Genomic DNA, 114348 nt, shown 5'->3' on the forward strand with positions numbered 1-114348 from the left:
CCCGCCGCACCGCGCCCACGATGCCCTGCCGCCCGCCCAGCGCCCCAATGTCCCGCAGCACCCACCGCGGCCCGCCCCACCGCGTCGCACCCCGCCCGTCGGCCACCGCGCACCCCGCCCGCGCCGCCTGTCCACCGCGCCCGCGCCGCCTGTCCACCGCGGCCGTACCGCCTGTCCACCGCGGCCGTACCGCCTGTCCACCGCGGCCGTCCCGCCGTCCACCGCGGCCGTACCGCCGCCCGCCGAGCCGGCGATGCCCCGCCACTCGCCGCGCCCCGCCCGTACGTCAACCCCACTGCCTCAGGCCCCGGCCCTGTCACGCCCCGGCCCTGTCACGCCCCGGCCCTGTCACGCCCCGGCCCTGTCACGCCCCCGCTCGCCCGCCTCGACGAGCACCTCCCCGGCCGCGGTCCGCGAGTACAGCACCGACCGGCCCGCCCGCCGCCGCTCCACCAGCCCCGCGTCCAGCAGCACCCGCAGATGCCGCCCGACCGAGCCGAGGCCCTGCCCGGTCACGCCGACCAGCTGACTGGTGCTCATAGGGTCGCCGAGCAGGACCAGCACGCCCGCCCGGGCCGGCCCGAGCAGCGCGCCCAGAGCCGCGGGCACGGTCCGGGCACCGTCGTCCGCGAGGACACCCGCGCACGGATAGACGACCGCGTACCGCTCGGCTTCCTCCCACGACACCCAGCCGTGCCGCTGCGGGGTGATCGGTACGAGAACCAGCTCGGCCCCGGCGAGCTCGCGCGGCGGGTACGCGTTCAGGTTGATCTGGAGCCGGCTGTCGCCGAGCCAGCGCGTGCCCGGCCGCAGGGCGTCCAGCACGGCCGCCCAGCCTCCCCGGCTCACCTGCGCGATCCGCGCGACGACATCGGCCTCCAGGACCCGGCGGCGCCGGTCCCAGTCCGGCCGTACGGCCTCGGACCAGACGTACTCCAACAGCGCGGCGGCGCGTTCGGTCAGGTCGTCGCGGTCCAGCGCGGCGGGGAGCGGGCGGCCGGCGAGGGAGACGCGCAGATCCGCCCGAGCCCGGCCGGGGCGGACCGCCCGGATCCGCGCGACGCCCTCCTCGAAGGTCTCGTCCTCGCGCGGGGTGGGTGTGAGGAAGTCGGCGATCCACTCCCGGCCGACCCCCGACCGGACGAGCAGCGCGGTCACCGGATCGCCCGCCAGTCGGCTCCGGTAGGCGGGCAGGTGGGTGTCCAGCCAGGCCCGTTCGCCCGGGTGCCCGGCCACCTCGGCGTGCAGGAGTTTCAGGCAGGCGAAGGTCTCGGCGAGCGGCGAGAGGACGAAACGGCTGCGGGCGAGCGTGTCGGCGCTGATCTGCCACCAGCCCACACCGCCCCGCCCCCCTCGGTCCACACGCGCCGCGCGGGCCGCCCCCACCTTTCGCGTCCGCGCGAAACAATAACGGCCGGTACCCGGCCCGCTCCAGACTCCCCGCATGCCAGACACCAGCCGCAAGAGCTACGCGGACCTCTTCCGCACCCCGGAGTTCAGCGCCCTCTTCCTCTCCACCTCGGCGGGCATCGCCGCTCAGACGGTGAGCGGCCTGGCACTCGGCACACTGGTGTTCCGGGCGACGAACTCACCGCTGCTGTCCGCGGTGAGCATGTTCGGCCCGGCACTGGCACAGGTGGTGGGCGCCACGTTGTTCCTCTCCGGCGCCGACCGACTGGCGCCGCGCGCGACGCTGGCGGGCCTCTCGCTCGCGTTCGCCGCCGCCACCGCGGCCCTCGCACTGCCCGGCCTGCCGCTCTGGGCGATGTTCGCCATCGTCCTCGCCGAGGGCCTGATCGCCTCGCTCGGCGGCGGGGTGCGCTGGGGCCTGCTGAACGAGATCCTCGCCGGGGACGGCAGGAGCGAGGACGGCAGGAACGAGGACGGCAAGGACAGGGAAGGCAGGAACGGGGACGGCAAGGGCGGCTACCTGGCCGGGCGTTCGCTCTTCAACATGATGAGCGGCATCATGCAGATCACCGGGTACGCGGCCGGCGGCGCCCTGCTGACCCTGCTCGCGCCCCGCCTGTGCCTGCTGCTCGCGGCCGGCCTCTACGGCACCGCGGCCTGCCTCGCCCTCCGGCTGACCCGCCGCCCGCCGCGTGCCTCCGGCCGCCCCTCCGTGGCCGCCACCCACCGCACCAACGCCCTGCTGTGGCGCTCCGCACCACGCAGGCACGTCTACCTCGCCCTGTGGCTCCCCAACGGCCTCGTCGTCGGCTGCGAGTCGCTGTACGTCTCCTACGACCCCGGCGCCGCGGGCACGCTGTTCGCCTGCGCGGCGCTGGGCATGCTGGCCGGGGACGTGGCGGTCGGGCGCCTGTCGCCGGTCAGGCTGCGCCCCCGCCTCGGCATCCCACTGCTGGTGCTGCTGGCCGCGCCGTACCTCGTCCTCTTCCTGCGCCCGCCGCTGCCGCTGACGGCCGTGCTGGTCGCCCTCGCCTCCGTCGGCTTCGGCGCGAGCCTGGTGCAGCAGGAGCGCCTGGTCGCCCTGACGCCGGGCGAACTCGCCGGGCACGCCCTCGGGCTGCACTCCGCCGGGATGCTCACGACGCAGGGCGTCGCCGCGGCCCTGGCGGGCACGGTCGCCCAGTTCAGCTCGCCGGCGACGGCGATGACCGTGATGGCGGCCGGCTCACTCGTGGTGACGCTCACGCTGACCGTGGCGAGCCGGCGGAACGCGGCCGACGGCGGCCTGCTGCCGAGGCGGGCGGCACGGGCGGCGGCCTGACGCCCGTCGTAGCCGGTCCAGGCGCAGCCGGCGGGCGCCGGCCGGCGCGTCCGCCGGCCTCGATTGGGTTAAGGACCGCCCGGCCACTCCTGCGCCAGCAAACCGTTGCATAGTCTAAGAGACTGGGGAGGGACGCCTGAGAACAGGGAGAAGGCGGCTCTTGAGCGCTGCGACACCGGAGTAGTCATGACCGTGAAGAAGTCGCCATCCAGTTCCACGATGCTGTCCTGGATGCCCGTGGCGGCCATGACGGTGGTCGCCTTGGTGGACGTCACGGCCGGACCGGACGTGGGTCTTCTGCCCCTGGTGTCGCTGGGACCGGCGTTCGCCGGCCTGGTCGGCGGCTGGCGGCGTACGGCGGTGATCGGACTGGTCGCGCTGCTGCTCTGCGTGGGCCTCGGCCTGTTCAACGGGCTCTTCGACCGCCCCCGCGGCTTCACCGCCATGGCGTCGGTGGCCGGGGTGACCGGCGTAGGGATCGCGGCGGCCGTGATGCGTTCGCGCCGGGAGGCGGAGCTGGCCAACGTGCGGTCGATCGCGGAGGCGGCCCAGCGGGTGCTGCTGCGTCCGGTGCCGCTGACCGCAGGCCCGCTGCACGCGGCCGTCTCGTACACCTCGGCGCTCGCCGAGGCCCGGATCGGCGGCGACCTGTACGAGGTGGTGGCCTCCCCGCACGGCGTCCGGGTGATCGTGGGCGACGTGCAGGGCAAGGGCCTGGCGGCGGTGGAGACCGCGGCCAGGGTCCTCGGTGCCTTCAGGGAGGCGGCGTACGACGAGAAGGACCTGGTCAAGCTCGGTGAGCGGCTCGAACGCAGCGTCGCCCGCGAGCTGGAGGACGAGAAGTTCGTGACCGCGATCCTCGCCGAGATCGGCTACGACCACCAGGTCGTCCTCCTCAACTACGGCCACCCGGCCCCGATGGTCGTCCACCCGGACGGCACCGCCGACTTCCCGGAGCCGCCCGCCTACGCCCTGCCGCTGGGCCTGGCCGCGCACGGCGGCCCCGGACCGGAGCCGTTCCCAGTGTCCTTCATCCCCGGTGACCAGCTGCTTCTCTACACCGACGGGGTCACGGAGGCCCGGGACGAGGAGGGCGGCTTCTACCCGCTCGCCGAACGCGCCCACCTCCTGAAGGAACCCGACGTCCACCGCGCCCTGGACGCGCTCCGAGAGGACCTGGTGCGGCACGCGGCCGGTCCGCACCACGACGACGCGGCGATGCTGCTGCTGCGGTACCAGGGGCACGCCGGTGGAGGCGCCGCCGCCCCGGCGGCGTGAGCGGGCCGTAAGGACCCGCTCCGCGGAAGCGCCGGCAACGTGACCACGGTTGCCCGAGTGCCCGAGTGCCCGAGTGCCCGAGGTAGTGCCTGCGCTACCTCGGACCGGGTCGCAGGCGGGATGGGTTCACGCGGCCGGCGGTCCTAGCGTCGAGTTGTCCTGCTCCGCGCTTGCCCCGGAAGGCGTTTCCACCATGTCAGTGACCTCGGCCGACCTCGCCGTCAGCCTCGAACGCGTACGGAAGACGTACGGTGGTGATCAGCCGGTGGTGGCGTTGAACGACGTGGACCTCCGCTTCGTGCGGGGCACGGCGACCGCGGTGATGGGACCCTCCGGCTCCGGCAAGAGCACGCTGCTGCACTGCGCGGCGGGCCTGGACCGCCCCGACGCCGGGACGGTCCGGATCGGGTCCACCGACCTGGCGACGATGTCGGAGAAGCGGCTGACCGAACTGCGCCGCAGCCGGATCGGCTTCGTGTTCCAGGCGTTCAACCTCGTCGGCGCCCTGAACGTCGAACAGAACATCCTGCTGCCCTCCCGGCTGTCCGGGCAGCGGCCGGATCCGGCGTGGGTCGCCGAGGTCGTCGCCCGGGTCGGGCTGGGCGAGCGGCTGCGGCACCGGCCCGCGCAGCTGTCCGGCGGTCAGCAGCAGCGGGTCGCGATCGCACGGGCGCTGGTCACCCGCCCCGAGGTGATCTTCTGCGACGAGCCCACCGGCGCCCTCGACACCCGCACCGCGGCCGAAGTCCTGTCGCTGCTGCGGTCGGTGGTCGACCAGGCCGGGCAGACCGTCGTCATGGTGACCCACGACCCGGTCGCCGCCTCCTACGCGGACCGGGTCGTCGTACTCGCCGACGGGCGGGTCGTGCAGGACATGCCGCAGCCCGGCGCCGAGCGGATCGCCGAACACCTCGCGCACCTCGGCGGCCACCAGCCCGCCGCCCAGTCCGCCGCCCGGTCCGAAAACCCGTACGCCGCCCCGTACGCCGGGCAGCCCACCGCCTCGTACATCGCCCCGTACGCCGCGCAGCCCGCCGTGCGCCGGGAGGGCTGAACCGTGCTCACCCTGGCCGCGCAGATGCTGCGCCACCGCAAGGGCAGCTTCGTGGCGACGTTCGTCGCCCTCGCCGCCGGTGTCGCCGTCCTCATGGCGTGCGCGATGCTCGTGGAGTCCGGCTGGCGCTACCACGGTCAGCCGCAGCGGTACGAGAAGACGGTCGCCGTCGTCGCCGACCGGGACCTGACCGTGTCCACCGAGATGTTCGGCGAGACCGAGAAGACCGTCATCGCGCTGCCCGAACGCGGCAGCGTTCCGACCGCGCTGGCCGGCGAACTCGCGGCGGTGCCCGGCGTGGAGCGAGCCGTCGGCGACCGTTCCCTCGCCGTCACCGCCGTGCGGGCACCGGGCCTCGCGGTCACCGGCCACGGCTGGGCCAGCGCCGCCCTCGCCCCGTACCGGACGGTGGACGGAGCCCCGCCTCGCTCCGACGGGGAGATCGCCGTCGACACCCGCCTCCTCGCCGGCACCGGCCTCACCCCCGGCGACTCCATGGAGATCCTCACCGGCGGAGCGAGCCGTTCCTACCGGATCAGCGCGGTCGTCGAACCGGAGGGCGGCGACGCGTCGAGCGCCGACGCCGGCGACGCGGCGCTCTTCTTCACCGACGCGCACGCCGCCAGGCTCGACCCGCGCCCGGGTCGCTTCGACGCCATCGGCGTCCTCGCCGCACCGGACGCCGACCGCGACGCCCTCCTCGCCGGCATCCGGAAGGTGACCGACAAGGCGGGGGCGACGACCTACACGGGTGACGACCGGGGCCTGGCCGAAGAGCCCGAGGCCAGGGCCGCGCGGGACTTCACCCTCCAGGCAGGCGGGGCGTTCGCCGGTTACGCCGTAATGATCATCGTCTTCGTCGTCGCCGCCACCGTCGGCCTCTCCGTACGGCACCGCCGCCGCGACCTCGCGCTGCTCCGCGCCATCGCCGCGACCCCCGGCCAGGTGCGGGGCATGATCCTCGGCGAGGTCGGCCTGCTGGCACTGCTGGCCGCGGTGGTCGGCGTCCCTCTCGGACTCGTCGCCACCGGATGGATCCGCGACGAACTCGTCACCCGAGGATTCGCCCCCGAGACGTTCACCGTGCGGGGCGGCCCGCTGTCCGGCGCCGCGGTCACCCTCGCTCTCGCCGCGGTGGCCCTGGGGTCCGCCTGGATCGCGGCCCGGCGCACCACCCGTATCCGCCCCACCGAAGCGCTGGGCGAGGCCGTCGTCGAAACCGGCCTCGGCAGCAGGAAACGGGTCGTGACCGGCCTGGCCTTCCTCGCCGGGGGCGTCGCCCTGATCGGTCTCACCGGCGCCACCGACGGCCAGACCGCCCTCGGCGCGGCCATGGGCATGCTCTACATGTTCGTCCTGGCCGTCGCTCTGCTCGCTCCCTGGATCAACCAGGCCGCGGCCCGGTTCCTCGGGCCCGTCCTGAAGGCCGTGTGGGGCAGCAGCGGCTACCTCGCCGCCGCGAACATGCGCGCCAACGCCCGTGGCATGGTCGCCGTCCTCACCGCGCTCGTGCTCTCCGTCGGCTTCGGCGGTTCCGTCTGGTTCCTCCAGGACAACCTCCAGCGTCAGACGGTCGTCCAGAGCCGTGACGGCACGCTCGCCCAGCACGCGATCGTCGGCGGCGCCGGCCTTCCCGCGTCCACCGCCGAAGAGGCCCGCCGCATCCCCGGCGTGCGGGCCGCGACGGGCGTACGGCGTACGTCGGTCGTCGTCCCGATCGACCTGGGCGCCCAGGCCGTCGTCGCACAGGGCATCGACCCGCGGGGCGTCGAACACACCCTGGACCTGCGGGTGGGGTCGGGCAGCCTCACCGACCTGAGGAAGGACACGGTCGCGGTCTCCACCGCTCAGGCGGACTCCGCGGGCTGGGAACTCGGTGACAAGGCCGAACTGTGGCTGGGCGACGGCACCCCCGTCACCCTGAAGGTCGTCGCCCTGTACGAACGCGGCTGGGGCTTCGGCGACATCACCCTCCACACCGCGGCCCTCGCCGGCCACACCGTCACCGGACTCGACGACCGGATCCTCGTCCGCACCGCCCCGGACGCCGACGCCGGCACGGTCGAGGCCCTCACCGACCTCGCGGGCCGGTACCCCGCCGCCTCGCTGGCCGACACCGACACCCTCACCGGCGAACTCGCCCAGGACCTGGCCATCAGCGGCTGGCTCAACAAGCTGCTCATCGCCGTCCTGGTCGGCTACGCGGTACTCGCCGCCGCCAACACCCTGATCATGGCGGCTCTCGCCCGGGCCAGGGAACTGTCCCTGCTGCGCCTGGTCGGCGTCACCAGAGGCCAGGTGAAACGCATGGTCCACGCCGAACAGGCCGGGCTGCTCGGCGTGGCGCTCGCCCTCGGCGGTGCGATCGCGGCCGTCACCCTCACCTCGGTCGTCCACGCCGTCGCCGGACAACGCGTCCCGTACGTCCCGGCCGCCGGCTGGATCGCCATCGTCGGCGGCACCGTCGCCCTCGCCCTGATCGCCACGATGCTGCCCATCGGCCGCGTTCTGCGCACCCCACCGGTGCAGGGCATCGGCATCCGGGAGTAACGGCGGCGCACCGGGCCGACGCCCCCGCGCACCGGCCCCGTCACCCACCGGTGACGGGGCCGTCCCCGTCACCCTCCCCCACCCGCCGGCGGCAGCTCACCGCACGCCATCACGGCCCCGGAAGCCGCTGCGCAGTGCGATGGCACACCATATGACCGCGACCGCCAGTGCCGCAGCGGCCATCGCACCCAGCATCGGCGGCTCCGGCCGCCAGCCCAGTGACAGCCGGGCGCCCATGAACGTGGGCGCGATCGCGATCACCTCCGGGCCCGCGAGCGGAACCCTGGCGGCGACAGCCCGCAGCATGGCCGCCCCCGTCAGACCGACCGCGGCCCAGACCCCCACATACGGCCACGTCTGCCCCTCGACGGCGAGCGGAATCCCGTACTCGTCGGGCCCGAGACGGTGTGACGCGGAGACCCAGGCCACCCCCACCGCGAGGACGGTGACGACCACCACCCACAACGCATGGCGCCACAACGGGCCGGGCCGCGGAGACGCTTCGTCGTCATCCGTCTCTGAGACATCGGCAATACGCGAGTCGTCGCGCAAGAATGAGCGCCCGTCGGGGAGTGAGCTTTCGTCAGTAAGAGAGCTTCCGTCAGCGGAAGAGCGTTCGTCAGCGGGAGAGCGTTCGTCTGCGCTCGAGCCGCCGCCAGGGCTCGAGCAGTCGTCAGGGCTGGGCAGGCTGCTCGATTCAGTCACGCCCACGAGGACGCACCCCGCAGGCCCGGGGTTCCCACCCGAACCGGCGCGCGGCCGGCCGGCGATCTCGCGTACCTCGAAATCGAGGACGGAGGACTCGCCGGGCGCGACCGCCGCCGACGGGCAGGTGTAGGTGAGCCGTGGTGCCGGCAGATCGGTTCGAACGCGTCCGTGTCGATCTCCTCTGTCGGCTCCTTGCGCACTTCGGTGCCCTTGGGGCAGCGTGAGGACGAGCAGAAGGGGGCCCGTCAGTAAGCTGTCGGGCACTCAGGCAAGACGGAGGCTGGTCCTTCTCCAACCAGTTCCCCAGCTATACGCCGTTCGCCACGCAGCGCGAAGTCCAGTTCTCCTGAGACTGCTTCGCCCACGCGTGAGCTTCCCAAGCCCTTTTCGTGTCCCCCTCCACGAGGGCCCGACTGTAAGCGGAGAAGGCGTCGGCCGATACCTGGAGCCGTCTGCCGAGCTCCTTGTCGTCCGTGAGCCCAGCCGCTTCCCTCAATGCCTGGGCAAGGGGAGAGTACTTCGCAGGATTCACGTGAAGCGGCGGCGCCTCGGCAGCGTCGCTGGTTGCGGCTCGTGCCTTCTCGCACGCCCTTGCCTGCTCCGGGGAGGCAACCGCCCGTTTCAGGTCATCGAACCTGTCGATACCGAAGAACCCCAGCACCGCGATGATCGACACCACGACCCCGAGCCATGTCGCGAGCTTCTGGGCTTCACTGCTCTCGGCCAACCTCAGCTCCCCGGGTCAGATCAACCGTCAGCAAGGTGAGGAGTGTAGAGCGAGGAGAGGCCGACCGGCAGGGCATCCGGCAAGCGCCTCGGTGTCCTCCGCCTGCCGCGAGGAACTGATCACGCGAAACGTCGCCAAGCTGGACGAGCCGCCCCGCACCGACAATCGTGAACTGAAGCCGTGGACCCTCGACGAGACGCTCGACTTCCTCGCGGCATCCCGTATGGACCCGCTGTACGCGGCCTTCGTGCTCGCCATCGGCATGGGGCTCCGCCGGGGAGAGATCATCGGCCTGCGCTGGTCGGACCTCGATCTCGACAGCCGCGTTCTCTACGTCCGCCAGCAGACGCAGCGCCGTCGGGGCGTCCTCTACGACGACGATCCCAAGAGCCGCCGTCGCCGGGCCGTCCCGCTGCCTGCCCTCTGTATCGCGCCCCTGCGCTGGCACCGGATGCGGCAGGCGGCTGCACGGGCCAAAGCGGGGGAGCAGTGGCAGGAGTCCGGTTACGTCTTCACCACCCGGACCGGCCGCCAGGTCGAGCCGCGGAACGTCTACCGCTCCTTTACCCGCGTCGCCGAGTCCGCCGGCCTCCGCGTCATTCGGTTGCACGACGCCCGGCACGGCACCGCCACGCTCCTCACAGCGGCCGGAGTCGCGCCTCGCGTCGTGATGGAGATCCTCGGGCACTCACAGATCAGCATCACCATGGGCGTCTACACGCACGTCGTGCAGGACACGCAGCGTGAGGCCATGAGCCACATGGACCGGCTGCTGCGGAGGCGCCCTGGTCGTCGGTGACCAACGGAGTTCAAGCACGTAGGTATCAAGGGCCCCGGACCGTCATTGGTCTGGGGCCTTCTGGCGGGCCGACAGCAGTTCGATGACGCCGCTTGATCGCAAACTTCCTTGCGGACAGACTGCCCTCCATGGGATCAGTAGGCATGGCCACCGACGCGCAGATCAAGAAGCTGCGATGAGCACCGACCTGCCCTTCTTCCGGTATCACCCGGAACCCCTGGCAAGCGGGTCCATCCGCGCGTCCGCAGAGTCGTGTGCTTGCTGCGGCCGCAGCACGGGCTGGATCTACACGGCAACCTTCTACTCCGCGCAAGAGGTCAGCGGACGCTTCTGCCCCTGGTGCATTGCAGACGGGAGCGCGGCTGATCGTTTCGCGGGTGAATTCACCGACTCCTACGGGCTCGACGGCGTGAGCGACGACGTGTTGTACGAGGTCACCCGCCGCACACCTGGGTTCCACGCTTGGCAGGATCCGCACTGGCTCGTCCACTGCCACGACGCGGGCGCCTTCGTTGGTGAAGTCGGGTACACCGAGTTGGCGGAGCATCCCGAAGCTCTCGACCAGCTGCGTGCCGACCTGCGCATCGATGGCCACCACGACGAAAGCCAGGTTGAGCGCCTCTTGACCCGCCTGGGCGAGGGGATGACCGCCATGCTCTTCCGGTGCACCGTCTGTGGTGACCACCTCGCCTACGCCGACGCATCCTGAAGATCGGCTGCCGTGGCGAGTCTGCGACACCAGATGAGGACGCGGGCGGCAGTGACCGCCCGCGTTGATGTCAGACGTGGATGTCAGAAGGGCTCACCTCCGAAAATCCGGAGGTGGGCCCCTTCTGAACTGGTGCCCCCGGCAGGATTCGAACCTGCGACACCCGCTTTAGGAGTTTTCCCTGGGTAGGGCTGTGACCTGGGGAAATGAGGGCTACAGGTGGTCTGGCCAGGGAATCACCCCTCCGTAGTTCTCACGTCTTCGCGGGGCTTCCCGTGCTGATATGTGTTGAACCTGTGCTGTAGAGGCGCACCCGGCCCGCTCGCCCACCGGCTGGCCCGGTGTGCCGTGCAACCGCGAGGGCCGGCCGACCGAGATGATCACGAAGGGCACCAGCAGGCGCCGCGAGCAAGCACCGGAAGGCGACGGCGGATTGAAGCCGGCCGGTCCGGGGCCGGCTTCCGTGGTTCAGACGGGGGTGCTCTCGTCGGGGACGAAGGGGTCTCCGTGGCCGGGGACGATCAGGGCGGGCTTGAGGGCGAGGATCTTGCGGCGGGAGGCGCGCAGGCCCTCGTGGTCGTCGGAGGTGGGATCTTCGGCGGGGCCGTGGACGCTCCACCAGGCGTGGGTGAGGACGACGGTCCCTTCGGCGGTTTCCGCGACGGTGGAGATGTCCTGGGGAGTGTGGCCGGGCGTTTCCATCAGGCGGATCGAGGGGGAGAGCTGGTACCCGTCGGCGGGACGGTCGTACCAGAGGTGGTTGTGGTAGGCGGCCCAGACGTCGTGGGCGCGCGCGTTGGGGAACAGGGCGGCGTTGAGGGTGTGGTCTGGGTGGTGGTGGCTGAAGACCACGTCGGTCACCTGTTCGGGGCTTACGCCGGCGGCGGCGAGCGGGCCCAGGATGAGTTTGCGGTCCTCGACCATGCCGGGGTCGACGACGACGATCGTGTCGCCGTCGCGCAGGAGGCAGACGGTCGAGGCGACGTGCCACGGCTTCTCGCGGCCGTCGCGGTCCGCGTTGCGTGCGTCGAGGCTGTCGTAACCGGTGGTCAGCAGGGTGAATGTGGCCGTCATGAGAGCCGATGGTCCTTCGTTGATCGTGGGGAACGACCGGATGGAGGGCGAGTTGGGCCGTCCATGCCGGGGGCTTGAGGTCGTGCGAAACCGCGCCCCGGCGCGGGTCCGGTGAACCGGCGGCGGGGCGGGAGTGGCTCGACTCAGTCGGTGGTGGTCTGCGTGCGGCGGGCGTAGGCGCGGGCGGCGCGGGCGCGGTCGCCGCAGCGCACCGAGCACCAGTGGCGGCGCCCCGCGCGGAGCAGGTAGCGGTTGCAGGGGGTGGAGGGGCAGGCCGTCAGCCGTTCGGCGTCGGGTCCGGTGAGCAGGTCGGCGGCGTCGGCGGCGAGGATGCCGAGGGCCTGGTCGACGATCTGGTCGATGGGGTGCGGGGCGGTGCGGTGCATGCCGCGGACCGAGTCCCAGCCGAGCGGGGAGGCGGTGGGCACTCGCGTGAGGGCGTCGTTGACGGCCGCCAGCGCGGTGGCGGGAGCCGGATGCCCGCCGACCTGGGCGGCGAGCAGGGCGCGTACCTGCTCGCGCAGGGAGCGCAGACGTGCCGCGCAGATCTCCTGCATGCCGGCGTCCGCGGGGGCCAGGTTGTGGTCCACCAGCCACTGGTTGGCGCCGGAGGGCGTGCCCAACACATCGAGGAACTGGCCGCCCGGCAGGGCAATGGCGCTGTTGGCCAGGTCGAGGGCGGGGTATTGCTCAGCGCCCGGTGCCGGGGGCAGCCCCGGGCCGGCTGCGTCGACGGTGGTGGCGGTATCGGTCTCACTCACGTATCTCACGCTACAGCTTGCTTCTATCCGTGACAAACGCCTATGGTCACGGATGTAAGCCAATCTATCCGTGAGGTGATTTCGTCATGGCAGCAACCGGCGCGTCCAGCGAGCAGGTCCCCATCCGTGTCTTCGGCGGTCCGACCGCCCTCATCGAGTACGGCGGGCTGCGGTTCCTGACCGACCCGACCTTCGACGCCCCCGGCACCTACCCCTCCGGCCTGGCCAAGACCGCGCCCGCCTCCGCCACGCCCGCTGATCTGGGCCGTATCGATGTGGTGCTGCTGTCGCACGACGAGCACGACGACAACCTCGACGCCTCGGGCCGGGCCCTGCTCACCGATGTCCCCCTGACCCTGACCACGCCCAGTGGCGCGGGCCGGCTGGGCGGCACCGCACGCCCTTTGAAGGACTGGGAGTCCATCGAGCTCGACCGCCCCGGTGGCGGCACGGTCACCGTCACCGGCGTCCCGGCCCTGCACGGGCCCGGAGCACGCGCGGACCTCGAACCCGTTGTCGGCGAGGTCGTCGGTTTCGTCCTGAGTGGTGACGGCCTGCCCACCGTCTACGTCAGCGGCGACAACGCCCAGCTCTCCCTGGTCCGTGAGATCGCCGACCGGTCGGGCCCGGTGGACACCGCCGTACTGTTCGCCGGCGCGGTCCGCACTCCCGTCCTGGACCGCGCGCTGCTCACGCTCGACAGCGCTCAAGCCGCCGAGGCCGCCCGCATCCTGGGCGCCCGCCGGATCGTGCCGGTCCACTTCGACAGCTGGGCCCACTTCACCGAGGGCTGCGAGCAGCTCGTGGACGCCTTCACCACCGCCGGACTGATCGACCGCGTCGAACTGGCCTGACACCGAACGCCCCTGGCCCCGCGGCGCGCCACGCGTGCACCGCGGCGGTCCTTTCCCCGGCCCCGCCACTCGCGCCAGGCCGGCGCACCGCAGAAGGAATCCCCGTGAACGACCCGATCAGGGGCACGGCGCGCGGCTCCGCTCCCGCGCCGCTGTCCGTCCTCGACACCGCCTTGGCCGGCCGCGGCGTCAGCGCCGCCGACGCCCTGTCCGGCAGCATCGCACTGGCCGAACTCGCCGAGAGGCGCGGTTTCACCCGCTACTGGGTGACCGAACACCACTCCATGCCCGGCGTCTCGTCCTCCAGCCCCGCCGTCCTGCTGGCCCGACTGACCGCCCACACCACGCGGCTGCGGCTCGGGGCGGGCGGAGTGATGCTGCCCAACCACCCCTCACTGATCGTCGCCGAGCAGTACGGCCTGCTCCAGGCCCTCGCTCCAGACCGGATCGACCTCGGTCTGGGCCGCGCCCCGGGCACCAACCAGGCCACCGCCGCCGCCCTGCGACGAGGCCGCTCCGACGACGACGACTTCCCGCAACAGGTCGTCGAGCTGCTGCGCTTCCTCGACGACGACTTCCCCGAAGAGCACCCCTACCGCGAGCGCGTCCACGCCGTGCCCGGACCGGGACAGGACAAGGAGAACGGTCTTCCGCAGACGACCGGCCGCCCCTCGGTCTGGCTGCTGGGATCCTCCGGATACTCCGCCCAGCTCGCCGCCCGCCTGGGCCTGCCCTTCGCCTTCGCCGCGCACTTCTCTCCCGATCAGGTGGCCGGTGCGCTCCAGCTCTACCGCGACCGGTTCACCCCCTCGGCCGTCCTCACCGAGCCGTACGCACTGGCCAGCTTCGCCGTCATGGCCGCCGACGACGAGCACGAGGCCCTGCGCCAGACACGCAGCTACGCCCACAGCATGATGCGCATGCTCCACGGCAAGTCCTACCTCGTACCCACCCCCGACGAGGCGGCTTCCTACCCCTACACCGCCTCGGAGCAGCACGTTCTCGACCGCTGGACCAACACCGTCCTGCACGGCGCGCCCGACCGGGTCACCGCGCACCTCGACCGCTTGCACGAGGCCGCTCGGCCCGACGAGATCATGATCGCCAGTGTGGGCCACACCCCTCAGGCGCTTCTGCGCTCGACCGAACTGATCGCCGATGCCTACACCCTGCCGAGCACACCGGTCCCCGTGTCCGCTCGCTGACGGCCCCGGGCAGCTCGCACGGGCCACCTGGCTCGCGGCCGGACAGGACCATGTAAGGCACCCCAACACCACGCCCGCCCACAACCATTGGGCTCGTAACGGAGACACCATGCCCCACACCGCGGCTACGCCACCCAGCGTGTCGGCAGACGCCCCACCGGCCCCTCCCGGCCCTTCGCTCCCCGAGACGCAAAAGCGCATCCTGGTCATCCTGCTGGCGTCCCAGATCCTCAGCGGCGTAGGACTCGCGGCCGGCGTCACCGTTGCCGCCCTGCTGGCTCAGGACATGCTCCACTCCACCACTCTGGCCGGGCTGCCCAGCGCCCTGCTCACCGCAGGCTCCGCCCTCGCCGCGGTCACGATCGGCCGCGTCTCGCAGACCCGCGGGCGCCGCCCCGGCCTGGCCGCCGGCTACCTCGCAGGCGCGATCGGCGGTGCCGGAGTCGTCGTCGCTGCCGCCCTCGACAACCCGGCCCTGCTGTTCATCTCCCTCTTCCTCTACGGCGCCGGCACCGCCGCCAACCTCCAGGCCCGCTACGCCGGAGCCGACCTCGCCGCCCCGCGTCACCGCGCCCGCGCCCTGTCCACCGTCCTGGTCGCCACCACGCTGGGCGGCGTCGTCGGCCCCAACCTGACCGCCCCCGCCGGACACCTCGCCACCGCCCTCGCACTGCCCCCGCTGAGCGGCCTGTTCCTCGTCTCCAGCGCGGCGTTCGCCATGGCCGCACTGACCCTCCTGATCTGGCTGCGTCCCGACCCTCTCCTGCTCGCCCGCACCCTCCCCTCCGAGCCGGAGGGACCGGAGCGCACCGGCACAGGACCGGCGCCCCACGTCCAGCAGCCCGCCACACACCGCCGCCCCGGCCTGCCGCTGGGGGTACTGGTGATGGTCCTCAGCCAGCTCGTCATGGTCGCGATCATGACGATGACCCCCGTGCACATGCACGACCACGGCCACGGCACCGCCGCCTCCGGCCTCGTCATAGCCCTGCACGTCGGCGCGATGTACCTGCCCTCACCCCTGACCGGAGCACTCACCGACCGCTACGGCCCGAGCGTGACGGCCGCCGCCTCCGGACTGACCCTGCTGGCTGCCGGCATCCTCGCCGCCGCCGCGCCGGCCGACTCCGTCCTCCTGCTCACCGTCGCTCTCATCCTGCTCGGCATCGGATGGAACTTCGGCCTCGTCAGCGGCACCACCATCATCACGAACGCCGTCCCCCTGGCCACGCGAGCCAAGACCCAAGGCATGGTCGACGTCGCCATCGCAATTGCCGGCGCCACCGGCGGCATGACCTCCGGGATCGTCGTCGCAGCAGCCAGCTACCCCTTCCTCGCTCTCACCGGCGCCGCCTTCGCCCTCGCCCTCCTCCCCGCAGTCATCGTCGCCCAGAAAACCCCACTCCGTACACCGTCCTCGGAACGCTGACAGACCAGCGCCGACCGTCAGCCCCTCAGACACTCCGCAGCGACTTCAACGCCAGATGCATGAAGGCTCCTCGCCGTGGCGCCCGCCCCTCACACGGGCCGGGGCAGGGCGGCAACGAGGTGAGAGCCCTCGCCCGCCACCAGTGGAAACCCCAGGTCACGGCCAAACCGAGCATGAGGGCTGACGGCCGGCCTCGTGCAATCGACGGCTGAAGTCCTGCCACTCGTGCAGCGATTGGGGTCGGCGGGGCGCTGACCTGGGAATTTTCGGTCAAACGCGCGTTGACCTGCGACAACAACTCTCGGTGGTTCTCCCAGGTCAACGCCGTTTCCCAGACTCATGTGCCCTGGATGTGCCCTCCACGTATGCGAGTTTCACGCTCGACGGCCTACCAGTCCGGAAGGCGCGTTCGTGTGAGCCCGGACGGGATTTCCTCCTCCGTCAGTTCCTCCACCGGTGCCGTCCTTCGCGGTGGCGGAGTCGGACGCACTGCACGGAAGCGGCGTGCTTCGAGTGTTTCCCTGACCACCTCGGTGAGGGGGCGAGGCGCGAAAGTCCCGCCTTCTTCCATGGCCTGGCGTCGGCGTGTCCACCACCTGAACGCCCAGCGGGCCAAGGCGGCGACAAGCAAGCAGCTCAGGGCCCCGTAGACCAACGTCGAGATCGACGGCGCTTGTGGCAGGGGGGCTCGTGGGCTGTCAGCGGGCGCCTGCATCTTCCTGAGGGCACGGCTCCGCTCCAGGCAGAACGTCGTAATGCCCACCACTACCAGGGCAGTCAGATGGACTCGCAGCGCTGCTACGGCGCGTACTACGTGGGTGGCGACCGTCCCCGGCCTCTTCTGCATGATCTCGGCTGCTTCGGCTTGTGTGTACTCCAGTGCTTTGGTCGCCCATACAGCTGTGCGCTGCTGTGGCGGAAGGTTGCACAGCGCTCGATGCACCGCCAGGCGATTGGCAATCAAGTCGCTGAAGTCCGCGACGTGTACGTCCGCCGACTGAGCCTGCCAGGCACCCTTCGAGGTCGCAGTCGTCTGCCGTCGGACTTGTCGACTTGCGGCTCGTACGTCGTTGCGTATCACGACGTAGAGGTAGGCACGAGGATCACGAATCCCGGTCGGCGCGTTGAGGGCTTTCGTGAACGCGGTCTGCACCACGTCCTCTGCGGACAGAGTGGATTCTGGCAGGCGCTCGTCGGCCAGTAGCCGGCGGGCAAAGCCTTCCATCTCCCGGCAGTGTCCTTCGTACAGTGCTGCTAGATCAGCAGCGGTTGCTCCGCCGTACTTCTCAGCCACGGCCGTCCCCCCGCTTCCCGTTCTGCTTGTTCGCCTGGCTGCTGTTTCCTTGCTCACGACGAGCACGAATCAGAGCTGCCCTGGCTTGTGCCCGGTTTCGGTAGGACACGCTGTCCACCCAGCCCTTGAGACTCGGAGTCAGAACGGCGGCGACGGACAACAACGCGCCCATGATCTCCACGAAGACCTCCTCGAAGTAGCTGGCCGCCCTGCCCAGACGCTGGGCTGCGGCCGTACACAACTGGAGAGGTCCGGGAGGCGCATTCTCATGACATGGGCTCGGAGTTGTTTGAGCTCCCGATCTACCTCATGCCGGGCAACGTGCGCAGGTGGGCATGGAAGGCGACCGCGTGATCGACCATCGCAGCCTTCCACACGCGCTGTCGGCGCGGGCGATCTCCTCCCACACCGCAGCGTTGGCGGCGGCGAACGCTTCCTTGGCCTCCGCCGGTGCGGTGCGCCAGGAAGGGAAGCGGTGGGTGAAGGCGTCCGCTTCAGCGAGCGTGTGCCCGGCTTCGAGCAGGCCCAGGATGAGGATGGCGGGGTCGATCCAGGCGGCGCCGCGTGTGGGCCAGGCCCAGTCGATGATGTGGGCACGGTCGTCCACGATCAGGTTGTGCGGGGCGAGGTCGGTGTGCAGGAGGGTGTCGCCGGAGAAGAGGGCGGCAGATCCTGGCGGGGCGTAGGCGGCCCAGCGCTGTTCGGCGGCCTTGATGGGAACGTCCGTGGGAGCGGTGGTCTCCTGGAGTTCCGCAAGAGCGGCAGCAACGAGGGGCAGGTCTGGGGAGCCCGGGCTGTAGTCGGCGTGCCGCCCCGGGAGGACCTCGTATCCGAGGAGGCCCCAGCCGGCCACCTCAATGTGCCAGTACAGGCGGGGGCAGGCACGGGGGAGGTGTGGGTTGATCGCGGCCTCTCGACGCTGGGCCGGGGCCTGTGGGTGGTCGGTGGGGATGCCCTTGACGAAGACCGGGCCGTGATCGGTCTCGAGGAACGCGGCGATGCCCGAGTTCAGCCCTCCGTCGGCGGCGCGGGCGGCGTGGACGGGGCCCGCCTTGCCGGCGATGGCCTGGCGTGCCTCCACGGGAAGGTCGTGGAAGTGTCGGCGGATCACGGACACGGCGGGGTTCCTCGGAGAAGACGATGGGCTGCCCCGGCCAGCGTACGGCCGGGGCAGCGCGCCGGAGCGGAGCCCCGGTCTAGTAGGGCTGGTCGTCGCCGGCCGAGCAGCTGCACCCGGCGGACTCGGCGACGTCGACGTCCAGGTCGCCGATGATCCGGAACGTGCCCTCAGGGACCGGGGGCGCGGAGGTGGGCACGGGCAGGGTGCCGGTGGCCTCTGTGGGCGGGCGCAGGCCGATGGTGACCGGGACCGGTGCGGGCCGGGTCAGGGTGGCGCTGGTGGGAGTCATGCTCCGTAACCTCCGTGTTGGCAGTAGAGCGATCGGTTGTCCCCCGCCTCCTGGTGGAGCTTGGCCAGCGGTCGGCATGTCCTGCAGGTGCCGACCTTCGAGCAGCCGGAGCATCCACCGGTGCGGAGCTGGAGGGACTCGGCGATGCCGCCGAGTCGGGGGAGGGCGGTCAGACCCTCGGTCATGAGGTTCACGCTGGGGTCGCGGCCGATCTTGCAGACCGAGGCGATGCCATGCGGGTCCACGTGGAAGAAGGTGTGGCCGGCGTTGCAGCCGGTGAAGACACGGCGGGCGCGGACGTACTTCTGGGCCTGTGAGGCGAGCGGCTTCGCCTCTCCGTCGATCGTCGGGGACATGTTCGTGAAGACCTGGTACGGGAAGCCCCAGCGGTCTTCCACCAGGCGGACCATGTCGTCCACCTCGTGGGCGTTCTCCTCGGCGACGATGATGTTGATTCGCACGGGCAGGCCCGCCGCACGGGAGGCGTCCAGGCCGCGGCTGAAGCGGTCGAAGGCGCCGCGGTTGCGGGTGACGGCGTCGTAGGTCTCCCCGGTCGCCCCGTAGAGGCTCACCGTCAGGCGGTAGGGCCGCAGGCGGGCGAACAGCTCCTGCATCCTCACTTTGTGGAGCTGGCTGCCGTTCGTCGATACCTGGATCATCATCCCGAGCCCGGTGGCGTATTCGTACGCGGCGGCGAACTGCGGGTCGATCAGTGCCTCGCCGCCGGTGATCTGGAGCCACAGGACACCGGCGTCTCGCAGCATCGTGAGCAGGCGCGTCTTGTCGTCCCAGTCCAGGCCCTCGAACCGCTTCTCGCCGAGGTAGCAGAAGCCGCAGTCGTGGTCACAGCCGAGGTTGATCTCCCATGACGCCTTCGCGTACCCGTAGGTGGAGCGTTCACGGACGAGACCCGCACCCGCAAGGCGATCGACGACGCGCTCGCAGAAGAGTCCGAGGCAGAAGGGATCGGCGGCCCGCCCGCCATCCAGGGGACATCATCGTCGGACGCACCGCTGTGCCCTCGACGCGCTTCGGCTGCCTGACGGCCCCTGCAGCGCATGGCGAGGGCAGAAAGCGAATGCTCCGTTGCGAACCATGCCGGTGGCACGGGCGGAGGCGCACCGACCAAGGCCGCAGAAGGAACGATGTCAGATGATGGGGCACGCGTCTGATGGGAACCCGCGTGCTGGGGGCGGAGGCCCCTCCGGACCTCCGGCACGGAGGACGGCGCCGGTCCGGACCCAGGCGTCACCGCGAGGCAGGAGCGACGACCGTGACCATCTCGATCACTCACCGGGATCCCGCGGCGCTGGGAGGCGACGGCAGCATCCTCGTGCGTCAGCGCCGGGATCACGCCCGGCTCGACAGGATGATGAACTGCTGGCTGGCCGGGGGTTCGGACGACGAGCTTGATGCCCTGTGGCAGGACATCGTCCAGCTGGTGTTCAGTCACGCCTTCGCGGAGGAGACTGTTCTGTGGCCCGTCCTGCGTCGAGTGGCTCCCGACGGAGAGGAGCTCACCGGTCGGGTGGAGGAGGAGCACCAGGCGATCAACGAGCTGGTCGCACAGGTCGAGAAGTCGCCCGACGACCCTCGGCGGGCCGAGTGGATCCGGCAGGCGTTCACCCTGATCCGCCAGGACATCCGTGACGAGGAGGACGAGCTGCTGCCCCATCTGCGGGACGCGTTCGGCGACCGCCGGTTGCGGCGGATCGGCGCTGTGTGGGAGGCGGTTCGGGCGACCGCTCCGACTCGCCCCCACCCCGGCGTCCCGCGGCGCCCGCCGGGCAACGCTGTGCGAGGTGTCCCCCTGAGCCTTTTCGACCGGCTCCGTGACCTCGCACCGGCCGGTGGCTCCGCCGCCCGCCGCGTCGCGTTCACGGCCTTCGCTGCCGCAGGAGCTGCGGCCGCCGTATCCCGCGTGGTTCGTGCCACCCGCCGTCCGAAGGGCCGCTGACGCCGTTCATGCGGCTGCGGCTGATGGCGGGTGCTTCCTGTCGTCTGCCGGTCGTCAGCACCGCCGCCGGAGCGACCGCCTCACTTGTCGCGATCGTCGGCGGTTCGTCCGTGGCGGGAACCGGTGTACGCGGCGTCGCGGAGGCGTCGCAGCCGTTCGGTGGGGTGCAGGCGGGGCAGGTTGTGCGCGTAGGGGTCGTAGGACACGGTGCGGGAGGCCGGAGCGGGGCGCACCGCCTCCAGGCTCAGGGTGGCGAAGGTGCGCCAGGGCTCGTCTGGTGCCGCCGCCCGCAGGGCGAACCGGACGGGCCGGTGGGCGAGTTCCTGCCACGGAGTCGGCCGCACGTCCTCTCGGCGTGCGTCGGGCTCGTGCACCGGGAAGGCCGCCAGCACCCGCTCGCGATCACCCACCCGGTACGACAACAGGGTCGAGTACGGTCCCTTCAGGGCGTCGGACCGGGGGAGAGGCAGGTGGCGGCCGAACCGGCCGGGGCGGCTGGACGTGAACAGCAGGTCGAGCGCGCTGCCCGGACCGTCGGCGCCCTCGACGCGCACAGCCAGTCCCAGACCGTCCGGCAGCCCTCGGGGGAGGCCCAGCGCCCGTGACCAGCGCACCGTCACCGGGTAGGAGCCGGACCCGTCCAGCCACGGGACCCCCCACCGGGCCCCCGCGCCGGCGGTGACGGTCAGCGTCCCCGTGCACAGCACCCCGTGGGGGTGCAGGGCCGGCGCCGACCGCCACCGGGCCAGGCGCCGGGCGAGTCCGTGGGCGACCCTACTGATGATCATGCGGTCCTTCAGGGCTGGGGGCGGATGACGGCGCGTACGCAGCCGTCGGTCTTTTCCTTGAACATGTCGTACGCCGTCGGCGCCTCGTCGAGCGAGAGGCTGTGGGTTGCGAGCTGCGCCGTCTCGATCTCGCCCGCGGCCATCCGCTCGAGCAGCATCGGGATGTAGCGCTGCCCGTGCATCTGGGCGCCGCGCACGGTGAGCCCTTTGTTGATCACGGCGCCGAGCGGGAACTTGTCGACGGCGCCCGCGAAGACGCCCAGGATGAAGACGGTGCCCGCCTTGCGGCAGGCGTGGATGGCCTGTCGTACGGCGGTGGGCCGGTCGGTCTGGAGGCGGAGCTGCTGCTTGGCCTGGTCGTACAGGTGCATCGGCCCGTCGCTGTGCGCCTCCATGCCCACGGCCTCGATGCACACGTCCGGGCCACGTCCACCGGTGCGCTCGCGCAGTTCCGCGGCGACGTCTGTGGTGGTGTAGTCGATGGTCTCCGCACCGACGTACCGTTCGGTCATGGTCAGCCGCTCGGGGATGCGGTCGATGGAGATCACCCGCTCGGCACCCTTGAGGACCGCCGCCCGGGCGGCCATCTGTCCCACGGCGCCGCAGCCCCATACGGCGACCACGTCCCCGGGCTTCACCCCGGCCAGATCGGCGCCCATCCACCCGGTGGGCACGGAGTCAGAGACGAACAGGGCGCTGGTGTCGTCGATGCCCTCGGGGACCTTGAAGGCGCCGTAGTCGGCGAAGGGCACGCGGACGTACTCGGCGTGGCTGCCGCGCAGGCCGCCCATGGCGTGCGAGTAGCCGAAGATGCCGGCGGTCTCGTAGCCGAAGAGGGCCTGGCCGATGCCCGGGTTGGTGTTGGTGTTGTCGCACAGGGACCACAGATCGTTGGCGCAGTACCAGCAGCGCCCGCAGCCGACGAACGAGCAGACGACGACCCGGTCGCCGACCTTGTGCCGGCGTACGGCGGACCCGGTCTCCACGACCTCGCCGACGAACTCGTGGCCGATCACGTCCCCGGCGCGCATCGCCGGGATGTAACCGCCGATGAGATGCAGGTCGGAGCCGCAGGTCGTGCCCGCGATCAGCCGCACGACGATGTCCTGGTCGTTGCGCAGCTCCGGGTCCGGGACCTGCTCGACGGACAGTTTGTTCACGCCTTCCCAGCACAGCGCCTTCACAGCACTCCCTCCCCACCGGAGCGGCGGGTGAACAGCTCGACCAGCTTGCCGCCCGGCGTGGGACGGGTCGTCGGCGGCGCGTCGGGACGCAGCACCTCACCCGCCTCCAGCAGGGACTTGGCGTCACGCAGGGCGCGCCGCAGTTCCTGCCGCGGGTCCTGCCCGGCCAGACGCGCGGGTACGGACGTGGACGCGGCGGGCACGGGCTCCTTGAAGCGCGCGGCCAGTTCCGTGCCGCGATCACCCGGCGCCGGCCGGATCTGGACGTCGATCCGTTCCGCGAGGTCGTCCAGGGGCGGGGGCGGCTTCCCTGCCGAGCCCACGTCCATGGGCGGCCGGTTGACCGTCACCGTGAGCCACCGGTCGCCGGCCCGCTCGCCGGCCCCTTGCGACGGCCGGGACCGCCGTACGGCCGCCGCCCCGGCGGCCACGACCGGAACCGCCCACCACAGCTTCCTCATGAAACGCCCTCCGCTTCCGGTGTCCCGGCGGCCACCGTCCGGCGCCGGGTTTCCGTGGCCCCGCGGACGAAACGGCCACGGTCACCGCGGCCGGTGCCCGGCGCTCCCCCGTCGTCACCCGTCCGAATGGAACATGGAGCCCGTTCGGCCCGCGATCGGCTGGATGCGGGCGCGGTCCCGTACCGGAGCGAACTACCTTCCACGAGGGCTGGACACACCCTGCCCGAGACACACGGCCGGAGGGGCGGGACCGTCGCCGTCCAACGGCCGACCACCAGGCGCTCCGCCGAGTGAGGAACGTGATGGCGACCCATACCGAGCCGGTGGCTCCTGTGCCCGTGGCCGAGCGTCGTGGCCGGGGCCACGTCGTGGTCACCTGGCTGACCACGACCGATCACAAGAAGATCGGCCACCTTTACCTGATCACGTCGTTCGCGTTCTTCCTGATCGGGGGAGCGCTGGCCATGGTGGTGCGGGCGGAGCTGGCGCGGCCCGGTCTCCAGATCGTGTCGGCGGAGCAGTACAACCAGTCGTTCACGATGCACGGCACGATCATGCTGCTGCTGTTCGCCACTCCGACGTTCGCCGGGTTCGCCAACGCGATCATGCCGTTGCAGATCGGGGCCCCGGACGTCGCGTTCCCGAGGCTGAACATGCTGTCGTACTGGCTGTTCGCCTTCGGTGGCCTGATCGTGCTCGGCAGCTTCTTCACCACGCAGGGTGCCGCCGACTTCGGCTGGACCGCCTACCCACCGCTCAGCGGGGGTGAGCGCACCCCGTACCTCGGCGGTGACCTGTGGATCATGGGACTGGCGCTCTCCGGCTTCGGCACCATCCTCGGCGCGGTCAACTTCATCACCACGATCATCTGCATGCGGGCGCCCGGCGTGACCATGTTCCGAATGCCGATCTTCACGTGGAACGTGCTGCTGACCTCGGTGCTCGTCCTGCTGGCCTTCCCCGTGCTGGCCGCCGCCTTGCTGGTGCTGGAGGCCGACCGCCAGTTCGGTGCGCACGTCTTCGATCCGGAGAACGGCGGGGCGATCCTGTGGCAGCACCTCTTCTGGTTCTTCGGCCACCCCGAGGTCTACATCCTCGCCCTGCCCTTCTTCGGGGTGATCACCGAGATCATCCCCGTCTTCTCGCGGAAGCCGATCTTCGGCTACATGGGGCTGGTCGGCGCCACCATCGCCATCACCGGCCTGTCGGTGACGGTGTGGGCGCACCACATGTTCGCCACCGGCGCGGTGCTGCTGCCGTTCTTCTCGTTCATGAGCTTCCTCATCGCCGTCCCCACCGGGGTGAAGTTCTTCAACTGGATCGGCACCATGTGGCGGGGCTCCCTGTCGTTCGAGCCGCCGATGCTGTGGGCGGCCGGCTTCCTGGTCACGTTCCTCTTCGGCGGCCTGACCGGCGTGCTGCTGGCCTCCCCGCCGATCGACTTCCACGTCACCGACAGCTACTTCGTCGTGGCGCACTTCCACTACGTACTCTTCGGCACGATCGTGTTCGCGATGTTCGCCGGCTTCAGCTTCTGGTGGCCGAAGATGACGGGCACCATGCTCGACACACGGCTGGAGAAGGTGCACTTCTGGACGCTGTTCGTGGGCTTCCACACCACGTTCCTGGTCCAGCACTGGCTCGGCGCCGAGGGCATGCCCCGCCGCTACGCCGATTACCTGGCCGCCGACGGCTTCACCGCCCTCAACACCATCTCCTCCATCGGAGCCTTCCTCCTGGGCCTGTCCACGCTGCCCTTCCTCTACAACGTCTGGAAGACCGCCCAGCACGGCAAGCGGATCGAGGTCGACGACCCCTGGGGCTACGGACGCTCGCTGGAATGGGCCACCTCCTGCCCGCCGCCCCGCCACAACTTCGTCACCCTGCCCCGGGTCCGCTCCGAGTCCCCCGCCTTCGACCTGCACCACCCCGCGCTCGCCGACCTCGACCAGGCGGAGAACACCGGACAACGCGACGCGTTCGACACGAGCGGTCACAAGGGCGACCGGAGATGACGGACGGGCACCTCCACGGTCCGGTCCCCGGTGTCGCCCCGGGCATCGCGGCGGAGGCGGAAGGCTTCCTCCTGGCCCGAGAACACCGGCAAGACGCACACCGGGAGGCGCAGGCGCTCTGCGACGCCCTCCCCTGGCTGACCACCGCACAGGCGGAGGACCTCACCCGGCACTATGTCGCCCACCGTCTCCGCCTGTCCCGGCAGATGTTCGAGGCGACCCTGCGCCGCGCCAACGAGCTGGGACGGGAGTACGAGGCCCGGTATCTGCGGCTGCGACGCGACCTGCTGAGGCGCCACGGCGTCTGGGCGTCGTGCCTGCTGGTCTGTGCGGCAGCCGTCAGCGGTGCGCTGTGTACGGTGGCCCGCTGAGCGGACCCGGACGGCGCACCTCCGTCCGAGGCCGGGGAGTAGGTGAGCCGGGGCGCGCTGGGTACTCGGCGCCGCATGATGAAGCGCGCACTGTGGCAGGGACTGCTGGCCGGTACGACCGGAGTGCTGGCGATGACGCTGGGCGAGAAGGCGGAGCAACGGCTGACCGGCCGGCCCGACTCCCACGTTCCCGCCCGCACACTGGAACGCCTGACCGGAATGCGGGAGTACTCCGGGCGTCAGCCGGTGCCGGTGAACCTGGCCATGCACGCGGGGCAGGGCGCCCTCCTCGGGGTCCTGCGGTCGGTGATGGCGCAGGCCGGGCTGCGCGGGCCCTGGTCGTCGGGGAAGTTCGCCGTCGTCCGGGTCACCTCCGACCAGATCCTGGAGAACGCCACCGGCGTCGGCGCCCCGCCCCAGACCTGGCCCCGCCGCGAACTCGCCGTCGACCTGCTGCACAAGACGGTGTACGCCTTCGTCACCGGCGCGGTCGCCGACGCCCTGGCCGCCCGGTCGGGCCCCGGTCCCGGGCAGCGGCACGCGGCGATGCGCTCCGGCCGCCGGTCCGACGTGGGACCTCTGCCCCGGGGGCGGTGACCGCCACGTGCGCCCGCGCGGCCGCGGGGCGGTCGGGCGGGCGCGGTGTGGCGTGGTCAGTCGCCGGTCGTCCTGGCCACCAGCGCGCTGTACGTCAGTTGCAGGGCGTCCGCGCCGGCCAGCGCGGTGAGCGCGCCCATGGCGGTGCGGGTGGCGCGCGGCCAGAGTAGCTGTCCGGCGGTGAGGGTCGAGGCCACCCAGACGCTCATGCAGAACGGGCACGTCAGCAGCTCGCCGACCGTGTCCTTGGCGCCCTCGCTGTGCGCCTCCTCGTGCAGCTCGGCCGGTCCCTCAGGGCCCTGGAACGTGGTGAAGGGAGCCCTCAGCGGACTCGTCACCGACGCCTTGCTCAGCAGCCGGCTCAGCCGGAACGTCGCCACCGCCGTCAGTGCCACGTCCCAGGGCGCGGGCCGCTCCGGCAGCGGACGACCGCGCATCCTGACCACCGCCGCCCACCCCGCCGTGTAGACACCGAAAGCCGTCATGGCCGCTGCGTAGCCGCGCAGCGGGCGGTCCTCTCCCGCCGAGTAGGTGTGTTCGGTGCGTCGCAGCCGTCGCCTCAGCCGCTCCGTGAGACGGCCGTCAGATGCCGTGTCCATGACCTTCGTTCTCTCCTGTCCGCTCCTGCGCCACGGCCGCTCGACCCGGGTCCGGTCCCTCCGTCTCACCCTCACCGCACAGCCTGATCTCCACGCGTCCCTCGACGACACGGGTGTCGAAGGCGGGCTGGGGCGCGGTGGCGGGGCCCCGGACGTTCCAGCCGTCCGAGAGCCGGAAGACGCTGCCGTGCCAGGGACATTCGACACACCCGTCGGCGACCGTGCCCTCGGACAGCGGGCCCGCCAGATGACTGCACCGATCGGCCAGTGCGTGGAAGGTGCCGCCGGTCTCGCGCACCACCAGGACCGGTTCGTCGTCCACGGAGCGCCGCACGGGCCGGCCGACGGGGAACTCGTCCACCGTGCCGATCCGGTGCCAGCCCTCGCCGACGACGTGCGGCACCTCTTCGGCGTGGTTGGCGCCGGAAGCCTGCCGGTAGGCGAGGTGACCGCCGAGCATGCCTCCCAGCCCGACCGCCGTCAGCCCGAGGAAACCGTACGCGCGGCCCGCTCCGGCCCGTCCGGTGAGGCGGCACAGGAGCGAGGCGCCGTACAGTCCCACGGCGGCCGTGTTGGCCACGGCGTGCACCAGTCCCACCCGTGTCTGCTGCCGATGGAGTTCGGCCCAGTCGACCGCGCCCGCCAACGCGGCCGGACCGGCCGCCGCCAGCCCGACGCCCACGAGGAGGCCGGCCTCCCGGTTGCGGCCGGGCAGCAGGTCGAGGACGGCGGCGGACATCCAGCTGCCGATGGGCACCTGCACCATCAAGGGGTGCACAGGATGACCGAGCCACCTGCCGTGCAACGCGTCCCGAGCCCGGCCCAGGGGGAGCGCTCGCACACTCCTGGTGAGCTTGTCGATCGCCGCGTCCGCCCTGGGATCACGCTCCAGGGCGTCGAGCAGCCACAGCATCCGGTTCTGGCCCATACGGCGTCGACCTGGTGTTTTGCTCATGGGCGGAGGGTCCCCCGCAGGGCATGGGGCAAACGGCGGCCGGGCCAGGACGCCGGCTCCGCCTCCCGGTCGACCGGACGGGTGCCCCGGCCGGCCAGGAGGACGCGGAGTCAGCCCTTGCCCATGGCTTTGCGGACGGTGTCCTTGGTGCGGTCCATGAGGGCGGCGACCGGTCCGAGGGCCATGTTCTTCGCCCCGGACTCGACGCCCGGGTGGGGCCGGGTGGGTGCCATGGCCTCGGCGGCCTTGATCGCCTTGGCCATCGCGGCGAGGTTGGTGGCGTCGGTGCTGCGGCGGATGTGGGTGAACTCGTAGCGTTCCTCGGCCCGGGCGTGTGCCTGGACGTCCTTGCGCAGCTTGAGCAGTTGGGGCATGAACTTCGGGTCGTCGGTGTCCATCTCGTCGAGGGCGGCCAGCGTCTCCTTGGCCGCCTTCTCCTCGGCGAGGCGGTCCTTCACGACCTGCTCGCCACCGGGGAAACCCTTGCGGGCGAAGGGGTGGACGACCTCTTCCTCGGCGGTCTCGTGGACGGCCAGCATCCGCACCAGGCGGCGGAAGGCGTCGCGGCGTTCCTCGCCCTTGGCGGCCTCGACCTCGTCGAAGAGGTTGCGGATGTCGCCGTGCTGGCGCATCAGCAGGGAGACGACGTCGTCGTCCTTGGCCATGTCGTCCCCGGCGTGCGGGGTGTGCAGCTCGGACATCGCGGCCTCCCTACTTCTCGCGCTGCGTGGGGTCGGGGTGCTCGCCCTCGGTCTGGACGCGGTACTCGCGGCCGAACATCTCGTCATGCTGGGTCATGACCCGGTCGCTCGGCGGTGCCTCGCCGCCGTGGATCTGCTCCTGCATCTTCTCGAACCGCTCGTGCGCCTCCCGGACGTAGCCGGCACCCAGCGTGGTCAGGTCCATCTGGGTATCGAGGAGTTCACGCAGATACCCCTTGTTCGGCTCGAAGGTGAGCACGTTGGGCAGTTCGGGCGCGAGCACGGAGGCGGGGTCGCGGCCGTCGTGGCGGCGCATCAGGTCGCAGGCGGCGTGCAGGTGCTCCAGCTCCATGTTCAGGTGCAGCTCCCAGATCGCCTTGACCCTGGGGTCGCTCTCCTGCTCCATGAAGGAGTGGTAGAGGTAGCACTCGTTGTACTCGTGGTTGACCAGCTGCTCCCACCACGTCTCACCCGGGTCCACCAGGGACTCGTAGTGGGTGACGTGCTCCTCCTCGATCAGCCCGATCTCCTGGTAGAGCTGGCGGGCGATCGGCTCCATGTAGGTGGGGCCGGTGTTCATGTAGAAGTTCATGGTCTGCTGCTCCGCCGACATGATCGTCAGCGCGTGCAGCTTGGAGAGCGGGTTCGTCTCGTCCTTGGCGTACGGGTCGCGGACGTTGTCCACCGGATTGCGGTGGTGGAACCGGGTGGGCCTTCCCGGCATGACCTCGGTCAGGCCGTCGACGATCGACTCCGCCTTGCGGTGCTCGATCATCTCGTACAGGTTCGCGTACCGGTACAGGTGGTCGAAGTCCTCCAGCACACCGAACTGGTACGCCTGCTTCAGGTACGGGTCCGGCTCCATCCGCGCCACCCACGCCGTCAGGTCCACCGCGACCTGCTCGTACGCGATGGTCGTCTCCAGCACCGAAGAAACGCCCGGGAGTAGCCAGTTCACGACCTTCTGCTGCTGCGCCTCGATGTAGCGGACCCGCGCCAGCTGCCGCTTGATCTCGGGATCGACCGTGTGCCGGGCGAGCTGGTGGCTGAACAGGATCGCCTCGACCTCGATGCCGTTCATCGTGATGATCCGGCAGCGGGTGTACGGGTCACAGTGGTCCGGGTCGATCGGAGCCACGTTCAGCTCACGCCAGTTGCGCACCTGGCGGTCCAGCGGGATACCCCGCTGCTCCAGCGGATTGAACGTCATGGGCCGTGCCTCCTGATGACGAGGGGAATCCGCGCGCCGCCGGAGTACCCCGTTCCAGGCGACGAGCACAGACGTGGCTCCCAGTCTGTTCACGACGGGCGACTTCCAGCCACCGCTCACGCCCGCAGGCCGCATGGTTCCCTCTGGTGGGTCAACCGAGCGAGCGGACGGGCCGCCACCCGGGGCACATCAGCGCCCCCAACAAAACCAATGTGCCCTCAAAGTGCCCTGGCCGCCTGACGGCCCCTCCCCGGCAAGCAAAAGGGCGAGGCCCGAAGACCTCGCCCGACCCCTACGAAACCCCAGCTCAGGGCCACACCAGGCAATACGGCTGATGCCCCGCCTCATGCAGCCGGTGCGAGAAGTCCTGCCACTCGTGCAGCGATTGGTGATGGGAGGGCACTGACCTGGTGTTTCGTGAGGGCATGTGCGTTGACCTGGGAAAACTCCTCTCGGTAGTTCTCGCAGGTCAACGCCGTTTCCCAGGCTCATGTGCCCCGGATATGCCCTCGGGGCCTCTCACCAGAGGGCGCCCTGCTCGGCTGACGGACGGGTAGTGGGCGGCGTAGCCGCCAGGTTCACTCGCGTCTTGGCGTTGATGGCACGAGGTTCCGTCGTCACGGCGCCCGCCTCACGCAGCTGCCGGACGGCCTCGATCACTTGGGCGGGCCGGTAGACGGTCTCCAAGAGGGCGTATCGCTTGAGCTCCGGGATGGTTCGCCCATCGGGTGTTTCGGAGATGAAGTCGTGCAGGATCCGTCGCAGCGGAGCCGTATCAGGCTCGAACGCGAGATCAAGCATCTGCTGTTGGGTGTCCCTGGGGTCGCGGTAGCGGACGCCGTAGGAAGGGTCCACCTTCCACATGGCGTCTTTCATCTTCTCCAGCCCCAGTTCGTGCTGGGTGCCGAAGATCAGGTAGAGCATCCTGCCGCCCTCGTCGACCATCTCGAAGTACAGCGTGTGCGTGAAGCCGGCCTGGCGCAGCGTGTTCCGGTATTGCTCGCGCAGGAACGTGAACTTGCCCGAGGGGGACTGCTGGAAGACGCCTTGCCACTCCGGGCTCCCGAAGGCTTGGTCGCCGAGCTGGCGGTGACCGTCGTGCTTCTCGGCGAACCGGGTGAGGAAGCTGGGCTCGAAGGTCACCATCACTTCGGTGCTGGGATGGCGCCCCAGTTCTTGGAGGAGCGAGAAGGGGATGTCGGGTCCGCCGAAGCTGTCCAGCAGGACGAAGAGGGGTTTCCCCAACGCTCCGATGCCCCGCAGCTTCTCCAGGAGGGCCGGGTGGAAATCTCCGTGATGTACGTCGACCGCTATTCGTTTGGTGATGTCGTCCGTTTGCCGGGAGCGGACGAGCTCCATCTGGCGCTGTAACTCTTTGACGCGCCGGGCATCCTCCTCCATGAGGATCACGCGCATACGTTTCGGGAACCTGTACAGAGCGTCGGCGAAGACTTCGTAGGCGATGACCGGGGAGCCGGGCTCGCCCTGTTTGTAGATGCCGGCACCCGCGAAGCCTTCGGCGTAAGTGATCACGTCGAGTCGTGACAGCAGAATCGGCGCCCATGCGGCCAAGTACTGCTTGAGTAAGTCATGTTTGGCCGCCGTGTGTGGATCGCGTTCCCACACGGCATCCTTCGGTACGGCCACCTTCGGTCCCCCTACTCCCGTCGGCCTCGCTGGAGAGAGGGTCACACATCGTTGCCGTATGCCACCAGAGTGCGTACGGCGTCTGCTGGACTTTGGCCGTTAATGGGCTGCGACAGGCAGTCGAGGTGGCATCTCGTCCCAGGTCGCTCCGTCGAGTTCGCGGCCCCCTGACTTCGGGCTGCGGCCACCCCATTGCTTGAAGAAGAAGGGCACTCCGGCGTGGTTGCAGGCGTCGCGGATGCCCACCAGCCACTCCTCCTGTACGGGGCGATAGTGGGGCCCGGACTCGCCTCCGGCGATAACCCAGCCGATGCCGTCCAGTTGCAGACCGGTAAGCGGACCGAGAAGAGGCTCACAGGACAGAAAGCGCACGGCAGCAGGCACTTGTCGAAGGTCGTCGACACGATCCAGGCGCTCTGCGTCTTCGACGGAGACGCCCATCCACAGGTTCGAGGGCCAGTCGAGTTCGTCGGCAACGCGCCGCAACCTGCGGGCCCTCTTGGTCAGTAGCTGGTAGGTGTGCTGGGGAGTCTCGGCAATCACCTGGAAGACCTGCCGGACGAATTCCAGGGGGACCTTGGCGTGGAAGAGGTCGCTCATGGAATTGACGAAAACCATCCGTGGGGCCTTCCACTGGCGAGGAATGGCCAATGCGTCTGGGTGAGGGCTGAGGCCGAAGCCCGGGCCGGATGTCCTGGGATCCCCGTCAGTCTGGTACTTGGCAACACCCATGGCCTTGAGACGCCTGGATAACGTCAAGGCGTAACAGTTGTCACACCCGGGGGAGATCCGGTCGCATCCCGTGGTGGGATTCCAGGTCGCCTCAGTCCACTCGATTGTGCTGCGATCGCCCATGGGGTCCCCTCCCGTAGCAGTTGGGCAAGGGCCACTAGCGCTTGCCCACTCAGCGCTTCGACTGCGCTGCCTAACGAGCGACGTACCGAACTGGCACGCGACCGTGCCCATCTTTCAGGTCGAACGCGTGTTCTGTGAAGGGGGTATCTCGTGGGTGGCTGCTAGGGTCAGGCAGCCGTGGCAGGGCGCGGTTCGCCGTGGAAGACCTGCTGGGCATGCCAGTCGCGGTGAGCTGCGGCAACAGGGCGCGAGCCGGGCTGGGGGCCGATGAGCGGGCGGCCTGCGAGGGCTATGACGTGCTCGCGAGCGGCGGGGCTGTGGCCGACGAAGCGTTGTGAGACCAGGATGCGGTGATCATCCCCCACGCCGAGGACGCCCCTGTCGAAGAGCTTGTGGTGCAGCGCGCACAGGCACAGCCCGTTCTCGACCTTGTCGGGTCCGCCGAACGCCCACCAGCGCACGTGGGCGGCCTCCAGCCCGACGGATACCGCGCCGATTCTGCCGTCGTATCCGCAGAAGGCGCACCGATACTCGTAGGCGGTCAGGACCAGCTCGCGCATCTGAGGGTCTCGCTGTCTGCGTACTGCCGAGAGCCGCTCAGCTTCCGCCGCCGGCTCCAGCTCCAGGCCAACGGCTTCACACAGTTCTCCGTGCAGGGAGGGCGGGAAGTGCAGGTCGAGAAGCAGTCGCGCGATTCTGCCGAGCAGGTCCGGCTCACGTCGCAGCGCCGCTCTCAAGTCCGGTGCGAGCCGCCCGGTGGCGCCCGTCTCCCGGAGGTCCCGTACCCCGCTGCCGGGGCTGCCCGGTCCGCGATCGGTGCGGACTTCCCATACCCCGTCGCTGACCAGGTGGTGGAAGGGGTAGGCGGGTGTCGTCTTGTTGGGTGGGCCGTACTCGATGAGCAGTCGCTGCAGATCCTGTTCCACCGCAGTGTATTGCAAACCGCCGTCGGTGTCCTCCTGGAACCGGCCGAGGGCGTACAGGAGCAGCAGTGGCTTGTGCGGAGCGCGCGTTCCACTCCTGGTCCACTGCCTCAGCTTCGCGATCCGCCCCAGCCAGTCCATGGCGGCTGATCGTAGACGGCCCGCCCGCACGCTGTGGTCACTGTGCAGGCATGCTGCCTGCCTAGGGCGTGGGTGCGATGCGGGCCTGGTGCCGAGAGGGGCGGCGAGAGGGTGAGCAGGCGTTCGCTGGCCCGGGTTTCCCAGCCCGCCGCCTGCAGGGCCTCCAGCACATACAGCACTTCCGGCGAGAGATTGGGCTCGCCCAGCCGCAGAGGCCGGCCGGTGGTGACGGCTCGAAGCAGGGCGGCCACGGTCGCCCCGCGCGAGCGGAACGGCAGCACCAGGGACACCGTGCCATAGCGACGTCTGGCGGCCGCGACGCGGTATCCGGAGTCGTCCAAGACACTCCGGTCGCCGAACGCTTCGTACACCTTGAAGTGCAGATCCATCCCGCGTGCGCCGATCCGACAGCCTCCCGGCCACGGCAGCCGTGCCTCCCCGTGCCGGGCGAGCAGGGCCGGCACCAGGTAGTACGAGGCCCGGATACGCGCGGCCTGGGGCAGGTGGGGGCGCACGGGCTGGTTTTCAGTCGGCAGAATCACCGCCGCAGTCGGCTTCCCGACCGGCTGCGCTACGTGCCAGCCCGACTCTTGGAGCAGCGCGAGCATGGTCTGCACGTCCGTGTTGGCAGGGATGTTGTTCAGCCTCACCGGACAGCCGAGGGCAGCCGCGGCGGCCACCAGCGGGAGCGCCGCGTTCTTGGAGCCGTCGACAGTCACAGTCCCGGTGAGTGGTGGGCCCGGACGAACGGCGATCACCTCGGCGGCCACGCCGGGGACGCGAGTGGTCGTCATCAGCAACTCCTCTGTGCAACAAGGGAGGACACGATCGGATGGTCCGGATTGGTGGGCAGTGCGATCTCGGCCCAGCAGCACTTCCCGACCGCCGTCGGCTCGACGCCGTATCGATCCGCGAGCGCGGCCACGAGGAACAGACCTCGGCCGCTCTCTCTAGACGGATCCGGGAGACCCGGTCGGGGCAGCTCCGGGCAGTCGTCGCAGACTTCGATCCGCAGTGACTGCTCGTCGAGACGGACGGACAGGGAGACCGGGCCGGCTTCGGCATGCCGGACCGCGTTGGTGACGAACTCACTGATCACGAGCTCGGCGGTGTGCACCACCTCGTTGCCCAGCACCGTGTCCCAGCCCTCTATCGCGTCCACGGCCCGGTGCCGGGCGGCGGTGACCGCGCTCGGTGTGGCGGATACGGAGAGTGCGAACTGGTGCGCTTTCACGAGCTGCCTCCAGGGTCGGTGCGGCTGCTCCAGGCAACCGCTCCGGAGGCAAGCGGGACCATGCCGTGTGCCGGGGCCGCATCACTTATGCAGGAGCTGCATCGCGGCCAATCGATGCTCGGTTACGCTCGGTTGAGCAGGCAGGATCGGCGACGGCAGAAGGGGCCGTGGCGCAGATGGCCGACGCACAGAGTGAAGCCGGACGGATCGGCGAAGTCATCCGTCAGGCACGCGTATTACAGCGACGCTCGCAGAAGGACGTTGCCACCGCACTGGGCTACCACCAGTCGAAGGTGAGCCGCCTGGAGAACGGCAGGGGTACGGAGGACGTGCGCGTGCTGCGCGAGATCGCGAAGGTACTGGACATCCCACCGCAACGTCTCGGCCTCGCCGCTGCCCCCGACGCCAGCCCCAGCGATCCCGGAACCGAGGACATGCACCGCCGCACCTTCCTTGCCGCGAGCGTCGCCGCGCTCGCGGCAACGCCGACGCCAACCGTGGCGCACCACGACCTGATCCAGGTCCTGCTGCCGGGACCGAGCCCCGCCGCCACCGGTGACTCCTCCGGTATCGACGAGCTGCGGGAGCGAGCGCGGACCGTGCGCCGGCTGTTCTGCACGTGCGACTACGCGAAACTGGAGCAGGCCCTGCCGGGCCTGATCGCCGACCTGCGTCAGGTCGCCGGCGGCTCCTCCGGTTCGGCGGAGGCGTCCGGGTTGCTCGCGACCACCTACCAGACGTCGGTGAGCCTGTTGCTGAAGCGAGCCGACCAGGGCAACGCCTGGCTCGCGGCCGGCCGGGCCATGGCCGAGGCGGAAAGGTCCGGGGACCCTGTCGTACTCGCCGCCAGCGTCCGCGTTCACGCTCACGTGCTCGTACGGGAGAAGCACACAGCCCAAGCCGTGAACATGGTGCGCCACACCGTCGACCAGCTCAGCGGCTCCTACGATCAACGCTCGCCCCGTTACCTGGCAGCGGTCGGCCTGCTGTTGCTCCGCGGAGCTACCGCCGCCAGCAGAAACGGCGACCGCGATACGACCCACGACTTCCTCACCGAGGCCAAAGAAGTGGCCCGCTACGTCGCATTCGACAGGCCGGACGCCTGGGCGAACTTCAGCCCTACCAACGTAGCCCTGCACGAGGTCAGCGCGGCTGTCTCATTCGGCGATGCCGGAATCGCCCTCCAAACCGCTCGTCCCCTCATGCGGCGGCACATTCCCGTCCCCGAGCGACGGGCCGCGCTCTGGGTGGAGGCCGCCCGCGCCTACAGTCAGCAGGGCAGACTCGCCGACGGCTACCAGGCCCTGCGCATCGCCGAGAGCTGCGCGGCACAGGACGTCCGCCGCCCGGCCGTACGCGAACTGGTCGCCGACATGGCAGCCCGGGACCGTCGCCGGGCGCTGCCCGAGCTCCACCACTTCAGCCGCCAACTGGGAGTGCCCGCGTGAGTGACCAGCACGACAAGCCGTTCCTCCAGATCGTGGTCTGCGCGGCCGGGGTCGCTGGTGATGTCGGCCGGCTGATCACCGCGGCCCATGTGCTGCACTGGGACGTCGGTGTCGTCGCCACCCCGCAAGGACTCGGCTTTCTTGACGCGGAGGCAGTCGAGGCACAGACCGGCCGCCCCATCCGCTCGACCTGGCGGTCACCGGGCGAGCCGCGCCCGAGCCGTGCTGCGGATGCGATCGCGGTCGCCCCGGCCAGCTTCAACACGGTCAACAAGTGGGCCGCCGGGATCTCCGACAACCTTGCGCTGGGGATCCTGTGCGAGGCGCCCGCCATGGGCGTTCCGGTCGCCGTGCTGCCGTACCTGAACTCCGCCCAGGCCGCCCATCCCGCATACCGTAGGAGTCTGGATTTGCTGCGCGAGATGGGTGTCCTGATCGGTTCCTACGAACCTCACCGGCCGAAGGCGGGCGGTGGGGCCGACCGCTACCGCTGGGAGGAAGTGCTGGAGCTGCTTGCCCCGAGGTTGCCCGCGCGGTCGTGATCAGCGACGGCGTGCTCCCGGTGGCAGGGATGTGACGGTGCTTGCCTCGTGGGCCGGAGTGCTGGGTGTCCCGTCGGGCCGCACTGTCCTGTGGGCCTGTGCTGCACGGGCGCGTGCGTTGGGCGTCGGCCGTGCGCTGATGCGTTGGATCCGCCAGGCCAAAGTCCTTGCGGGGGAGCGGGCGTCATCCAGGGCACGTTGGTCGGTGGCCTGGATGAGAAGTCGTTCCGGGTCGTGCCCGAGTGCCTCCGCTTCGGCGAGTGCGGCAGTGAGGGCAGCGATGGCGGGATCTGCGATGACGTGCTCCGAGTGCTCGGGTACGGCCCGACGGATGTGGTGGACGAACCGGTCCACAGTCGGTTGTGGCGGTCGGCGCCTGATGAGGGCGGCCAGGGGCGCGGCTGCCGCCTGGTCGAAGGCGGCTTGTAGGTGGAGCAGGGCCTGCTGGGCGGCGGCGACCTGCTGGTCGTGGTGGCGGAGCTGATGCCAGCGGGTGGCCGCGATGGTGACCAGGATCGCGGCATCGAGGAGCATCGCCAGCGCCGTACCGTCGCTTGGTGCGGGCTCGCGGAGCATCGCCCGTGTGGCGCTTCGCAGGGCGCGGGTGTGGTCGTGTTCGGCCCGAATGCGGGAGCGCGTGGCGCGCTCGAAGGCGGAAGCGGCTTCGCGGAGACGAGCGCGGATGGGCGCGGGGGAGAGGAGCGGCAGGGCGTCCAGGGCTTCACCGAATGCGGCGAGGTGGGCCTGGGAGGCTCGGTCGTCGTGACCGGTGAGGTGGTGGGGGATGCGCTCGGTGGCGGAGGTGGCCTGGTGCCACGGGTTGGGAGACCGAGGAGGGCGCCTGCTCGGCTGGTCGGTGGCCTTTAGACGTGTTCGAATTCTGGGGAGGGACAGGTCCGGGGCGAGCGTGGAACCGGAGTACCAGATGGGTTCCTTGCCGGCAGTGAGGTTGTCTTTGCTGGCGACCTTGTAGCCGCGTACGTCGCCAGAAGGGAAGTACACGGCCTCGACCAACACGCCCTCGGTATGGCTGAGCAGGCGGATGAACTCCTCGGTGCTGATGGAGGCGGCCACGGCAGTGCGGACGATGTTGTGTAGGCGCTCACGAGCCGACTTGTCCTGCCCTTGGCGGTGCGCCTTTTCCTGCTCGGCGCGGGTGGAGCGTTTGGCGGCGGTGCGGTCTCCGCGGAGGACTCGAAGGAGTCCGTACTCCTTTTCGATGGTGGCGAGTTCGCGGTCTGCGGTGAGGTAGTCGTTCCAGTGGCGGGCGGGGCGGAGATCGCCGCGGACCTTGGTGGCGGCGATGTGGATGTGGTCGGGGGCGTGGCGGACGGCAACCCAGCGGCAGCCGTCCGGGTCGTCTTGTGGCGCGATGCCGGTGGCGGCCACGACGCGGCGGGCTATGTCGGCCCACTCCTCATCGCTGAGGTGGCGGTCGGTCGTGGCGGCGCGGAGGGAGCATTGCCAGACGTGCCGTTCGGGTGCTCGGCCGAGTCGGCGGGCTTGCTTGACGCGCAGGTCGAGGTCGGCCACCAGCAGCCTCTTCGTGGCGGTGAAGTCGTCCGTGCGGCCGGGGTCGGGAGCGAAGCCGTCCCAGGAAGCGACGAGGTGGGGGTCGGTGTGGTCTTTGGCCTTCTTGGTGTCGAACAGGTAGCGGATCAGGCCGGCCGTGTCCTTTCCGCTGCTGATCTTGGCGATCACCGGGCGGCCTTGTTGGTGACGGTCAGGTTCGCAGCTGCGGCGATCTCGCTGATGGCTGCTCGGACCGCGTTCAGGGTGCGCTCTGTCTGGGCGAGGGCGGCAGTGTCCCCAGGGTGTGGATGGCCGCCGGAGTTGAGCTTCCGGGCGATTTGGTTGGCGTTGTTGCCGATCTTGGCGATCTGCTCGCGCAGGGCGGTCAGCTCGTCGATGTAGTCGTCCAGCGGGGTGCGCTGGCCGGGCAGGGCGAGATCGCCGTGGATGTGAGCCATGACGACGGCACCGACGTAGTGGGCGCCAGCGATGTTGAGCGACCGGGCCTTGGCGAGGATGGCGCTCTTCTCTTCGATGCTGTAGCGCACGTCGACGCGTTCTTTGCGCTGGGTGTCTTTGCGCTTGCGGCGGCGGGCGATGCGGTGCAGGGCGGCGGCTTCGGCGGCACGAGGGAGGACGACGGGGGTGGCCTGGACGCGTTGTCCTTCCTCGGGTGCCCCCTGGCGCCCGTGGGTCTCCGCCACCCCCGGGGCGGAACTCCCGTTGGACCGCCCCTTGGACGGTCCAACGGCATACCTTGCTGGCTGGGTGACGCTCGTGGTCATCTCCCGCTGTCCGGAGGGCAGGTCACGTCGGGTTTCGCGCACCGGGGCAGTCCTTACTAGGGGTCGGCGGACGGGATGTGCCAGGGGCGGTCGGCTCCGCCCTCTGACCACTCGCTGAGCAGCGCGATGACGGGCGGTACCGACCGGTCAGCGCGCTAGGAGGCGCGCTCGGGCGTACGGTCGAGTTCGGCCTGCAGGCGGCGTGTGATCTCGGTGAGGCGGTCTTTGCCGACGGGGTGGCCCTGGGCTCGGATCGCCGCTTCGACGTGGCGGCGGGAGATACGTCCTTGGCGGCCCAGGGGCGCGGCGCGGCCGAGAGCCAGGAGCGTTTCCGTGGAAGCGCTGGGCTGCCGACCCTTGATCTGGCTGTGAGGCTGACGCGCCTCCGCCACTTCGGCCGGAGGGTCCGCCACGTCCGCGATGTCCTCCGCCACAACTTCATGCCGTGCTTGTGCCGCGTCCTTCGATGCATCGGCCGTGTCGCTGTCCGGAGCGGGTCGCAGCAAGTCCTCGACGTGAGTGTGGCGCTGAGCACTGACCGGTTCAGTCGAGTGCCGACCAGTGGGGTGGCGGCGTATGACGAGATCCAGGTGGACGGCTCCGGCGAGCGCGAGCGGGGCGATGGCCGACAGGGCGCCGACGGTGAGGTCGTCCAGGTGGAGCCCGGCGGCGTCGCTCTCCTGGTTGAGACGGACTGCGTGCAGGGCGTTCGCCCAGATGCTCGTGATGGTGGCGACGCCGACGAGGGCCCAGACGTAGAGGCGAGATCGCCAGGGGGCGGCTCGCAGGATGAGCAGGGCCGCGACGCCGATGGCGATGAACCCGTCGATCACGAGCGGGAAGGCGTACGTCAGCGCTCCGCGGATGTGGATGGCCACTGCCATCTGCCGCAGGGCGTCGTACGAGAGGGCGAAGCCGATCGTGCCGACCAGAGCGACTCCCAGGCGGATCGCGGCGGTCATCATCGGTACTGGGGTCGCGGTGGTGCGTACGGGCAAGCGGGTGCTCCAAGCGGGGAGGGATGGTGGGCAGAGAGGTGGCGGACCCGTCGCACCCGTCGCACGGCTGGTCAGAGCAGGTACGGGTGATCGTCGTGGTACGAGACGACTCGTCGCAGCGACGACACCCGTCACGGGGTTGACCTGCGATGCGACGGGTGCGACGAGTCTTTACGGGTGCGGGTGCGGGTGCGGGTGCGGGTGCGGGTCCGGGCCTGTCGGGGCGCTCTCGTCACCGTTCCCGGAGGCGGACTCCTCCGGGCAGTACCGCGCCCAGGCGTCGGTGAAGCGGAGGCGCGCGAAGCCCTTGGCCTGCCTGCCGCCCTCGAAGCGGAGGGTGGCGGCCTTGATGTCGAAGTCCTTCAGGAGGAGCCCAAGGTGGCGTGGGCTGAGGCCGGTGGTGCCGTACTCGGCCCACGGAGCCTCCTGGTCCTTGAGAAGCTCCTCCAGCAGGTCCCGGGTGCGCATGATGTCCGGGTCGCCGCAGCGGGCGAAGGCGCGCCGGATGTCCTGCAGCAGGCGGGTCTTGAGGTTGGACTCGTCGTCCTTGTCCGCCTCGGCGGCGCACATGGCCGCGCATGCAGCGCGCGCGTCCTCGGGCCAGGTGCCGCCGGCCAGCTCCGCGACGATCACGAGCGGTTCCCAGGTGTCCGCCGCGCGATCCTGCACCGGCATCCGCGGTACCACGTCCGCGGCGGTGTCCATGAGCGGACGGATCCAGGCCGCCAAGCGGTCCCGCAGAGCGTGCAGGGCTGGGATGTCGCGGCGGGAGCGGAACTGCTCGACGCGCTCGCCGTCCTTGCGGCGTTGCATGCGGATCACCACCGCCCGGTCCATGACCGTGTCCGGCAGGGCGCCGATGCCGGCAAGCGCGGCCATGGCGAAGGTAGGGAACTTCCGCGTCTTGTGCTCGGGGCCGGAGATCCGCAGGGCGGGCCGGTTGCGCTGGTGGCCGGCGTTGAGCAGGCCGCGCAGTTCCTCGTTCTTCTCGGCGGCCTTGACGCTGCCGAAGATGGTGTCGGCCTCGTCCACCAGCAGAGTGGGCGGGTCGTCACCGATGGCACGGAAGACGACAGGTGGGCTGGTGTTCACGGTGATCAGCGGGTCGTGCGCCGTCTCCGTGATCACGTCCAGCAGGCGGGACTTGCCGCACCGCTTCGCCGGCCCGACCACCGCCAGGCGCGGAGCGTGCTGCAGTGCGGGCTGGATGTGCGTGGCCGCCACCCACAGCGTGACGGCGGTCAGCGCCTCGCCACTTGGCAGGATCACGTACCGGGCGATCGCTGCGCGCAGCTCGTCCAGCAGGCCGGCGCCTTCGTTGGAGCTACCCGTCCGATCACGCTCGCTGGATGAGGGACCGGACGCCGGGCCCTGGCCGGGGATGGCCACGGGTGGCCAAGGCGGGGTGACGGCGGGTGCGGTGGGGGTTGGAGAGGTCGTAGATTCGTCCACAGGCGTTCCTCCCTGGTGAGTTCGGACGGGCAAGGTCCGGACTCACCGAGACAGATCGTTTTCTGGCAAGGGGCGATGTGGGAAGGGGCCACGCGGCTCCCGGCGGTGGCTCGCCGGGAGCCGCTTCGCTTTCCCGTGTGGTGGTCTCAGACGGCGAGGTCGTACGCGGCCTGGGCGTTCAGCCAGGCATCCACCTCGGCCCAGCGGTAGCGCAGGTGACGGCCGACCTTGTGCACGTTGGGGCCGATGCCCCGGTACTTCCACTGGTAGAGCGTCTTGACCGGCACCCCGAGGTACTCGGCGACTTCCGCCGGGGTGGCGAGGGGGCCGCGTCGGTTGGCGTCGGCGGCGGTGTGGGCAGGACGAGGGGAAAGGCTCGGCATAGGGCTCCCTTTTCGGTTTCGGACAACTGCGTGGACAACACAGCCACACCCTGGGCGGAGAAGTCCAGAGTTGGTTCTAGAAGGCTCCAGAAGTTCCCGTTGGTGAGCGCGGGAGGCGTAACCGTAAGGGTGAATCGGCGGTTGACCAAAAAGCGCGTTCCGAGATGCCCGGAGGGGTAGTGGCGGCAGGTCGCGACGGGTGCAAGCTGGCGGGGCGGGTGCACTGTGCTAGCTATTCGGTGCCCGTTGGAGCGGTGAAGGTGCTTCGTTCTACCCGTCTCCGGGGAATGTAACGGGAGAATGGCGCTCCTGCCGGAAATGGATTCTGTAGAGTTTAAGAACCAACTCTTGCCAAAAGGACTGGCCGCGAGTTAGAGCTACATGTCATGGCAACTCGACCCATTGAAATCGGCCCCGCTGGCCTCCATGCCGCCCAGGCTATAGAGCGCATACGCCTCAGCCGCGGCCTGACCCAGCATCAACTCGCCGCTGGATGCTCGGCTCTCGGACGTCCGATGACCAACACTGCTCTCAGCCGGACGGAACGCGCGTACCGCCGTTGTGATGTCGACGACCTCGTCGTGATCGCTGCCGCGCTCGGAGTTCCTCCGACGGCCCTGCTTCTGCCGTTCGCATCCTCGTCCGGTACCGACCGAGAGGGGCGCTAGTTGGCACGCGTCTGGATTGAGGACCGCATCAGCCACGCGGCCTACGTGCGGGCGGTGGCCGAGGCCAAGCGGGCGGGTCGCATGCCACCGGGGCGCTACCGGGTTCGCTGGTACGGTCCCGACGGCAAGCCGAAGATGAAGACCTTGGCCCGCAAGGTCGATGCCGATGCCGAGCGGTTGAAGATGGAGTCCCGTCTCAACGACGGCTCTTACCGCGACCCGGCTGCCGCGCGCGTTAAGTTCGCGGAGGTCGCGGACTCCTGGCTCGCCGCCCAGATCCACCTGAAGCGCCCGACGCGCAACCGGTACCGGGGCGTTCTCGATGTCCATGTGATCCCGAGATGGGGTACTACTCCGCTCGACCGCATTCACTTCGAGGACGTCGCCGAGTGGCTGGCTGACATGCTGTCCGGCCAGGCGACAGGTGGTCGGAAGCTCAGCCCACGGTCGGTCCGCAAGGCGTACGTGGTGCTCAGCCGTGTCCTCGGTTTCGCGGTAAAGGCCCGCCGCCTGGCCGTCAATCCGGCCCTTGGAGTGCCTCTGCCGAAGGCGGCCCCGACCGACCACGTATACCTCGACGACATGCAGGTCGAGGCACTGGCGAACGCAGCGGGCGCCTACCGGGTGTTCATTCAGCTCTTGGCCTACACCGGTCTGCGGTGGGGCGAAGCATCGGCGTTGAAGGTGGGCCGTGTGGATCTGGCCGTCTGCAGGGTCCACATCGTCGAGGCGTACGTCGAGGACAGCGGGAAGCTCTACCTCGACACCCCCAAGAACCACGAGCGCCGGTCCGTGCCGATTCCGCGCTTCCTGGTCGAGGAGCTAAAGCCCTATGTCCAGGAACGGGGCGATGAGGAGTTGCTCTTCACGGCACCCCAGGGTGGCCCCCTGCGGGCTCGCAACTTCCGTCAGCGGTTCTTCGCGCCGGCGGTCGCGCAGGCGGGGCTGGGGCATCTCAAGGTGACCCCGCACAAGCTGCGCCACACGGCGGCCTCGCTGGCCATCGCCAGCGGTGCGGATGTCAACGTCGTTCAGACGATGCTGGGCCACAAGTCCGCGACGCTGACCCTGGACACGTACGGTCACCTCTTCCCGGACCGCTTGGACGAGGTGTCGAAGAAGATGCACAAGCGGCGTTCCAAGCAGCTGGCCAAGGCCAAGGCCAAGCTGGAGAAGGCGGAACGGAAGGCCCGGGAGGCCGCGGAAGCAGTGGTTGCTCTGGAGGAGGATTCGGCGTGACGTGTGCCTGATCCGTGCCGGGAAGCCGTGAGCGAGGGCGCCGATCGCCGCAGCAGAGCGGTCGGCGGCGCCCTCCGCCTCGCCTGCGGTTCAGGTCAGCCGTGGTTGGCGAGCTTCGTCCCGGGCCCGGTCGATGGCGTCGGCGGCCGCATGGCCGGCCAGCCGCTCGATCTCCTCCGGAACCTCCCGTTGGTCCAGCACGAAGAGCCTGCCGTCGACGAGCTGGGTGGTCACCTTCCAGCCGAGACGTCCCCCGGCCTCCCGAGCGGCTCGCCGGACATCTTTTAGCTCGCCCACCTCCGTGAGATCGTCGCGGCTCAGGATCAGCTGACCGTAGTAGCCCTCGTACTGCGGCTTCAGGCCGGCCCGCATCAACGTCTCAAGCCGGTCGACCAGCTTCTCGTGCCGGCGCCGGGCCAGCTCGTCCTTCGCGGGCATGTCGCACAGCTCCCCACCTCTGCCCGCAGCCCGTGTGTGCCATATGTGTGCTGCGAGTACGAAGGCCCTCCCGTCCGATGGACGGAAGGGCCTCTGACCAGGTGTTTCTCTGTGCCCCCGGCAGGATTCGAACCTGCGACACCCGCTTTAGGAGAGCGGTGCTCTATCCCCTGAGCTACGAAGGCCGGTGGTGCTGTGGCTGTGCCACCGCCGACAGTGTAGCGGGTGGTCAGGTCAGGGGGACGTGGCGGAAGCGGCCCGCTACTCGGAGGTCTGCCTCGATGTGGCCCGCCGTTTCGGTGAGGGCGGGCAGGATCTCCGTCACGCAGGACCGTGTCGTCCGGCGGGCGGCGTGCATCGCCACGTTCACCGCGGCCACCACGCGGCCCGTGCGGTCGCGTACCGGGACGGCGATGGAGCGCAGGCCGGGCTCCAGTTCCTCGTCGACCAGCGCGTAGTCCTGTGAGCGGACCTCCGGGAGGGAGAGGAGGACGCGGCCCAGTGCGGTCGCTCGGGCCGGGAGGCGGGTGCCTACTGTGACGCGGGCGCTCATCACGCGGCCCGTGGACGCCCGGGCCGTGTACTGGATCTCCTCGCCCGAGTCCGCCAGGACGGCCAGCGAGGCCGACTCGTGGACGTGGTCGGCGAGGGCGGTCAGGTGGGGCTGGGCGATCTGGGGGAGGGAGGTGCGGGAGAGGGGCGGGAAGCCGAGGGAGAGGACTCGGGGGGTGAGGGTGAAGGTGTGGTCGGCGGTCTGCGTCACCAGGCCCGCGTGTTCGTGGGTGATGAGGGCCCGGCGGGCTGTCGCCCGGGCCAGTCCCGTCGCCTTCGCGACCTCCGTGAGGGTCAGCGCCGGGCGGTCCTCGCCGAAGGCCGTCAGTACCGTCAGGCCGCGGGCCAGGGATTCGATGAACTCCCGGCCCAGCTCGTGTTTGGACGCGGCCGTCCAGGTGGCGAGGCCGGTGCGGGGGGTCGCCGGTTCTGGCGGTGGGGCGGTGCGCAGGTCGTTCTCCATCGACCGCACCGTCGAGCGGAGGCGGGGGAGCAGGGTCGTTCGCAGGTCCTCGGCCGTGTGGCGGCTGGTGTGGCTCACCACGCTCGCCACGCATGCCACCCGGCCGGTGCCCGGGTCCCGTACGGGTACCGAGACCGCGACCAGGCCCGGTTCGATCAGCTGGTCGTCCAGGGAGTAGTCGTTGGTCGCCGCGGTGGCCGTGCGGTGCGGGAAGTCGTGGTCCTGGGCGGGGCGGTCGCGTGCGGGGACGGCGGGGAAGGCGCGGTCCTCCGGGTCCGCCGCCCGGCGGGTGTGCCAGTGGTGCCAGTCGGTCTCCGTCCACTCCATGGCGAGCAGCGGGCCCGGCGCGGTGCGTTCGGCGGGGAGCAGGTCGCCGATGCGGAAGCTCAGGGACATCGCGCGGCGGCGGGTGGCCTGGTGGATGAAGCGGATGCCGTCGCGGTCGCCGACCGCGAGGGAGACCGACTCGTCCAGTTCGTCGGCCAGGGCGTCGGCCCGGGAGGAGAGGAGGGCGGGGAGGCGGAGGGCGGCGAGGTAGGCGTTGCCCAGTTCCATCAGGCGGGGGGCGAGGGTCACGTCGCGGCCGTCCAGGCGGACGTATCCCATGCGGGCGAGGGTCGCCGTGACGCGGTCGACCGTGGAGCGGGCCAGGCCGGTGGCCTTCTCCAGGCCGCTGAGGCTGAGGGTGCCGCCGCTGTCGGCTTCGGTCAGCCGCCGCAGTACGGCGATGCCGCGCAGCAGCGGTGCCACCGCTTCGGCCGGTGCCACCGCTTCCCCCGGTGCCGGCGCTTCGGCCGGTGTCGGCGCTTTGGCCGGTGTCGCTGTCACTTCGTGGTTCGGTGCCGGTGCCTCGGCCGGTGGCATCTCGTCGTTCCGTGCCACCGTCTCGCCCGGTGTGCCCCCGTCGGCCCGTGTGCCCCGTGACGCGGAGATTTCCGTACCCCGTGCCGCGGCGGTCTCCGTGCCCTGTGGCGTGGCTGCCCGTTCGGGGGCGGTGTCGTTCGTGGTGTCGGTGTTGGCGGGCATCGGCTCTCCGGTGCGGCGGTCGCGGCAGGCCTACCGTAATCCCGGTCGGGAGGGCGCGGTGACCCCGGCGGCTGCCGTCCGAGGCGTCACCTGCGGGTGACCCGCACCTGGTGGTCGCCTTTCAGGTCCGCCCCGGACACCGCGATCGTGATGCCCCGGCGCGGGTCCTTGAAGGTCTCGCCCGGTGTGAAGGCGGCGTCCGAGAGTTCGGCGTGGACGTTCGGGCTGCGGGTGCAGCCGCCGCTGTCCCGGCGGGAGTCGTAGACCGTCACCGGGCCCATCCCCGTGTCCACGTCCGCGTCGATCTTGTAGATCAGTACGCCCGGACGGCACACCACCTCGTCGTTGCCCTCGCGGGTGCGCAGCTCGACCGCGTAGCCGGAGGTGCCGTCCAGCGGGACGACCACCAGCTTGTCGCCGCCCTTGCGGGCCAGAGGTGTCAGTTCGTACTCCGTCGTCCCCGGCGCCGACGCGCAGTGCACCTGGGTGCGGTCCAGCCAGCCCAGTTTCCACTTGTGCCAGCCGAGGAGGTCGTTGTTGGCGCCCCAGTCCTCGCTCATGATGTCCCAGTGGCCGACGGCTCCTCCGCCCTCCTGGGTGTAGAGGTCCGGGAGGCCGAAGACGTGGCCGTTCTCGTGGGGGAGTACCCGGTAGCCGGTGGCGTCGTAGGAGCCGGAGCCGTCGTCCTGGCGGGAGTAGACGAAGGACGCGTTGGCCACGGGCACGCCGTCGGCGACGGGGGCCTGGGTGTTGCCGGCGAAGGTGACGGACAGGACCGTGTCCAGGGCGGAGGGGCCCGCGTTCGGTGTGACCAGCACGTTCAGGAGGTCGTACGCGCGGAAGTCGACCTTCGCGTCGGCCGCGGTGACCAGGTCCTCGACCAGTTCGCGGTAGCCGGGCTCGAAGGGCGCGCCGCGCTCTATGCCGTACTCCGCGAACGACTTCGGCATGCGCAGCCAGTCGCGGATCGGGGTCTCGGGGCGGTAGTCGAGGCGGCCGTAGGAACTGGTGCTGAACCATTTCGCGGTCTGGGGGAAGAACTCCGCGTAGCGGTCGAGCGCCTTGCCCTCGCCGGGCGCGTCCGAGAAGTCGATCATCAGGTTCAGGGCGCGGACGGTGCCGGTGGAGCGGGCGTAGCCGGCGGAGGTCGGGACGCCCTCGGACATCTGGATCTCGGGGCCGCCGCTGATCATGCAGGGACCGTGCGCGGAGGAACGGGAGAGGATGGCCGGGCCCGGGCCCGCCGTCGTGGTGCCCGGCGCGAGCCGGCCGGTGCCCGCCGAGGTACTGACGGCGAAGGTCACGACCGTGACGGTCGCGATCGCGGCCAGCCGGCGCGGGCGTATCCGGCGGCTCGGCGGCTGCGCCTGCGGCGGCTGCATGCGGACCTCCCGGACCACGGCAGCCGCCCGACACCGGCTGCACCCTTGCGCTCACCCTGTGCCGAGGGGGTCGCGGGCGCGCGCTGGCGGAGCCGATCGTGGGTTTCTCGCCGGTAGCCCGCCGAGCGGGGGACGACGGTGAGGGGCCGGGGGCGTTGGTGCTCTCGCTCGGACGTCCTCACCGAGGCGTGGGTGTGTGACGCGGGTCACGGTGAATCTCTTCGGGTCTCGGAAATAACCGGGGATCCGTTCCCCGTTTAGCCCTGTGTCCGAGCGAAGCGGGGACTTCCTCCCCGGATCGCGAACCCAGTCCTCAGAGGAGTACGCCGTGCAGACCGCAACCCCCGAGCAGCACAAGGTGACCCGGCCCCGAGCCGACGCCCTGCGCAATCGGGAGCGGATCGTCACCGCCGCCCGGGAGATGTTCGTCGAGCACGGCCCCGACGTGCCGCTCGACGAGGTCGCCCGCCGGGCCGGCGTCGGCAACGCCACGGTGTACCGCAACTTCCCCGACCGCGACGCCCTCGTCCGCGAGGTCGTCTGCTCGGTCATGGACCGTACGGCACGGGCGGCCGAGCTCGCTCTCGCGGAGACCGGCGACGCCTTCGAGGCGCTGGAGCGCTTCGTGCACGTCTCCGCCGACGAGCGGATCAGCGCCCTGTGCCCCATGGTCTCCAGCACGTTCGACCAGTACCACCCCGACCTGGAGGCGGCGCGCGAGAGGGTCGAGCTGCTCGTCGCCGAGGTCATGGGCCGGGCGAAGGCGGCCGGTCAGCTCCGTGACGACGTGGGGGTGGGCGATCTGATGACCGCCGCGGCCCAGCTCAGCCGGCCTCCGGCCGGTACGGGGTGTCTGAGCGCCGACCGGTTCGTCCACCGCCATCTGCAGCTGTTCCTGGACGGGCTGCGGGCTCCGGCCCGCTCCGCCCTGCCGGGCACGGCCGTGACCCTGGAGGACCTGCGCCGGCCCTGCGACCAGTAGTTCCGCGTCTTCCGTCCGAGCAGTAGTTCCGCGACTTCCGTTCGACCAGTGGTTCCGCGAGGTTCCGCGACATCCGTACGACCAGTGGTTCCGCGAGGTTCCGCGACTTCCGTTCCATCAGTAGTTCGTAGTTCCGCGAATCCTGACCGTCTGAACACCGGACGGCGGCCGCTGTGGGCCGTCGCCGCAGGCCCAGTCGTCCCTTTACTCACCTTTTTCCGTCACGAAGTCCCGAAGTGGGTACCCCCATGTCTGCAACAGCCGTCAAGGCTTCCGGCGCCCCGAGCGCCCCCGGCGTCCCCGACGCCGGCCGCTGGAAAGCGCTCGTCTTCATCGCGCTCGCCCAGCTGATGGTCGTCCTCGACTCCACCATCGTGAACATCGCCCTGCCCTCCGCCCAGCAGGACCTCGGCATCTCCGACGGCAACCGGCAGTGGGTCGTCACGGCCTACGCCCTCGCCTTCGGTGGCCTGCTGCTCTTCGGTGGGCGGATAGCCGACCTGTGGGGCCGCAAGCGCACCTTCGTCCTCGGGCTGGCCGGCTTCGCCGCCGCCTCCGCGCTCGGTGGCGCGGCCACCAACGAGGCGATGATGTTCGGCTCCCGCGCCCTCCAGGGCGTCTTCGGCGCCCTGCTCGCGCCCGCCGCGCTCTCCCTGCTCGCCGTCATGTTCACGGACGGCAAGGAGCGTGCCAAGGCCTTCGGTATCTACGGTGCGATCGCCGGTGGCGGCGCCGCCGTGGGCCTGATCCTCGGTGGTTTCCTCACCGAGTACCTGAACTGGCGCTGGACGTTCTTCGTCAACATCCCGTTCGCGGTCGTCGCCGCGGCCGGTGCGTACCTCGTCATCCGTGAGCCGCAGGGCGGCCGCAACCGCTCGCCGCTCGACATCCCCGGCGTGGTCCTGTCCACCCTCGGTCTGGTCGCGCTGGTCTACGGCTTCACCCGCGCCGAGTCCGAGGGCTGGAGCGACGCGGTGACGGTCGGCATGTTCGTCGGTGCCGCCGTGCTGCTCCTCGCGTTCGTGCTGGTCGAGTCGAGGGTCAAGGCTCCGCTGCTGCCGCTGCGCGTGGTCACCGAGCGCAACCGGGGCGGGATCTACCTCTCGCTGGGCCTGGCGATCATCGCGATGTTCGGCCTGTTCCTCTTCCTGACCTACTACCTGCAGATCGTGCAGGGCTACTCGCCGGTGAAGACCGGCTTCGCCTTCCTGCCGATGGTCGTGGGCATGGTCACGGGCTCCACGCAGATCGGTACCCGCCTGATGACCCGGGTCGCGCCCCGGCTGCTGATGGGCCCCGGCTTCCTGGTCGCCGCCGTCGGCATGCTGCTGCTGACCCAGCTGGAGCTCAACACCTCCTACGCCGCCGTGCTGCTGCCCGGCATGCTCCTGCTCGGCCTCGGTATGGGTACGGCGTTCATGCCGGCCATGTCCCTGGCCACCATGGGCGTGGAGCCGCGGGACTCCGGTGTCGCCTCCGCGATGGTCAACACCTCGCAGCAGGTGGGCGGCGCGATCGGTACGGCGCTGCTGAACACGATCGCCGCCTCGGCCACCACGTCCTACATCGCCGACAACATCGGCGGCGCGGCCACCCGGTCCCAGCAGCAGCTGGTCCAGCTGGAGGGGCAGGTGGAGGGCTACACCAGCGCCATCTGGTTCGCCGTCGCCATCCTGGTCGCGGCGGCCGTGATCGCCCTGACCTTCGTCAACGCCGGCCGCCCGGGCGGAAACGCCGTCACGGGTTCCGGCTCCGGGTCGGGTGACGCGGTCGAGGGCGAGCTGCCGGTGCCGGTCGTCGCCCACTGACGACGCCGGACTCGGTACCACCCCTTCGGGCCCTGTAGTTCCGCAGTTCCGTAGTTCCACCCGTGCGCGGGGGGAGGGGACGCCCCTCTCGTACGGTTCCCAGGACCTGCCCCGGCCGCGCGTTCAGCGCAGCCAGGGCAGGTCCGCACCCGCTTCGCTCGGCTGAAGTCCCTCGGCGACGATCCGCATGATCTCGCCGAGGGACTTCTGCTGTTCGGGCGTGAGCCGGTCGAACACGGCCTGTCGTACGGCGTTCACATGGCCCGGCGCGGTCCGGCCCAGCACCTCGTACCCCTCGTCCGTGAGGATGGCGAACTGGCCGCGCTTGTCGGAGGGGCAGTCCTCCCGGCGCACCCAGCCGTTCTTCTCCAGGCGGGCGACGGCGTGCGAGAGGCGGGAGCGGGTGATCTTCGCGTACCGGGCCAGCTCCGTCATCCGCAGCCGCCGCCGCGGTGACTCGGCGAGCTTGACCAGCAGGCCGTAGTAGACGTGCGGCATGCCCGCGTCGCGCTGGAGCTGACGGTCGAGATGGTCCTCGAGAAGGGTGGTGGCCTCGATGTAGGAGCGCCAGACGCGCTGTTCCTCGGCGGTGAGCCAGCGGGGCTCGTCGGCGGGGGCCGGGTCGGATGCCGGGATGGGTGCCGTGTTCATGTATCCATCGTACGGAACCACTTCTTGAATCTTAAACAAAGAGTGGGTAGATTCGAGGAAGAGGAAGATTGAGAGTTCAAGTAGTTCAGTAGTTCAAGTGGTTCAAGTACCGGGAGTCGCCCTCATGTCCGCCGCCACTCAGGAGCGCATGCCCGCCCTCTACCTCAGCCACGGCGCCCCACCCCTCGCCGACGACCCCGTCTGGCCCGGCGAACTCGCCGCGTGGGCCGCCGCCCTCCCGCGCCCCAAGGCGATCCTCGTCGTCTCCGCCCACTGGGAGGAGGCCCCGCTCGCCCTCGGCGCCACTCGGACCGTCCCGCTGGTCTACGACTTCTGGGGCTTCCCGGAGCACTACTACCAGGTGCGCTACGAGGCCCCCGGCGCCCCCGCGCTCGCCGAGTCCGTACGCAAGCTGCTGCGCGCCCCCGGTACGTCCGTGCAGGACGTCCCCGACCGCGGCCTCGACCACGGCGCGTACGTGCCGCTCGTCGAGATGTATCCCGGCGCCGACATCCCGGTCCTCCAGGTCTCCATGCCGACCCTCGACCCGGCACGGCTCATGGAGACCGGCCGCAGACTCGCGCCGCTGCGCGACGAGGGGGTGCTGATCATCGGATCCGGCTTCTTCACCCACAACCTCGCCGCGCTGCGCCGGAGCGGCGTCCCCGCCTGGTCCGCGGAGTTCGACGACTGGGGCCGGCGCGCGCTGGAGGCCGGTGACGTGGACGGGCTGCTCGACTTCGCCCGCAAGTCCCCGGCGGGCCTGCTCGCCCATCCGCGCACCGAGCACTTCGCCCCGCTGTTCGTGACCATGGGGGCGGCGGACGCGGCCGGCGAGCTGGACCTGCGGAAGTCCGTGATCGACGGGTTCTGGATGGGGCTGGCCAAGCGGTCGGTGCAGTTCGGCTGACCGGGCACGGGGCGGAATACGGGAAGGGCTGGAACGGCTTGCTCCTGGAGTGGCCGCTCACCGGGCCGCCTTCCCGCTGGAGCGGCCTTCCCGCTGGAGCGGCCTTCCCGCTGGAGCGGACTTCCCGCTGGGGTGGCTTCCCGCTAGAGGGGCTTCTCGTACCAGGCCACGTCCCAGTACCGGCCGAATTTGCGGCCCACCTCGCGGTACGTGCCGACGTACCGGAAACCGAAGCGTTCGTGCAGTCGGGCGGAGGCCTCGTTGGGCTGCGCGATGCCCGCGTAGGCGCGGTGCAGGTCCTCGCTCGCCAGGGCCTCGAAGAGGGCCGTGTAGAGCAGTGTGCCGATGCCGCGACGGCCGGCGTACGGGGCGACGTAGACGGTGGTCTCCACCGAGGTCCCGTACGCGGGCTTCGCCCGGTAGGGGCTGGATGTGGCGTACCCGAGAATCTCCTGTGAGTCCGCGTCCGTGGCAACCCTCAACCGGTGCGGGCCGTCTTCAGGGTGGGAGAGCAGCCAGGGGCGGCGCTCTTCCGGGGTGAGGGGTTCGGTGTCGAACGTGATGGGCGTCTCACGGACGTAGTGGTTGTAGAGGTCGGTGAGGGCCTTGAGGTCGTCCTCGACTCCCGGCCTGACCTGGACCTCTGTGCGTCCCGACCGCATCACGCCTCCTCGTGTGGCGGCACAGGGTACTGCATGATCAGAAAAATCGGGGGGCGGGTTGGGAATTCTGTCCGGATTCCAGTCGTTGTTTCCATCGGATGCAGGGCACCCGAGGAGAGTCCCGACAGAGGCCGGAGACCGGATCCGAGACCGGAGGACAACCCCACACGGTGCCGAGTGTCCACAGGACCACCTGGATCACCCGCTGAACCACCATCGCAAGGGAGCACGCATGGCAACCCGTGCCGTCGCCCGTCGTAAGTCCGCCACCGGCGGGACCTCCGACGCGGCAACCAGCGTCCGCGCCAACGGCGGCGAGCTCGCCGACCGCGATCTGGTCGGCATGTACCTGGACGAGATCGCGCGGACACCGCTGCTCGACGCCGCCAAGGAGGTCGAGCTGTCCCAGACCATCGAGGCGGGTGTCTTCGCGCGGCAGGTCCTCGAAGGCTACGAGGAGACCGGGGCGGATGCCACCCGGGAGGAGCTCCGGGCCCTGATCGAGGAGAGCGAGCGGGCGAAGGACGTCTTCATCCGCTCCAACCTGCGGCTGGTCGTCGCGGTCGCCCGCCGCTACCCCCGCAGTGGCCTGCCGCTTCTCGACCTCATCCAGGAGGGCAACGCCGGCCTGGTCCGCGCGGTCGAGAAGTTCGACTACCGCAAGGGCTTCAAGTTCTCGACGTACGCGACCTGGTGGATCCGTCAGGCCATCACCCGGTCCATAGCCGACCAGTCGCGCACCATCCGGCTGCCCGTCCACCTGGTGGAGGAGCTGGGCCGGATCCGGCGCGTCCAGCGCGAGTTCAACCGCGAGCACGGCCGTGAGCCGGAGCCCGCCGAGATCGCCGCCGAGCTCGGTTCCAAGCCGGAGCGCGTCATCGACGTACTCGACTGGGCCCGTGACCCCGTCTCGCTGAACATGGCGGTCGACGACGAGGGTGAGACCCAGTTCGGCGACCTGCTCGAGGACACCTCCGCCGTGTCGCCCGAGCAGTCGGTGATGACGCTGCTGCGCAGCGAGGAGCTCGACGACCTCATCGGCCGCCTCGACCCGCGCACGGCCTCCATCATCAAGATGCGGTACGGCATCGACGACGGCCGCGAGCGTACGCTGACGGAGGTCGGCAAGGAGCACGGCCTCACGCGCGAGCGCATCCGGCAGATCGAGAAGCACGCGCTGCTGGAGCTGAAGAAGCTGGCCCGCGACACCGGCTTCGAGGCGGCGGCGTAGCCCGGTTCGCCGCGCGCGGCGACGGGCGGCGGCGAAGGACGGCGCGAGAGTGACGGCGTGGCGCGGACGCGATGCGGCGGCGTCGTCACCGGCGGCGTGGTGTGATGCGGGGGCGTGAGGTGACGCGTGCGGCGTACGCCGGTGGCCGAACCCCGCGCAAACATGGCCGTGTAACGCTGCTTCAACCGGCGGAGGCCGGGAAATAGAACTCCGGGCCCAGCGCTTCCCAGCAGTCCGGGCCCGGGGCGGCGGCCCTGAACGGGCCTCTCCGCCACTTCGGACCACGTCCCGACGCACTCCCCCCGGCGCCGGGACCTTCCCGAGCCGGGCTCGGCGCCTCTCCCCCCGGGGCGCCGGGCCCGGCTCCTTCCGTTGAGGGAGCGCGGACCGGCCACCGGGCGGAGAGCAGGCGGGGGAGCGGGCAGGCGGGAGAGGCGGGGCACCCCGAACCTGAACCCCGGGGTGGCCCGCCGAATGGCAGATTCTGCCACAGCGGCATAGCCTGCCGAAGTGAGCAGCACGACCACTTCATCGTCGGCGAACCCGCCCTCCCCATCGCCGCCGGACGCCGGCCTTTCCCCGTCGGCCGGCCCCGCCTCTTCGTCGGCGGCGTCCCCCGCGTCCGAACCGGCTCCCGTCTCGCTGATCGAGCGGCGCAAGGCCGAGACCCGGATGGAGATCACCCGCGCGGCGGCCCGCCTCTTCGTGGGCCAGGGACTGCGGGCCACCCGGGCCGAGGACATCGCCCGGGCCGCCGGGGTCGCCCCGCGCACCTTCTACCGCTACTTCGCGACCAAGGAGGAGGCCGTCGCCCCGCTCTACGCCCTGGGCGCCGAGCGCTGGGCGCGGGCGGTGCGGGAGGCCCCGGCCGAGCTGTCCCCGCCCGAGGCCCTGGAGCACGCCGTACGGCACACGCTGACGCCGGGCGCCGGGGTCTCCGCGACGTCCTGGGAGTGGGCCCGGGCCCTCATCCGGCTGGCCGAGAGCAGTCCGGCGCTGCGGAAGGTGTGGGCGGAGGTCTGCCAGACGGCGGAGCGGGGGCTCGTGAAGGCGCTGGCCGAGCGCATGGCCCAGGGTGACGACAACGTTGCCGCGCGACTGGAGCGCTCTCCCGCCACGCACTTCGCGGCTGCCGTCGCGGGGGCGGCGGTGCGGGTGGCGGTGGAGTACTGGGCGGCCTCCCCCGAGGGGCGCTCCTCCGAGGGGCGCTCCCCCGAGGGGCGCTCCTCCGAGGGGCGCTCCCCCGAGGGACGCTCGTCCGAGGGCTCCTCGGCCGACGGGGCGCCGGGCCCGTTGGAGCTGGCGTTGCGGAATCTCGCGGTGGTCCGGGGAGTCGATTGGGAGGGTGCTCGTACGGGGTAGCCCCAAAAGCCCGCGAGGGCGGACGGAGCCGTCATCCGCCCCCCGACGCCCTCGCCAGCCTCGCGCCCAAGCCCCGTACGCACTCCACCAGTTCCGCCGGCTCCCGTACCCGGAAGTCCACCCCCAGCATCGCGAGACGCACCGCCATCCACTCCACCGGGTCGGACACGGTCGCCCGCAGCACACACGACGCGCCGCCGTCCGTCGCCTCCGGGGTCCCGAGCCACTGCGGGAGCCGTGCCGCGACGACCTCGGCCGGCGTGTCGAAGGCGACCACGATCTCGTACGAGTCGCCGTGCCGCCGCATCGAGCGCCGCAGGTACTCCGCCGCGCTCCCGGTCGGCAGTTCCCGCGGCGCGAACCGAGCGCCCGTGGCGAACGGTTCGCTCACCCGGTCGACCCGGAAGGTCCGCCAGTCTTCGCGGTCGAGATCGTAGGCGACCAGGTACCAGCGGCGGCCCGTCGACACCAGCCGGTACGGCTCCGTCACGCGCCGCGACTCGGTGCCGTCCCCCGCGCGGTAGGCGAACCGCAGCCGCTCCCGTCCGGCCACCGTCGAGGCCATGACGGTCAGTGTCTCGGGCGCGATGCTCGGCCCGTCCCCGCTGGTGAGCGGTGTCGTCGCGGCCTGGAGCGTGGCGACGCGGTGGCGCAGGCGGCCCGGCAGTACCTGCTCCAGCTTGGCCAGCGCCCGTACCGAGGCCTCGTCCACGCCCTCCACCGCGTGACCGGCGCCGGCGCGCAGCCCGACCGCGATGGCCACGGCCTCCTCGTCGTCGAGGACGAGCGGCGGCATCGCCTTGCCGGCCACCAGCCGGTAGCCGCCGTCGGAGCCCATGCTCGCCTGCACGGGGTAGCCCAGTTCGCGCAGCCGGTCGATGTCCCGCCGGACCGTGCGGCGGGAGACCCCGAGCCGGTCGGCGAGCTCGCCGCCGGGCCATTCGCGGGGCGTCTGGAGGAGGGAGAGGAGCGTCAGGAGCCGGGCCGGAGTGTCCGTCGTCATGGATCCGAGGATGCCGCACATCTAGGACCGGATCTGTCCTACTGGGGTCTTAGCTTCCTCCCATGACCTCAACGCACACCCCGGGGAACGCTCCCGTCCAGCCCGTCGCAGGCGACCGGCGTCGCTGGTTCGCGCTCGCGATCGTGATGACCGCGGCCTTCATGGACCTGGTCGACGTCACCATCGTCAACATCGCGATCCCGTCGATACGGGAGAACGAGGGCGCCACCTACAGCCAGATCCAGTGGATCACCGCCGGTTACGCCCTCGCCTTCGCCGCCGGCCTGATCACCGGCGGGCGGCTCGGCGACATCCACGGCCGCAAGCGGGTGTTCCTCATCGGCGTCGGCGGCTTCACCCTGGCGTCCGCGCTGTGCGGCCTCGCCGTGAACCCGGAGATGCTGGTCGCCTCCCGCCTCCTCCAGGGCGCCATGGCGGCGCTGATGGTGCCGCAGGTGCTGTCGATCGTGCACGCCACCTTCCCGGCGCACGAACGCGGCAAGGTGTTCGGGCTGTTCGGCGCGATCGTCGGACTGGGGGCCGTCTCCGGTCCGCTGCTGGGCGCCCTGCTCACCGAGTGGAACCTCTTCGGGCTCGAGTGGCGGCCCATCTTCCTCATCAACCTGCCGGTCGGCGTCGCCGGTCTGATCCTCGGCAGCCGCTTCATCACGGAGTCCAGGGCGCCGCGTGCCCTCAAGCTGGACCTGGTCGGGGTCGCCCTGGTCACCCTGGGTCTGCTGATGCTGGTCTACCCGCTCACCCAGGGCCGCGAGCTGGACTGGCCGCTGTGGGGGTACCTGTCGATGGCCGGCGCGTTCGTGGTCCTCGCGGTGCTGGTGGCGTACGAGAGGCGGAAGTCGGCGCGGGACGGTTCGCCGCTGGTCGAGCTGTCGCTGTTCAAGGTGAAGAGCTTCGCGGCCGGTATCGCCGTGCAGACCGTCTTCGGGATCGCGCTGGGCATCTTCTTCCTGGTGTGGACGCTGTACATGCAGGTGGGGCTCGGCTGGACCGCGCTGCGGGCCGGGCTGACCGGCGTTCCGTTCTCGATCGCCGTCTCCGTGGCGGCCGGGGTGTCGGTGCAGAAGCTCGTCCCGCGCTTCGGACGCAAGGTGCTCCAGGCGGGCGCGCTGGTCATGGCGGCCGGAGTACTGCTCTACATCTGGGAGTCCGAGCGGTACGGGCTCGGCATCACCTCCTGGCAGATGGCGCTGCCGCTCGTCGTGATGGGCGTCGGCATGGGGCTGATCGTCGCGCCGCTGACGGACGCGGTGCTGTCCCAGGTGCCGCGCGAGCACGCCGGAGCGGCGTCCGGGCTCATCAACACCGTGCAGCAGATGGGCAACGCGCTGGGGCTGGGGCTGGTCTCGGTGGTCTTCTTCGGCACCATGAGCGACCACCTGGCCCCGGCCCGCGTCGGCCCGGCGTACGCCGATGCCTTCCAGAACGCGCTGGGCTGGGTGGCCGGGGTGCTGGCCGTCATCTTCCTGCTGATGTTCGCGCTGCCCAAGCGGCCGGCCCAGCACGTGGAAGGGGCCCAGGAGGAGGAGCGGACGGAGGAGAAGGAGTCCGCGCTGGTCTGAGGCCACCGCGCTTCGGGAGGGGCAGGGCGGAACACCGAGGAGGCGGGTCCGGTACTTCGGTGCCGGGCCCGCCTCCTTGGTGTTCCGCCCGCCTCGCGACCTGAGCCAAGGGTGTCCGTTCGTGCCCGATTGAGTCCGAGCGGTTCCGTTTCCCTGTTTACATTCCGGAATACCGGGCGTAGCCTCCACTGAAACCACAGGTTCGGGCACAGGCGGAGGCGAACGGGCATGTACGCACCGGAGCGGCAGCAGGAGATCCTCCGGCTCGCCCGGGACGGGGGCCGGGTGGACGTGGTGTCGCTGGCCGAGGAGTTCCAGGTGACGGCGGAGACCATCCGCCGCGACCTCAAGGCCCTCGACCGCGCCGGACTGCTGCGCCGCGTGCACGGCGGCGCGATCCCCGCCGGACGGCTCGACTTCGAGCCCGACCTCGCCGAGCGCGAGTCCACGGCCGCCGACGAGAAGGACCGGATCGCCAAGGCGGCCCTGGCGGAACTGCCGGCCGAGGGCACGATGATCCTCGACGCCGGTTCGACGGTGGCCCGCATGGCCGCCGCGCTCCCGCCGGAGGCGTCGCTCACCGTCGTCACCCACAGCCTGCCCATCGCGGCCCGCCTCGCCGACCACCCCGGCATCCAGCTCCACCTGGTCGGAGGGCGCGTGCGGCACCGTACGCGCGCCGCCGTGGACGCCTGGGCGCTGCGCGCGTACGGCGAGATCCGCGCCGACGTACTGGTGGTGGCGGCCAACGGCTTCTCCGTGGAGCACGGCCTGACCACCCCGGACCTCGCCGAGGCCGCCGTGAAGCGGGCCGCGGTGGCCGCCGCCCGCCGCGTGGTGCTGCTCGCCGACTCCTCCAAGCACGGCCAGGAGCACTTCGCCCGCTTCGGCGCCCTGAGCGACGTGGACCTGCTGATCACCGACAGCGGGATGAACCCCGAAGACGCCACCGCCATCGAGCGCGCCGGCACGGAAGTAGTACGCGCATGATCCTCACCGTCACCCCCAACCCCTCCCTGGACCGCACCTACGAGGTCCCCTCCCTCGACCGCGGCGAGGTCGTCCGCGCCACGGGCGAGCGCGTGGACCCGGGCGGCAAGGGCGTGAACGTCTCGCGCGCGGTGACGGCGGCCGGCCGGCGCACCGTCGCGGTGCTGCCGCTCGGCGGCCCGTCCGGCGCCCTCGTCACCGAACTGCTCGACGCCCAGGGCATCGAGGTCGCGCCGGTGCCGATCGCCGGGGTCACCCGGGCCAACATCGCGCTCGCCGAGTCCGACGGCGTCCTGACGAAGATCAACGCGCCGGGTCCCGAGCTGACGGCGGCCGAGCGTGAGCTGCTCCTGGAGACCGTACGGCGGCAGTCGCCCGGCGCGGACTGGATCGCCTGCTGCGGCAGCCTGCCCCGCCCACTGGCCCCCTCCTGGTACGCCGACCTGGTCGCCCGGGCGCACACCGCGGGCGTCCGCATCGCCCTGGACACCTCCGGGCCCGCACTCCTCCAGGCGCTGCGCGAGCGGCCCGACGTGGTCAAGCCGAACGCCGAGGAGCTGGCGGAGGCCGTCGGACGCCCCCTGGCCACCGTGGGCGACGCCGTGAAGGCCGCCGAGGAACTGCGGGAGCTGGGCGCCCGGTCCGTGCTCGCCAGCCTGGGCGCCGACGGACAACTGCTCGTGGCCGACGAGGGCACCTGGTTCGGCAGCGCCCGGGTGGACGCCGTACGGAGCAATGTCGGCGCCGGGGATTCGTCGCTCGCCGGATTCCTCGTCGCCGGGGGCGCGGGGCCGGGTGCCCTCGCCTCCGCCGTCGCGCACGGCGCCGCCGCCGTCCGGCTGCCCGGAAGCCTGATGCCGACGCCGGCCGACCTGGATCCGGGCGCGGTGACGGTCACGGCGGAGGTGCCGGTGGACCGCTCTCTGAAGGAGCCGGCGTCATGAGACCCCACCCCTTCCCGGACCTCTGTGGCCCGGGCCCTCGCCCCCACCGCAAGTCCCCCGTCCCCCTCCCCGCCCCCGCCCACCACCCCGCGTTCCGGGCGATACGCGAGCTAAGGAGCCCGCGATGAGCGACATGATCACCGCGGATCTGGTCGACCTCGACCTGTCCGCCGACACCAAGGAAGCGGCGGCGCGCGCCCTCGCCGAGCGGATGGTGGCCCACGGCCGGGTGACCGATCTGGAGGGCTTCCTCGCCGACGTGGCCGCCCGTGAGGCGCAGATGCCGACCGGCCTCGACGGCGGCATCGGCATCCCGCACTGCCGCAGCGAGCACGTCACCGAGCCGACGCTCGCCTTCGGGCGCAGCGAGGACGGCGTCGACTTCGGGGCGGCGGACGGTCCGGCCGACCTGATCTTCCTGATCGCCGCTCCGGCGGGCGCCGACGACGCCCACCTGACGATCCTCTCCTCGCTCGCCCGGCAGCTGATGAACGCCGAGTTCACGACCGCGCTGCGATCGGTGGGCGACGCGACGGCCGCCGCGGCGCTGATCCGCGGGGAGGAGCCGACCGGTGCCGAGAGCGTCTTCGAAGGCGGCGCCGAGGACTCCGTGGCGGTCTCGGCGGCGGCCTCCGCCGAGACCGCCACGGGCACCCCCGGCCAGGAGACCGGCGAACCCGAGCGTCCCTTCCGTATCGTCGCCGTCACCTCCTGCCCCACCGGCATCGCGCACACCTACATGGCGGCCGAGTCGCTGGAGAACGCGGGCCGCGAGGCAGGCGTCGAGGTCGTCGTCGAGACACAGGGCTCGGCCGGTTTCACCCGGCTGGACCCGGCGGTGATCGAGGCGGCGGACGGTGTGATCTTCGCCCACGACGTGCCCGTACGCGACAAGGACCGCTTCGCCGGGAAGCCCACCGTCGACACCGGCGTCAAGGCGGCCGTCAACCGGCCCGGCGAGCTGATCGGCGAAGTCCGCGGGAAGGCGGCCCGCGGCGAGGTCACAGCGGCTGGTTCGGCCGGTGCGGGCGGCGCCGCCGGTTCTTCCGGCGCGTCACCCGTCGAGCGCGGCGGCGGGTCCGGCGAGGGGTACGGGACGAGGCTGCGCGTCTGGCTGATGTCCGGTGTCAGCTACATGGTCCCGTTCGTCGCCGCGGGCGGGCTGCTGATCGCCCTGGGCTTCGCCATCGGCGGCTACGAGATCAACGAGGCGCCGTCGGTGATGGACCACTTCGTGTGGTCGCAGGCGGACAGCTGGGCGGCGCTGCTGTACCAGATCGGCGGCGTGGCCTTCGCCTTCCTCGTCCCGGTGCTGGCCGGTTACATCGCCTACGGCATGGCCGACCGGCCGGGTCTGGTCCCCGGGTTCGTGGGCGGCTCGATCGCCCTGACCATCAACGCCGGGTTCCTCGGCGGTCTGGCGGCCGGTCTGATCTCCGGCGCCGTGGTGATGGCGATCCAGCGGGTACGCATCCCCGTGGCCCTGCGCGGCATCATGCCCGTGGTGGTGATCCCGCTGATCTCCTCGGCGATCGTCGGATTCCTGATGTTCGTGGTGATCGGCAAGCCCATCGCGTCCGCGCAGAAGGCGATGACCGACTGGCTGAGCGACCTGTCCGGCGCCAACGCCGTCCTGCTCGGCGCCCTGCTCGGTCTCATGATGTGCTTCGACCTGGGCGGCCCGGTCAACAAGGTCGCCTACGCCTTCGCCACCGCCGGCATCGCGGTCTCCGACCCGAGCGACTCGGCGATGAAGATCATGGCGACGGTCATGGCGGCCGGCATGGTCCCGCCGCTGGCGATGGCCCTGGCCACGACCGTGCGCGGCAAGCTCTTCAACGCCGCCGAGCGGGAGAACGGCAAGGCCGCCTGGGTACTGGGCGCCTCCTTCATCTCCGAGGGCGCGATCCCGTTCGCCGCGGCCGACCCGCTGCGGGTCATCCCGTCCTCGATGGTGGGCGGCGCCGTCACCGGCGCTCTGTCCATGGCCTTCGGCGCCACACTGCGCGCCCCGCACGGCGGCATCTTCGTGGTCCCGCTGATCGGCAACCCGCTGCTCTACCTGGTCGCCATCGCGGCCGGTGTCTGCGTCACCACTGCCCTGGTGATCGTCCTCAAGGGGCTGCGCAAGCCGGTGCCGGGAGCGGCGGCCCCGGGCTCCGGCGGCGCGGACCCGTCCGCCTCGGCACCGGGAGCGAAGCAGCCGGTGGCCGCCGCCTGAGGGGCGGACGACGTCGGTGACTCACGGGCCGGGTTCCGCCAGGGACCCGGCCCGGCGGCGTCCGTACCGCCCGCCCGCGTGCCGGACAGGCCCTAGGAGACCTGCGCCGCGCGCCGCTCCATCGCGCGGCGGGCGGTGTCCTCACTCTCGTAGACCTCGCACATGTGGCGCCCGTCGGGCGTCGCCGTGTGCTCGACCTCCCAGAGGGAGACCTCCGCACCGTCCCGCAGCAGGAACGCGTGCTCGTAGAGCGAGAAACCGATCCGGGCACGGCCCGCGCGGCCGGGGCCGCCGAAGGCCTGGGTGATCTGGTGCGCGGACGCCGTCGTCAGCCGGGCGGCGAGGTCGCCGCCGGGCCGGTCCGGGTTCTCCGCGCGGCGCAGCAGCCGGCGGGCGTGGTCCGCCGAGGCGTCGGGAACGTAGGCGTGCCGCGGGGCGGGGACGGGGGAGAGCTGCACCTGCACGGGCAGTTCGAAGTCGGGTGTGTCCGGCGGCAGTCCCAGCCGTGCGGTGGCGGTGCGCAGCTCCTCCTCGTCGACGTACACCTCGCGCTGCGGTTCACCGCCCGGAGCGGTGTTGTGGACCAGCTCCCAGAGCGTGAGCGCCGAGCCGTCGGCGAGCAGCCAGGTGTGCCGGTACGTCTCGCGGTGCAGCCCCGCGCTGTGGTGCGCGGAGTGCAGCGAACCGTCGTGCGCCAGCGCGCAGTCCAGCTGTCGTAATGTCTCGTCGGGCAGCTCGAACGAGTTCAGTGCGCGACCGAGCAGTCGCATGAGGTGCTCCTCCGGAGACTCGGGCGACTCGGGTGGTTCGTACGCTGCCGTCTCGTACGGAACGCTCAAGGTTTCTCCCGGCGTTGCTGCATGTCACCTTGTGGGTGCATACCGTAGCCCCTCGGTCGGACATCATGTCCGGGAACCGAGAAAACGTACGCACGAAAAACGGCCGGGCCGCGCGAGATGTTCCCGCGCGACCCGACGAACCGTCAAAAAACGCTGCTCGGAGCGGTGTCAGACCGAGCTTCCGGCAGTCCACTCGCTCCACGGCATGTTCCAGCCGTTGAGGCCGTTGTCCGGCGCGATCGTGCCGTCAGGGGAGTTCTTGACCGCCACGACGTCCCCGATGAGGGAGTTGTCGTAGAACCACTTGCCGTCGGTGGCGCCTTGGCCGCCCTGGGCGTCCCGCAGCCCGACGCAGCCGTGGCTGGTGCCCTGGACGCCGAAGGGAGGGTTGCCCGGGTTGTACCAGTAGTTGCCGTGGATGAAGGTGCCGGAGCGGCTCAGCCGCATCGCGTGCGGCACGTCCGGGATGTCGTACTCGCCGCCGAACCCGACCGTGGAGCCGTCCATGTGCGTCTGCAGGGACTTCTCCGAGATCACCATCTGCCCGTTGTATGTCGGGTTCTCGGCGCTGCCCGCCGAGATGGGGACCGACCTGAGCGTCTTGCCGTCGCGCACGACCGTCATGGTCTGGGTGTTCGCGTCCACGGTGGAGACCTGTGCCCGCCCCACGGTGAAGGTGACGGTCTTCTTCTGCACGCCGTAGACGTCGTTCGCGCCCTCCACCCCGTCCAGGTCGATCTTCATCGTGACCTTGGAGCCGGCCTTCCAGTACTCCTCGGGCCGGAAGTCGAGCCGCTGCGAGCCGAACCAGTGCCCGACCACCTTCTGCCCGCTGCTGGAGGTGACCGTGATGTGCGACTGCACGTTCTTCTTGTCGCTGATCGCCTTGTCGAACGTGAACGACACCGGCATCCCCACCCCCACCGTGGTGCCGCCGTCCGGGGCGTACGTGCCGATGAAGCTGTTGGCCGAGGAGACGGTGGTGAAGATCGAGTCGGCGGCGGACGTGCGGCCGTCGGCGTCCTTCGCGGTCGCCGTGATCCGGTACTTCGTGCCGCGCTCCAGCTGCTCCTTCGGCTTCCAGCCCGAGCCGTCGGCGGAGATCGTGCCCGGCACGACCGCGCCCGTCTCCGGCACCGTCATCCTCACGTCCGTCAGCCTGCCGTCGCTGACCTTCACACCGGTCGCGTTGATCGAGGCGCCGGTCGAACCGTCCCTCGCGGAGATCACGACCTCAGCGACCGAGGTCGTGGCGGAGCCCGTGTCGCCGCCCTTGGCGTCCTTCCGGGCGTCGGCGCTGGCGCTTCCGCCGCAGGCGGTGAGGGTGAGGGTGCCGATCGCCAGGGCGGCAACGGCCCCCAGTACGCGCCGCGATGCTATGACCGGGGTTGTCACGGGCTGCTCCAGGTTCGGTTGTTGTGCGGGGTTCTCGCTCAGTCCTGTAGAGGCGATCGGCGGCCGACTGGGTTCCCGCCGCCCGCCCGGAACGCCGGCACGTGACAGAACCGGGACAGTTGCCCGTCGACCGGATGCGGTCAACCGGCCCTGGACGGCCTTCCGTAGAGCTCCTCGTACGACGGCCACGCCCCACCCGGCCCGTCCACCGGTCCGGCGGCCCGGACGGCCCTGACGATCGCGCGCGTCACCATGTCCGCGCCCGCCGCCAGCACCTCGTTCAGCGCGAGCGGCTGCTCGGCGTCGAGCGGACGCTCCCCGGTCGCCAGGGTGAACACCGTGTCCCCGTCGCTGAGCAGGTGCACCGGCCGTACGGCACGCGCGATTCCGTCGTGCGCCGTGCCGGCCAGCTTCTGCGCCTGGGCCTTGGAGAGGTCCGCGTCGGTGGCGACCACGGCGAGCGTGGTGTTCAGCGGGGGCGGCGCGTTCCTCGCCGCGACCTCGGCGAGTCGCCGCCCCGCCGCTTCGTGGACGTCCGGCGCCGGGTACTCCACCCGCCCGCCCCGGAACAACTCCCCGTACAACACCCCCGTTTCCGGATCCGTCACCGATCCCGCCGCGTTCGCCACCACCAGCGCCGCCACCGTGATTCCCGAGTCCAGCACGGTGCTCGCGGTGCCGATCCCGCCCTTCAGCGTGCCGACCACGGCTCCCGTGCCCGCCCCGACACACCCCTCGGTCACTCCCGCGCCCGGCGTACTCGCGTGGGCCGCCTCGGCCGCCGCCCGCCCGGTGGCCGCGTCCGGCCTGGCACGGAAGTCGCCCCCGCGCCCCAGGTCGAAGACGCAGGCCGCGGGCACCACCGGCACCACGTGCGCGGGGTCCGGGCCGACGCGTACCCCGCGCCCCCGCTCCTCCAGCCAGGCCATCACCCCGGACGCCGCGTCCAGCCCGTACGCGCTGCCGCCGGTCAGCACCACCGCCTGGACCTTCCGCACCAGGTTGCGCGGATCGAGGGCGTCCGTCTCCTTCGTTCCGGGACCGCCGCCGCGCACGTCCACGGCGGCGACCGCCCCGTCCTTTGGCGCCAGCACCACCGTCGTGCCCGTCAGCCACCCGTCGCCGGTGCGCGTCGCATGCCCCACCAGCAGACCGGCGACGTCCGTCAATGCGTCAACTGTCATACCGCCAGTCTGGTCCAGGCAGGCACCGGCGCCCACGGCGCCCACGGCGTCTGTCGGCGGCGTCGGGCAGCAGGCGCCCCAGGGGTCCGCCCCGGCAGGCTCAGGAACGCTCAGGCACGCTCAGGCACGCTCCGGGCGGGGCGGGCCGTACCCTGGAGCCATGAGCACCACCCCCGACCCCGAGCCTCGCGCACCCCGGCCCGCGCTGGTCTTCGACGACCCGCTGGACCAGCAGACCTCGGACGACACCGACCGCGGCTGGGGCGACCGGCCCGCGGGCGACAGCGCGGCCGACCTGAAGCGCTTCCTCGACGAGAAGCCGCCCCACCACCTGTGAGCCGCGCGGGCATCCGCCGCCGCCGAGCCGCCGCGACCCGGCCCGCGGACGGCCCGACGGGTCGTCCTATGGACGGTCGTGGCCCGAACCGCGCTGTGCCACCAGCGCGTCGCGGATCTCCTTGAGCACCTCCAGCTCGGAGACCTCGACGATCTCCTGCGTGCTCTCCTTCGCCTTGCGCCGGGCCTCCTGCCGGGCCAGGTACTTCGCCATGGGCAGCACCATGAGGAAGTAGACGACGGCCGCGGTGATCAGGAACGTGAGGGTGGCACCCAGCACCGAGCCCCAGAGGATCCGCACGCCCGTCGCGCTGTCGCCGGTCCCGGTGCACGGGCCCTTGAGGCAGGAGCTGTAGCTGTCCAGGCTCTGGGTGCCGAACGCTCCGATCAGGGGGTTGATGACCCCCTTCACCACCGAGTTGACGATGTTGGTGAAGGCGGCGCCGATGACCACCGCCACCGCCAGGTCGATGACGTTCCCACGCATCAGGAAGGCCTTGAAACCCTGCCAGACGCTCGGCTCGTTCTTCTCGCTCACCTCGGGGGCTCTCCTCATGTGCACAGGTCGCGGGAGACCAGGTCTCGCACGGACGGGGTGTGGAACAAAACGCTCCGCAACCTACGTCAGCGCTGGGCGGCCCTGTCCAATCAGGTCCCTCCAACGAGCGACTTGACGCGATCAGCACAGCGTCACCGCCAGCCGCGACGCGGCTCCCGCGCCGACCAGCCGGTGTGCGGTGGCGCGCGGCACCGAGACCACCACCAGTGCCCCGCCCGCCGCCGTCCCGTCCACGGGCCCCGGCACCTTTGTCACCCGCACCCCGCGCGCGATCACGGAGGCGTCGCCCGCGCCGCCGGCCCCGGCCGCCACGACGTCGACCCGGTCGCCCGGCCTGAGCAGCCGCACCGTGGCCGCGTCGGCGATCCGCACCGGCGCCGACACGAGTCGCGCGCCGTGCCGCTTGCGAACCGGCTCGGTCACCGGATGCCCGCGCGCCCGCTGGGCGTCCTGTCCGCCGGCCCCCGGGTACGGGCCCGCCGCCACCAGCGCCGCGGCGGTGACGGCGAGCCCGACAGCCACGGCACGCCGCCGGTGGCGTACGAGCCGGTGCGGCTGATGACGCCCGCCACGCACCCGGACCGGGTCGAATTGCGGCACCTCGCAGGTGGGTGGCGCGTCGGTGCCGGGCGGCAGCGGGAAGGGAACGGCGGAACGGGACACGGTGACCACCACCTGTGACGAGGAGACGAGGGATCGGCTTGCGCTCCCACGATGAGGCCTCTCGCCGTTTCCCGCCGGAGCCCGTGCGTCACCGACCGATTGTGGAAAACCCGGTCACCCGAAGGAGACGCTCCGGCCCCCGACCTCCGCTATGGCAGCGCGATCCCCGGGTCCATCCCGCCCAGCGCCGCGGCGCACGGGCAGTCCCGCTCCCCGCCCGCCGGCAACGCGGCCACCGCGTCGAACAGGACGCCCCGCAGCCGGTCCACGTTCGCCGCGAACACCCGCAGGACCTCCTCGTGCGAGACGCCCTCACCGCTCTCCGCCCCGGCGTCGAGGTCGGTGACGAGGGTCAGCGACGTGTAGCAGAGCTCCAGCTCACGGGCGAGCGCCGCCTCGGGGTGGCCGGTCATGCCCACCACCGACCAGCCCTGCGCCCGGTGCCACAAGGACTCCGCGCGGGTACCGAAGCGCGGTCCCTCGACCACGACCAGGGTGCCGCCGTCCACCGGCTCCCAGTCCCGGCCACGCGCCGCCTTCAGCGCGGCGGCCCGTCCGGTGGGGCAGTACGGGTCGGCCAGCGACACGTGCACCACGTTGGGCACCGTGCCGTCGGGCATCGGCATCCCGTCGAAGTACGTCGACGGCCGGGACTTCGTACGGTCGACGAACTGGTCCGGCACAAGCAGCGTGCCCGGCCCGTACTCGGGGCGCAGACCACCGACCGCGCACGGGCCGAGAACCTGGCGCACGCCGACAGAGCGCAGCGCCCACAGGTTGGCCCGGTAGTTGATCCGGTGCGGCGGCAGATGATGGCCGCGTCCGTGCCGGGGGAGGAAGGCGACCCGCCGGCCGGCGACCTCGCCGAGGAAGAGGGAGTCGCTGGGCGGCCCGTACGGGGTGTCCACCTCGACCTCGGTCACGTCGTCGAGGAACGAGTAGAAACCGGAGCCGCCGATCACGCCGATCCCGGCTGTCACCTTGTTCGCCATGTTCGCCATGCCCGCACCCTAGCCGCCCCGGAAAACGCCGAGGACCCCGTCGTCGGACGACGACAGGGTCTCGTGCGAAGCCTTGTGCGGTCGCCTCGCGCGGCCGAGGTACGAGTGGCCCAGGAACCCGGGCCCGGGCGTCTCGGCCCAGGAACCTCGCCGCCGAGAGAAGCCTTACGCGGCGGTGGTGCTGGAGGAGGAGCTGCCGGAACTCGACGACGAAGACGACGAGGACGACGCCGACGAGGACGACGAACCACCCGAGTCCGAGGACGACGACGAAGAAGAGGACGTCGACGAAGCGGACGACGACGACTTCGCCGGCGAGCTGCTCGACGAGCTGCCGCGGCTGTCGTTGCGGTAGAAACCGGAGCCCTTGAAGACAATGCCGACCGCCGAGAACACCTTCTTCAGGCGGCCCTGGCAGTTCGGGCACTCGGTCAGGGCGTCGTCGGTGAACTTCTGCACCGCCTCGAGGCCCTCGCCGCACTCGGTGCACTGGTACTGGTACGTCGGCACTTGTCTTCCTCCTGGCACTCTCACTCGATGAGTGCTAACGACGGTCCATAGTGACGTATTCCGCGGGATCAGTCCACTGCGGCGTGCTCGCGGTGACCGACGCCACGTGCGACCGTACGCCCCTGGGGCCGGGTCGCCAGCCGCGAACGCAGTGCCAGCAGGACCGCCAGCGCGAGCACCGTGCCGCCCATCGGCACCAGGAACCCGGCGCCGTCCCAGAGCCGGTCCTCCAGCTGTCCGGAGACGGTCACGGCCGCCGCCTGGCCGAGCGCCACGGCGCCGGTCAGCCAGGTGAAGGCCTCGGTGCGGGCGCCGGCCGGGACCAGGCTCTCGACCAGCGTGTAGCCGGTGATGAGGGCGGGCGCGATGCACATGCCGACGAGCAGTCCGAGGCCGGCCAGCACGAGCACCGAGTGCGCGGCCCACAGGCCGGACGCGGTCAGCGCGAGGGCGGCGTACCCGACCAGGAGGCGCCGTTGCGGGGCGACCTTCCAGGCGATGGCGCCGCAGGCCAGGCCGGAGAGCATGTTGCCCGCGGCGAAGACGCCGTACAGGACTCCGTTCAGCCCGGGCTCGCCGATCGACTCGGTGAACGCGGCCAGCGACACCTGCATGCCGCCGAAGACGGAACCGATGCCCAGGAAGACCACGATCAGGACGCGCACGCCCGGGATGCGCAGCGCCGACACGTGCTCCACGCGCGCGTGGTCGCCGTCGGCACGGCCGACCACCGGCTGGGTGCTCTTCTGCGCGGCGAACAGCAGACCGCCCACCAGGGTGAGCGCCGCCTCCGTGACCAGGCCCGCGGCCGGGTCCACGGCCGTGCACAGGGCGGTCGCCACCAGCGGGCCGAGGACGAAGGTCAGCTCGTCCGTGACGGACTCGAAGGCGGCCGCCGTGGTCATCAGCGGGGAGTCCTTGAGTTTCACGCCCCAGCGGGCCCGCACCATGGGCCCGACCTGCGGCACCGAGGCACCGGTGGGCACGGCCGCCACGAACAGCGCCCACAGGGGTGCGTCCGCGAGCGCGAGGGCGGTCAGAGTCAGACCGGACGCCGCGTGGACGAGTACGCCGGGGAGCAGGACGGTGCGCTGCCCGTAGCGGTCGGCGAGCCGGCCGCTGTAGGGGGCGAAGACGGCCATGGCGACGCCGGTGACGGCCGCGACGGCGCCGGCGACGCCGTAGGAGCCGGAGGTGTGCTGTACGAGCAGCACGATGGAGAGCGTCAGCATGGCGAACGGCTGGCGTGCCGCGAAGCCGGGGAGCAGGAACGTCCAGGCGCCGCGGGTGCGCAGCAGCTGCCCGTATCCGGGGCGTGCGGAGCCGGGTGCGGTGTGCCGCTCCCCCTCCGGCGACTTCTTCGACGGGGTGACCGTGGATGCCACGGCCCGTGCCTTTCTGCCGCCTGGTAGCGCGGTCCGCCTCGCGGTTGTCGCCGTGCGGGAGCGCCGAGAGCTGTCCTCTTGCGCGGACTGCGGTAGATGCCGGAGTCGGTGCCGAAGAGGGCGTTCCGGCCGCCATACGGTCGCGCCAGCTCTGCGTCAGGCAGAGTTGGTTCGATCAGGTGCCGCATTCATCGTACAGGGATCAAGAGGGGCACACCCTGTGAAAGCGAGTACCCTCCCCCGCTCACCATGCCCCCGTGTTCACCCGCGCTGCCCGTTCGTGTCGCCCGTGCCCAGCCAGCCGGCCAGTTTGCCGCCGTGGCCGACCGCGCGCAGCCGCGCCTCGGCGGCGTCCCGGACGGGGTCCGTGGCGACCACGAGGAGTTCGTCCCCGCGTCGCAGCCCCGTGGTCGGCAGCGGTACGAACGACGTGTCGTCGCGGACGACCAGCGTGACGGCGGCCCCGGTCGGCAGCCGCAGCTCGCTGACCTCGACGCCGTGCATCCTCGAGCCCTCGGGGATCGTCACGGACAGCAGGTGTCCGCGCAGCCGCTCCAGGGGTGCCGACTCGATGCCGAGGTCGGCGGCCTCGTCCCCCTTGCCCAGGCGCAGCTTGCGGGCCAGCCAGGGCAGCGTCGGTCCCTGGATCAGGGTGTAGACGACGACCAGGACGAAGACGATGTTGAAGATCCGGCGGCTGCCCGCGACGCCCTCCACCATGGGGATCGTCGCCAGGATGATGGGCACCGCGCCGCGCAGTCCGGCCCAGGACATCAGGGCCTGCTCCTGCCAGGGCACCCGGAAGGGCACCAGGCACAGCACGACGCTCAGCGGGCGCGCCACCATGGTGAGCACCAGTCCGATGACCAGGGCGGGCAGGATGTCGTCGCCCAGTTCGTGCGGGGTGACGAGCAGGCCGAGCAGGACGAACATGCCGATCTGGGCGAGCCAGCCGAGCCCGTCGGCGAAGCCGCGGGTGGCGGGCCAGTGCGGCAGCCGGGCGTTGCCCATGACCATCGAGGCGAGGTAGACGGCGAGGAAGCCGCTGCCGTGGACCATGGCGCCGGCCGCGTAGGCCGCGACGGCGATCGACATGACGGCGATGGGGTAGAGGCCGGAGGCGGGCAGTGCCACGTGCCTCAGTCCCAGCGACCCCAGCCAGCCGACCGCGAGCCCGATGGCCGCGCCGATGGCCAGCTCCAGGGCGATCTCGCCCAGCAGCACGTACCAGTGCTCGATCGGGCCGGCCGTGGAGAAGGCGACCACGAGGATGACCACCGGGGCGTCGTTGAAGCCCGACTCGGCCTCGAGGATGCCCGTTATGCGCGAGGGCAGCGGGATCCTGCGGAGGACCGAGAAGACGGCCGCCGCGTCCGTGGAGGACACCACCGCGCCGACGATCAGCGCCTGCCGCCACTCCAGCCCGGTCAGGTAGTGCGCGCCCGCCGCGGTCACACCGACGCTCACCGCGACTCCGGCCAGTGCCAGTGCGGAGGCGGCCGGCAGGGCCGGTTTCGCCTCCTTCCACTTCGTGCCGAGGCCGCCTTCGGCCAGGATCACGACCAGGGCCGCGTAGCCGATGACCTGGACCAGTTCGGCGTTGTCGAACTGGATGTCGCCGATGCCGTCCTGGCCCATGGCGACGCCGATGGCCAGGTAGACGAGCAGGCTGGGCAGTCCGCTTCGCGAGGAGATCCGGACCGCCGCCACGGCGATGAGCAGGACGAGCGAGCAGACGAGCAGGAGCTGGTTGAGGTGGTGGACAGTCAGCGGCCGTTTCCCTTCCCTGGCGCAGAGCATGGATCACACTGCGGATCACAGCACGGACCACAGTGCGGATCGCGGCACGGACCACGTCGCGGACGAACGCGCCCGCACGGTACGCGCAAGCGGACTCCGCGCGATGTACGGACTCCCCTGGCACACGAGACCGCGTGCTCTGCGGACAACTACTTCGTTACCTTACCTAACTCTTGACGCTTTCTTGACGCTCACCTTGGCAAGATCGAACGCCCGTGCCTGCCCGTACCCGACTCCGCGTCAAGGGGGAGTGGGCCCTGCGCCTACAGTTGCTCCAGCGTTCAGTACAAAGCACAGCCCGCCCCTGCCGCTCGTGTTAGGACAGCAAGGACAGCGATGCCCCCCACCAACACCGCCTCTACGGGTCAGCAGCCCGGCAAGTCCGGCAGGAAGAAGGGGCGCAAACTACGCCTTCTCGTCCTCGTGCTGGTCCTGGCCATCATCGGCGGCCTCGCCTACGGGGCGTACTGGTCCATCAGCACCGTCCGCGCGTCCTTTCCGCAGACCAAGGGCTCGATCACGCTGGACGGCCTGTCGGGTCCGGTCGACGTCAAACGCGACGGTTACGGCATCCCGCAGATCTACGCCTCCACCGACGAGGACCTGTTCATGGCGCAGGGCTACGTCCAGGCGCAGGACCGGTTCTACGAGATGGACGTACGCCGCCACATGACCTCCGGCCGCCTGTCGGAGATGTTCGGCGAGGGCCAGGTCGACAACGACGAGTTCCTGCGCACCATGGGCTGGCACCGGGTGGCGAAGAAGGAGTACGACGAGAAGCTGTCGGACTCCACGAAGAAGTACCTCCAGGCCTATGCCAAGGGAGTCAACGCCTACCTGAAGGGCAAGGACGGCGAGGACATCTCCCTGGAGTACGCCGCCCTCGGGTTCACCAACGACTACAAGCCCCAGGAGTGGACCCCGGTCGACTCGGTCGCGTGGCTGAAGGCGATGGCCTGGGACCTGCGCGGCAACATGCAGGACGAGATCGACCGCGCCCTGATGACCAGCCGCCTCGGCCCCAAGCAGATCGCCGACCTGTACCCGGCGTATCCGTACGGCCGGAACAAGGCGATCGTCCAGGAGGGCCAGTACGACGAGCTCACCGAGACGTGGGACGGCGGCGGCACGTCCGGCGGCGACGAGGACTCCTCGTCCGGATCCGGCACGGGCACCGGATCCGGCACGGGCACCGGTACCGGCACGGGCACGGGGACCGGCACGGGCATCGGTACCGGTACGGGCACCGGCAACGCGCTGCAGGGCCAACTGGGGACCCTCCAGGCGGTCCTGGACGACCTGCCCACCGCCGTCGGCGTGAACGGCAACGGCATCGGCTCCAACTCCTGGGTCGTCTCCGGTGAGCACACCATCACCGGCAAGCCGCTGCTGGCCAACGACCCGCACCTGTCGCCGTCGCTGCCGTCCGTCTGGTACCAGATGGGCCTGCACTGCCGCACCGTCTCCGCGAAGTGCCAGTACGACGTCGCCGGTTACACCTTCGCCGGCATGCCCGGCGTGATAATCGGCCACAACCAGGAGATCGCCTGGGGCCTGACCAACTCCGGCGTCGACGTCACCGACCTCTACCTGGAGAAGATCACCGGCGCGGGTTACCAGTACGACGGCAAGGTGGTCCCCTTCGAGACGCGCGAGGAGACCATCAAGGTCGCCGGCGGCGATTCCAAGAAGATCGTCGTCCGCGAGACCAACAACGGCCCGCTCCTCTCCGACCGCGACGACGAGCTGGTGAAGACCGGCAAGAAGGCCACCGTCGACACCGCCGCCCCCGACCGCGGCGACGGCTACGGCGTCGCGCTGCGCTGGACCGCGCTGGAGGCGGGCTCCACCATGGACGCCGTCTTCGCGATCGACCGGGCGAAGAACTGGGACGAGTTCCGCGAGGCCGCCGAGCTCTTCGAAGTGCCCTCGCAGAACCTGGTCTACGCCGACAGCGAGCACATCGGCTACACGCTGCCCGGCAGGATCCCGGTGCGCGCCGAGGGCCACGACGGCTCCCTCCCTGCGCCGGGCTGGAGTTCCGAGTACCGCTGGAGCGGTGAGTACATCGACCCGGACGAGCTGCCGTACGAGTACGACCCGGAGCGCGGGTACATCGTGACCGCCAACCAGGCCGTCGTCGACGAGGACGACTACCCGTACACGCTGACCACGGACTGGGGCTACGGCGCCCGCAGCCAGCGGATCACCTCCCTGATCGAGCAGAAGATCAAGGACGGCGGGAAGATCTCCACCGACGACATGCGCCAGATGCAACTGGACAACAGCAGCGAGATGGCCAAGCTGCTCGTGCCCCAGCTGCTGAAGATCGACGTCGCGGACAAGGACGTCCGCGAGGCGCAGAAGCTGCTGGAGGGCTGGGACTACACCCAGGACGCCGACTCGGCGGCCGCCGCCTACTTCAACGCGGTGTGGCGCAACATCCTCAAGCTCGCCTTCGGCAACAAGCTGCCCAAGGAGCTGCGGGTCGAGGGGCAGTGCCTGTGGGTCGACCCGGTCAACACCACCGGACCCGCGGACGAGACCAACAAGGTCCGCGAGTGCGGTCAGCGGGACGCCACCCAGGCGCAGCCCGACGGCGGTGACCGCTGGTTCGAGGTGGTCCGCACCCTGCTGGACGACCCCAAGAGCGACTGGTGGAAGACCCCCGCCTCCGGCACCCGCAAGGGCGCCGACAACCGGGACGACCTCTTCAAGCGGGCCATGATCGACGCCCGCTGGGAGCTGACCGCCAAGCTCGGCAAGGACATCGACACCTGGAACTGGGGCCGGCTGCACCGCCTGTTCCTGAAGAACCAGACCCTGGGCACCGAGGGCCCCGGCTTCCTGAAGTACGCCCTCAACCGCGGCCCGTGGAAGCTCAGCGGCGGCGAGGCGGCGGTCAACGCCGCCGGCTGGAACGCGGCCGGCGGCTACGGGGTGATCTGGGTGCCTTCCATGCGGATGGTGGTCAACCTCGGCGACCTCGACAAGTCGCGGTGGATCAACCTCACCGGCGCCTCCGGACACGCCTACAGCGCCCACTACACCGACCAGACGGACAAGTGGGCCGACGGAGAGCTGCTGCCCTGGGCCTTCTCGAAGAAGGCGGTCGACGAGAGTACGAGCGACACGCTGGTGCTGAAGCCGTGACGGCAGCCGTGGCCGACGGCTGATCCGCGGTGAAGGTGGCCCCCACGCGAGCGTGGGGGCCACTCTCATGTGAACCTGCGCACTCCCGACGGCGTGACCACCGCGTCCACCGGCCGGTCGTGCGGCTCCCCGGGGACGTGCGTGACGATCTCGGAGCCGTACAGCAGCACCAGCAGGGCAGGGCGCGCGCCCGCCCGCTCCAGGCGCGCGAGGACCCGGTCGTACGACCCGCCGCCGCGCCCCAGCCGCATGCCGCGCCCGTCGACGGCCAGGCCCGGCAGCAGCACCACGTCGGCGTCCGTCACCGCGTCCGGCCCCAGGCGCTCACCGGCGGGCTCGGACAGGGTCATCCGCCCGCCGTGCCGCACGCGCGCCAGGGAGCCCTCGCCGGCGTACTCGCCCCAGTCCAGGTCGTTGTCCGGCAGCAGCGCCGGCAGGAGGACACGCACGCCACGCGCGCGCAGCGCGTCCAGCAGCGCGAGGGTGCCCGGCTCGGCGCCCACGGAGACGTATGCCGCCACGGCGTGCGCCCGCGCGACCTGAGGCATCGCGAGTGCCTGCCCGGCCAGCGCGTCCGCGGCTTTGTGCACGTCATCCGCCGTCAGACGGTTCCTCGCGGCGAGGATCTCCCGCCGCAACGTGCGTTTGTCAGGCCCGGCCGCGGGTCCGATCTGACTCAATGGTCGCTCCCGTACCGCTCTAGTGTGCTCATGTGAGCGCTGATCATCCGGGATCACAGATTCTCCCCATTGTCACCGGATATGGTGGCGCGCATGACTCAGTCCCACCCCAGGATCAGCAAGGCTGTCATCCCCGCAGCCGGGCTCGGTACCCGGTTCCTGCCGGCCACCAAAGCCACTCCCAAGGAGATGCTGCCGGTCGTCGACAAGCCGGCGATCCAGTACGTGGTCGAAGAGGCCGTGACCGCCGGCCTCGGAGACGTCCTCATGGTCACCGGGCGCAACAAGCGCCCCTTGGAGGACCACTTCGACCGCAACTACGAACTGGAGTCCGCCCTCCAGAAGAAGGGCGACGCGAGCCGGCTGGCCAAGGTCCAGGAGTCCAGCGACCTCGCGATGATCCACTACGTCCGCCAGGGCGACCCCAAGGGCCTCGGCCACGCCGTGCTGTGCGCCGCCCCGCACGTCGGCGACGAGCCCTTCGCGGTCCTGCTCGGCGACGACCTGATCGACCCGCGCGACCCGCTGCTGCAGCGCATGGTCGAGGTCCAGGAGCAGTACGGCGGCAGCGTCATCGCCCTCATGGAGGTCGCGCCCGAGCAGATCCACCTCTACGGCTGCGCGGCCGTGGAGGCGACCGAGGACGGCGACGTCGTCAAGGTCGGCGGACTGGTCGAGAAGCCCGACCCGGCCGACGCGCCCTCCAACTACGCCATCATCGGCCGCTACGTCCTCGACCCGCACATCTTCGACATACTCCGCAAGACCGAGCCCGGCCGCGGCGGCGAGATCCAGCTGACCGACGCCCTCCAGCAGCTCGCCGAGGACGAGAAGGTCGGCGGCCCGGTGCACGGCGTCGTCTTCAAGGGCCGCCGCTATGACACCGGTGACCGCGGCGACTACCTGCGTGCCATTGTCAGACTCGCGTGCGAACGTGAAGACCTGGGCCCGGACTTCCGGACCTGGCTTCGCAGTTACGTAGCCGAGGAGATGTAACGACGTTGAGCAGCGCCGCGCACCGTGACACCGGCCACGACCACGCCGCCGCGGACTTCGGTCCCGACCGGCTGTGGTCGGTGCAGGAACACCTGGACGACATCCTCACCACCGTCCGGCCCCTGGAACCCATCGAGCTGAACCTGCTCGACGCCCAGGGCTGCGTCCTGGTCGACGACATCACGGTGCCGCTCTCCCTGCCGCCGTTCGACAACAGCTCCATGGACGGGTACGCGGTGCGCGTCGCCGACGTCGCGGGCGCGAGCGAGGAGTTCCCCGCCGCCCTCGAGGTCGTCGGGGACGTCGCCGCGGGCCAGGCCGACCCGCTCACCGTGGGCCCCGGCCAGGCCGCCCGCATCATGACGGGCGCCCCGCTCCCGCCCGGCGCCGAGACCGTCGTCCCCGTCGAGTGGACCGACGGCGGGCTCGGAGAGGGCCCGGTGGCCGGGATGCGCGCCCGCAGCCTGGCCCCCGAGGCCGCCGAGGGCCAGGTGCGCGTCTACCGCCCGGCGGAGGCACGCGCGCACGTACGCGCGAAGGGCAGCGACGTCAGGTCCGGCGACCGCGCCCTGGAGGCCGGCACGGTCCTCGGCCCGCCGCAGATCGGCCTGCTCGCCGCGATCGGCCGCGGCAGGGTCCGGGTACGCCCGCGTCCGCGCGTGGTGGTCCTCTCCACCGGCAGCGAACTCGTCCAGCCCGACGAGGAACTGGCTCCCGGTCAGATCTACGACTCCAACAGCTTCGCCCTCACCGCCGCGGCCCGCGACGCCGGGGCCATCGCCTACCGCGTGGGCGCCGTCGCCGACGACGCGGAGACCCTGCGGTCCACCATCGAGGACCAGCTGGTCCGCGCCGACCTGATGGTCACCACCGGCGGGGTGAGCGTCGGGGCGTACGACGTCGTCAAGGAGGCGCTGGCGCACGTCGGCGACGAGGACGAACCGGGCAGCGGCGTGGACTTCCGCAAGCTCGCCATGCAGCCCGGCAAGCCCCAGGGCTTCGGCTCCATCGGCCCCGACCACACCCCGCTGCTCGCCCTGCCCGGCAACCCGGTGTCGTCGTACGTCTCCTTCGAGCTGTTCGTCCGCCCCGCGATCCGCACCCTCATGGGCCTCGCCGACGTCCACCGCCCGACGGTCACCGCGACCCTGGTCACGGAGAAGGCCCTCACTTCGCCGAAGGGGCGGCGGCAGTTCCTGCGCGGTACCTGTGCCGACGGTTCGGTCACCCCGGTCGGCGGCGCGGGGTCCCATCTCGTGGCCGCCCTCGCGCACGCCGACGCGCTGATCGTCGTCCCCGAGGACGCCGAGTCCGTCGAGCCGGGCGCCGAGGTCGAGGTGGTCCTGCTCGGCTGACACCTCCTGGTTGGCGGTACCGTGTCGCGCACAGCAGGCCCACGCGCCGCACCGCGCCGGGCCCGGACCGGGAGCGCCACACGAGCATGAGTACCGAGGACCGACCCCCGCACAACGGCCAGGACGCGCACGACCCGCGCGACGGCCAGGACCCGCAGGACCGGCTGACGCACATCGACGAGGCGGGCGCCGCCCGCATGGTCGACGTGTCCGGCAAGGACGTCACCGCACGCACCGCGCGGGCGAGCGGACGCGTCCTCGTGGCGCCCCGTGTGGTCGAGCTGTTGCGCGGCGAGGGCGTCCCCAAGGGCGACGCTCTCGCCACCGCGCGCATCGCGGGCATCATGGGCGCCAAACGCACCCCGGATCTGATCCCGTTGTGTCATCCGTTGTCGGTCTCCGGTGTGAAACTGGACCTGTCGGTCGCGGACGACGCCGTGGAGATCACCGCCACGGTGCGCACGACGGATCGCACGGGTGTCGAGATGGAGGCGCTCACCGCGGTCTCCGTCGCCGCGCTCACCGTGGTCGACATGGTCAAGGCGGTCGACAAGGGAGCGGTCATCACGGACGTGCGCGTGGAGGAGAAGACGGGCGGCAAGTCCGGCGACTGGAGCCGGACATGACGCTCGACGCGTCGGCCGGGGATGCCCTGTCCGCGCCGTACGGAGCCCTGGTCGTCACCGCCTCCAACCGGGCTGCCGCAGGGGTCTACGAGGACAGGGGAGGGCCCCTGATCGCCGAGGGCCTGCGCCGCTTCGGCTTCGCCGTCGACGGCCCGCGGGTCGTCCCCGACGGTGACCCGGTGGAGGCCGCCCTGCGAGCGGGCGCCGACGCGGGCTACGACGTCATCGTCACCACCGGCGGCACCGGCGTCTCGCCCACCGACCGCACCCCCGAGGCGACCCGGGCGGTGATCGACTACGAGGTCCCGGGCATCGCGGAGGCCGTCCGGGCGTACGGGCGGGACAAGGTGCCGACCGCGGTGCTCTCCAGGGGCCTGGCCGGCGTGGCGGGCGGCACACTGATCGTCAACCTGCCGGGTTCCTCCGGTGGGGTGAAGGACGGCCTCGCGGTGCTGGAGCCGCTGCTGAAGCACGCCGTGGACCAGCTCCGCGGCGGTGACCACCCCAGACCCGCCAGTGGTGGGGGTGCGAGCTGAACAGCCCATCCTGGCCCGTGGAACTGGTGGACGGCGACATCGTCCTCAGGCCGATAAAGCTGCGCGACCAGCGGGCCTGGCGTGAGGTCAACCGGCGCAACCGCGACTGGCTGCGGCCGTGGGAGGCGACCATCCCGCCGCCCGGGCCCGGCGGTCCGCTCACGAACCGCCCGACCTACCGCCAGATGGTGCGGCACCTCCGGTCCGAGGCCCACGCGGGCCGGATGCTGCCCTTCGTCATCGAGTACCAGGGGCGGTTGGCCGGCCAGTTGACGGTGGCCGGCATCACCTGGGGTTCGATGTGCTCCGGGCACGTCGGTTACTGGGTGGACGAGGCGGTGGCCGGCCGCGGGGTGATGCCGACGGCCGTGGCGATGGCGGCGGACCACTGTTTCCGCACCGTCGGACTGCATCGCGTCGAGGTCTGTATTCGCCCCGAGAACGCGCCCAGCCGCCGGGTCGTGGAGAAACTCGGATTCCGCGAGGAGGGCCTCAGGCCGCGTTATCTCCACATCGACGGAGCCTGGCGCGACCATCTCGTCTTCGCGCTCACCGCGGAAGAGGTCCCGGAGGGGTTGTTGCGGCGCTGGCGCCGGTCACGGGACCGGAGTACGCCCAACAGCGGGAATTGAATAAACGTTCGAAATTGATCGGGCTGAGACCGTCCGGAACGGATAATTTCGCAACCCTGGTAGTCGGCTGATCGCATCGGTCGCAAAAAAAGTTCGAAATATCAGCCAGATCGTGCGACACACCGGCTCAATTGGCGGATGGCCCCACGCAAACCCCTCTACCGTGTGAGGCGTGAGCAGCAGCGGCCTCATCTACGCAGTCATCGTCGGGGCCTGGGCCGCCTACTTGGTGCCGATGTGGCTCCGTAGGCAGGACGAGCTGAACGAGGCCCGTCCGACGGAACGCTTCAGTACCGCCATCCGGCTGCTGTCCGGACGAGCGGGTATGGAGCGCCGGTACGCCAAGGACCTGCGGTCGCGCTACGCCGACGAGGCGGAGCCCGACGCCGACGCCCCGGACGCCGTCACCGACTCGGTGGACGTCCGGGCGTTCGCCGTGTCCAGAACCCGACGGCACACCCGGCCCGCCGCACCGCAGCAGTCCGCGGAGCGGCCCGAACCGGCGGGCCAGGACACGAGCGGGCGCCCGCACGGCCGCAGAGCCGGGCAGTCCGGTGACCCCGGTCACTCCTCCGACCCCGGGCAGCCCTCCGACTTCGGGCAGCCCTCCGTACCGGGACAGCCCCACGGGTCCGGTGCGGCCGCGGCGCGCAAGCGCGTGCCGCAGGCCCGGCGCGCCGCCGTCTCACCGGCGGCCGCGGCCCGCGCCCGGCGCACCAAGGCACTCGCGCGCCGTCGGCGTACGACCGTGATGCTGTTCGTGGCCTTCACGCTCGGTTCGGTCGTCGCGGCGGTCGGCGGGCTCGCCTTCCTGTGGGCGCCCGGGGTGCCTGCGGTGCTGCTCAGCGCCTACATCGCCTACCTGCGTTCGCAGGAACGCCACCGGTTCGCCTTCCAGATGGACCGGCGTCAGGCCGAGGTCGCCGCGCAGCGGCTGCGCGACGGCGACCGCCGCCCCCGCCGTCGCGCGCCCGCCGACCCCGCCGCGCCCGCCGCGCCCGCCGGCCCCGTCGGCGACCCCGACGCCGAGGAGCCGGACGACGGGCCCGAGGCGGAACTCGACGCCGGCCTGTCGGCGCTCGCCGCGGACCGGCGCGCGCTGGTGGAGCAGACCGACCACGCCGAGTGGGTCGACCAGCAGCGCGAACGCCAGCGGCGGCCGCAGGGCGACAGCTGGGACCCGGTACCGGTGCCCCTGCCCACCTACGTGACCGCACCGGTCGCCCCCCGCGCCACGCCCGACGTGGACCTCGCGGCGCCGGACGCGTGGAGCTCGGCACGCTCCAGTGCCGTCGCCGACCAGGAGGACGCGGCGGCGGCCCCCGGGCCGGACCGCCCGGCCGCCCACGCCGAGGACCGCCCGGCCCCTCACGCCGAGGACCGCCCGGCCCCTCACGCCGAGGACCGCCCGGAGGGCCCTGGCCGCAGCGGCGCCCGCCGCGCCGCGTCCGCCCGCCGGGCCCGGGAGCGCGGCCGGACCCCGCTCTTCGACCAGTACGAGGACGGGGACCGTCCCCGCGCGGCCAACGAGTAGTCCCAGGTGGTCCCCGGAACCGATTTTTGAGCTGGCCGGTCGGGGTGCTAAAGTTTCACTCGTTGCAAGGGCCTGTGGCGCAGTCTGGTAGCGCACCTCGTTCGCATCGAGGGGGTCTGGGGTTCAAATCCCCACAGGTCCACGCACATTGACGGGATCCCGTTCGATCATCACGATCGAACGGGATCTTCGTCGTTTGCGGGAGAGTGTCCCGTAAGGCAAGGCCGTCCGTACGGCCGCCCGTAAGACAGCCCCGCAGGGCCGCAACGAATCCGTGACCGGACGTCGGGCAACCTTCACTGTTACCGGTGGGTCACCTGGGCACGGTGTCACCGCAGTGGTGCCGTCCTGTCGTCTGGGGAACGGAAGAGAACCATGAGACGTAGCTCCCTGCGCACGCAGTGGGCTCACACGGCCGTGGCCGGGGTGGCCGCCGCGGGACTCGCCACGGTCGGACTGGCCACGGTCGGACTCGCCGGTGTCGCGCAGGCGGAGGAGGGCCAGACGCCCCTCCCCGTCACCATCACCGGTCCGGACAAGGTGGACCTGGCGCTGGACGGGGCCGAGGACGAGCCCGGGAGGCCGCAGATCAGCCTGGGGCTCACCGGTCCCGGGGAGTACGACCCGGACAGCGACACGGACCCGGAGCCGGTCCCGAACAACGGCTACAGCGTCACCATCGACGCCACCGCCCTCAAGGGCTTCGCCGAGGTCGGCCTGCCGCCGTCGTGCGAGGCGGACGGCGGCCTGATCGCCGTCTGCAACAGCAGCAGCCTCTATCCCGGTGACTCGTACAACCCGAGCTGGAGCATCCGCCTCGACCTGTTGGACACCGCCGGGGCCGGGGACTTCGGCAAGGTCAAGGTGACCGGCGCGGGCGAGGGCCTGGCGTTCAACGAGCACACCGTCGACGTACTGGTCGGCGGACCGGAGCTGCTGAAGAAGAAGCTCCCCGCCGAACCCGAGGGCTTCCGGGCCGGTGACACCTACGACGCCCCGCTCGGCTTCCGCAACGTCGGCAGCATGTCGGCCGACGGCGTCGTCCTGCGCTTCGGCGGCACGCGCGGCCTGTCCTTCCCCGACTCGTACGACAACTGCTCGTACGCGGAGGAGAACAAGGACGACCTGATCCGCTATCAGAAGATCGCCCTGTGCACGTTCGAGGGCGAGTTCCTGCCGGACACGGCCTACGAACTGAGTGAGCCGGTCAAGGTGAAGACCGCGGACTTCGCGCTCGGCGACATCTTCCACTACGGCTTCGACGCGGTCGGCGCCAAGGAGGCCGGTGCGCTGCGGGCGGACGCCGACTACCGCGAGGGCTCCGGCCGGACGCTGACCCTCGAGCCGGTCGAGGGCGGCTCCGCCGGCGACTACGAGAAGTACGCCGAGATCGGCCTGGCGACGCGGAACACCTACGACCTCGACCTCACCGGTGCGCGCGTCGCGGGCGAGCAGGGCGAGACCGTCACGGTCGACGTCGCCCTGAGCAACCACGGGCCCGCCTGGATCGGGGCGCTCCGCTCGGGCGGTGAGCCGCTGGACTTCACCGTGCAGGTCCCGGAGGGCGCCAGCGTGGTGGACAGCCCCTGCCGCCCCGTGAACGACGGAGCCACGTCCGAGTACCGCTGCTCGGCGGACACCCCGTTCCTCGAGGACGACCGGCGCACCTTCAGTTTCCAGCTGCGTATCGACGAGGTGGTCGCGGGCGCCAAGGGCAAGATCGCGCTCCCGGAGTGGGACGACCCCCGGGAGGGCAACCCGTCCAACGACGCCGGCTGGATCGTGCTGAACGGCACGGGTGACGAGGAGACGCCGGGTGACACCGGTGGCGCGACCGGCGGGGCCGACGGTGGCGCCACCGTCGGCCCCGGCACCGCCGGCGGCTCGGGCACCACGGGCGGCACTGACACGACCGGCGGCTCGGCTTCCACCGGCGGGTCCACCGGTGGTTCCACCGGCGGCACGACCGGCGGTGAGTCCCCCCAGGGCGGCCAGGACACCGAGGGCGGCCTGCTGGCCTCCACCGGCTCCACGGCGCTGCTCGTCTCGGCCGGCGCGGCACTGGCGCTGGCCGCGGGCGGTGTGCTGTTCGCCGTCTCACGCCGCCGCAGGGCGAGTGACGCGGTCTGACGACACGTACATCGACTGCCGACGTCGATGACCGAAGGGCCCCGGGGACGCCGTCTCGCCGTCCTCGGGGCCCTTTGCCGAGCCGCCGACCGCGCCTACGAGTGCCTATCAGTGCCTACCCGTGCCTACGGGACCTGGAGGGCCTTCGCGTAGCAGAGGCTTTCCTCGTGGAAGCGGTAGTAGCCGAACTTCCCGCACGGCTCGTAGCCGCTGGAGGTGTACAGGGCCACGGCCTCCGGCTGCTTGGTGCCGGTCTCCAGCACCATGCGGGTCCGGCCCGCCGCGCGGGCGTCCTCCTCCAGGGCGGCCAGGATGCGCCGGGCCAGTCCTCGGCCGCGCACCTGCTCGATCACGAACATCCGCTTGAGTTCGGCGTCCCCGTCGAGATTGCCCTCGTCGTTGGCGTCCTGACCGCGCCAGCCGCCGGAGGCGACCGGGACGTCGTTCTCGTCGTACGCGATGAGGTACAGGCCGTTCGGCGGCGCGAAGTCGGACGGGTCCAGGTGCGTGGCGTCGCCGCCGTCGCCGTAGCGGACGTCGTACTCGGCCTGGACCTCGTCGTTCAGTTTCACGGCGTCGGGGTGGTCGAAGGGGACCCGGCGTATGTTCATGCTTCCTACCGTTGATCGATGCGCTGTCTGGAGTGGAGCATCGTCCAGTGTGCCGGTACCGCTACCGCTCCCTGCGGCTCCGGCAGAGTGGGCAGCGGCACGGTGGCCACGTCAGGGAGTCGGGGATCCAGTCGGGGTCGCCGCCACCGGTGTAGGCGCGCTCCTTGGTCCGGCTGCTCTCGCCTCCCTCCCGGGTGACTCGGTATGTGCTGATCGTCAGGCGGGACCTGCCCGGTTCGGGCGGGGTTCCGGCGTTCACGCCTGGCCTGCCTCGGTGGACCGTGTGGTGTCGAGCCCGGTGCGCTCGGGTGACGTGCGCATCAGGCGGCCCTCTTCGCGCCGATCACGTGCCGGTCCAGGTCGAGACCGAAGTCGGCGGCGATGACGAGAGTGAGTCGGCGGCGGCGCCGGCGTGCACGTTCACGTGCGTGCTCGCAGGCGACGACGTAGGGGCGTACGAGGATCGCCGCCGCGCCGTCGAGAGGGTGGTCCGCGCCGTACGGGGAGCGGGGGAGCGGGAGGCGGGGCGCGCCGGTATGGGCGTCGTTGGTGTGCGGAGGGACGGTGCGGGTGCTCGCCCGTCGTTGCCCGGTGGCGGGCAGCAGCAGGGGCAGAGCCCAGAGAAGGAACGCGTGGATAATGCTCATTGTTGTCAGCTCCTTTGTAGCTGGCGGCCATGCCCCCGGACGTTCGCCGCGTCGCGGGGGTCTTTGCGTGAGGGAGAGCGTAGCGTGACTTGTCAGGTGGTGGCATGTGTTGTCAGGTGGCTGCATATGACAAAAGGCATCGTCGTAGGTTCAATAAGGTCGTTAGGTGACCGTTGACCTCGAAGGACCCGAGCCCCTGTACGAGCAGATCGCCGCGATACTCGCCGCCCGGATCGCCGACGGAACCTACGCACCCCGCCGCAGGGTCCCCTCGGAGGCGGGCATCTGCGAGGAGTTCAACGTGTCCCGCCCGACAGCGCGGGCGGCCCTGCAGCTCCTCGGTGAGCGCGGCCTGATCATGACGGTGCGGGGGAAGGGCTCGTTCGTCGTCGAGTCGCCTGCAGAGGGTTCCCGGGGCGACACACCCTCCACCCCCTGACTCCGCCGTCGCCGGGCGGGGCCCGGTGCGGCGGCAGGTATCGTGCCCTGGTGCTCACCGTGACCTCCGTAAATGTGAACGGTCTGCGCGCCGCCGCGAAGAAGGGCTTCGTGGAGTGGCTCGCCGACACCTCCGCCGACGTGCTGTGCCTCCAGGAGGTGCGGGCCGAGCCCCAGCAGCTGCCGGAACACGTCCGCACGCCCGAGGGCTGGCACGTGACGCACGCCCCCGCCGCCGCCAAGGGCCGCGCCGGGGTCTCCCTCTACAGTCGCCGCGAGCCCGACCGGGTCCAGGTGGGTTTCGGCTCGACGGAGTTCGACAGCAGTGGCCGGTACGTCGAGGCGGACCTGCCCGGTGTGACGGTCGCCTCCCTCTACCTGCCCTCCGGCGAGGTCGGCACCGAGCGCCAGGACGAGAAGGTCCGCTTCATGGGCGAGTTCCTCGGCTACCTCAAGGAACTGCGCGAGCGGGCTGCCGCCGACGGGCGCGAGGTCGTCGTCTGCGGCGACTGGAACATCGCGCACCGCGAGGCCGACCTGAAGAACTGGCGCGCGAACAAGAAGAACTCCGGCTTCCTCCCGGAGGAGCGGGAGTGGCTGAGCCGGGTCCTCGATCCGGCCGAGGGGGGTTACGTCGACGTCGTACGCGCCCTGCACCCGGACGTCGAGGGGCCGTACTCGTGGTGGTCGTACCGGGGGCGGGCCTTCGACAATGACAGTGGATGGAGGATCGACCTTCACGCCGCCACCCCGGGCCTGGCCGCCAAGGCCGTCAAGGGGTACGTCGAGCGCGCCGCGACGCACGCCGAGCGCTGGTCCGACCACGCGCCGGTCACGGTGGTCTACGACCGTTGAGCCCCTGGTCCGCCCGCTGAGCCCCTGGTCGGCCCGCTGAGCCCTTGGTCGGCCGCTAGTCCGCCCGCTGCTGGAACCGCCGGTCCATCGCCAGTGACAGTTCCGCCTCCACCACGCTGCGGGCCAGGGGGCGCAGGCGGTGGAGTTCCCGCTCGGGGGCGTGACGCAGGATCAGGTCGGTGAAGAGGTCGGCGAGGGCGTCGGCGTGTTCGCGGACGCGGGCGCCGGCCTGGAGGACCTCGCCGAGGGGGATGCCCTCGCGGACCAGGGCGGAGGAGACCTCCAGCAGGCGGTGGCTGATGTGGACGAGTTCGTCGCCGTCGGTGCCGACATAGCCCAGGTCCATCGCGGCGGCGAGGTTCTCGGGGGTGACCTCGCCCTCGAAGCGGGCGGCGAGTTCCTCGGGGGTGAGGCGGACCGGGGTCTCCTCGGTGGGCTCGCCCAGGCCCAGCAGGTCGCCGACGTCGCGGCCGTGGTCGAAGGCGTCGGCGAGTTCCGCGATGCCGTTCAGGGTGTGGCCGCGCTCCAGCAGCGCCGCGATGGTGCGCAGCCGGGCCAGGTGGTGGTCGTCGTACCAGGCGATGCGGCCCTCGCGGCGGGGCGGCGGGATCAGTTTGCGTTCGCGGTAGAAGCGCAGGGTGCGCACCGTGATGCCGGCCAGCCCGGCCAGTTCCTCCATGCGGTATTCACGCTTCTCGGTCACGCCCCGACCCTAAGTCGTACCGGCGGTAACTTTCTTCGGCCCGACCCCTACCCATGAGTACGGAGCTGTTCTACCCTCCCCATTGCGCCAGTGTTCACTGGCAGAGTCCTAGGCGACGCGTGGAGGCTTCGGGATGGCCGAGCACGAGCAGGTTCAGGAACACGTGCGGGTGGCGGTGGTCGGGTCCGGTTTCGGCGGGCTGGGAGCCGCGGTGCGGCTGCGGCGCGAGGGAATCACCGACTTCGTCGTCCTGGAGAGGTCCGGCAGCGTCGGCGGCACCTGGCGGGACAACAGCTACCCCGGGTGCGCCTGCGACGTGCCGTCCCACCTGTACTCCTTCTCCTTCGCGCCCAACCCCGACTGGCCGCGCGCCTTCTCCGGGCAGGAGCACATCCGGGCCTACCTGGAGCACGTGGCCGACACCTTCGGGCTGCGCCCCCACCTCCGCTTCGACTCGGAGGTACGGCGGATGGCGTGGGACGGCGAGCGGTTGCGGTGGGAGATCGAGACCGCGAGCGGACGGCTGACCGCCGATGTCGTCGTCTCCGCCACCGGGCCGCTGTCCGACCCCAAGGTCCCGGACATCCCGGGCCTGGACTCCTTCCCCGGCAAGGTCTTCCACTCGGCCCGCTGGGACCACGACTACGACCTCACCGGCAAGCGCGTCGCCATGATCGGCACCGGCGCCTCCGCCATCCAGATCGTGCCGGCCATCCAGCCGAAGGTGGGCGGCCTCACCCTCTTCCAGCGCACCCCGGCCTGGGTGATGCCCCGCATGGACCGGGCGATCAGCGGCGCCGAGCGCGCCCTGCACCGGGCGCTGCCCGTGACGACCAAGCTGCGCCGCGGGCTGCTGTGGGGCATCCGGGAACTCCAGGTGCAGGCCTTCACCAAGCACCCGGGCGAGCTGGGCTTCGTCGAGCGGATCGCCAAGCGCAACATGGCCGCCGCCATCAAGGACCCGGCCCTGCGCGCCAAGCTCACCCCCGACTACCGCATCGGCTGCAAGCGGATCCTGCTGTCCAGCGAGTACTACCCGGCGCTCGCCCGGCCCAATGTGGACGTCGTCGCGAGCGGGCTCAGCGAGGTGCGCGGCTCCACCCTCGTCGCGTCCGACGGCACCGAGGCCGAGGTCGACGCGATCATCTCCGGCACCGGTTTCCACGTCACCGACATGCCCATCGCCGAGCGCGTCGTGGGGGCGGACGGGCGGACTCTCGCCGAGACCTGGAAGGGCGGGATGGAGTCGCTGCGGGGCGGCTCGGCGGCCGGCTTCCCCAACTTCATGACGATCATCGGACCCAACACCGGCCTCGGTAACTCCTCGATGATCCTCATGATCGAGTCGCAGCTGAACTACCTGGCCGACTACCTGCGGCAGATCGACGTCCTCGGCGGCCGGGTCGCCCTCGACGCCCGCCCCACCGCCGTCCGGAACTGGAACCACCGGGTGCAGGAGCGCATGAAACGCACCGTGTGGAACACCGGTGGCTGCACCAGCTGGTACCTGGACGCGAGCGGTCGCAACACCACCGTGTGGCCCGGCACCACCGCCGAGTTCCGGCGCGCGACCCGGCGCGTGGACCTCGCGGAGTACCAGGTGCTGCGCCCGGCCGCCGTCGCCGAGGCGGCGCCCGGCGCGGAGGCGGACGCGGACGCGGAGGTGGGCGCGTGAGCCGCCTGCTGCACGTCACCGCCGGGCCGTACGCCCCGCCCGTCCCCGCCCACGAGCTGACCGTCACCGCCGCCGACGGCGCCCGGATACACGTCCAGGTGCACGGCCCCGAGAACGCCCCCGCGGTCGTCCTCGCGCACGGCTGGGCCTGCTCGACCGCCTTCTGGGCGGCGCAGATCCGCGCCCTGGCCACCGACCACCGCGTCATCGCCTACGACCAGCGTGGCCACGGTCGCAGCCCGGCGGGCCCGGCGTGCGGCACCGAGACTCTCGCCGACGACCTCGAAGCCGTCCTGGAGGCCACGCTCGCGCCGGACGAACAGGCCGTGCTCGCCGGGCACTCCATGGGCGGGATGACGGTGATGGCCGCCGCGACCCGGCCCGCGGTGCGCGCGCACGCGGCGGCCGTCCTGCTGTGCAGTACGGGCAGTTCCCGGCTGGTGGCGTCCTCGACCGTCGTGCCCCTGAGGGAGGGCCGGGTGCGCACCTGGCTGACCCGGCGGATCCTCGGCTCCCGCGCGCCGCTCGGGCCGGTCACGCCTCTCGCCCGCCGGATCCTCAAGTACGGGACGATGGGCCCCGGTTCGGCCCCGCACATGGTCGACGCCTGCGCCCGCGTCGTGCACGCCTGCCCGCGCGGGGTGCGCCACGCCTGGTCCCAGGTGCTCGACCTGCTCGATCTCGACCACGGCGTGCGCGAGTTGAGGATGCCGGTCGAGGTCGTCGTCGGCACCGCCGACCGGATGACCCCGCCCGTGCACGCCCGCTCGCTGGCCGCCGCGCTGCCCCACTGCGTGGGCCTGACGGAGCTTGTGGGCCTCGGCCACATGACGCCGGTGGAGGCGCCGGACCTGGTCACCGGGAAGATACGCGCCCTCGCCGCCACCTACATATCCGCCGCACGCACCGAGCGTGCCGTACACGCCGAGGAGAGCGCATGAGCAGCCTGAGCAGCAGGGTGAACGGCAAGGGGAGCGGCAGGGCGAGCCTGGAGGGGCGGGTCGCCGTCGTCACCGGAGCCGCGCGGGGCGTCGGGGAGCTGCTGGCCCGCAAGCTGTCCGCGCGCGGGGTGAGGGTCGCCCTGGTCGGCCTCGAACCGGACGCGCTCAAGCAGGTCTCCGCACGACTGCACAGCGACAGCGAGCACTGGCACGCCGACGTCACCGACCACGAGGCCATGGCCCGGGTGGCGGCCGAGGTGAAGGAACGCTTCGGCCGGATCGACATCGTCGTCGCCAACGCGGGCGTCGCCACCGGCGGACCCTTCACCGACTCCGACCCGGAGTCCTGGCGGCGGGTGATCGAGGTCAACCTGATCGGCTCGGCGGTCACCGCCCGCGCCTTCCTGCCGGCGCTGCTGGAGAGCCGCGGCTACCTGCTCCAGGTCGCCTCCCTCGCCGCCATCACGCCCGCGCCGATGATGAGCGCCTACTGCGCCTCCAAGTCCGGTGTCGAGGCGTACGCGCACTGCCTGCGCGGCGAGGTCGGCCACCGGGGCGTGAAGGTCGGCGTCGGCTATCTGTCCTGGACCGACACCGACATGGTGCGCGGCGCCGACCAGGACGACGTCATGCGCGAACTGCGGCAGCGGCTGCCCTGGCCGTCCAACAAGACCTATCCGCTGGGCCCGGCGGTCGACCGGCTCGTGGAGGGCATCGAGCGCCGCTCCGCCCACGTCTACGGGCAGTGGTGGCTGCGCGGCATGCAGGGGGTGCGCGGCTACCTGCCGGCCGTCATCGGCACCGTCGGCCAGCGCGAGATGCGGCGCTTCGGGGACCGGCTGAACAGTGTGCGTACGGGCCTGGTCGGCGCGGGTGGAGCGGCCGACGAACAGCGCCCGACCAGCGCGGTTACCATCCGTAAGTGATCGACATGCGCACGGTCACGGCCCATGTGAATCTGATCGAGCCAGGCCGATCCGGCCAGGCCCGAACATCACAGGAGTGAACCCACATGGGTATGAAGGACCAGTTCCAGGACAAGGCCGAACGCATGCAGCAGCAGGGCAAGCAGCGGGCCGAGCAGGCGCGGGACCAGTTCCAGAACCGCGACCGCCGTCGCGACGAGGACGAGAGCGACCCGGCCTCGCGCCGCCGCGAGTCGGAGCACCAGAACCCGTCCTCGCGCCGCCGTGGCGAGGACGAGGAGCTGCAGGACAGCTTCGACGCCTGACGCGCCGCCGCTGGAGTGAGAGGGCGCCTCCCGGCTGTTGCGGGTGGGCGCCCTTTCCCATGCCATCAGAGGTTTTACCCGTCAGAGGTTTTACCCGTCAGGGGTTTTACCCGTCAGAGGTTTTGCGGAGGTTCCTGCTCCCGCGGCGGCAGCGGCGGTCGCGACCGGTCCGGTACGTCGTCGTAACCGGGCGGCGTGGCGGGCGGGTTGGTCTCCAGTAGTTCCAGCGCCAGCCGGACCGCCTCGTCCAGCACCGGGTAGCGGCCCTCGGCCCAGTCCAGTGGCGTGCGCAGCGCCGCCACGTCGGGGTCGACGCCGTAGTTCTCCACGGACCAGCCGTACGTGTCGAACCAGGCGGCGTTCATCGGCACCGTGATCACCGTGCCGTCGCCGAGGCGGTGCCGGCCGGTCATGCCGACCACGCCGCCCCAGGTGCGCTGCCCGACCACCGGGCCGAGCCGCAGCAGCTTGAACGCGGCCGTGATCATGTCGCCGTCGGAGGACGTCGCCTCGTCCGCGACCGCCACGACCGGCCCGCGCGGGGCGTTGGAGGTGTACGAGACCGGCTGCGCGTCGCGCGTCAGGTCCCAGCCCAGGATGGTGCGGGTCAGCTTCTCGATGACGAGTTCGCTGATGTGCCCGCCCGCGTTGCCGCGCACGTCCACGATCAGCGCGGGCCGGGACACCTCCATGCGCAGGTCGCGGTTGAACTGCGCCCAGCCGGAGCCGCCCATGTCGGGGATGTGCAGGTAGCCGCACCGCCCGCCGCTCAACTCCCGCACCACTTGGCGTCGTTTGGCCACCCAGTCCTGATAGCGCAGGGGACGCTCGTCGATCAGCGGTACGACCGCGACCCGGCGGGACGGACCCGGGCCGCCTTCCGCCGGTGCGAAGGTCAGTTCCACGGTCGTGGCGCCCGCACCCGCCAGCAGCGGATACGGTCCCGTCACCGGGTCGACCGGCCTGCCGTCCACGTGGGTCAGTACCGCCCCCTCGCGGATGCCCGTGCCGGCCAGCGGCGAGCGGGCCTTGGAGTCGGAGGAGTCGCCGGGCAGGATCCGACTGACCGTCCAGTGGCCGTCCCGGCAGGCGAAGTTGACGCCGAGCAGCCCCTGCCAGCGCTGGTAGTGCGCCGGGCCCTCGTTGCGCCGGGCGGCGGCGACGTAGGCGTGCGAGGTGCCGAGTTCGCCGAGCACCTCGCGGAGCAGGTCGGCGAACTCGTCGGGGGAGGCGACCCGTTCGAGCAGCGGGCGGTACTGGTCCAGCACCGCGTCCCAGTCGATGCCGCACATGCCGGGGTCCCAGAAGTAGGCGCGGATCAGGCGGCCCGCCTCGTCGTACGCCTGGCGCCACTCGGCGGCCGGGTCGACCTCGTGCAGGATGCGGCGCAGGTCGATCCAGGTGGTCGAGTCGCTGTCGCCCGCCTCGGTCGCCGGTACGGCGCGCAGGTCGCCCTCGTCGAGCACGACCAGGCGGCTGCCGTCGCCGCTGACCCGGAACCAGTCCAGGTGGTCGACCAGTTCGGACTTCTTCGCCTTGGCGAGGTTGAAGTGCTCCAGCGTGGGCCGTTCGCTCGGGTCCGCCGGGTTGGCGAAGGTCTCGCCGAGCGCGCCCGAGATCGGCCAGCGCAGCCAGACCAGGCCGCCGCCGGCGACCGGGCACAGGGTCGAGTACTTGGACGCGGTGACCGGGAACGGCGTCACCCGGGACTCCAGCCCCTCGGCCTCGACGGTCACCGCGCCGCCCTCGCCGGTCTCGTCCTCCAGCGGGTCCAGGCCCCCGGCGGCGGGGCGGCCCTCCGGGTTCAGCGCGAAGGGGGAGGGGGTCGCAGAGGACAGCGGCACCAGGTAGGGGCGGCAGCCCAGCGGGAAGGACAGGTCCCCGGTGTGCACGTCGTACACCGGGTCGAAGCCGCGCCAGGAGAGGAAGGCGAGGTAGCGGCCGTCCCTGGTGAAGACCGGGTTCTCGTCCTCGAAACGGCCGTCGGTGACGTCGATGACGAGGGGGCCCTGCTGTTCCTGCTGGTCCTTCCGGCCGTTCTGGCCGTTCTGGCCGTTGATCCGGGCCAGTTTGATCTGCCGCAGCGAGCGTCCGATGCCCGGGTGCGACCAGGTGAGCCAGGCCCCGTCCGGGGAGAAGGCGAGGTCGCGCACGGGACCGTTGACGGACCGGATCAGCTCGGTGACGTCGCCACCGGCGGGACTGGCGGGGCCCGCGTCGCCCCCCACCGTGCCGGTGCCGGTGCCGGTTCCGGTGTCCGCCGTGGCCGATGCCTCCGCCGGGGCCCCGGTGTCCACCGCGTCCAGCGCCAGGGCGGCCTCCGCGTCCTCCTCCGAGACGTCGAGCAGCAGCAGCCGGCCGTCGTGCGAGGCGATGGCGAGCCGCTCGCCCGCCGGGTCCGAGACCAGTTCCAGGACCCGTCCCAGCTTTCCCGAGGCCAGGCGCCGGGCCGCCCGGCCGCCGGTGGCCCGGGGCAGGTGGGCGATCTCGACGGCGTCCTCGCCCTCCGCGTCCGTCACATACGCGATCCGTCCGCTGGCCCCGAGCATCTCCGGCAGCCGCACCCGTACCCCCGGAGTGTCGGCAAGGGTGCGGGCCGGGCCGTCGCGGTGGGTGAGCCAGTACAGGCTGCCGCGTACGACGACGGCGCTCGCGCGGCCCGTCTCGTCCACGGAGACGTCGCCCACGTGCTGGGCGGCGGGCACCTGGTACGTACGCCGTCCCGCGCGCGGCCCGCTCAGCCGGACGTCGAGCCGGCGCGGCACCGAGCCGGACGACAGGTCGTCGACGATCCACAGGTCGCCCGCGCACTGGTACACCACGCGGTCCCCGTCGCTCGCGGCGTGCCGGGCGTAGCAGGTGTCGTGGTCGGTGTGGCGGCGCAGGTCGGAGCCGTCGTGGGCGCAGGAGTAGAGGTTGCCGACGCCCTCGTGGTCGGAGAGGAAGGCGATCCGGCCGCCGACGAACATGGGGGAGTGCAGATGCCCCCGGAGGCCGGGCAGGAGCCGTTGTCCGTGCAGCCAGAGCCGGCCCGTGGCGCCGCCCCGGTAGCGCTTCCAGGCGGCGGGTTCGTGCGGCGGGGTGCCCGTGAGGAGCAGGGTTCTGCGTTCCCCGTCGAGATCGGCGGCCTGGATGTCGGTGACCGGCCCCCAGGGCAGTTTGCGGCCCGGGTCGCCGTCGGGAGTGACCTTGTACGCCCAGGTCAGATGGGAGAAGGGCTCGCCGTGCGAGGCGACGGCGAGGATGGCGGCGTGGCCGTCGGGCTCGGGCGGCGACCAGCCGCAGACCCGGGTGTCGAGGCCGCCCCAGTGGGTGAGCCGCCGTCCGGGGCCGCCGTCCACCGGCACGAGGTGGACCTCCGGCACCAGACTGCGCCAGCTGGTGTACGCGATGTGGCGGCCGTCGGGCGAGAAGCGCGGGTGGCCGGCCTTGGTGCGGTCGACGGTGAGCCGCCAGGCACGGCCCGGGCCGTCGAGATCCGCGAGCCAGAGGTCGTCCTCGGCCACGAAACACAGTTGACCGCCACTGAGGTGCGGAAGGCGCAGATAGCTCACCTGCCCCATGCTTTGCCGGGGTTCGGACCCCGGCAACTCGGCCCGCCACTTATGGGTATCCGACAACCGTGACCCAGACCACGAACGAAACCGTTTCGTTTCGCTAGAGGGCTGGAGTACATTCGTCATGTACGAGACGGTGTCGTTCGGATGAGTGGGCGACGGAGTGGACGAGAGGAGCGGGCGAGATGACCGAGGTCACCACCGCGCGCCGCAGTCGGATCACTCCCGAGCGCGAGGCCGAGCTGTACGAGGCCGTGCTCGACCTGCTCCGGGAAGTCGGCTACGACGCCCTCACCATGGACGCCGTGGCGGCCCGCACCCGGTCCAGCAAGGCGACGCTCTACCGCCAGTGGGGCGGCAAGGCCGAGCTGGTCGTCAAGGCCGTGCGGCACAACAAGCCCGGTGAGATCGGTGAGGTCGACACCGGCACGCTCCGGGGCGATCTGCACGCGCTGATCGCCCACGACGACGACTGCACCATCGAGCAGAACTCCGCCCTGATGCGGGGCCTGGCCATGGCGCTCCACCAGAACCCGGACCTGCGCCAGGCCTTCCGGGAACAGCTCATCGAACCCGAGATGGTGGAGTTCCGGCGCCTGCTGGAACGCGCCGTCGACCGGGGTGAGATCAGACCGGGCTGCCCGGCACTGGAGTTCCTCGTGCCCATGCTGGTCGGCGGTTTCGCCACCCGCGCGCTGCTCGAGGACCAGCCACCGACGCAGGCCTTCCTCATCTCCTACATCGACGCCGTGATCCTCCCCGCCCTCGGCGTCCCCACCACCTGACACGTCACCCCGGGACACGTCATCCCAGGACATGTCACCCCGACATGTCACCCCGACATGTCACCCCGACACGTCTCGGGCTGATCCCCACCCGAGCCCCACCTGAGCCCCATCTGACGTCACCGCTCACGTCGTCGGGCCGATCACCCCTGCCCTGAAGATCCCACGACCTGACCGGGAGTACGCCCTCGTGGCCACGTTCCTCTACAAACTCGGCCGGCTCTCCTTCCGCCGACGGCACTTCGTCGCCCTGATATGGGTGGCGCTGCTGACGCTCGCGGGCGTCGGCGCGGCCAGTGCCCCGCCCGCCGGCACCACCTCCTTCTCCATCCCCGGCACCGAGGCCCAGAAGGCCTTCGACCTGCTGGAGGAGCGCTTCCCCGGCACCAGCGCCGACGGGGCGACCGCACGCGTCGTCTTCAAGGCACCGTCCGGCGAGAAGATGACGGACGCCGGGAACAAGGCGACCGTCGAGAAGACCGTCGGCACCCTGGCGGACGGCTCCGAGGTCGCCTCGGTCGCCGACCCCTACACGGGCAACGCCGTCAGCCAGGACGGCACGATCGCCTACGCGTCGGTGAAGTACGACGTCTCCGGCATGGAGCTGGAGGAGACCACCAAGGACGCCCTGGAGGACGCCGCCCAGCAGGCGCGCGACGCCGGGCTGAGTGTCGAGGTCGGCGGTGACGCGCTCCAGGCCGTCCCGCACACCGGCACCACGGAGATCATCGGCATCGCGGTGGCCGCCGTCGTCCTCGTCATCACCTTCGGCTCGCTGGTCGCGGCCGGTCTGCCCCTCCTCACGGCCCTGATCGGCGTCGGCATCGGCGTCGCCTCGATCACGGCGCTGGCCAGCGCGCTCGAACTGGGCTCCACCACCTCCATCCTGGCGATGATGATCGGCCTCGCGGTCGGCATCGACTACGCCCTGTTCATCGTCTCCCGCTACCGCGCCGAACTCGCCGACGGCCGTGAGCGCGAGGAAGCCGCGGGCCGGGCGGTCGGCACCGCGGGCTCGGCGGTCGTCTTCGCCGGACTCACGGTCGTCATCGCCCTGGTCGGCCTCGCGGTCGTCAACATCCCGATGCTGACCAAGATGGGCGTCGCGGCGGCCGGCACCGTCGCCATCGCGGTCCTGATCGCCCTGACGATGGTCCCCGCGCTGCTCGGCTACGCCGGCCGCAGGGTCAAGCCGGCCGGCGCGAAGAGCAAGCTGCTGGGCGGCGCCCGCAAGGGCTCGGACCAGCGCGAGGGCTCGGAGCGGACGGACCGGCAGCCGAAGGAGAACCTGGGCACCCGCTGGGCGCGCTTCGTCGTCCGCCGCCCGCTGGCCGTCCTCCTGCTGGGCGTCGTCGGCCTCGGAGCCGCCGCGATCCCCGCGGCCTCCCTGGAACTGGGCCTGCCCGACGACGGCTCCCAGCCGACGTCCACCACCCAGCGCCGGGCGTACGACCTGCTCTCGGAGGGCTTCGGCCCGGGCTTCAACGGTCCGCTGATGGTCGTCGTGGACGCCAAGGGCAGCGACGCCCCGCAGCAGGTGTTCACCGACGTCTCGAACGAGATCAAGAACCTCGACGACGTCGTGGCGGTGACCCCGCCCGCACCCAACAAGGGCGGCGACACCGCGACGATCACCGTGATCCCGGACTCCAAGCCGTCCTCCGTCCAGACCGAGGACCTGGTGCACGCCATCCGCGACGCGGGCGGCGACATCGAGGCGAAGACCGGCGCGGAGACCCTGGTCACCGGCTCGACGGCGATGAACATCGACGTCAGCGAGAAGCTGAACGACGCGCTGCTGCCGTACCTGGTCCTGGTCGTCGGCCTGGCCTTCCTGCTCCTGATCGTGGTGTTCCGCTCGATCCTGGTCCCGCTGAAGGCGGCCCTCGGCTTCCTGCTCTCCGTCATGGCGGCCCTCGGCGCCGTCGTCGCGGTCTTCCAGTGGGGCTGGCTGTCCGGCCTGATAGGCGTCGAGGAGACCGGTCCGGTCATGTCGATGATGCCGATCTTCATGGTCGGCGTGGTCTTCGGCCTGGCGATGGACTACGAGGTCTTCCTGGTCACCCGTATGCGGGAGGCCTACGTCCACGGCGAGAAGCCCGACCAGGCGGTCGTCACCGGCTTCAAGCACGGTGCGAGGGTCGTCTCGGCCGCGGCGGTCATCATGATGGCGGTCTTCGCGGGCTTCGTCGGCTCCAGCGAGTCGATGATCAAGATGATCGGTTTCGGCCTCGCGATCGCCGTCTTCTTCGACGCGTTCGTCGTCCGCATGGCCATCGTCCCGGCGGTCCTCGCCCTGCTCGGCAAGAAGGCCTGGTGGCTGCCGAAGTGGCTGGACCGCGCCCTGCCCAACGTGGACGTCGAGGGCGAAGGCCTGCGCACGGCCGAGGAGCGGGGCTCGGGCCCCGACGAGGACCGGGAGCTGGTACGCACCTGACGATCCGCCTCTGACAGCCTCCTGCCGGCCCCGACAGGGCCGACAGGGCTGACAGGAGGACGACAGACCAGCCGGTGAGGGCTTCCGTGGGGACGGGGCTGCCCTCACCGGCTTCCTCTTGCGCGGGTACGCCGCGACCCGGTCGCCCGCCCGCTGCACGTACCGCTACGGTGCCGTGCATGACGACCACCGACGACACCGCGGGAACCCCCGCCGCCCACCCCCGTTTCGCCGAGGCCCTGCGCGGACTCGGCCTCGGTGAACTGGCCGGACAGGCCCGGCGCTTCCCGGAGGCCACCCGCACCGCCGCCGAGGCCGCCGCCGCGATCGGGTGCGAGCTGGACCAGATCTGCAAGTCGCTCGTCTTCGCCGCCGACGGCGTGCCGGTGCTGGTCCTCATGGACGGCGCTTCCCGCGTCGACCTGGAGCGGGTCCGTGAGGAGCTCGGCGCCCAGAAGGTCACCCGGGCCAAGGCCGACGTCGTGCGGGAGACGACCGGGTACGCCATCGGCGGCGTACCGCCCTTCGGGCACCGCAGCAGGACCCGGGTGCTCGCCGACCGTTCCCTCCTCGCGCACGAGGTCGTCTGGGCCGCCGCCGGCACTCCGTACGCCGTCTTCCCGATGGAGCCCGAGGAGCTGGTCGCCACCGCCGGCGCCACCCTCGTGGACGTGCGCGAGCGACCCGAGTGACCCCGCTGGTCACCGCCGCCGTCCTGCTCGCCGCGGTCACGCACGCCGGCTGGAACGCCATCGCCCACCGGATCACGGACAAGCTGACCGGTTTCGCGCTGATATCCGGCGGCGGGATGCTCATCGGGCTCGCGCTGCTGCCGTTCACGGCGTTCCCGGCGGCCGGCGCGTGGCCGTACCTCCTGGTCTCCGCGGCCATCCACATCGCGTACTACGCCCTGCTGATGCGGTCCTTCCGGCTGGGCGACTTCGGGCAGGCCTACCCGATCGCGCGCGGCAGCGCACCGCTGCTGGTCACCGTCCTGGCCGCCGTCTTCGCGCACGAGGTGCCGGACGGCTGGGCGACCGGCGGCATCCTGGTCTCCTGCGCGGGGCTGACCGGCGTGGCTCTGTGGGGACTGCGCGGACGCCGGCCCGACTGGGCGGCGATCGGCGCGGCCCTGGCGACCGGGGTGACCATCGCGGCGTACACGGTCGTCGACGGGCTGGGCGTACGCGCCTCCGGCTCCTCCCTCGGGTACATCGCCTGGCTGATGGCGGTGCAGGGAACGGTCCTCCCGGCGTACTTCCTGTACCGCCACCGCGCCGGGGCCTGGGCGTTGCTGCGGCCGCGGGCCGGTCTCGGACTGCTCGGCGCGGTGCTGTCCGTCGCCGCGTACGCGCTGGTCCTGTGGGCGCAGACCCGCGCCGAACTCGCGCCGATCGCCGCCCTGCGCGAGTCCTCGATCCTGGTCGGCGCGGCGATCGGCGCGCTCTTCTTCAAGGAGCGGTTCGGTGCGCCCCGGATCGCGGCGGCGGGTCTCCTCGTCCTCGGGATCGGGCTGATGCTCCGCACGGGATAGCCGGGACAGCCGGGACAGTGCGTACGGCGGCTGCGAGGTGCACCCTGGAAGGAGGTCTTCCGGAGGTGATCGTCATGATGCACACCGCAGTGGGATGGCATGTCGAGCTGGAGTTCATGGAGGACGACCAGCACACGCGGGCGGTCGCGATGGTGCGGCTCCCCGACGGCAGCGAGGTCCGCGGCCACGGCCACGCGAGCCGTCACCGCGTCGACGCCCAACAGCCGAGGGTCGGCGAGGAGGTCGCGGGGGCGCGGGCGCTGAACGAGCTGGCGATGCAGTTGCTCACCAAGGCGCACGACGACATCGACGCGGCGTCGGGGAGGGTCTCCCACCCGATCCACGTGTGAGCGGGCCGCCCGCCCTGGTCAGCCCGGACGCCCAGAGCCGGGCGAGGACCCGGAGCCCGCCCCCTCGTGGAACATGCCGCGCTTCCGCGCCGCCCGGTCAGCCGGCGCCGAGGGACGCCCGTACCGCGCGCACCAGCGCCTGCGCCCGCGGGTCCGCCGTCACGGTCCGGCGGAAGCCGTTGGTGACATAGCCGAAGGCGATGCCCGACTCCGGGTCGGCGAAGCCGAGGGCGCCACCGCGGCCCGGGTGGCCGAAGGAGCCCGGGGACAGGAGTGGGGACGCGCTGCCGTGCAGCATGTAGCCGAGGCCGAAGCGGGTGCCCACGACGAGGACCCGGTCCGGGCCGGCCGACTCCTCGGCGCGGGCCCGTTCCGTCGTGGCCGCGTCGAACAGGCGCGCGTGCCGCGTCCCGCCGTCGACCCCGCCGATCAGCGCCGCGTAGAAGCGGGCCAGCCCGTCGGCCGTCGCGATGCCGTTGGACGCGGGGAGGGCCGCCGCCCGGTACACCGGGTCGTTCTGGTCGGGGAAGGGCGTGATCGCGGCGAAGGCCCGGCGGGTGAGCGAACCGGGGTCCGCGTAGGCCTCGGTGACGGAACGTTTGGGACGCAGACGCGGTCCGTTCCCCGACGGCTCGGGTTCCTCGACGCGCCCGACCCGTCCGGCCCGCCCCGCCGCCTCCTCCGCGGCCGGCAGGCCGAGCCACAGGTCCAGACCCAGCGGCCGGGCGATCTCGTCCGCGATCCACTCACCCGTGCTCCGCCCGCCCGTCGCCCCGCGGACCAGTCCGTCGAGCAGCCACCCGTACGTCAGCGCGTGATAGCCGTGGTCGGTGCCCGGCTCCCAGACGGGTGCCTGGGCGGCGACGGCCTCCGGGCCCCGTACCGGGTCGAGCGCCTCGTCCGGGGTGAGCGGGTGGTCGAGGACCGGCAGCCCGGCCCGGTGGTTCAGCACGTGCCGGACCAGCACCCGCTCCTTGCCGTGCGCCTTGAACCGAGGCCAGTACTCGCCCACCGGCGCGTCCAGGTCCAGCACCCCGCGCTGGTGCAGCAGCAGCGGTACGGCGGCGGCGACGCCCTTGGTCGCCGAGCGCACGATCTGGGCGGTGCCCCGGCGCCACGGCTCGGTGCCGTCGATGTCCCTGGTGCCGCCCCACAGGTCGACGACCTTGCGCCCGTCCCGGTAGACGGCGACCGCCGCGCCCCGGTCGCCCAGCGCCGTGAGGTTCCGCACGAACGCGTCCCTGACCGGCTCGAAGCCCCCGGCCACCGTGCCGCGCACATCCACGATCGCGTCCACGTCCACTTCCGCGCCCACGTCCACTTTCCTACGTCCCTTCCGACCGCTGCGACAGTCGGTGCAACCGCCCCCGGCCGCCCACGATTCCGGGAACGGGATCACGGTCGATCCCACATGTGGTATACGCCCCGAAGGGTGTGGTCAGGGAAATATGGGACATTGGAGTAGGTGGCGTACGGGGTGGGCGCACAGCATTCGCAACGGCGGCACAGCGTAAGGGGCGATCCGATGTCCGTAGTCGAACAGTACGCACGAGCCCACATCCTGACGGACGCCGACCGCCCGGACGAGGACGACGGCGGAGCCATACCCGTCATGCTGCGCTACGACCCCGACCGCGATCCGCGGTCCGTGTGCGTCGCGCTGCCCGCGCGGGGCCGCGCCCCCGGCTCCCGCGAGTGGGTCTTCTCCAGGGAGCTGCTGGAGCAGGGGCTGCGCACGCCCGCCGGTACCGGCGACGTGCGGGTGTGGCCGTGCGGGCGGGTGCAGGTCGTCGTCGAGTTCCACACCCCGCAGGGCTGCTCGGTGGTCCAGTTCGAGACCAGGACGCTCATCCGGTTCCTGCGCCGGACCCGCGCGGCGGTGGCACAGCCGGTGGCCCACTGAGCCACCGGCCGCCCGTTCTCGCGCCGCCGGTCAGCCGGCGTTCTTCAGCAGTGCCGCGACGATCGGTCCCGCGGTGTCACCGCCGTGGCCGCCCTGCTGGACCACGCCCGCCGCGGCGAGGTCGCCCCGGTACGCGGTGAACCAGCCGTTGGGCTTCTCCTGGCCGTCGACCTCCGCCGAGCCGGTCTTCGCTCCGGCGTCACCGCCCACCCCGGCCATCGCCTCGGCCGCGGTGCCGTACGCCGCCGTGTAGGACATCAGCTCGCGCAGCTGCCCCAGTGTGGCCGCCGACATCGTGCGGGAGGCCGTGGCGAACTCGCGGCCGTCGACCGACCGGGCGACCAGGTACGGCTGGTGGAAGCTGCCCGACTTCACGGTCGCCGACACGGACGCCATGTTCAGCGGGTTCATCCGCACCCCGCCCTGGCCGATGAGGGAGGCGGCCATCGGGGCCGCGCTCTGCACCGGCACCGAGCCGTCGAAGGTGGGCACGCCGACGGACCAGTTGTTCATCGAGAGGCCGAACACCTCCTTCGCCTGCCTGGTCAGGTCGTCGTTCTCCAGCTTCGGGGCCTGGCTGATGAAGGCCGTGTTGCAGGAACGGGCGAAGCTCGCCCTGAAGGTGCCGTCCTTGATCTCGAACTCGTCGTCGTTCTGGAACTTCCAGCCGCCGTAGCTGAAGTACTTCGGGCACGGGTGCTTCTTGTCCATCGACGCCAGGTTCTTCTCGATCAGCATCGAGCCGGTGATGACCTTCATCGTGGAACCGGGCGCCAGCGAGCCCTGGAAGGCGGTGTTGAAGCCGTGTCCGCCGTTGGCGACCGCGAGGACCTCGCCCGTGGAGGCGCGCAGCAGGACCACCGACGCCCGCGCCTTGCCCGCCACCTGCTTCTCGGCATCGGCCTGGAGGGCGGGGTCCAGGGTGGTCCGCACGGTGCCGGGGGTGCCCTCGCTCAGCTCCAGCAGGGTCTTGTCGGAGGCCTTGGCCGCCTTCGACTCCTTGCCGCGGACCACGCGCAGCTCGACGCCCGGGGTGCCGCCGCCCTTCTCGCCGTACTTCTCGCGCAGGCCGTCCAGCACGGTGCCGAGCGACGGGTACTTCGCGGCGGTGATCTCCGCGCCGTCCCGGTCCAGCGCCTTGACCGGCGGGGCCCCGGCCTCCCCGGTGACCAGCTTGTCGCCGTCCTTCAGCTCCGGGTGGACGACGGACGCGTGCCAGTCGACGCGCGGCTCGCCGTCGCCGGCCCGGCGTACGACGGTCAGCGCGCTGTCGTACGCCAGCGGCTCGGCCGTCTTCTCGTGGGCGACGGTGGCCCGCACGGAGAACGGGACCTTCTCCCCGGCCGGGGTCCCCGCGGTGAACGCGGCGTCCTTGACGCGGGCGTCCTTGGCGTAGCCGGTGAGCAGTGCCTTCGCCGCCTCGGCGTCGTCGGTCGCGGCGGCGGCCCCGGCGACGTCGCCCTGCTGCCAGGCGGTGAGGAACCGCTGGGCCGTGGAGGTGACCTCGGTCGCCGACAGGGGGCCCGACTTCGCCTTCTCCCCGGCCGCCGCGGCCGTCGTCCGGGCCGTGTCGTCGCCTCCGGCCTGGCCGCCGTAGACCGCGTAGGCGCCGAATCCGGCACCGGCCACGACCACGGCGGCCACACTGCCGACCACGGCGGGTTTCGTCCTGTGCCGCTCGCCGGCGGCCCTTCTGCTGCCCACTGCGTCCCGTTCCTCCGCGCGCTGTCCGTCGTGGACGGAGCCGGCGGTGCCCTCGTTGCTTCATGCTTTCAACGACGGCGACCACATTAGGGTCTCCCGCCCGGCCCGTCCGACCGGATTCAGCCGCCCGCGCGCAGTACGTCCGCCACGATCGGGCCGGCCGCGTCGCCGCCGTGGCCGCCCTTCTCGACCATGGCCGCCGCCGCGACGTCGTTCCGGAAGCCGGTGAACCAGCTGTCGGACGTGGACTCCCCGTCGACCTCGGCCGACCCGGTCTTGGCGCCGATGTCGCCGCCGAGCCCGGACATGGGCTCCTGGGCGGTGCCCTGGGTGGCGGTGAGCCGCATCATCTGCTTGATCTGGGCGGCGGTGCTCTGCGGCAGGCCCTTGGCGGTGGCGAGCTCGCGGTCGTCCAGGCCGGGCGGGACCAGGTAGGGCTGGCGGAACTCGCCGGTGATGGCGGTCGCCGTCACGGACGCCATGTTGAGCGGGTTCATCTGGACCTGGCCCTGGCCGATGGCGTTGGCCGCGCGGTCCGGGCCGCTCACGGCGGGGACCTTGCCGTCGAAGGAGACGACGCCGGTCTTCCAGTCGTCGCGCCCCAGCCCGAAGCGCTCCTCGGCCTCCGCCGTCAGCGAGGCGTCCGTGAGCGGTTCCTCGTCGATGAGCTTGATGAAGCCCGTGTTGCAGGACCGCATGAAGGTGTTGGCGAGGGTGGCGCCCTCGTTGGCCGGCATGCCGGTGAGGTTCTTGAAGGTCTGGCTCTGCCAGGTCGCCGTGTCCGGGCAGGGGGCCGGGCCGTCCATCGAGGTCACGCCGTTGTCGATGAGCATCGCCGCGGTGATGATCTTCATGGTGGAGCCGGGGGCGACCCGTCCCTGGAAGGCGGCGTTGAAGCCGTCCGCGCGGTTGTTCGCCACGGCCAGTACCTCGCCGGTGCTCGGCTCGACGGCCACCACGGACGACTCGCCGTACCGCTTCACCGCCTTCTCGGCCGCCGCCTGCACGCTCGCGCTGAGTGTCGTCTCCAGCTTGCCGGGCTTGCCCTCGGTCAGGGTCAGCAGCGGGGTGTCCGGCCCGCCGTCGTTGCCGTGCCGGACCACCAGCTCCACGCCGGGGGTGCCGCCCGCCTGGGCGCCGTACTTCTCCCGGAGCGTGGCGAGGACCGGGCCGAGCGAGGGGTACTTCTCCTTGGTCAGCACGGCGCCGTCGCGGCCGACCGCCTGGATCTGCGGGGTCGCCGACTCCTCGGTCACCAGGGTGTCGCTGTCCTTCAGGTCCGGGTGGACGACGGAGGCCTGCCAGTCGACCAGCGCGCGTCCGCTGGTCTCGCCCCGCACCACCGTCAGCTCGCTCTTGTACGTCAGCGGCTTGGACGCGCCCTCGTAGGACACCTTCGCCTTCACCGTGAACGGCACGGCGGTGCCGGTCGTCGTGCCGGGCGTGATCTCGACGCCGGTGATGTGCGCTTCCTCGCCGTAGGCCGTCAGCATCGTCCCGGCGGCGGCGGAGTTGTTCGTGTGGGACGCCGCCTCGGTCGCGTCGCCCTTCTCCCAGGCCGTGAAGAACTTCTCCGCCGTCTCCTCGACCTCGTCGCCGCTCGGCGGCCCGCTCTTGACCGACCCTCCGGCGGCCCCCGAGCCCCCGTCCAGTGCCGACACGACGTTGTAGGTGCCGTATCCGGCCCCGCCCACCATCACGGCGAACACGCCGCCTATGACGGCGGCCTTCACCCCCTTGCGCATCGCGCTTTCCCCTCCCGTAAGTTCATCTGAGCCGCTTTCTGAACGCGTTCAGAAGACGTGGTCGACTCCGAACTGTATGCGGGTCAGGAGACGGGAGGCGCTGGGGTGACGCAATCGTTAGCGTGGTGAAAGCCCGCCGGGGCGCCGCCGGGGCGCCGACGCGACACCCGACGGGGCAGCCGGCCAGGACGGCTGACGGGGCGTCGGCGTGGGACGGCCGGCGTGGAGCGGCCGACGCGGAACTGACGCCGACGAGGGACGGCCACGGACCCGGGCCGGCGTCGGCCACGAGCCGCCCCCCGCCGTCCGCGCCGCCCCCGCCGTCCCGTCGGCCGTCCCGCGCGTGTCTCACTGCAGGCCGAGCGCCTCCATCAGCCGGGTCGCCGCGCCGAGCGCCGGGGCGCCCACCTCGCCGACCAGGGCCGCGATGCCGGCGATACCGGCCAGCGCCTGACGGAACCGGCCCGGGTCGGCCGGCCCCTGGTCCCGGATCACGTCCAGAGCCGTGTCGATGACCGCCCGGTCGTCGGCGCAGACCCGCTCGCGCAGCGACAGCGCGGCGCCGATCATCTGCTGAAGCGCCGCCTGCGGATCCACCGCCCCCTGGTTCTTGATGATGCCGATGTTCTGGTTGCCGAACTGCGTGACCGAGTCGCCGTTCACGTGGTCACCTTCCCGGTGTTGCGGTCGCCGTACTGGTAGATGTGGTCGCCGGTGATCGTGTACGTGGGCATCTGGAGGTGCACCTGGACCTCCGGGTTGTCCATCGCCTCCATCAGCTGACGGAAGAGGCCCTCCAGCGCCGCCCTGTCGTCCGTGGTGAGGGCGGTCTGTGGATTGCCCGACGTGGTGATCTGCAGGACGTAGAGCGTCGGGGCGTTCAGCACCTTCTGGAGTTCCAGGTAGCCGCGGACCGCGAACCCGGTCGCGACGAGGATCACCGCGATGCCGACGCCCACCGACACCTGCGCGAGCCCGAGCCCGAAGAAGAAGACGATCAGCTGGCCGATCAGGGCCTTGACGAACTTCGACCGGGCGGCGGCGCGGTCCGGGTGAAGTTCTCGTAGCGACGTGTGCGCGATGTTGCGCAGTGGATAGGTGTCCGACCCGATCCACAGCGCGCCCTTGCTGATGTGCACGTCCGTCGTACCGCGTGAGTACGCCAATTGCCGCTCCCCCTGTTTTCGGCGCGATGGGTGTCACCCACCGGGTGCGCGGTCACGCGCCTGGCCTCGATGAGGAGCCGACCGTATTGAGCCGCAGGGGACGACGGAGGTATACGGGGGAAAATGGTGTTTCGGTGACCGGATCGCTTTCAGTGCCGTCGCGGAGGCGGCCCGTCGCTTCCGGAAAGGATCGCTGGGCGGGCGTTCCGGATCATGACTCGAATCTGCCTACGAATCATGATCCCGGTCACCGCCTGTTCGGGCCGCTCAGACCCACGTATCCAGCCACATCCGCGACCGCCAGTCGCTCATCGGGATCGGGGTGCCGGTGTAGATCGGCCAGAAGTAGATGAAGTTCCACGCGATCAGCAGCACCAGCACGCCCGCCGCCGTCGCCCCCGCGACCCGCCGGGTGTCCCCGCAGCCCGGCCGGCCCACGATCGCCCCCAGCAGCATCGCCACCGCCAGGCACAGGAACGGCAGGAAGACGACGGCGTAGAAGAGGAAGATCGTGCGCTCCTGGTAGAAGAACCAGGGCAGATAGCCGGCCACGATGCCGCAGGCGATGGCGCCCGCGCGCCAGTCGCGGCGGAAGACCCAGCGCCACAGCACGTACAGCAGCGCGAAGACGCCCACCCACCACAGCAGCGGCGTGCCGAGCGCCAGCACCTCGCGGGCGCACTTCTCGCCCGCGTCGGCCGGACAGCCGTCCGAACCGGCCGCAGGCGACTCGTAGAAGTAGGAGACCGGACGGCCCAGGACGATCCAGCTCCACGGGTTCGACTCGTAGGTGTGCGGCGACGTGAGGTGGGTGTGGAACTCGAGGACCTGCGACTCGTAGTGCCACAGGCTGCGCCACCAGTCCGGGAGGAGCCAGGACCAGGAGCTGTTCCTGCCGTCGGTCGCCGCCCAGTCGCGGTAGTAGCCGCCGGTGCCGTCGGCGGGGGAGAAGATCCAGCCCAGCCAGGACAGGACGTACGTGACGAGCGCGACCGGCACCGTCGACAGGAACGCCCAGCCCAGGTCGTACCGCAGCACCGCCAGCCGCGGCCGGTGCGCGCCCGCGACCCGGCGGGTGCCGACGTCCCACAGCACGGCCATCACGCAGAAGGCCGCCATGATGTACAGGCCGTTCCACTTGGTGGCCGCGGCCAGGCCCAGCATCAGCCCCGCCGCCGGCCGCCACGGCCGCCACCCGAAGCGGAACGTCTCGGCGAGGCGCGCGTCCGGACGGACCCGGCCGTCGGCGTCCACCGGCAGCGCGGCGGCGATCTTCCGGCGGGCCCAGTCGCGGTCGGCGACCAGGCAGCCGAAGGCCGCCAGTACGAAGAACATCAGCACGCTGTCCAGCAGCGCGGTGCGGCTCATCACGAAGTGCAGCCCGTCCACCGCCATCAGCGCGCCCGCCAGGCACCCCAGGAACGTGGAGCGGAACAGCCGGCGCCCGATCCGGCACAGCAGCAGCACCGACAGCGTGCCGAGCAGCGCCGTCATGAACCGCCAGCCGAACGGGTCGAACCCGAACAGCAGCTCGCCCAGCCCGATGACGTACTTGCCGACCGGCGGATGCACGACGTACGCCGCGTCCGTCGGGATCGGGACGTCGCCGCCCGAGTTCAGGATCAGGTCGTTGGCGTTCTTCTCCCAGTTGACCTCGAAACCGCGGTGGATCAGCGCCCAGGCGTCCTTGGCGTAGTACGTCTCGTCGAATATCACCGCCTTCGGGCTGCCCAGGTTCCAGAACCGCAGCACGCCCGCCAGCAGCGCCACCAGCAGCGGTCCGCCCCAGGCCGACCAGCGCACGATCCGGTCGGCCGGCGCCTTGGACAGGCCGAGGAAGGCCCACAGGCGCGGGCCGGGGCGCGTGTACGGCGGCACCAGCCGGTCGCGGACGTCGTCGGCCGCGGGCGGTGCCGTGTAGCCGAAGCGGCGCAGCCGCTGCTGCCAGGTGGGCCGCTGGTCGGGCGGGGCCTGGTCCTGCCGGGTGTCCGTGGAGGACGCGGTACTGGTCACCGCGCCATCGTAGGGAACCGTACTGTGCACGTCCCGCGCATGCCCCGGACCGGTCGGATGCGTCCCCGTCCGTCCACCCCCGCGAGGACGCCCGCCCGCGCCTTGGAGGAAGCCCGTCCGCTCCTGGGAGGATGGGGGCGTGACTGGAACCCTTGTACTCGCGGGCACCCCCATCGGCGACGTCCGGGACGCCCCGCCGCGACTCGCCGAGGAACTGGCCGGCGCGGACGTCGTCGCCGCCGAGGACACCCGGCGGCTGCGCCGGCTCACCCAGGCGCTCGGCGTCACGCCCAAGGGGCGCGTCGTGTCGTACTTCGAGGGCAACGAGTCCGCCCGCACGCCCGAGCTGGTCGAGGAGCTGGCGGGCGGCGCGCGGGTGCTGCTCGTCACCGACGCCGGAATGCCCTCGGTGTCCGACCCCGGCTACCGGCTGGTCGCCGCCGCCGTCGAACGGGACGTCCGGGTCACCGCCGTACCCGGCCCGTCCGCCGTACTCACCGCCCTCGCCCTGTCCGGACTGCCGGTCGACCGGTTCTGCTTCGAGGGCTTCCTGCCGCGCAAGGCCGGCGAGCGGCTCTCCCGGCTGCGCGAGGTCGCCGGGGAACGCCGGACCCTCGTCTACTTCGAGGCCCCGCACCGCCTCGACGACACCCTCGCCGCCATGGCCGAGGCCTTCGGCACCGACCGGCGGGCCGCCGTCTGCCGCGAACTGACCAAGACCTACGAGGAGGTCAGGCGCGGTCCCCTGCGAGAACTCGCCGAGTGGGCCGCCGAGGGGGTGCGCGGTGAGATCACCGTCGTCGTCGAGGGTGCCCCGGACAAGGGTCCCGAGGAGTTCGGCGCCGAGGAACTGGTGCGCAGGGTGCGGGTGCGCGAGGAGGCCGGGGAGCGGCGCAAGGAGGCGATCGCCGCCGTGGCCGCGCAGGTGGGCGTGCCCAAGCGGGAGGTGTTCGACGCGGTGGTGGCGGCGAAGAACGCGGGGGCCTGATCCGGCCGCGTTTGACTCGTTCCTGACCTGTCGGCCCTTCGCGTCAAGGGCACCCCAAATCGGCTCAAACACTCGGCAGATCCGGTGCGCTCCCGCCGCCGGAGGAGTCCACTGGAGGAAGGAGCAGAAGGAACGGCCAGCGACCGAGGGAGCCGGGATGAGCATGAGTGAGAGCACGGCGCGGACCGGACTGCGCGCCGGTGCCACCGCCGTCGTCCACGAGTCGTACTCCTTCGCCTGCATGCGCTGCGGGCACGGCTGGGAGCAGTCCTTCGAGATCGAGCACCACAAGGCCGGCGACGGCCACGAGTTCGTGCTCTACGTCACGGACGGCCACGTCGTGCCGTCCCCGCTGAACCGGCCGACCTGCGCCCACTGCGACAACCACGTCGTACGGATCATGCGGCCGGGACGGGTCGCCTCGGTGCGCGGCGACGGCTCCGGGCAGCGGAACCAGGTGCCGCCGGCCGGACCGCTGCGGGTGCCGGTGGTGCCGGCCGTTCCGGGGCCGACGGGGGAGCGCCGGCACTGGCACCTCGCCGACCTCCTGCACGCCCTCCACCTCCACCGCCGGGCGGGCTGACCCGCCGGGAGGCGCGGGACCTTTCGTAGGATCGGGGGCATGCCTTCGAACGCCGCCCCGGGCCGGTCCGACAAGAACGACGCGCCTCCGCTCCCCGAACCCCTGCGGGTGCCGGTCGCCGACTCGCACACCCACCTCGACATGCAGTCGGGCACGGTGGAGGAGGGCCTCGCCAAGGCCGCGTCGGTCGGCGTGACGACGGTCGTCCAGGTCGGCTGCGACCTCGCGGGCTCCCGCTGGGCGGCCGAGACGGCGGCGGCGTACGACGCCGTTCACGCCACCGTCGCCCTGCACCCGAACGAGGCCCCGCGCATCGTCCATGGCGACCCTGGGGGCACCTCCCAGCCCCCTGGGGCTGGGGGAGGCTGGTCGCGGCAAGGGGCGCGCGAGCCCGGCGGGGACGCGGCGCTCGACGACGCCCTCGCGGAGATCGACCGGCTCGCGGCACTTCCCCAGGTCAAGGGCGTCGGCGAGACGGGCCTCGACTACTTCCGCACCGGCCCCGAGGGCAAGGCGGCCCAGGAGCGGTCCTTCCGCGCCCACATCGAGATCGCCAAGCGGCACGGCAAGGCCCTGGTCATCCACGACCGCGACGCCCACACCGACGTCCTGCGCGTCCTCAAGGAGGAGGGCGCCCCCGAGCGCACCGTCTTCCACTGCTACTCGGGCGACGCGGAGATGGCCGAGATCTGCGCCCGCGCCGGGTACTACATGTCGTTCGCCGGCAACGTCACCTTCAAGAACGCCCAGAACCTGCGCGACGCCCTCGCCGTGGCCCCGCCGGAGCTGGTCCTGGTGGAGACCGACGCGCCCTTCCTGACGCCGGTGCCCTACCGGGGGCGGCCCAACGCGCCCTACCTGGTGCCGGTCACGGTGCGCGCCATGGCCGGTGTGCGGGGCGTCGACGAGGACACGCTGGCGACGGCCCTGGCCGCGAACACGGCCCGCGCCTTCGGGTACTGAGACAGCGACTCGCCACTCTGCGTAGTCGTCCCGCTTTGTGAAGTGACGAACGCTCCGCTAGGTTCTGGGGGCCCGATCCGGACCCTGGAGCGTGTCGGCGTGAGCAGAACGCAGTTCGAGACGTACGAGACGTACGAGACGTACGCGCCGGGCGACGGGCGGGCCGCGCGGCGGCGCCGGGAGCGGTGCGCCTGGCGCGCGGACGGTTCCCTGCGCCGGCTGCTGCCGCGCGCGCTGGTCCTGGCGTTCCTCGCGGGCGGCACCACCGCCTTCGTCACCAAGGACAAGGCGGTCGAGCTGACCGTCGACGGCACACCGCGCACGCTGCACACCTTCGCCGACGACGTGACCGAGCTGCTCGCCCAGGAGGGCGTCGAGGTCGGCGCCCACGACGCGATCGTGCCCGCGCCCGGCACCCCGCTGACCAGCGGCGAGGAGGTCGCCGTCCGTTACGGGCGGCCCCTCCTGCTCACTCTCGACGGCCGCCGGCGCCAGGTGTGGACGACCGCGGAGACGGTGGCGGGGGCGCTGAGGCAGCTCGGCGTGCGGACGGAGGGCGCGTACCTGTCCACGGAGGGCCCCCGGCGCATCGGGCGGGAGGGCCTCGCCCTGGACGTGCGGACCGAGCGGGTGGTGACGGTCATGGCCGACGGGCGGACCCACACCATCCGCACCAACGCGGCGACCGTCCGCGAGGCCGTCGAGGAGGCCGGGGTCACCCTGCGGGGCCAGGACTCCACCTCCGTCCCGGCGACCGCCTTCCCCCGCGACGGGCAGACCGTGACGGTGCTGCGGATCACCGGCTTCCGGGAGGTCCGCGAGGACCCGGTCCCGTTCGGCGTGCGGCGGACCGAGGACTCCTCCCTCCACCGGGGCACCGAGGTCGTCCAGCAGGCCGGCCGGCCCGGGCTGCGACGCATCACGTACGCGGTGCGCACCGTCAACGGCGTCCGGGAGAAGCCGCGCCGCCTGCACACCGAGGTGGTGCGCGAACCCCTCCCGCGGGTCGTGCTGGTCGGCACCCGTACCCGGCCGGAGTCCGTGCGGGGAGCCGACCACCTGGACTGGGAGGGCCTCGCCGCATGCGAGTCGGGCGGACGCCCGGACGCCGTCGACCCCTCGGGGACGTACGGAGGCCTGTACCAGTTCGACACCCCCACCTGGCACAGCCTCGGCGGCGAGGGCCGCCCCCAGGACGCGCCGGCGGCGGAGCAGACGTACCGCGCGAAGAAGCAGTACGTACGCGGCGGCGCCGACTCCTGGCCGCACTGCGGGGCACGGCTGGAGGGGTGACCGACGGCGCCCCGGTGGTCGGCGGGCCGTAGCCCCGGCAACCCCGCCCCCGCGTCCTGACCGCTCTGCCGTGCCCCGTCCCGTCGCGTCCCGCCGGGGCCGGCGCACGACCCGGTCGTCCCCCGCCCGCCCCCGGCTACCCTTGCGGGGTGAGCAGCCCCACCTCCGACGCCCTCCTGGGTCCCGCCGACGTCCGCGAACTCGCGGCAGCGCTCGGCGTACGCCCCACCAAGCAGCGCGGCCAGAACTTCGTGATCGACGCGAACACGGTCCGCCGTATCGTCCGCACCGCCGAGGTACGCCCCGACGACGTGGTGGTCGAGGTGGGACCGGGTCTCGGCTCGCTCACCCTGGCCCTGCTGGAGGCCGCCGACCGGGTCACCGCCGTCGAGATCGACGACGTCCTCGCCGGCGCCCTCCCCGCCACCGTCGCCGCCCGGATGCCCGAGCGCGCCGGCCGTTTCGCGCTGGTCCACTCCGACGCCATGCACGTGAGCGAGCTGCCGGGCCCCGCTCCGACCGCGCTGGTCGCCAACCTGCCGTACAACGTGGCCGTGCCCGTCCTCCTGCACATGCTCGAGACCTTCCCGACCATCGAGCGCACCCTCGTCATGGTCCAGGCGGAGGTCGCCGACCGGCTCGCCGCCGGGCCCGGCTCGCGGGTGTACGGCGTGCCGTCCGTGAAGGCCAACTGGTACGCGGAGGTCCGCCGGGCCGGCTCCATCGGCCGCAACGTCTTCTGGCCCGCGCCCAACGTCGACAGCGGGCTCGTCTCACTCGTCCGGCGCAGCGAGCCGCTGAATACCACCGCGTCCAGGCGCGAGGTCTTCGCCGTCGTCGACGCCGCGTTCGCCCAGCGCCGCAAGACCCTGCGGGCCGCCCTCGCGGGGTGGGCCGGATCGGCGGCGGCCGCCGAGGCCGCCCTCGTCGGCGCGGGTGTGTCGCCGCAGGCGCGCGGAGAGTCACTGACCGTGGAAGAGTTCGCGCGTATCGCCGAGCGGCGTATCGCCGAACACGAGGAGTGACGAGCAAGTGAGCGTGACGGTCCGCGTCCCCGCCAAGGTCAACGTCCAGCTCGCGGTCGGCGCCGCCCGCCCCGACGGCTTCCACGACCTGGCCAACGTCTTCCTCGCCGTCTCCCTGTACGACGAGATCACCGCCACCCCCTCACCGGACGGCCCGCGCGTCACCTGCGAGGGCCCGGACGCCGACCAGGTCCCCCTCGACCGGACCAACCTCGCGGCCCGCGCCGCCCTCGCCCTCGCCGAGCGGTACGGCCGCAGCCCCGACGTGCACCTGCACATCGCCAAGGACATCCCGGTGGCCGGCGGCATGGCGGGCGGCAGCGCCGACTGCGCGGGCGCGCTCGTCGCGTGTGACGCCCTGTGGGGCACCGGCGCCTCCCGCGCCGAGCTGCTCGCGATCTGCGCCGAGCTGGGCAGCGACGTGCCGTTCAGCCTGGTCGGCGGGGCGGCGCTCGGTACCGGGCGGGGCGAGAAGCTGACCGCGCTGGAGGTCGGCGGCGACTTCCACTGGGTGTTCGCGCTGGCCTCGCGCGGGCTGTCCACGCCGGCTGTCTTCCGCGAGTTCGACCGGCTGGGGGAGGGCCTGGACATTCCGGAGCCGGTCGCCAACCAGCCGGTGCTCGACGCCCTCGCCAAGGGCGACCCCGCCGCGCTCGCCGTCGCCGTCACCAACGACCTCCAGCCGGCCGCGCTCTCGCTCTTCCCCGAGCTGTCCGACACCCTCGCGGCGGGACGTGCGGCGGGCGCGCTGGCGGCGCTGGTCTCGGGTTCGGGGCCGACGACGGCCTTCCTCGCGACCGACGCGAGGTCGGCGTCCGACATCGCCGGGGTGCTGCGGGCGTCGGGCACCTGCCGCGACGTGCGTACGGCGGTGGGGGCGGTGGCGGGGGCGACGGTGGTCTGAGAGGGCTCGGGTCAGGGCCGGCTGATTCCGCCCAGATCGATGTCGATGGCATACGGCTTGTCGACCTTGATCCGGTCGCGATGCAGGCCCGTGTACGCGTACGTCTTGGTCCTCAAGTCGAGTTCGTGGACGTGGATGACCGGGCTGCCGTCCGTGCCGCCCTTCTCGACGCGCCAGAAGTTGGGGATACCGGCTGCCGCGTACTTCAGAGGCTTTGTCGTGCGGTCGCGGGACTCGGACTCCGGGGACACGACCTCGACGGCGAGGAGGACGTCCTCGGCCTGAAAACTGGTCTGATCCAGCCCGGTGACCGCGTCGGCTCGCACCACGCTGACATCAGGCTCGGGGCCGTTGCGGTCGTCGAGGAGAACGGTCATCTCCTGCTCGACGCTGAATCCCGGGGGCAGCGAGCTTCGAAGCCCGTTGAACAGCATGTTGATCACCAGGTAATGGAAACGGCGCTGCGGACTCACGAAAACCAGGCTCCCGTCGATCAGCTCGGTGTGCGGCGGGAGATCAGGCAGTGTGAACAGGTCGTCCACGGTGTAACCGTCCACGGGCGGCACCGGCCAGCGCGGGCGGCGGTGCTCTACGGACTCGGCGGTCATGGTTCCTCCCATGGGCGGGATCCTGCTGCCTGCTCCCCACCGTAGCCGGACGGTCCGACATGCGTCACCACAAAGAGTGACGACCCCCGTCCACGTCACCCCACCCCCCGGAGGGCCTACGCTGGAAGGCTGATCGTCCCCCAGTCAGGAGAGAAATGGCCGTCAACCTGGTCAATGTCGAGAACGTCACCAAGGTGTACGGCACCCGTGCGCTCCTCGACGGCGTGTCCCTCGGCGTCTCCGAAGGGGACCGCATCGGTGTCGTCGGCCGTAACGGCGACGGCAAGACGACCATGATCCGGATGCTCGCCAGGCTGGAGGACCCGGACACCGGCCGGGTCACCCACTCCGGCGGGCTGCGGCTCGGCGTCCTCACCCAGCACGACTCCCTCGATCCCGAGGCCACCGTCCGCCACGAGGTGATCGGCGACCTGGCCGACCACGAGTGGGCGGGCAACGCCAAGATCAGGGACGTGCTGACCGGTCTGTTCGGCGGGCTCGACATGCCGGGCTTCCCGCAGGGCCTGGACACCGTCATCGGGCCGCTCTCCGGCGGCGAGCGGCGCCGGATCGCGCTCGCCAAGCTGCTCATCGACGAGCAGGACCTCGTCGTCCTCGACGAGCCCACCAACCACCTCGACGTCGAGGGCATCGCCTGGCTGGCGGGGCACCTTCGGGCGCGCCGCTCCGCGCTCGTCTGCGTCACCCACGACCGCTGGTTCCTCGACCAGGTCTGCACCCGTATGTGGGACGTGCAGCGCGGCGACGTCTTCGAGTACGAGGGCGGCTACACCGACTACGTCTTCGCCCGCGCCGAACGCGAGCGCATCGCCGCCACCGAGGAGACCAAGCGGCAGAACCTGGTCCGCAAGGAGCTGGCCTGGCTGCGGCGCGGCGCCCCCGCCCGCACCTCCAAGCCGCGC

At 71.4% G+C, this 114348-nt stretch carries 106 protein-coding genes, 2 tRNA genes and 2 pseudogenes (1 of these 110 only partly in view); 55 read left to right on the forward strand and 55 right to left on the reverse strand.

Going from position 1 to position 114348, the window contains the following annotated elements; translation table 11 throughout:
- Positions 1-348: 348 nt before the first annotated feature.
- The gene (locus QC283_RS17865; protein WP_279562546.1) at positions 349-1338 is read right to left on the reverse strand and encodes an ArsR/SmtB family transcription factor; all 990 of its coding nucleotides are present in this window, start codon (positions 1336-1338) and stop codon (positions 349-351) included.
- A gap of 106 nt (positions 1339-1444) precedes the next feature.
- On the opposite strand from QC283_RS17865, the gene QC283_RS17870 reads away from it, so the two are divergent.
- The 4 genes from QC283_RS17870 to QC283_RS17885 all read left to right on the forward strand — a co-directional run bounded on the left by QC283_RS17870 (position 1445) and on the right by QC283_RS17885 (position 7613).
- On the forward strand, positions 1445-2731 hold the full coding sequence (locus QC283_RS17870) for an MFS transporter (RefSeq protein ID WP_279562547.1): 1287 nt from the start codon (positions 1445-1447) through the stop codon (positions 2729-2731).
- A gap of 186 nt (positions 2732-2917) precedes the next feature.
- A complete protein-coding gene (locus tag QC283_RS17875) occupies positions 2918-4009 on the forward strand; it encodes a PP2C family protein-serine/threonine phosphatase (RefSeq protein WP_279562548.1) in 1092 nt (363 codons plus the stop codon).
- A 193-nt stretch (positions 4010-4202) separates the two neighbouring features.
- Positions 4203-5063 (forward strand): ABC transporter ATP-binding protein, encoded by an 861-nt coding sequence (locus tag QC283_RS17880; protein ID WP_279562549.1) that lies wholly within the window; start codon positions 4203-4205, stop codon positions 5061-5063.
- Positions 5064-5066: 3 nt separating this feature from the next.
- Positions 5067-7613: an FtsX-like permease family protein gene (locus QC283_RS17885; protein WP_279562550.1), complete on the forward strand. Its 2547-nt coding sequence runs from the start codon at positions 5067-5069 to the stop codon at positions 7611-7613.
- A 96-nt stretch (positions 7614-7709) separates the two neighbouring features.
- Here QC283_RS17885 and QC283_RS17890 read toward each other — a convergent pair whose 3' ends face one another.
- On the reverse strand, positions 7710-8072 hold the full coding sequence (locus tag QC283_RS17890; RefSeq protein WP_279562551.1) for a hypothetical protein: 363 nt from the start codon (positions 8070-8072) through the stop codon (positions 7710-7712).
- 556 nt (positions 8073-8628) lie between these two features.
- Positions 8629-9048, reverse strand: coding sequence for a hypothetical protein (locus tag QC283_RS17895; protein ID WP_279562794.1), 420 nt, complete (start codon positions 9046-9048; stop codon positions 8629-8631).
- Between the two features lie 91 nt (positions 9049-9139).
- Between QC283_RS17895 and QC283_RS17900 the strand changes: the two are divergent.
- Both QC283_RS17900 and QC283_RS17905 read left to right on the forward strand, forming a co-directional pair.
- Positions 9140-9847, forward strand: a pseudogene (locus QC283_RS17900) (tyrosine-type recombinase/integrase); the annotation flags it as partial.
- Positions 9848-10022: 175 nt separating this feature from the next.
- Positions 10023-10556, forward strand: coding sequence for a CbrC family protein (locus tag QC283_RS17905; RefSeq protein ID WP_279562552.1), 534 nt, complete (start codon positions 10023-10025; stop codon positions 10554-10556).
- A 468-nt stretch (positions 10557-11024) separates the two neighbouring features.
- Here QC283_RS17905 and QC283_RS17910 read toward each other — a convergent pair whose 3' ends face one another.
- Both QC283_RS17910 and QC283_RS17915 read right to left on the reverse strand, forming a co-directional pair.
- Positions 11025-11630, reverse strand: coding sequence for an MBL fold metallo-hydrolase (locus QC283_RS17910; protein ID WP_279562553.1), 606 nt, complete (start codon positions 11628-11630; stop codon positions 11025-11027).
- Between the two features lie 143 nt (positions 11631-11773).
- Complete coding sequence (locus QC283_RS17915; RefSeq protein WP_279562554.1) at positions 11774-12391, reverse strand: CGNR zinc finger domain-containing protein; 618 nt, start codon at positions 12389-12391, stop codon at positions 11774-11776.
- 86 nt (positions 12392-12477) lie between these two features.
- On the opposite strand from QC283_RS17915, the gene QC283_RS17920 reads away from it, so the two are divergent.
- From QC283_RS17920 to QC283_RS17930, 3 genes are all read left to right on the forward strand, one after another.
- Complete coding sequence (locus QC283_RS17920; protein ID WP_279562555.1) at positions 12478-13245, forward strand: MBL fold metallo-hydrolase; 768 nt, start codon at positions 12478-12480, stop codon at positions 13243-13245.
- 104 nt (positions 13246-13349) lie between these two features.
- Positions 13350-14450, forward strand: a complete 1101-nt coding sequence (locus QC283_RS17925; protein ID WP_279562556.1) for an LLM class flavin-dependent oxidoreductase — start codon at positions 13350-13352, stop codon at positions 14448-14450.
- A 139-nt stretch (positions 14451-14589) separates the two neighbouring features.
- A complete protein-coding gene (locus tag QC283_RS17930) occupies positions 14590-15879 on the forward strand; it encodes an MFS transporter (protein ID WP_443032627.1) in 1290 nt (429 codons plus the stop codon).
- Positions 15880-16267: 388 nt separating this feature from the next.
- Here QC283_RS17930 and QC283_RS17935 read toward each other — a convergent pair whose 3' ends face one another.
- From QC283_RS17935 to QC283_RS17955, 5 genes are all read right to left on the reverse strand, one after another.
- Positions 16268-17173: an RNA polymerase sigma factor gene (locus QC283_RS17935; RefSeq protein WP_279562558.1), complete on the reverse strand. Its 906-nt coding sequence runs from the start codon at positions 17171-17173 to the stop codon at positions 16268-16270.
- Complete coding sequence (locus QC283_RS17940) at positions 17166-17354, reverse strand: hypothetical protein (RefSeq protein ID WP_279562559.1); 189 nt, start codon at positions 17352-17354, stop codon at positions 17166-17168. Before QC283_RS17940 ends, QC283_RS17935 begins: the two co-directional genes overlap by 8 nt.
- Positions 17355-17480: 126 nt before the next feature.
- Positions 17481-18290, reverse strand: coding sequence for an aminoglycoside phosphotransferase (locus QC283_RS17945; RefSeq protein ID WP_279562560.1), 810 nt, complete (start codon positions 18288-18290; stop codon positions 17481-17483).
- Between the two features lie 79 nt (positions 18291-18369).
- Entirely contained in the window at positions 18370-18582 is a 213-nt protein-coding gene (locus tag QC283_RS17950) for a hypothetical protein (protein WP_279562561.1), read from the reverse strand.
- Positions 18579-19571, reverse strand: a complete 993-nt coding sequence (locus QC283_RS17955) for a radical SAM protein (protein WP_336620650.1) — start codon at positions 19569-19571, stop codon at positions 18579-18581. Before QC283_RS17955 ends, QC283_RS17950 begins: the two co-directional genes overlap by 4 nt.
- A 284-nt stretch (positions 19572-19855) precedes the next feature.
- Here QC283_RS17955 and QC283_RS17960 point away from each other — a divergent pair, with 284 nt between their 5' ends.
- Positions 19856-20539, forward strand: coding sequence for a hemerythrin domain-containing protein (locus QC283_RS17960; RefSeq protein ID WP_279562562.1), 684 nt, complete (start codon positions 19856-19858; stop codon positions 20537-20539).
- Positions 20540-20619: 80 nt separating this feature from the next.
- On the opposite strand, the gene QC283_RS17965 is transcribed toward QC283_RS17960, so the two are convergent.
- The 3 genes from QC283_RS17965 to QC283_RS17975 are packed head-to-tail and all read right to left on the reverse strand — an operon-like array spanning position 20620 to position 22972.
- Positions 20620-21327 (reverse strand): phosphodiesterase, encoded by a 708-nt coding sequence (locus QC283_RS17965; protein WP_279562563.1) that lies wholly within the window; start codon positions 21325-21327, stop codon positions 20620-20622.
- 8 nt (positions 21328-21335) lie between these two features.
- On the reverse strand, positions 21336-22487 hold the full coding sequence (locus QC283_RS17970; RefSeq protein ID WP_279562564.1) for a zinc-dependent alcohol dehydrogenase: 1152 nt from the start codon (positions 22485-22487) through the stop codon (positions 21336-21338).
- Positions 22488-22507: 20 nt separating this feature from the next.
- Positions 22508-22972: a hypothetical protein gene (locus QC283_RS17975; RefSeq protein WP_279562565.1), complete on the reverse strand. Its 465-nt coding sequence runs from the start codon at positions 22970-22972 to the stop codon at positions 22508-22510.
- A gap of 302 nt (positions 22973-23274) precedes the next feature.
- Between QC283_RS17975 and ctaD the strand changes: the two genes are divergently transcribed.
- The 3 genes from ctaD to QC283_RS17990 all read left to right on the forward strand — a co-directional run bounded on the left by ctaD (position 23275) and on the right by QC283_RS17990 (position 25955).
- Positions 23275-24987, forward strand: coding sequence for an aa3-type cytochrome oxidase subunit I (gene ctaD / locus QC283_RS17980; RefSeq protein WP_279562566.1), 1713 nt, complete (start codon positions 23275-23277; stop codon positions 24985-24987).
- On the forward strand, positions 24984-25358 hold the full coding sequence (locus QC283_RS17985; RefSeq protein ID WP_279562567.1) for a hypothetical protein: 375 nt from the start codon (positions 24984-24986) through the stop codon (positions 25356-25358). Before ctaD ends, QC283_RS17985 begins: the two co-directional genes overlap by 4 nt.
- A 75-nt stretch (positions 25359-25433) precedes the next feature.
- Positions 25434-25955, forward strand: a complete 522-nt coding sequence (locus QC283_RS17990; protein ID WP_279562568.1) for a hypothetical protein — start codon at positions 25434-25436, stop codon at positions 25953-25955.
- 56 nt (positions 25956-26011) lie between these two features.
- Here the strand turns inward: QC283_RS17990 and QC283_RS17995 are convergent, their stop codons facing one another.
- The 9 genes and pseudogenes from QC283_RS17995 to QC283_RS18035 all read right to left on the reverse strand — a co-directional run bounded on the left by QC283_RS17995 (position 26012) and on the right by QC283_RS18035 (position 34220).
- On the reverse strand, positions 26012-26554 hold the full coding sequence (locus tag QC283_RS17995; protein ID WP_279562569.1) for a DUF1360 domain-containing protein: 543 nt from the start codon (positions 26552-26554) through the stop codon (positions 26012-26014).
- On the reverse strand, positions 26538-27482 hold the full coding sequence (locus QC283_RS18000; RefSeq protein WP_279562777.1) for a Rieske (2Fe-2S) protein: 945 nt from the start codon (positions 27480-27482) through the stop codon (positions 26538-26540). Before QC283_RS18000 ends, QC283_RS17995 begins: the two co-directional genes overlap by 17 nt.
- 137 nt (positions 27483-27619) lie before the next feature.
- On the reverse strand, positions 27620-28210 hold the full coding sequence (locus QC283_RS18005; protein WP_279562570.1) for a hemerythrin domain-containing protein: 591 nt from the start codon (positions 28208-28210) through the stop codon (positions 27620-27622).
- 10 nt (positions 28211-28220) lie between these two features.
- The gene (locus QC283_RS18010; RefSeq protein WP_279562571.1) at positions 28221-29420 is read right to left on the reverse strand and encodes a hypothetical protein; all 1200 of its coding nucleotides are present in this window, start codon (positions 29418-29420) and stop codon (positions 28221-28223) included.
- A gap of 519 nt (positions 29421-29939) precedes the next feature.
- On the reverse strand, positions 29940-31067 hold the full coding sequence (locus tag QC283_RS18015; protein ID WP_279562572.1) for a three-Cys-motif partner protein TcmP: 1128 nt from the start codon (positions 31065-31067) through the stop codon (positions 29940-29942).
- A gap of 99 nt (positions 31068-31166) precedes the next feature.
- Entirely contained in the window at positions 31167-31922 is a 756-nt protein-coding gene (locus QC283_RS18020; RefSeq protein ID WP_279562573.1) for a DUF5131 family protein, read from the reverse strand.
- A gap of 167 nt (positions 31923-32089) precedes the next feature.
- On the reverse strand, positions 32090-32986 hold the full coding sequence (locus QC283_RS18025) for a phosphorothioated DNA-binding restriction endonuclease (protein WP_279562574.1): 897 nt from the start codon (positions 32984-32986) through the stop codon (positions 32090-32092).
- Positions 32987-33072: 86 nt separating this feature from the next.
- Positions 33073-33780: pseudogene (locus tag QC283_RS18030) on the reverse strand (UDP-N-acetylglucosamine 1-carboxyvinyltransferase); the annotation flags it as partial.
- Entirely contained in the window at positions 33780-34220 is a 441-nt protein-coding gene (locus QC283_RS18035; RefSeq protein ID WP_279562575.1) for an ATP-binding protein, read from the reverse strand. The pseudogene QC283_RS18030 and the gene QC283_RS18035, both read right to left, overlap by 1 nt.
- 176 nt (positions 34221-34396) lie before the next feature.
- Between QC283_RS18035 and QC283_RS18040 the strand changes: the two genes are divergently transcribed.
- Together QC283_RS18040 and QC283_RS18045 are read left to right on the forward strand one after the other, a co-directional pair.
- Positions 34397-35668 (forward strand): helix-turn-helix domain-containing protein, encoded by a 1272-nt coding sequence (locus tag QC283_RS18040; RefSeq protein ID WP_279562576.1) that lies wholly within the window; start codon positions 34397-34399, stop codon positions 35666-35668.
- Entirely contained in the window at positions 35665-36210 is a 546-nt protein-coding gene (locus QC283_RS18045) for a flavoprotein (protein ID WP_279562577.1), read from the forward strand. The genes QC283_RS18040 and QC283_RS18045 overlap by 4 nt, the downstream gene beginning before the upstream one ends.
- Here the strand turns inward: QC283_RS18045 and QC283_RS18050 are convergent, their stop codons facing one another.
- From QC283_RS18050 to QC283_RS18070, 5 genes are all read right to left on the reverse strand, one after another.
- The gene (locus QC283_RS18050) at positions 36211-37911 is read right to left on the reverse strand and encodes a relaxase/mobilization nuclease domain-containing protein (RefSeq protein ID WP_279562578.1); all 1701 of its coding nucleotides are present in this window, start codon (positions 37909-37911) and stop codon (positions 36211-36213) included. It abuts the gene before it with no gap.
- Complete coding sequence (mobC, locus tag QC283_RS18055) at positions 37908-38426, reverse strand: plasmid mobilization relaxosome protein MobC (protein WP_336620648.1); 519 nt, start codon at positions 38424-38426, stop codon at positions 37908-37910. The genes QC283_RS18050 and mobC overlap by 4 nt, the downstream gene beginning before the upstream one ends.
- A gap of 236 nt (positions 38427-38662) precedes the next feature.
- Entirely contained in the window at positions 38663-39469 is an 807-nt protein-coding gene (locus tag QC283_RS18060) for a DUF2637 domain-containing protein (protein WP_443032641.1), read from the reverse strand.
- Positions 39470-39676: 207 nt separating this feature from the next.
- Positions 39677-40957, reverse strand: coding sequence for a DUF3631 domain-containing protein (locus tag QC283_RS18065; RefSeq protein WP_279562580.1), 1281 nt, complete (start codon positions 40955-40957; stop codon positions 39677-39679).
- Positions 40958-41103: 146 nt separating this feature from the next.
- Positions 41104-41340, reverse strand: a complete 237-nt coding sequence (locus QC283_RS18070) for a helix-turn-helix transcriptional regulator (protein ID WP_210903622.1) — start codon at positions 41338-41340, stop codon at positions 41104-41106.
- Positions 41341-41726: 386 nt separating this feature from the next.
- Between QC283_RS18070 and QC283_RS18075 the strand changes: the two genes are divergently transcribed.
- Positions 41727-42008, forward strand: coding sequence for a helix-turn-helix domain-containing protein (locus tag QC283_RS18075; RefSeq protein ID WP_279562581.1), 282 nt, complete (start codon positions 41727-41729; stop codon positions 42006-42008).
- Positions 42009-43247 (forward strand): tyrosine-type recombinase/integrase, encoded by a 1239-nt coding sequence (locus QC283_RS18080; protein WP_279562582.1) that lies wholly within the window; start codon positions 42009-42011, stop codon positions 43245-43247.
- 90 nt (positions 43248-43337) lie between these two features.
- Here the strand turns inward: QC283_RS18080 and QC283_RS18085 are convergent, their stop codons facing one another.
- From QC283_RS18085 to QC283_RS18100, 4 genes are all read right to left on the reverse strand, one after another.
- On the reverse strand, positions 43338-43685 hold the full coding sequence (locus QC283_RS18085; RefSeq protein WP_279562583.1) for a hypothetical protein: 348 nt from the start codon (positions 43683-43685) through the stop codon (positions 43338-43340).
- A gap of 112 nt (positions 43686-43797) precedes the next feature.
- Positions 43798-43870: transfer RNA gene (locus tag QC283_RS18090), tRNA-Arg, on the reverse strand.
- Positions 43871-43914: 44 nt separating this feature from the next.
- Positions 43915-45564: an IclR family transcriptional regulator domain-containing protein gene (locus tag QC283_RS18095; RefSeq protein WP_443032642.1), complete on the reverse strand. Its 1650-nt coding sequence runs from the start codon at positions 45562-45564 to the stop codon at positions 43915-43917.
- 248 nt (positions 45565-45812) lie between these two features.
- Complete coding sequence (locus QC283_RS18100; protein WP_279562585.1) at positions 45813-47108, reverse strand: M6 family metalloprotease domain-containing protein; 1296 nt, start codon at positions 47106-47108, stop codon at positions 45813-45815.
- 328 nt (positions 47109-47436) lie between these two features.
- Between QC283_RS18100 and QC283_RS18105 the strand changes: the two genes are divergently transcribed.
- Together QC283_RS18105 and QC283_RS18110 are read left to right on the forward strand one after the other, a co-directional pair.
- Positions 47437-48090, forward strand: coding sequence for a TetR/AcrR family transcriptional regulator (locus tag QC283_RS18105; RefSeq protein WP_279562586.1), 654 nt, complete (start codon positions 47437-47439; stop codon positions 48088-48090).
- Between the two features lie 248 nt (positions 48091-48338).
- Positions 48339-49898, forward strand: a complete 1560-nt coding sequence (locus QC283_RS18110; RefSeq protein ID WP_279562587.1) for an MFS transporter — start codon at positions 48339-48341, stop codon at positions 49896-49898.
- A 123-nt stretch (positions 49899-50021) separates the two neighbouring features.
- Here QC283_RS18110 and QC283_RS18115 read toward each other — a convergent pair whose 3' ends face one another.
- On the reverse strand, positions 50022-50549 hold the full coding sequence (locus tag QC283_RS18115) for a MarR family winged helix-turn-helix transcriptional regulator (protein WP_279562588.1): 528 nt from the start codon (positions 50547-50549) through the stop codon (positions 50022-50024).
- Between the two features lie 124 nt (positions 50550-50673).
- Between QC283_RS18115 and QC283_RS18120 the strand changes: the two genes are divergently transcribed.
- Positions 50674-51459, forward strand: coding sequence for a dioxygenase family protein (locus tag QC283_RS18120; RefSeq protein WP_279562589.1), 786 nt, complete (start codon positions 50674-50676; stop codon positions 51457-51459).
- Between the two features lie 143 nt (positions 51460-51602).
- On the opposite strand, the gene QC283_RS18125 is transcribed toward QC283_RS18120, so the two are convergent.
- Positions 51603-52121 carry a GNAT family N-acetyltransferase gene (locus tag QC283_RS18125; protein ID WP_279562590.1) on the reverse strand — a complete coding sequence of 173 codons (519 nt, stop codon included), beginning with the start codon at positions 52119-52121 and terminating at the stop codon, positions 51603-51605.
- A gap of 232 nt (positions 52122-52353) precedes the next feature.
- Between QC283_RS18125 and QC283_RS18130 the strand changes: the two genes are divergently transcribed.
- On the forward strand, positions 52354-53352 hold the full coding sequence (locus tag QC283_RS18130) for a sigma-70 family RNA polymerase sigma factor (RefSeq protein ID WP_279562591.1): 999 nt from the start codon (positions 52354-52356) through the stop codon (positions 53350-53352).
- A gap of 510 nt (positions 53353-53862) precedes the next feature.
- The gene (locus QC283_RS18135) at positions 53863-54714 is read left to right on the forward strand and encodes a TetR/AcrR family transcriptional regulator (RefSeq protein WP_443032628.1); all 852 of its coding nucleotides are present in this window, start codon (positions 53863-53865) and stop codon (positions 54712-54714) included.
- A gap of 31 nt (positions 54715-54745) precedes the next feature.
- On the opposite strand, the gene QC283_RS18140 is transcribed toward QC283_RS18135, so the two are convergent.
- On the reverse strand, positions 54746-55717 hold the full coding sequence (locus QC283_RS18140; protein WP_279562592.1) for a helix-turn-helix transcriptional regulator: 972 nt from the start codon (positions 55715-55717) through the stop codon (positions 54746-54748).
- A 62-nt stretch (positions 55718-55779) separates the two neighbouring features.
- Between QC283_RS18140 and QC283_RS18145 the strand changes: the two genes are divergently transcribed.
- From QC283_RS18145 to QC283_RS18160, 4 genes are all read left to right on the forward strand, one after another.
- Positions 55780-57297: an MFS transporter gene (locus QC283_RS18145; protein WP_279562593.1), complete on the forward strand. Its 1518-nt coding sequence runs from the start codon at positions 55780-55782 to the stop codon at positions 57295-57297.
- Positions 57298-57525: 228 nt separating this feature from the next.
- On the forward strand, positions 57526-58287 hold the full coding sequence (locus tag QC283_RS18150) for a DeoR/GlpR family DNA-binding transcription regulator (RefSeq protein WP_279562594.1): 762 nt from the start codon (positions 57526-57528) through the stop codon (positions 58285-58287).
- Positions 58284-59231, forward strand: coding sequence for a 1-phosphofructokinase (gene pfkB / locus QC283_RS18155; protein WP_279562595.1), 948 nt, complete (start codon positions 58284-58286; stop codon positions 59229-59231). The genes QC283_RS18150 and pfkB overlap by 4 nt, the downstream gene beginning before the upstream one ends.
- 124 nt (positions 59232-59355) lie before the next feature.
- Positions 59356-61452: a PTS fructose transporter subunit IIABC gene (locus QC283_RS18160; RefSeq protein ID WP_279562596.1), complete on the forward strand. Its 2097-nt coding sequence runs from the start codon at positions 59356-59358 to the stop codon at positions 61450-61452.
- 92 nt (positions 61453-61544) lie between these two features.
- Here the strand turns inward: QC283_RS18160 and QC283_RS18165 are convergent, their stop codons facing one another.
- The 3 genes from QC283_RS18165 to QC283_RS18175 all read right to left on the reverse strand — a co-directional run bounded on the left by QC283_RS18165 (position 61545) and on the right by QC283_RS18175 (position 64870).
- On the reverse strand, positions 61545-62291 hold the full coding sequence (locus QC283_RS18165; RefSeq protein WP_279562597.1) for a DUF6227 family protein: 747 nt from the start codon (positions 62289-62291) through the stop codon (positions 61545-61547).
- 168 nt (positions 62292-62459) lie between these two features.
- Positions 62460-63686, reverse strand: a complete 1227-nt coding sequence (locus QC283_RS18170; RefSeq protein ID WP_279562598.1) for a L,D-transpeptidase — start codon at positions 63684-63686, stop codon at positions 62460-62462.
- Between the two features lie 140 nt (positions 63687-63826).
- Positions 63827-64870 (reverse strand): P1 family peptidase, encoded by a 1044-nt coding sequence (locus tag QC283_RS18175; RefSeq protein WP_279562599.1) that lies wholly within the window; start codon positions 64868-64870, stop codon positions 63827-63829.
- Positions 64871-65030: 160 nt separating this feature from the next.
- On the opposite strand from QC283_RS18175, the gene QC283_RS18180 reads away from it, so the two are divergent.
- Positions 65031-65207, forward strand: a complete 177-nt coding sequence (locus tag QC283_RS18180) for a hypothetical protein (protein WP_279562600.1) — start codon at positions 65031-65033, stop codon at positions 65205-65207.
- Positions 65208-65273: 66 nt separating this feature from the next.
- Here the strand turns inward: QC283_RS18180 and mscL are convergent, their stop codons facing one another.
- The 6 genes from mscL to QC283_RS18210 all read right to left on the reverse strand — a co-directional run bounded on the left by mscL (position 65274) and on the right by QC283_RS18210 (position 71124).
- Complete coding sequence (gene mscL / locus QC283_RS18185; RefSeq protein ID WP_279562601.1) at positions 65274-65744, reverse strand: large conductance mechanosensitive channel protein MscL; 471 nt, start codon at positions 65742-65744, stop codon at positions 65274-65276.
- 141 nt (positions 65745-65885) lie between these two features.
- On the reverse strand, positions 65886-66365 hold the full coding sequence (locus tag QC283_RS18190) for a hypothetical protein (protein ID WP_279562780.1): 480 nt from the start codon (positions 66363-66365) through the stop codon (positions 65886-65888).
- A 212-nt stretch (positions 66366-66577) separates the two neighbouring features.
- Positions 66578-67420, reverse strand: coding sequence for an S-methyl-5'-thioadenosine phosphorylase (locus tag QC283_RS18195; RefSeq protein WP_279562781.1), 843 nt, complete (start codon positions 67418-67420; stop codon positions 66578-66580).
- A 174-nt stretch (positions 67421-67594) separates the two neighbouring features.
- The gene (locus tag QC283_RS18200) at positions 67595-67939 is read right to left on the reverse strand and encodes an FmdB family zinc ribbon protein (RefSeq protein WP_279562602.1); all 345 of its coding nucleotides are present in this window, start codon (positions 67937-67939) and stop codon (positions 67595-67597) included.
- A 68-nt stretch (positions 67940-68007) separates the two neighbouring features.
- On the reverse strand, positions 68008-69324 hold the full coding sequence (locus QC283_RS18205; RefSeq protein ID WP_279562603.1) for an MFS transporter: 1317 nt from the start codon (positions 69322-69324) through the stop codon (positions 68008-68010).
- Positions 69325-69585: 261 nt separating this feature from the next.
- Entirely contained in the window at positions 69586-71124 is a 1539-nt protein-coding gene (locus QC283_RS18210; RefSeq protein ID WP_279562604.1) for a potassium/proton antiporter, read from the reverse strand.
- A gap of 336 nt (positions 71125-71460) precedes the next feature.
- Here QC283_RS18210 and QC283_RS18215 point away from each other — a divergent pair, with 336 nt between their 5' ends.
- On the forward strand, positions 71461-74277 hold the full coding sequence (locus QC283_RS18215) for a penicillin acylase family protein (RefSeq protein ID WP_279562605.1): 2817 nt from the start codon (positions 71461-71463) through the stop codon (positions 74275-74277).
- Between the two features lie 65 nt (positions 74278-74342).
- Here QC283_RS18215 and QC283_RS18220 read toward each other — a convergent pair whose 3' ends face one another.
- Positions 74343-74957, reverse strand: coding sequence for a 5-formyltetrahydrofolate cyclo-ligase (locus QC283_RS18220; RefSeq protein ID WP_279562606.1), 615 nt, complete (start codon positions 74955-74957; stop codon positions 74343-74345).
- Between the two features lie 93 nt (positions 74958-75050).
- Here QC283_RS18220 and galU point away from each other — a divergent pair, with 93 nt between their 5' ends.
- The 8 genes from galU (at position 75051) to QC283_RS18260 (ending at position 82766) form a co-directional block, all read left to right on the forward strand.
- A complete protein-coding gene (galU, locus tag QC283_RS18225; RefSeq protein WP_279562607.1) occupies positions 75051-75953 on the forward strand; it encodes a UTP--glucose-1-phosphate uridylyltransferase GalU in 903 nt (300 codons plus the stop codon).
- Between the two features lie 5 nt (positions 75954-75958).
- A complete protein-coding gene (gene glp / locus QC283_RS18230) occupies positions 75959-77308 on the forward strand; it encodes a molybdotransferase-like divisome protein Glp (RefSeq protein ID WP_383523189.1) in 1350 nt (449 codons plus the stop codon).
- A gap of 86 nt (positions 77309-77394) precedes the next feature.
- Positions 77395-77934: a cyclic pyranopterin monophosphate synthase MoaC gene (gene moaC, locus QC283_RS18235; protein WP_279562608.1), complete on the forward strand. Its 540-nt coding sequence runs from the start codon at positions 77395-77397 to the stop codon at positions 77932-77934.
- Positions 77931-78470, forward strand: coding sequence for a MogA/MoaB family molybdenum cofactor biosynthesis protein (locus tag QC283_RS18240; protein WP_279562609.1), 540 nt, complete (start codon positions 77931-77933; stop codon positions 78468-78470). Before moaC ends, QC283_RS18240 begins: the two co-directional genes overlap by 4 nt.
- Complete coding sequence (locus QC283_RS18245; protein WP_279562783.1) at positions 78467-79102, forward strand: GNAT family N-acetyltransferase; 636 nt, start codon at positions 78467-78469, stop codon at positions 79100-79102. The genes QC283_RS18240 and QC283_RS18245 overlap by 4 nt, the downstream gene beginning before the upstream one ends.
- 172 nt (positions 79103-79274) lie before the next feature.
- Positions 79275-80636: a divisome protein SepX/GlpR gene (gene sepX, locus QC283_RS18250; protein WP_279562610.1), complete on the forward strand. Its 1362-nt coding sequence runs from the start codon at positions 79275-79277 to the stop codon at positions 80634-80636.
- 68 nt (positions 80637-80704) lie between these two features.
- Positions 80705-80778: transfer RNA gene (locus QC283_RS18255), tRNA-Ala, on the forward strand.
- Positions 80779-81011: 233 nt separating this feature from the next.
- Complete coding sequence (locus QC283_RS18260; RefSeq protein ID WP_279562611.1) at positions 81012-82766, forward strand: hypothetical protein; 1755 nt, start codon at positions 81012-81014, stop codon at positions 82764-82766.
- Between the two features lie 125 nt (positions 82767-82891).
- Here QC283_RS18260 and QC283_RS18265 read toward each other — a convergent pair whose 3' ends face one another.
- The gene (locus QC283_RS18265) at positions 82892-83377 is read right to left on the reverse strand and encodes a GNAT family N-acetyltransferase (RefSeq protein ID WP_279562612.1); all 486 of its coding nucleotides are present in this window, start codon (positions 83375-83377) and stop codon (positions 82892-82894) included.
- 320 nt (positions 83378-83697) lie between these two features.
- On the reverse strand, positions 83698-84024 hold the full coding sequence (locus QC283_RS18270; RefSeq protein WP_279562613.1) for a hypothetical protein: 327 nt from the start codon (positions 84022-84024) through the stop codon (positions 83698-83700).
- A gap of 166 nt (positions 84025-84190) precedes the next feature.
- Here QC283_RS18270 and QC283_RS18275 point away from each other — a divergent pair, with 166 nt between their 5' ends.
- Both QC283_RS18275 and QC283_RS18280 read left to right on the forward strand, forming a co-directional pair.
- The gene (locus QC283_RS18275) at positions 84191-84463 is read left to right on the forward strand and encodes a GntR family transcriptional regulator (RefSeq protein ID WP_279562614.1); all 273 of its coding nucleotides are present in this window, start codon (positions 84191-84193) and stop codon (positions 84461-84463) included.
- A 50-nt stretch (positions 84464-84513) separates the two neighbouring features.
- On the forward strand, positions 84514-85317 hold the full coding sequence (locus tag QC283_RS18280; RefSeq protein ID WP_279562615.1) for an exodeoxyribonuclease III: 804 nt from the start codon (positions 84514-84516) through the stop codon (positions 85315-85317).
- A 55-nt stretch (positions 85318-85372) separates the two neighbouring features.
- Here the strand turns inward: QC283_RS18280 and QC283_RS18285 are convergent, their stop codons facing one another.
- Positions 85373-86020, reverse strand: coding sequence for a MerR family transcriptional regulator (locus QC283_RS18285; RefSeq protein WP_279562616.1), 648 nt, complete (start codon positions 86018-86020; stop codon positions 85373-85375).
- A 133-nt stretch (positions 86021-86153) separates the two neighbouring features.
- Here QC283_RS18285 and QC283_RS18290 point away from each other — a divergent pair, with 133 nt between their 5' ends.
- The 4 genes from QC283_RS18290 (at position 86154) to QC283_RS18305 (ending at position 89867) form a co-directional block, all read left to right on the forward strand.
- The gene (locus tag QC283_RS18290) at positions 86154-87695 is read left to right on the forward strand and encodes a flavin-containing monooxygenase (protein WP_279562617.1); all 1542 of its coding nucleotides are present in this window, start codon (positions 86154-86156) and stop codon (positions 87693-87695) included.
- Positions 87692-88636: an alpha/beta fold hydrolase gene (locus QC283_RS18295; RefSeq protein WP_279562618.1), complete on the forward strand. Its 945-nt coding sequence runs from the start codon at positions 87692-87694 to the stop codon at positions 88634-88636. Before QC283_RS18290 ends, QC283_RS18295 begins: the two co-directional genes overlap by 4 nt.
- Positions 88633-89562 carry an SDR family oxidoreductase gene (locus QC283_RS18300; protein WP_279562619.1) on the forward strand — a complete coding sequence of 310 codons (930 nt, stop codon included), beginning with the start codon at positions 88633-88635 and terminating at the stop codon, positions 89560-89562. The genes QC283_RS18295 and QC283_RS18300 overlap by 4 nt, the downstream gene beginning before the upstream one ends.
- An 86-nt stretch (positions 89563-89648) precedes the next feature.
- Positions 89649-89867, forward strand: a complete 219-nt coding sequence (locus QC283_RS18305) for a hypothetical protein (RefSeq protein WP_279562620.1) — start codon at positions 89649-89651, stop codon at positions 89865-89867.
- Positions 89868-89980: 113 nt separating this feature from the next.
- Here the strand turns inward: QC283_RS18305 and QC283_RS18310 are convergent, their stop codons facing one another.
- Positions 89981-93430: a S41 family peptidase gene (locus tag QC283_RS18310; RefSeq protein WP_279562621.1), complete on the reverse strand. Its 3450-nt coding sequence runs from the start codon at positions 93428-93430 to the stop codon at positions 89981-89983.
- A 179-nt stretch (positions 93431-93609) separates the two neighbouring features.
- On the opposite strand from QC283_RS18310, the gene QC283_RS18315 reads away from it, so the two are divergent.
- The 5 genes from QC283_RS18315 to QC283_RS18335 all read left to right on the forward strand — a co-directional run bounded on the left by QC283_RS18315 (position 93610) and on the right by QC283_RS18335 (position 98530).
- Positions 93610-94209 carry a TetR/AcrR family transcriptional regulator gene (locus QC283_RS18315; protein WP_279562622.1) on the forward strand — a complete coding sequence of 200 codons (600 nt, stop codon included), beginning with the start codon at positions 93610-93612 and terminating at the stop codon, positions 94207-94209.
- Between the two features lie 190 nt (positions 94210-94399).
- The gene (locus QC283_RS18320) at positions 94400-96646 is read left to right on the forward strand and encodes an MMPL family transporter (RefSeq protein WP_279562623.1); all 2247 of its coding nucleotides are present in this window, start codon (positions 94400-94402) and stop codon (positions 96644-96646) included.
- Positions 96647-96825: 179 nt separating this feature from the next.
- Positions 96826-97338 (forward strand): YbaK/EbsC family protein, encoded by a 513-nt coding sequence (locus tag QC283_RS18325; protein WP_279562624.1) that lies wholly within the window; start codon positions 96826-96828, stop codon positions 97336-97338.
- Positions 97335-98180 carry an EamA family transporter gene (locus tag QC283_RS18330; RefSeq protein ID WP_279562625.1) on the forward strand — a complete coding sequence of 282 codons (846 nt, stop codon included), beginning with the start codon at positions 97335-97337 and terminating at the stop codon, positions 98178-98180. The genes QC283_RS18325 and QC283_RS18330 overlap by 4 nt, the downstream gene beginning before the upstream one ends.
- A gap of 74 nt (positions 98181-98254) precedes the next feature.
- A complete protein-coding gene (locus tag QC283_RS18335) occupies positions 98255-98530 on the forward strand; it encodes a DUF1876 domain-containing protein (protein WP_279562626.1) in 276 nt (91 codons plus the stop codon).
- A gap of 97 nt (positions 98531-98627) precedes the next feature.
- Here the strand turns inward: QC283_RS18335 and QC283_RS18340 are convergent, their stop codons facing one another.
- Entirely contained in the window at positions 98628-99815 is a 1188-nt protein-coding gene (locus tag QC283_RS18340) for a serine hydrolase domain-containing protein (protein ID WP_279562784.1), read from the reverse strand.
- Between the two features lie 240 nt (positions 99816-100055).
- Here QC283_RS18340 and QC283_RS18345 point away from each other — a divergent pair, with 240 nt between their 5' ends.
- The gene (locus tag QC283_RS18345) at positions 100056-100433 is read left to right on the forward strand and encodes an SsgA family sporulation/cell division regulator (protein WP_279562627.1); all 378 of its coding nucleotides are present in this window, start codon (positions 100056-100058) and stop codon (positions 100431-100433) included.
- A gap of 30 nt (positions 100434-100463) precedes the next feature.
- On the opposite strand, the gene QC283_RS18350 is transcribed toward QC283_RS18345, so the two are convergent.
- The 5 genes from QC283_RS18350 to QC283_RS18370 all read right to left on the reverse strand — a co-directional run bounded on the left by QC283_RS18350 (position 100464) and on the right by QC283_RS18370 (position 107061).
- Positions 100464-102137, reverse strand: coding sequence for a penicillin-binding transpeptidase domain-containing protein (locus QC283_RS18350; protein WP_279562628.1), 1674 nt, complete (start codon positions 102135-102137; stop codon positions 100464-100466).
- 119 nt (positions 102138-102256) lie between these two features.
- The gene (locus QC283_RS18355) at positions 102257-103882 is read right to left on the reverse strand and encodes a penicillin-binding transpeptidase domain-containing protein (protein WP_279562629.1); all 1626 of its coding nucleotides are present in this window, start codon (positions 103880-103882) and stop codon (positions 102257-102259) included.
- A 348-nt stretch (positions 103883-104230) separates the two neighbouring features.
- A complete protein-coding gene (locus QC283_RS18360; protein ID WP_279562630.1) occupies positions 104231-104545 on the reverse strand; it encodes a hypothetical protein in 315 nt (104 codons plus the stop codon).
- Entirely contained in the window at positions 104542-105048 is a 507-nt protein-coding gene (locus tag QC283_RS18365) for a DUF6232 family protein (protein ID WP_279562631.1), read from the reverse strand. Before QC283_RS18365 ends, QC283_RS18360 begins: the two co-directional genes overlap by 4 nt.
- A 267-nt stretch (positions 105049-105315) precedes the next feature.
- Entirely contained in the window at positions 105316-107061 is a 1746-nt protein-coding gene (locus QC283_RS18370) for a dolichyl-phosphate-mannose--protein mannosyltransferase (protein WP_279562632.1), read from the reverse strand.
- 139 nt (positions 107062-107200) lie between these two features.
- Here QC283_RS18370 and rsmI point away from each other — a divergent pair, with 139 nt between their 5' ends.
- The 6 genes from rsmI to QC283_RS18400 all read left to right on the forward strand — a co-directional run bounded on the left by rsmI (position 107201) and on the right by QC283_RS18400 (position 112817).
- Positions 107201-108049, forward strand: a complete 849-nt coding sequence (gene rsmI / locus QC283_RS18375; protein WP_279562633.1) for a 16S rRNA (cytidine(1402)-2'-O)-methyltransferase — start codon at positions 107201-107203, stop codon at positions 108047-108049.
- A 163-nt stretch (positions 108050-108212) separates the two neighbouring features.
- On the forward strand, positions 108213-108632 hold the full coding sequence (locus QC283_RS18380; protein WP_279562634.1) for a hypothetical protein: 420 nt from the start codon (positions 108213-108215) through the stop codon (positions 108630-108632).
- Between the two features lie 39 nt (positions 108633-108671).
- Positions 108672-109595 carry a TatD family hydrolase gene (locus QC283_RS18385; RefSeq protein ID WP_279562635.1) on the forward strand — a complete coding sequence of 308 codons (924 nt, stop codon included), beginning with the start codon at positions 108672-108674 and terminating at the stop codon, positions 109593-109595.
- A gap of 99 nt (positions 109596-109694) precedes the next feature.
- Complete coding sequence (locus QC283_RS18390; protein ID WP_279562636.1) at positions 109695-110888, forward strand: resuscitation-promoting factor; 1194 nt, start codon at positions 109695-109697, stop codon at positions 110886-110888.
- A gap of 149 nt (positions 110889-111037) precedes the next feature.
- Entirely contained in the window at positions 111038-111913 is an 876-nt protein-coding gene (gene rsmA / locus QC283_RS18395; RefSeq protein WP_279562637.1) for a 16S rRNA (adenine(1518)-N(6)/adenine(1519)-N(6))-dimethyltransferase RsmA, read from the forward strand.
- A 7-nt stretch (positions 111914-111920) separates the two neighbouring features.
- Entirely contained in the window at positions 111921-112817 is an 897-nt protein-coding gene (locus QC283_RS18400) for a 4-(cytidine 5'-diphospho)-2-C-methyl-D-erythritol kinase (protein ID WP_279562638.1), read from the forward strand.
- A gap of 11 nt (positions 112818-112828) precedes the next feature.
- On the opposite strand, the gene QC283_RS18405 is transcribed toward QC283_RS18400, so the two are convergent.
- Complete coding sequence (locus QC283_RS18405; RefSeq protein ID WP_398125303.1) at positions 112829-113425, reverse strand: Uma2 family endonuclease; 597 nt, start codon at positions 113423-113425, stop codon at positions 112829-112831.
- Positions 113426-113580: 155 nt separating this feature from the next.
- Between QC283_RS18405 and QC283_RS18410 the strand changes: the two genes are divergently transcribed.
- A protein-coding gene (locus QC283_RS18410) for an ABC-F family ATP-binding cassette domain-containing protein (protein ID WP_279562640.1) crosses the window boundary here: on the forward strand, positions 113581-114348 show its start. Its footprint extends 1047 nt past the window's final position; 768 of the gene's 1815 nt are visible here — the first part of the coding sequence; the start codon lies at positions 113581-113583; the stop codon falls past the right edge of the window.

The organism is Streptomyces sp. DH41 (assembly GCF_029813785.1).
GTDB lineage: Bacteria > Actinomycetota > Actinomycetes > Streptomycetales > Streptomycetaceae > Streptomyces.

What these genes read in the sequence shown, in the direction of transcription:
- QC283_RS17910 (WP_279562553.1), bottom strand. Translation starts at nt 11,630, where the DNA reads ATGACGGCCACATTCACCCTGCTGACCACCGGTTACGACAGCCTCGAC.
- QC283_RS18025 (WP_279562574.1), bottom strand. Translation starts at nt 32,986, where the DNA reads ATGGACTGGCTGGGGCGGATCGCGAAGCTGAGGCAGTGGACCAGGAGT.
- QC283_RS18180 (WP_279562600.1), top strand. Translation starts at nt 65,031, where the DNA reads ATGAGCACCACCCCCGACCCCGAGCCTCGCGCACCCCGGCCCGCGCTG.
- QC283_RS18300 (WP_279562619.1), top strand. Translation starts at nt 88,633, where the DNA reads ATGAGCAGCCTGAGCAGCAGGGTGAACGGCAAGGGGAGCGGCAGGGCG.
- QC283_RS18110 (WP_279562587.1), top strand. Translation starts at nt 48,339, where the DNA reads ATGTCTGCAACAGCCGTCAAGGCTTCCGGCGCCCCGAGCGCCCCCGGC.
- QC283_RS17905 (WP_279562552.1), top strand. Translation starts at nt 10,023, where the DNA reads ATGAGCACCGACCTGCCCTTCTTCCGGTATCACCCGGAACCCCTGGCA.
- QC283_RS18355 (WP_279562629.1), bottom strand. Translation starts at nt 103,882, where the DNA reads ATGCGCAAGGGGGTGAAGGCCGCCGTCATAGGCGGCGTGTTCGCCGTG.
- QC283_RS18175 (WP_279562599.1), bottom strand. Translation starts at nt 64,870, where the DNA reads ATGACAGTTGACGCATTGACGGACGTCGCCGGTCTGCTGGTGGGGCAT.
- QC283_RS18345 (WP_279562627.1), top strand. Translation starts at nt 100,056, where the DNA reads ATGTCCGTAGTCGAACAGTACGCACGAGCCCACATCCTGACGGACGCC.
- QC283_RS18100 (WP_279562585.1), bottom strand. Translation starts at nt 47,108, where the DNA reads ATGCAGCCGCCGCAGGCGCAGCCGCCGAGCCGCCGGATACGCCCGCGC.
- QC283_RS18335 (WP_279562626.1), top strand. Translation starts at nt 98,255, where the DNA reads ATGATGCACACCGCAGTGGGATGGCATGTCGAGCTGGAGTTCATGGAG.
- QC283_RS17990 (WP_279562568.1), top strand. Translation starts at nt 25,434, where the DNA reads ATGATGAAGCGCGCACTGTGGCAGGGACTGCTGGCCGGTACGACCGGA.
- QC283_RS18010 (WP_279562571.1), bottom strand. Translation starts at nt 29,420, where the DNA reads ATGACGTTCAATCCGCTGGAGCAGCGGGGTATCCCGCTGGACCGCCAG.
- QC283_RS18215 (WP_279562605.1), top strand. Translation starts at nt 71,461, where the DNA reads ATGCCCCCCACCAACACCGCCTCTACGGGTCAGCAGCCCGGCAAGTCC.
- QC283_RS17870 (WP_279562547.1), top strand. Translation starts at nt 1,445, where the DNA reads ATGCCAGACACCAGCCGCAAGAGCTACGCGGACCTCTTCCGCACCCCG.
- QC283_RS17975 (WP_279562565.1), bottom strand. Translation starts at nt 22,972, where the DNA reads ATGAGGAAGCTGTGGTGGGCGGTTCCGGTCGTGGCCGCCGGGGCGGCG.
- galU (WP_279562607.1), top strand. Translation starts at nt 75,051, where the DNA reads ATGACTCAGTCCCACCCCAGGATCAGCAAGGCTGTCATCCCCGCAGCC.
- QC283_RS18405 (WP_398125303.1), bottom strand. Translation starts at nt 113,425, where the DNA reads ATGACCGCCGAGTCCGTAGAGCACCGCCGCCCGCGCTGGCCGGTGCCG.
- QC283_RS18145 (WP_279562593.1), top strand. Translation starts at nt 55,780, where the DNA reads ATGACCTCAACGCACACCCCGGGGAACGCTCCCGTCCAGCCCGTCGCA.
- QC283_RS18265 (WP_279562612.1), bottom strand. Translation starts at nt 83,377, where the DNA reads ATGAACATACGCCGGGTCCCCTTCGACCACCCCGACGCCGTGAAACTG.
- pfkB (WP_279562595.1), top strand. Translation starts at nt 58,284, where the DNA reads ATGATCCTCACCGTCACCCCCAACCCCTCCCTGGACCGCACCTACGAG.
- QC283_RS18005 (WP_279562570.1), bottom strand. Translation starts at nt 28,210, where the DNA reads ATGTCCGAGCTGCACACCCCGCACGCCGGGGACGACATGGCCAAGGAC.
- QC283_RS18305 (WP_279562620.1), top strand. Translation starts at nt 89,649, where the DNA reads ATGGGTATGAAGGACCAGTTCCAGGACAAGGCCGAACGCATGCAGCAG.
- QC283_RS17875 (WP_279562548.1), top strand. Translation starts at nt 2,918, where the DNA reads ATGACCGTGAAGAAGTCGCCATCCAGTTCCACGATGCTGTCCTGGATG.
- QC283_RS17950 (WP_279562561.1), bottom strand. Translation starts at nt 18,582, where the DNA reads ATGACTCCCACCAGCGCCACCCTGACCCGGCCCGCACCGGTCCCGGTC.
- QC283_RS18385 (WP_279562635.1), top strand. Translation starts at nt 108,672, where the DNA reads ATGCCTTCGAACGCCGCCCCGGGCCGGTCCGACAAGAACGACGCGCCT.
- QC283_RS18150 (WP_279562594.1), top strand. Translation starts at nt 57,526, where the DNA reads ATGTACGCACCGGAGCGGCAGCAGGAGATCCTCCGGCTCGCCCGGGAC.
- QC283_RS18020 (WP_279562573.1), bottom strand. Translation starts at nt 31,922, where the DNA reads ATGGGCGATCGCAGCACAATCGAGTGGACTGAGGCGACCTGGAATCCC.
- QC283_RS18070 (WP_210903622.1), bottom strand. Translation starts at nt 41,340, where the DNA reads ATGCCGAGCCTTTCCCCTCGTCCTGCCCACACCGCCGCCGACGCCAAC.
- QC283_RS18260 (WP_279562611.1), top strand. Translation starts at nt 81,012, where the DNA reads ATGAGACGTAGCTCCCTGCGCACGCAGTGGGCTCACACGGCCGTGGCC.
- QC283_RS18060 (WP_443032641.1), bottom strand. Translation starts at nt 39,469, where the DNA reads ATGACCGCCGCGATCCGCCTGGGAGTCGCTCTGGTCGGCACGATCGGC.
- QC283_RS18075 (WP_279562581.1), top strand. Translation starts at nt 41,727, where the DNA reads ATGGCAACTCGACCCATTGAAATCGGCCCCGCTGGCCTCCATGCCGCC.
- QC283_RS18160 (WP_279562596.1), top strand. Translation starts at nt 59,356, where the DNA reads ATGAGCGACATGATCACCGCGGATCTGGTCGACCTCGACCTGTCCGCC.
- QC283_RS18085 (WP_279562583.1), bottom strand. Translation starts at nt 43,685, where the DNA reads ATGCCCGCGAAGGACGAGCTGGCCCGGCGCCGGCACGAGAAGCTGGTC.
- QC283_RS17920 (WP_279562555.1), top strand. Translation starts at nt 12,478, where the DNA reads ATGGCAGCAACCGGCGCGTCCAGCGAGCAGGTCCCCATCCGTGTCTTC.
- QC283_RS18290 (WP_279562617.1), top strand. Translation starts at nt 86,154, where the DNA reads ATGGCCGAGCACGAGCAGGTTCAGGAACACGTGCGGGTGGCGGTGGTC.
- QC283_RS17985 (WP_279562567.1), top strand. Translation starts at nt 24,984, where the DNA reads ATGACGGACGGGCACCTCCACGGTCCGGTCCCCGGTGTCGCCCCGGGC.
- QC283_RS18310 (WP_279562621.1), bottom strand. Translation starts at nt 93,430, where the DNA reads ATGGGGCAGGTGAGCTATCTGCGCCTTCCGCACCTCAGTGGCGGTCAA.
- QC283_RS18095 (WP_443032642.1), bottom strand. Translation starts at nt 45,564, where the DNA reads ATGCCACCGGCCGAGGCACCGGCACCGAACCACGAAGTGACAGCGACA.
- moaC (WP_279562608.1), top strand. Translation starts at nt 77,395, where the DNA reads ATGAGTACCGAGGACCGACCCCCGCACAACGGCCAGGACGCGCACGAC.
- QC283_RS17880 (WP_279562549.1), top strand. Translation starts at nt 4,203, where the DNA reads ATGTCAGTGACCTCGGCCGACCTCGCCGTCAGCCTCGAACGCGTACGG.
- QC283_RS17965 (WP_279562563.1), bottom strand. Translation starts at nt 21,327, where the DNA reads ATGATCATCAGTAGGGTCGCCCACGGACTCGCCCGGCGCCTGGCCCGG.
- QC283_RS18240 (WP_279562609.1), top strand. Translation starts at nt 77,931, where the DNA reads ATGACGCTCGACGCGTCGGCCGGGGATGCCCTGTCCGCGCCGTACGGA.
- QC283_RS18040 (WP_279562576.1), top strand. Translation starts at nt 34,397, where the DNA reads ATGGCCGACGCACAGAGTGAAGCCGGACGGATCGGCGAAGTCATCCGT.
- QC283_RS18195 (WP_279562781.1), bottom strand. Translation starts at nt 67,420, where the DNA reads ATGGCGAACAAGGTGACAGCCGGGATCGGCGTGATCGGCGGCTCCGGT.
- QC283_RS18270 (WP_279562613.1), bottom strand. Translation starts at nt 84,024, where the DNA reads ATGAGCATTATCCACGCGTTCCTTCTCTGGGCTCTGCCCCTGCTGCTG.
- QC283_RS17995 (WP_279562569.1), bottom strand. Translation starts at nt 26,554, where the DNA reads ATGGACACGGCATCTGACGGCCGTCTCACGGAGCGGCTGAGGCGACGG.
- QC283_RS18380 (WP_279562634.1), top strand. Translation starts at nt 108,213, where the DNA reads ATGAGTGAGAGCACGGCGCGGACCGGACTGCGCGCCGGTGCCACCGCC.
- QC283_RS18315 (WP_279562622.1), top strand. Translation starts at nt 93,610, where the DNA reads ATGACCGAGGTCACCACCGCGCGCCGCAGTCGGATCACTCCCGAGCGC.
- QC283_RS18125 (WP_279562590.1), bottom strand. Translation starts at nt 52,121, where the DNA reads ATGCGGTCGGGACGCACAGAGGTCCAGGTCAGGCCGGGAGTCGAGGAC.
- ctaD (WP_279562566.1), top strand. Translation starts at nt 23,275, where the DNA reads ATGGCGACCCATACCGAGCCGGTGGCTCCTGTGCCCGTGGCCGAGCGT.
- QC283_RS18140 (WP_279562592.1), bottom strand. Translation starts at nt 55,717, where the DNA reads ATGACGACGGACACTCCGGCCCGGCTCCTGACGCTCCTCTCCCTCCTC.
- QC283_RS18120 (WP_279562589.1), top strand. Translation starts at nt 50,674, where the DNA reads ATGTCCGCCGCCACTCAGGAGCGCATGCCCGCCCTCTACCTCAGCCAC.
- QC283_RS18210 (WP_279562604.1), bottom strand. Translation starts at nt 71,124, where the DNA reads ATGCTCTGCGCCAGGGAAGGGAAACGGCCGCTGACTGTCCACCACCTC.
- QC283_RS18115 (WP_279562588.1), bottom strand. Translation starts at nt 50,549, where the DNA reads ATGAACACGGCACCCATCCCGGCATCCGACCCGGCCCCCGCCGACGAG.
- QC283_RS18130 (WP_279562591.1), top strand. Translation starts at nt 52,354, where the DNA reads ATGGCAACCCGTGCCGTCGCCCGTCGTAAGTCCGCCACCGGCGGGACC.
- QC283_RS18000 (WP_279562777.1), bottom strand. Translation starts at nt 27,482, where the DNA reads ATGGGCCAGAACCGGATGCTGTGGCTGCTCGACGCCCTGGAGCGTGAT.
- QC283_RS18325 (WP_279562624.1), top strand. Translation starts at nt 96,826, where the DNA reads ATGACGACCACCGACGACACCGCGGGAACCCCCGCCGCCCACCCCCGT.